Origin of the sequence: Burkholderia sp. E168m22 (genome assembly GCF_001319805.1) — a bacterium.
Classification (GTDB): Bacteria; Pseudomonadota; Gammaproteobacteria; order Burkholderiales; family Burkholderiaceae; genus Burkholderia; species Burkholderia orbicola.
Genome location: NZ_BBSK01000044.1, coordinates 57,672 through 151,938, shown reverse-complemented (window position 1 = coordinate 151,938; position 94,267 = coordinate 57,672). Strand labels below are relative to the sequence as shown.

The 94,267-nt window shown below is 68.1% G+C and carries 94 protein-coding genes (1 of these 94 running past the window's edge); 51 read left to right on the top strand and 43 right to left on the bottom strand.

Annotated features, from left to right (window positions below; translation table 11 throughout):
- Positions 1-100: 100 nt before the first annotated feature.
- The 9 genes from AP428_RS12860 to AP428_RS12820 all read left to right on the top strand — a co-directional run bounded on the left by AP428_RS12860 (position 101) and on the right by AP428_RS12820 (position 10,334).
- Positions 101-1,210, top strand: a complete 1,110-nt coding sequence (locus AP428_RS12860) for an NAD(P)/FAD-dependent oxidoreductase (protein ID WP_006477537.1) — start codon at positions 101-103, stop codon at positions 1,208-1,210.
- A gap of 158 nt (positions 1,211-1,368) precedes the next feature.
- Entirely contained in the window at positions 1,369-1,680 is a 312-nt protein-coding gene (locus AP428_RS12855) for a high-potential iron-sulfur protein (protein ID WP_006477538.1), read from the top strand.
- Positions 1,681-1,870: 190 nt separating this feature from the next.
- Positions 1,871-3,178, top strand: a complete 1,308-nt coding sequence (locus AP428_RS12850) for an MFS transporter (protein ID WP_011546431.1) — start codon at positions 1,871-1,873, stop codon at positions 3,176-3,178.
- Between the two features lie 324 nt (positions 3,179-3,502).
- Complete coding sequence (locus AP428_RS12845) at positions 3,503-5,131, top strand: ABC transporter substrate-binding protein (protein ID WP_054928152.1); 1,629 nt, start codon at positions 3,503-3,505, stop codon at positions 5,129-5,131.
- Positions 5,132-5,249: 118 nt separating this feature from the next.
- A complete protein-coding gene (locus AP428_RS12840; RefSeq protein ID WP_011546430.1) occupies positions 5,250-6,260 on the top strand; it encodes an ABC transporter permease subunit in 1,011 nt (336 codons plus the stop codon).
- 4 nt (positions 6,261-6,264) lie between these two features.
- Positions 6,265-7,182, top strand: coding sequence for an ABC transporter permease subunit (locus tag AP428_RS12835; protein ID WP_006489141.1), 918 nt, complete (start codon positions 6,265-6,267; stop codon positions 7,180-7,182).
- Between the two features lie 2 nt (positions 7,183-7,184).
- On the top strand, positions 7,185-8,183 hold the full coding sequence (locus AP428_RS12830) for an ABC transporter ATP-binding protein (RefSeq protein WP_023476351.1): 999 nt from the start codon (positions 7,185-7,187) through the stop codon (positions 8,181-8,183).
- The gene (locus tag AP428_RS12825; RefSeq protein WP_006477544.1) at positions 8,180-9,196 is read left to right on the top strand and encodes a peptide ABC transporter ATP-binding protein; all 1,017 of its coding nucleotides are present in this window, start codon (positions 8,180-8,182) and stop codon (positions 9,194-9,196) included. The genes AP428_RS12830 and AP428_RS12825 overlap by 4 nt, the downstream gene beginning before the upstream one ends.
- Positions 9,189-10,334 (top strand): TraB/GumN family protein, encoded by a 1,146-nt coding sequence (locus tag AP428_RS12820; protein ID WP_006477545.1) that lies wholly within the window; start codon positions 9,189-9,191, stop codon positions 10,332-10,334. Before AP428_RS12825 ends, AP428_RS12820 begins: the two co-directional genes overlap by 8 nt.
- A gap of 557 nt (positions 10,335-10,891) precedes the next feature.
- On the opposite strand, the gene pxpA is transcribed toward AP428_RS12820, so the two are convergent.
- From pxpA to pxpB, 3 genes are read right to left on the bottom strand one after another with little or no spacing between them, the layout of a single operon-like run.
- On the bottom strand, positions 10,892-11,656 hold the full coding sequence (gene pxpA / locus AP428_RS12815) for a 5-oxoprolinase subunit PxpA (protein ID WP_006483671.1): 765 nt from the start codon (positions 11,654-11,656) through the stop codon (positions 10,892-10,894).
- Positions 11,657-11,712: 56 nt separating this feature from the next.
- Positions 11,713-12,780 (bottom strand): biotin-dependent carboxyltransferase family protein, encoded by a 1,068-nt coding sequence (locus AP428_RS12810; RefSeq protein ID WP_054928151.1) that lies wholly within the window; start codon positions 12,778-12,780, stop codon positions 11,713-11,715.
- Positions 12,777-13,433 carry a 5-oxoprolinase subunit PxpB gene (gene pxpB / locus AP428_RS12805; protein ID WP_006477548.1) on the bottom strand — a complete coding sequence of 219 codons (657 nt, stop codon included), beginning with the start codon at positions 13,431-13,433 and terminating at the stop codon, positions 12,777-12,779. Before pxpB ends, AP428_RS12810 begins: the two co-directional genes overlap by 4 nt.
- Positions 13,434-13,582: 149 nt before the next feature.
- Here pxpB and AP428_RS12800 point away from each other — a divergent pair, with 149 nt between their 5' ends.
- Positions 13,583-14,095: a winged helix DNA-binding protein gene (locus tag AP428_RS12800; RefSeq protein ID WP_006483173.1), complete on the top strand. Its 513-nt coding sequence runs from the start codon at positions 13,583-13,585 to the stop codon at positions 14,093-14,095.
- A gap of 73 nt (positions 14,096-14,168) precedes the next feature.
- Here AP428_RS12800 and AP428_RS12795 read toward each other — a convergent pair whose 3' ends face one another.
- Positions 14,169-14,777, bottom strand: a complete 609-nt coding sequence (locus tag AP428_RS12795; RefSeq protein ID WP_006477550.1) for a 5-formyltetrahydrofolate cyclo-ligase — start codon at positions 14,775-14,777, stop codon at positions 14,169-14,171.
- A gap of 8 nt (positions 14,778-14,785) precedes the next feature.
- Between AP428_RS12795 and AP428_RS12790 the strand changes: the two genes are divergently transcribed.
- From AP428_RS12790 to AP428_RS12775, 4 genes are all read left to right on the top strand, one after another.
- Positions 14,786-16,738, top strand: coding sequence for a lytic transglycosylase domain-containing protein (locus AP428_RS12790; RefSeq protein ID WP_054928150.1), 1,953 nt, complete (start codon positions 14,786-14,788; stop codon positions 16,736-16,738).
- A 51-nt stretch (positions 16,739-16,789) separates the two neighbouring features.
- Positions 16,790-17,749: a complex I NDUFA9 subunit family protein gene (locus AP428_RS12785; RefSeq protein WP_054928149.1), complete on the top strand. Its 960-nt coding sequence runs from the start codon at positions 16,790-16,792 to the stop codon at positions 17,747-17,749.
- A gap of 66 nt (positions 17,750-17,815) precedes the next feature.
- Positions 17,816-18,463: a glutathione S-transferase family protein gene (locus AP428_RS12780; RefSeq protein ID WP_054928148.1), complete on the top strand. Its 648-nt coding sequence runs from the start codon at positions 17,816-17,818 to the stop codon at positions 18,461-18,463.
- Positions 18,460-19,701: a multifunctional CCA addition/repair protein gene (locus tag AP428_RS12775; RefSeq protein WP_027810239.1), complete on the top strand. Its 1,242-nt coding sequence runs from the start codon at positions 18,460-18,462 to the stop codon at positions 19,699-19,701. The genes AP428_RS12780 and AP428_RS12775 overlap by 4 nt, the downstream gene beginning before the upstream one ends.
- 72 nt (positions 19,702-19,773) lie before the next feature.
- On the opposite strand, the gene AP428_RS12770 is transcribed toward AP428_RS12775, so the two are convergent.
- Positions 19,774-20,553, bottom strand: a complete 780-nt coding sequence (locus AP428_RS12770; protein ID WP_054928147.1) for a helix-turn-helix domain-containing protein — start codon at positions 20,551-20,553, stop codon at positions 19,774-19,776.
- A gap of 365 nt (positions 20,554-20,918) precedes the next feature.
- Here AP428_RS12770 and AP428_RS12765 point away from each other — a divergent pair, with 365 nt between their 5' ends.
- Positions 20,919-22,769 (top strand): M24 family metallopeptidase, encoded by a 1,851-nt coding sequence (locus AP428_RS12765; RefSeq protein ID WP_054928146.1) that lies wholly within the window; start codon positions 20,919-20,921, stop codon positions 22,767-22,769.
- Between the two features lie 57 nt (positions 22,770-22,826).
- Here the strand turns inward: AP428_RS12765 and AP428_RS12760 are convergent, their stop codons facing one another.
- From AP428_RS12760 to flgA, 3 genes are all read right to left on the bottom strand, one after another.
- Positions 22,827-23,267 carry a flagella synthesis protein FlgN gene (locus tag AP428_RS12760; RefSeq protein ID WP_006477557.1) on the bottom strand — a complete coding sequence of 147 codons (441 nt, stop codon included), beginning with the start codon at positions 23,265-23,267 and terminating at the stop codon, positions 22,827-22,829.
- 76 nt (positions 23,268-23,343) lie between these two features.
- A complete protein-coding gene (flgM, locus tag AP428_RS12755) occupies positions 23,344-23,673 on the bottom strand; it encodes a flagellar biosynthesis anti-sigma factor FlgM (protein WP_011546419.1) in 330 nt (109 codons plus the stop codon).
- 117 nt (positions 23,674-23,790) lie between these two features.
- Positions 23,791-25,035 (bottom strand): flagellar basal body P-ring formation chaperone FlgA, encoded by a 1,245-nt coding sequence (flgA, locus tag AP428_RS12750; RefSeq protein WP_054928145.1) that lies wholly within the window; start codon positions 25,033-25,035, stop codon positions 23,791-23,793.
- Between the two features lie 204 nt (positions 25,036-25,239).
- Here flgA and flgB point away from each other — a divergent pair, with 204 nt between their 5' ends.
- From flgB to AP428_RS12685, 13 genes are all read left to right on the top strand, one after another.
- Positions 25,240-25,728 carry a flagellar basal body rod protein FlgB gene (gene flgB, locus AP428_RS12745; protein WP_027807823.1) on the top strand — a complete coding sequence of 163 codons (489 nt, stop codon included), beginning with the start codon at positions 25,240-25,242 and terminating at the stop codon, positions 25,726-25,728.
- Positions 25,729-25,779: 51 nt separating this feature from the next.
- On the top strand, positions 25,780-26,205 hold the full coding sequence (flgC, locus tag AP428_RS12740; protein WP_006477560.1) for a flagellar basal body rod protein FlgC: 426 nt from the start codon (positions 25,780-25,782) through the stop codon (positions 26,203-26,205).
- Positions 26,206-26,264: 59 nt separating this feature from the next.
- Positions 26,265-27,011: a flagellar hook assembly protein FlgD gene (gene flgD / locus AP428_RS12735; protein WP_006477561.1), complete on the top strand. Its 747-nt coding sequence runs from the start codon at positions 26,265-26,267 to the stop codon at positions 27,009-27,011.
- A 27-nt stretch (positions 27,012-27,038) separates the two neighbouring features.
- The gene (flgE, locus tag AP428_RS12730) at positions 27,039-28,280 is read left to right on the top strand and encodes a flagellar hook protein FlgE (RefSeq protein WP_006477562.1); all 1,242 of its coding nucleotides are present in this window, start codon (positions 27,039-27,041) and stop codon (positions 28,278-28,280) included.
- Positions 28,281-28,299: 19 nt separating this feature from the next.
- Positions 28,300-29,058: a flagellar basal-body rod protein FlgF gene (flgF, locus tag AP428_RS12725; RefSeq protein ID WP_006477563.1), complete on the top strand. Its 759-nt coding sequence runs from the start codon at positions 28,300-28,302 to the stop codon at positions 29,056-29,058.
- Positions 29,059-29,092: 34 nt separating this feature from the next.
- The gene (gene flgG, locus AP428_RS12720; RefSeq protein WP_006477564.1) at positions 29,093-29,881 is read left to right on the top strand and encodes a flagellar basal-body rod protein FlgG; all 789 of its coding nucleotides are present in this window, start codon (positions 29,093-29,095) and stop codon (positions 29,879-29,881) included.
- A 21-nt stretch (positions 29,882-29,902) separates the two neighbouring features.
- On the top strand, positions 29,903-30,592 hold the full coding sequence (flgH, locus tag AP428_RS12715) for a flagellar basal body L-ring protein FlgH (protein ID WP_054928144.1): 690 nt from the start codon (positions 29,903-29,905) through the stop codon (positions 30,590-30,592).
- Between the two features lie 5 nt (positions 30,593-30,597).
- On the top strand, positions 30,598-31,773 hold the full coding sequence (locus tag AP428_RS12710) for a flagellar basal body P-ring protein FlgI (RefSeq protein ID WP_054928156.1): 1,176 nt from the start codon (positions 30,598-30,600) through the stop codon (positions 31,771-31,773).
- Positions 31,774-32,757 (top strand): flagellar assembly peptidoglycan hydrolase FlgJ, encoded by a 984-nt coding sequence (gene flgJ, locus AP428_RS12705; RefSeq protein WP_054928143.1) that lies wholly within the window; start codon positions 31,774-31,776, stop codon positions 32,755-32,757.
- A gap of 221 nt (positions 32,758-32,978) precedes the next feature.
- Complete coding sequence (locus AP428_RS12700) at positions 32,979-33,734, top strand: flagellar brake protein (RefSeq protein WP_006477567.1); 756 nt, start codon at positions 32,979-32,981, stop codon at positions 33,732-33,734.
- Positions 33,735-33,927: 193 nt separating this feature from the next.
- Positions 33,928-35,859: a flagellar hook-associated protein FlgK gene (gene flgK / locus AP428_RS12695; protein ID WP_054928142.1), complete on the top strand. Its 1,932-nt coding sequence runs from the start codon at positions 33,928-33,930 to the stop codon at positions 35,857-35,859.
- A 17-nt stretch (positions 35,860-35,876) separates the two neighbouring features.
- Positions 35,877-37,112: a flagellar hook-associated protein FlgL gene (flgL, locus tag AP428_RS12690; RefSeq protein WP_054928141.1), complete on the top strand. Its 1,236-nt coding sequence runs from the start codon at positions 35,877-35,879 to the stop codon at positions 37,110-37,112.
- Positions 37,113-37,379: 267 nt separating this feature from the next.
- Positions 37,380-38,687, top strand: a complete 1,308-nt coding sequence (locus tag AP428_RS12685; protein ID WP_027807827.1) for a solute carrier family 23 protein — start codon at positions 37,380-37,382, stop codon at positions 38,685-38,687.
- A 58-nt stretch (positions 38,688-38,745) separates the two neighbouring features.
- Here the strand turns inward: AP428_RS12685 and AP428_RS12680 are convergent, their stop codons facing one another.
- Positions 38,746-39,630 (bottom strand): transcriptional regulator GcvA, encoded by an 885-nt coding sequence (locus AP428_RS12680; RefSeq protein ID WP_054928140.1) that lies wholly within the window; start codon positions 39,628-39,630, stop codon positions 38,746-38,748.
- A 96-nt stretch (positions 39,631-39,726) separates the two neighbouring features.
- Here AP428_RS12680 and AP428_RS12675 point away from each other — a divergent pair, with 96 nt between their 5' ends.
- The 9 genes from AP428_RS12675 to AP428_RS12635 all read left to right on the top strand — a co-directional run bounded on the left by AP428_RS12675 (position 39,727) and on the right by AP428_RS12635 (position 47,911).
- On the top strand, positions 39,727-40,407 hold the full coding sequence (locus AP428_RS12675) for a chromate transporter (protein ID WP_054928139.1): 681 nt from the start codon (positions 39,727-39,729) through the stop codon (positions 40,405-40,407).
- Positions 40,404-40,931, top strand: a complete 528-nt coding sequence (locus tag AP428_RS12670; protein ID WP_006477572.1) for a chromate transporter — start codon at positions 40,404-40,406, stop codon at positions 40,929-40,931. The genes AP428_RS12675 and AP428_RS12670 overlap by 4 nt, the downstream gene beginning before the upstream one ends.
- 58 nt (positions 40,932-40,989) lie before the next feature.
- The gene (locus AP428_RS12665; RefSeq protein ID WP_027807828.1) at positions 40,990-41,736 is read left to right on the top strand and encodes a YoaK family protein; all 747 of its coding nucleotides are present in this window, start codon (positions 40,990-40,992) and stop codon (positions 41,734-41,736) included.
- 429 nt (positions 41,737-42,165) lie between these two features.
- Positions 42,166-43,287 (top strand): porin, encoded by a 1,122-nt coding sequence (locus AP428_RS12660; protein WP_011546404.1) that lies wholly within the window; start codon positions 42,166-42,168, stop codon positions 43,285-43,287.
- 386 nt (positions 43,288-43,673) lie between these two features.
- Positions 43,674-43,898, top strand: coding sequence for a hypothetical protein (locus AP428_RS12655; protein WP_054928155.1), 225 nt, complete (start codon positions 43,674-43,676; stop codon positions 43,896-43,898).
- 240 nt (positions 43,899-44,138) lie between these two features.
- Entirely contained in the window at positions 44,139-45,494 is a 1,356-nt protein-coding gene (gene gor / locus AP428_RS12650) for a glutathione-disulfide reductase (RefSeq protein WP_054928138.1), read from the top strand.
- A gap of 541 nt (positions 45,495-46,035) precedes the next feature.
- Entirely contained in the window at positions 46,036-46,707 is a 672-nt protein-coding gene (locus AP428_RS12645; RefSeq protein ID WP_197285595.1) for a CsgG/HfaB family protein, read from the top strand.
- 80 nt (positions 46,708-46,787) lie between these two features.
- A complete protein-coding gene (locus AP428_RS12640; RefSeq protein WP_054928136.1) occupies positions 46,788-47,231 on the top strand; it encodes a DUF4810 domain-containing protein in 444 nt (147 codons plus the stop codon).
- 14 nt (positions 47,232-47,245) lie between these two features.
- The gene (locus AP428_RS12635; RefSeq protein ID WP_054928135.1) at positions 47,246-47,911 is read left to right on the top strand and encodes a DUF799 domain-containing protein; all 666 of its coding nucleotides are present in this window, start codon (positions 47,246-47,248) and stop codon (positions 47,909-47,911) included.
- Positions 47,912-48,037: 126 nt separating this feature from the next.
- On the opposite strand, the gene AP428_RS12630 is transcribed toward AP428_RS12635, so the two are convergent.
- From AP428_RS12630 to AP428_RS37410, 11 genes are all read right to left on the bottom strand, one after another.
- On the bottom strand, positions 48,038-49,339 hold the full coding sequence (locus tag AP428_RS12630) for an FAD-binding oxidoreductase (protein WP_054928134.1): 1,302 nt from the start codon (positions 49,337-49,339) through the stop codon (positions 48,038-48,040).
- 25 nt (positions 49,340-49,364) lie between these two features.
- Positions 49,365-50,669, bottom strand: a complete 1,305-nt coding sequence (locus tag AP428_RS12625) for an FAD-binding oxidoreductase (protein WP_054928133.1) — start codon at positions 50,667-50,669, stop codon at positions 49,365-49,367.
- Positions 50,670-50,767: 98 nt separating this feature from the next.
- Complete coding sequence (locus AP428_RS12620) at positions 50,768-52,360, bottom strand: DUF3138 family protein (protein WP_011546397.1); 1,593 nt, start codon at positions 52,358-52,360, stop codon at positions 50,768-50,770.
- Between the two features lie 117 nt (positions 52,361-52,477).
- Positions 52,478-53,317, bottom strand: coding sequence for an ABC transporter permease subunit (locus AP428_RS12615; RefSeq protein ID WP_054928132.1), 840 nt, complete (start codon positions 53,315-53,317; stop codon positions 52,478-52,480).
- Entirely contained in the window at positions 53,314-54,300 is a 987-nt protein-coding gene (locus tag AP428_RS12610; RefSeq protein ID WP_054928131.1) for an ABC transporter permease subunit, read from the bottom strand. Before AP428_RS12610 ends, AP428_RS12615 begins: the two co-directional genes overlap by 4 nt.
- A gap of 10 nt (positions 54,301-54,310) precedes the next feature.
- Complete coding sequence (locus AP428_RS12605) at positions 54,311-55,465, bottom strand: ABC transporter ATP-binding protein (protein ID WP_054928130.1); 1,155 nt, start codon at positions 55,463-55,465, stop codon at positions 54,311-54,313.
- 188 nt (positions 55,466-55,653) lie between these two features.
- Positions 55,654-56,769 (bottom strand): polyamine ABC transporter substrate-binding protein, encoded by a 1,116-nt coding sequence (locus AP428_RS12600; protein WP_006477585.1) that lies wholly within the window; start codon positions 56,767-56,769, stop codon positions 55,654-55,656.
- A 62-nt stretch (positions 56,770-56,831) separates the two neighbouring features.
- Positions 56,832-58,274: an aspartate aminotransferase family protein gene (locus tag AP428_RS12595; RefSeq protein ID WP_054928129.1), complete on the bottom strand. Its 1,443-nt coding sequence runs from the start codon at positions 58,272-58,274 to the stop codon at positions 56,832-56,834.
- 34 nt (positions 58,275-58,308) lie between these two features.
- Entirely contained in the window at positions 58,309-59,646 is a 1,338-nt protein-coding gene (locus tag AP428_RS12590; protein WP_012329373.1) for a glutamine synthetase family protein, read from the bottom strand.
- A 28-nt stretch (positions 59,647-59,674) separates the two neighbouring features.
- Positions 59,675-60,460, bottom strand: coding sequence for a gamma-glutamyl-gamma-aminobutyrate hydrolase family protein (locus tag AP428_RS12585; RefSeq protein WP_054928128.1), 786 nt, complete (start codon positions 60,458-60,460; stop codon positions 59,675-59,677).
- A gap of 282 nt (positions 60,461-60,742) precedes the next feature.
- A complete protein-coding gene (locus tag AP428_RS37410) occupies positions 60,743-60,925 on the bottom strand; it encodes a hypothetical protein (protein WP_006488040.1) in 183 nt (60 codons plus the stop codon).
- 455 nt (positions 60,926-61,380) lie between these two features.
- Here AP428_RS37410 and AP428_RS12580 point away from each other — a divergent pair, with 455 nt between their 5' ends.
- Both AP428_RS12580 and AP428_RS12575 read left to right on the top strand, forming a co-directional pair.
- Positions 61,381-61,932 (top strand): cupin domain-containing protein, encoded by a 552-nt coding sequence (locus AP428_RS12580; RefSeq protein ID WP_011546390.1) that lies wholly within the window; start codon positions 61,381-61,383, stop codon positions 61,930-61,932.
- A gap of 88 nt (positions 61,933-62,020) precedes the next feature.
- Complete coding sequence (locus AP428_RS12575; RefSeq protein ID WP_011546389.1) at positions 62,021-63,511, top strand: aldehyde dehydrogenase; 1,491 nt, start codon at positions 62,021-62,023, stop codon at positions 63,509-63,511.
- Between the two features lie 59 nt (positions 63,512-63,570).
- Here the strand turns inward: AP428_RS12575 and AP428_RS12570 are convergent, their stop codons facing one another.
- Positions 63,571-63,771: a heavy-metal-associated domain-containing protein gene (locus AP428_RS12570; protein ID WP_006477591.1), complete on the bottom strand. Its 201-nt coding sequence runs from the start codon at positions 63,769-63,771 to the stop codon at positions 63,571-63,573.
- Between the two features lie 340 nt (positions 63,772-64,111).
- Between AP428_RS12570 and AP428_RS12565 the strand changes: the two genes are divergently transcribed.
- A complete protein-coding gene (locus tag AP428_RS12565) occupies positions 64,112-64,444 on the top strand; it encodes a cupredoxin domain-containing protein (protein ID WP_054928127.1) in 333 nt (110 codons plus the stop codon).
- A gap of 12 nt (positions 64,445-64,456) precedes the next feature.
- A complete protein-coding gene (locus AP428_RS12560; RefSeq protein WP_054928126.1) occupies positions 64,457-65,293 on the top strand; it encodes an FTR1 family protein in 837 nt (278 codons plus the stop codon).
- Positions 65,294-65,382: 89 nt separating this feature from the next.
- Here the strand turns inward: AP428_RS12560 and AP428_RS12555 are convergent, their stop codons facing one another.
- From AP428_RS12555 to AP428_RS12515, 9 genes are all read right to left on the bottom strand, one after another.
- A complete protein-coding gene (locus AP428_RS12555) occupies positions 65,383-65,601 on the bottom strand; it encodes a hypothetical protein (protein WP_006477594.1) in 219 nt (72 codons plus the stop codon).
- A complete protein-coding gene (locus AP428_RS12550; protein ID WP_054928125.1) occupies positions 65,601-66,068 on the bottom strand; it encodes a hypothetical protein in 468 nt (155 codons plus the stop codon). Before AP428_RS12550 ends, AP428_RS12555 begins: the two co-directional genes overlap by 1 nt.
- 68 nt (positions 66,069-66,136) lie before the next feature.
- Positions 66,137-66,457 carry a DNA-binding transcriptional regulator gene (locus AP428_RS12545; protein WP_006477596.1) on the bottom strand — a complete coding sequence of 107 codons (321 nt, stop codon included), beginning with the start codon at positions 66,455-66,457 and terminating at the stop codon, positions 66,137-66,139.
- On the bottom strand, positions 66,450-66,815 hold the full coding sequence (locus AP428_RS12540) for a type II toxin-antitoxin system RelE/ParE family toxin (protein WP_054928124.1): 366 nt from the start codon (positions 66,813-66,815) through the stop codon (positions 66,450-66,452). The genes AP428_RS12545 and AP428_RS12540 overlap by 8 nt, the downstream gene beginning before the upstream one ends.
- Before the next feature lie 129 nt (positions 66,816-66,944).
- Positions 66,945-68,762, bottom strand: coding sequence for a glutamine--fructose-6-phosphate transaminase (isomerizing) (gene glmS / locus AP428_RS12535; RefSeq protein ID WP_012329366.1), 1,818 nt, complete (start codon positions 68,760-68,762; stop codon positions 66,945-66,947).
- Between the two features lie 54 nt (positions 68,763-68,816).
- On the bottom strand, positions 68,817-70,178 hold the full coding sequence (gene glmU / locus AP428_RS12530) for a bifunctional UDP-N-acetylglucosamine diphosphorylase/glucosamine-1-phosphate N-acetyltransferase GlmU (RefSeq protein ID WP_054928123.1): 1,362 nt from the start codon (positions 70,176-70,178) through the stop codon (positions 68,817-68,819).
- Positions 70,179-70,312: 134 nt separating this feature from the next.
- Complete coding sequence (ttcA, locus tag AP428_RS12525; protein WP_054928122.1) at positions 70,313-71,308, bottom strand: tRNA 2-thiocytidine(32) synthetase TtcA; 996 nt, start codon at positions 71,306-71,308, stop codon at positions 70,313-70,315.
- Positions 71,305-71,709: a dihydroneopterin aldolase gene (locus tag AP428_RS12520; RefSeq protein ID WP_011546380.1), complete on the bottom strand. Its 405-nt coding sequence runs from the start codon at positions 71,707-71,709 to the stop codon at positions 71,305-71,307. The genes ttcA and AP428_RS12520 overlap by 4 nt, the downstream gene beginning before the upstream one ends.
- A gap of 75 nt (positions 71,710-71,784) precedes the next feature.
- Positions 71,785-72,528: an SDR family oxidoreductase gene (locus AP428_RS12515; RefSeq protein WP_053525185.1), complete on the bottom strand. Its 744-nt coding sequence runs from the start codon at positions 72,526-72,528 to the stop codon at positions 71,785-71,787.
- 13 nt (positions 72,529-72,541) lie between these two features.
- Between AP428_RS12515 and AP428_RS12510 the strand changes: the two genes are divergently transcribed.
- Entirely contained in the window at positions 72,542-73,732 is a 1,191-nt protein-coding gene (locus tag AP428_RS12510; protein ID WP_011546378.1) for a class I SAM-dependent methyltransferase, read from the top strand.
- Between the two features lie 32 nt (positions 73,733-73,764).
- Positions 73,765-73,959 carry a DUF2905 domain-containing protein gene (locus AP428_RS12505; RefSeq protein ID WP_011546377.1) on the top strand — a complete coding sequence of 65 codons (195 nt, stop codon included), beginning with the start codon at positions 73,765-73,767 and terminating at the stop codon, positions 73,957-73,959.
- A gap of 49 nt (positions 73,960-74,008) precedes the next feature.
- On the opposite strand, the gene AP428_RS12500 is transcribed toward AP428_RS12505, so the two are convergent.
- The 6 genes from AP428_RS12500 to AP428_RS12475 form a co-directional block, all read right to left on the bottom strand.
- Entirely contained in the window at positions 74,009-74,230 is a 222-nt protein-coding gene (locus AP428_RS12500) for a hypothetical protein (RefSeq protein WP_006484657.1), read from the bottom strand.
- A gap of 123 nt (positions 74,231-74,353) precedes the next feature.
- Positions 74,354-75,262, bottom strand: coding sequence for a carbohydrate kinase (locus tag AP428_RS12495; RefSeq protein ID WP_054928121.1), 909 nt, complete (start codon positions 75,260-75,262; stop codon positions 74,354-74,356).
- The gene (locus tag AP428_RS12490; protein WP_011694428.1) at positions 75,259-76,539 is read right to left on the bottom strand and encodes an AGE family epimerase/isomerase; all 1,281 of its coding nucleotides are present in this window, start codon (positions 76,537-76,539) and stop codon (positions 75,259-75,261) included. Before AP428_RS12490 ends, AP428_RS12495 begins: the two co-directional genes overlap by 4 nt.
- Positions 76,536-77,555, bottom strand: a complete 1,020-nt coding sequence (locus tag AP428_RS12485) for a LacI family DNA-binding transcriptional regulator (protein ID WP_012329358.1) — start codon at positions 77,553-77,555, stop codon at positions 76,536-76,538. Before AP428_RS12485 ends, AP428_RS12490 begins: the two co-directional genes overlap by 4 nt.
- 384 nt (positions 77,556-77,939) lie before the next feature.
- Positions 77,940-79,781, bottom strand: coding sequence for a phosphodiesterase (locus AP428_RS12480; protein WP_027809427.1), 1,842 nt, complete (start codon positions 79,779-79,781; stop codon positions 77,940-77,942).
- Positions 79,782-80,025: 244 nt separating this feature from the next.
- On the bottom strand, positions 80,026-81,057 hold the full coding sequence (locus AP428_RS12475; protein WP_054928120.1) for a bile acid:sodium symporter family protein: 1,032 nt from the start codon (positions 81,055-81,057) through the stop codon (positions 80,026-80,028).
- A gap of 346 nt (positions 81,058-81,403) precedes the next feature.
- Here AP428_RS12475 and AP428_RS12470 point away from each other — a divergent pair, with 346 nt between their 5' ends.
- From AP428_RS12470 to AP428_RS12460, 3 genes are all read left to right on the top strand, one after another.
- Positions 81,404-81,895 (top strand): hypothetical protein, encoded by a 492-nt coding sequence (locus tag AP428_RS12470; protein ID WP_054928119.1) that lies wholly within the window; start codon positions 81,404-81,406, stop codon positions 81,893-81,895.
- Positions 81,896-82,240: 345 nt separating this feature from the next.
- Positions 82,241-83,317 carry a porin gene (locus tag AP428_RS12465; RefSeq protein ID WP_011546370.1) on the top strand — a complete coding sequence of 359 codons (1,077 nt, stop codon included), beginning with the start codon at positions 82,241-82,243 and terminating at the stop codon, positions 83,315-83,317.
- Positions 83,318-83,512: 195 nt separating this feature from the next.
- Positions 83,513-84,475: a LysR family transcriptional regulator gene (locus tag AP428_RS12460; RefSeq protein ID WP_006477616.1), complete on the top strand. Its 963-nt coding sequence runs from the start codon at positions 83,513-83,515 to the stop codon at positions 84,473-84,475.
- Between the two features lie 126 nt (positions 84,476-84,601).
- On the opposite strand, the gene AP428_RS12455 is transcribed toward AP428_RS12460, so the two are convergent.
- Positions 84,602-85,561 carry a nitronate monooxygenase family protein gene (locus AP428_RS12455; RefSeq protein WP_011546368.1) on the bottom strand — a complete coding sequence of 320 codons (960 nt, stop codon included), beginning with the start codon at positions 85,559-85,561 and terminating at the stop codon, positions 84,602-84,604.
- A 249-nt stretch (positions 85,562-85,810) separates the two neighbouring features.
- Between AP428_RS12455 and AP428_RS12450 the strand changes: the two genes are divergently transcribed.
- Positions 85,811-86,707, top strand: a complete 897-nt coding sequence (locus AP428_RS12450) for an alpha/beta fold hydrolase (protein WP_054928118.1) — start codon at positions 85,811-85,813, stop codon at positions 86,705-86,707.
- 64 nt (positions 86,708-86,771) lie between these two features.
- On the opposite strand, the gene AP428_RS12445 is transcribed toward AP428_RS12450, so the two are convergent.
- Positions 86,772-87,263, bottom strand: coding sequence for an Lrp/AsnC family transcriptional regulator (locus AP428_RS12445; RefSeq protein ID WP_006477619.1), 492 nt, complete (start codon positions 87,261-87,263; stop codon positions 86,772-86,774).
- 112 nt (positions 87,264-87,375) lie between these two features.
- Between AP428_RS12445 and AP428_RS12440 the strand changes: the two genes are divergently transcribed.
- Positions 87,376-88,278, top strand: coding sequence for a DMT family transporter (locus AP428_RS12440; RefSeq protein WP_054928117.1), 903 nt, complete (start codon positions 87,376-87,378; stop codon positions 88,276-88,278).
- Positions 88,279-88,521: 243 nt separating this feature from the next.
- On the opposite strand, the gene AP428_RS12435 is transcribed toward AP428_RS12440, so the two are convergent.
- Genes AP428_RS12435 through AP428_RS12420 form a run of 4 tightly spaced genes read right to left on the bottom strand, consistent with a single transcriptional unit; the run spans position 88,522 to position 91,161 of the window.
- Positions 88,522-88,728: a DUF1289 domain-containing protein gene (locus tag AP428_RS12435; RefSeq protein ID WP_006477621.1), complete on the bottom strand. Its 207-nt coding sequence runs from the start codon at positions 88,726-88,728 to the stop codon at positions 88,522-88,524.
- The gene (locus tag AP428_RS12430; protein WP_012329351.1) at positions 88,725-89,231 is read right to left on the bottom strand and encodes a YbaK/EbsC family protein; all 507 of its coding nucleotides are present in this window, start codon (positions 89,229-89,231) and stop codon (positions 88,725-88,727) included. Before AP428_RS12430 ends, AP428_RS12435 begins: the two co-directional genes overlap by 4 nt.
- A 26-nt stretch (positions 89,232-89,257) precedes the next feature.
- Complete coding sequence (locus AP428_RS12425; protein WP_012329350.1) at positions 89,258-90,190, bottom strand: hydroxymethylglutaryl-CoA lyase; 933 nt, start codon at positions 90,188-90,190, stop codon at positions 89,258-89,260.
- A gap of 29 nt (positions 90,191-90,219) precedes the next feature.
- A complete protein-coding gene (locus AP428_RS12420; protein WP_054928116.1) occupies positions 90,220-91,161 on the bottom strand; it encodes a glyoxylate/hydroxypyruvate reductase A in 942 nt (313 codons plus the stop codon).
- A 335-nt stretch (positions 91,162-91,496) separates the two neighbouring features.
- On the opposite strand from AP428_RS12420, the gene AP428_RS12415 reads away from it, so the two are divergent.
- On the top strand, positions 91,497-92,120 hold the full coding sequence (locus AP428_RS12415) for an alpha/beta hydrolase (RefSeq protein ID WP_012329348.1): 624 nt from the start codon (positions 91,497-91,499) through the stop codon (positions 92,118-92,120).
- A gap of 263 nt (positions 92,121-92,383) precedes the next feature.
- Here AP428_RS12415 and AP428_RS12410 read toward each other — a convergent pair whose 3' ends face one another.
- A complete protein-coding gene (locus tag AP428_RS12410; protein WP_027809422.1) occupies positions 92,384-92,668 on the bottom strand; it encodes a hypothetical protein in 285 nt (94 codons plus the stop codon).
- A gap of 555 nt (positions 92,669-93,223) precedes the next feature.
- Between AP428_RS12410 and AP428_RS12405 the strand changes: the two genes are divergently transcribed.
- Both AP428_RS12405 and AP428_RS12400 read left to right on the top strand, forming a co-directional pair.
- A complete protein-coding gene (locus AP428_RS12405) occupies positions 93,224-93,982 on the top strand; it encodes a (2Fe-2S)-binding protein (protein WP_054928115.1) in 759 nt (252 codons plus the stop codon).
- 18 nt (positions 93,983-94,000) lie between these two features.
- On the top strand, positions 94,001-94,267 hold the 5' end (the start) of the coding sequence (locus tag AP428_RS12400) for a xanthine dehydrogenase family protein subunit M (RefSeq protein ID WP_054928114.1). 735 nt of this gene lie beyond the right edge of the window; 267 of the gene's 1,002 nt are visible here — the first part of the coding sequence; its start codon is at positions 94,001-94,003; the stop codon falls past the right edge of the window.

The following is a 94,267-nucleotide window of genomic DNA, read 5'->3' as shown; positions in this document are numbered from 1 at the left end:
CCGTATCGCCGCGACGCGATGCGCGCGCGTTCGGCAAGCGGGCGAACCGGGACGTACAATTCTTCTCTCCCCCATCGACGCGCGAGCAGCGCGAAAAGCCATGGAGCAGACGGATTGTGTCGTGATCGGCGCGGGTGTCGTCGGTTTGGCGATTGCGCGCGAACTGGCCGCGCGCGGGCGTGAAACGATCGTGCTCGAGGCGGCCGACGCGATCGGCACGGGCACGAGTTCGCGCAACAGCGAGGTGATTCACGCGGGGCTCTACTATCCGCGCGGGTCGCTGAAAGCGACGTCGTGCGTGCGCGGGCGCGACCTGCTGTACGAATTCTGCGACACGCACCACGTGCCGCATCGGCGCACGGGCAAGCTGCTGGTCGCGACGAGCGCCGCGCAGCTGAAGCAGTTGAAGGCGATTGCCGCGCGCGCGGCCGAGAACGGGGTGCTCGACCTGCTGCCGCTCACGCGCGCCGAGGCGCAGACGCTCGAGCCCGCGCTCGAATGCGTGGAGGCGCTGTTCTCGCCGTCGACCGGCATCGTCGACAGCCACCAGCTGATGCTCGCGCTGCTCGGCGATGCGGAACGCGACGGCGCCGTGTGCGCGCTGCAATCTCCGGTCGAATCGATCGACGTGCTGGGCGGCGGGCGCTTCATCGTGCGCACCGGCGGCGCCGCGCCGACCGAGATCGACGCCGCGTGCGTGATCAACAGCGCGGGGCTCGGCGCGCAGGCGCTTGCGCGCCGCACCCGCGGCCTCGATCCGCGCTGGGTGCCGCCGCTTTATCTCGCGCGCGGCAATTATTTCAGCCTGTCGGGCCGTGCGCCGTTCTCGCACCTGATCTACCCGATGCCCGAGCGCGCGGGGCTCGGCGTGCACCTGACGTTCGATCTCGGCGGGCAGGCGCGCTTCGGGCCGGACGTCGAGTGGTGCGATTCGCTGCGCTACGAAGTCGATCCGGCGCGCGCGGGGGCGTTCTACACGTCGATCCGCGCGTTCTGGCCGGGCTTGCCCGACGATGCGCTGCAGCCGGCGTACGCGGGCATCCGGCCGAAGCTCGCGGGGCCCGGCGAGCCGCCGGCCGACTTCATCGTGCAGGGCGCCGCGCAGCATGGCGTGCGCGGGCTCGTGAACCTGTTCGGCATCGAGTCGCCGGGGCTCACCGCGTCGCTCGCGCTCGCGCAGCGCGTCGGCGACATGGTGTCGCGCGCCTGACGCACGGCCCGCCGCCGTGCGGGCCGGGCGCCCGTAACCCGTGTGAAATCCCTTATCTCCGGCATTTCGGCGCGCACATTTATTCGCTCGGGAGTTATTCTGTCGAACGGCCGTCGCCAGAACGGCTTTCAAACCGATAACGTTGGAGCGAGTCCCCCATGAAAACATCCCGTCGGAGTTTCCTGATCACGAGCATTGGTGCGGTGTCCGCGCTGGCGCTGTCGCGCGAAGCGCTGGCCGATGCGCCGATGCTGCCGGAAACGGACCCGACCGCGGTGGCGCTCGGCTACAAGGCCGATGCCACGAAGGTCGACAAGACGAAGTACCCGAAATACGCGGCGGGCCAGGATTGCGCGGCCTGCATGCTGTACCAGGGCAAGAAGGGCTCGGCTTCGGGCCCGTGCGGCGCGTTCCCCGGCAAGCAGGTGTCGGCGAAGGGCTGGTGCAGCGCTTTCTCGAAGATGGGTTGAGGCCCGTGCGGCATCGTGCGATGCCGCAATGTGGCGAAAACCGCAACACGCTCGCCGTCGTTCGATGGCGGGCGTTTTTTATTGCTTGAAAACGGTTCCGTCGCTTTCTACACTCGCTGCACACCAGCGCGCCGCGGCACCCCGCGCGCCGCACCGCCCGACACGGCGAATTCACGAGGACGAGGCACGCATGGCGACGATTGCGAGTTCAACGAAAACGACCCGGCCCGAGCGTGCGCTGAACCGGCGTGCGGTGGTGGCCGCCGTGATCGGCAATGCGCTCGAGTGGTACGACTTCACGGTATTCGGCTTCATGACGGTCGTGATCGCCGAGCTGTTCTTCCCCACCTCCAGCGAATACTCGTCGCTGCTGCTCACCACCGCGACGTTCGGCGTCGCGTTCTTCATGCGCCCGATCGGCGGCATCGTGTTCGGGCTGTACGCGGACCGCGCGGGCCGCAAGGCCGCGCTGTCGCTCGTGATCCTGCTGATGACGGCCGGCATCTTCCTGCTCGCGATCGCGCCGCCCTATGCGGCGATCGGCATCGGCGGCCCGATCCTGATCGTGCTCGGCCGCCTGCTGCAGGGCTTCTCCGCGGGCGGCGAATTCGGCAGCTCGACCGCGCTGCTGATCGAAGCGGCGCCGTTCTCGAAACGCGGTTTCTACGGCAGCTGGCAGATGGCGAGCCAGGCGGCCGCGCTGCTGATCGGCGCGCTCGTCGGCGCGGCCGTCACGCGCGGGCTGTCGCACGACGCGCTGCGCAGCTGGGGCTGGCGCGTGCCGTTCATCCTCGGGCTCGTGATCGGCCCGATCGGCTTCTACATCCGCCGCCATCTCGCCGATTCCGAAGCGTTCCTGCATGCGCAGCAGAGCGCGCGCCGCGCGACGCTCGGCGAAGTGTTCACGCGCCACCCGCGCGAGGTGCTGTGCGGGCTCGGCTCGGTGATCGCGCTCACCGTGACGATCTACGTGCTGATCAGTTATCTGCCGACCTTCGCGGTGAAGCAACTGAAGCTGCCGTATGCGGAATCGTTCTACGCGGTGATCGTCGGCAACCTGCTGCTGATGGTGCTGTCGCCGGTCGCGGGCGCGTGGTCGGACCGCATCGGCCGCAAGGGTCTGTCGCTGTGGTCGCTGGTGCTGACGCTCGCGCTGATGTATCCGCTGTTCGCGTGGCTCGACGCCGCGCCGAGCATCGGGCGGCTGATCGCGGTACAGGCCGTGCTGTCGGTGACGCTGGCAGGCTACTACGGGCCGTTCGGCGCGATGATCGCCGAGCTGTTCCCGGCCAACGTGCGCTCGACCGGGCTGTCGATCGCGTACAACGTCGCGGTGATGCTGTTCGGCGGCTTCGGCCAGTTCATCGTCACGTGGCTGATCAAGGTGACCGGCACGCCGCTCGCGCCGACCTACTACGTGATGGCGGGGATCGCGCTGTCGATCGTGGCGGTCGCGTTCGTGCCCGCGCGCAACGCCGACCTCGATGCGCCGGCGTGACGACATGACGATGTGAAGACGGTCATCGAATCGATCGTTTCGCGAAACGCAATGATGTGCTGCGCAACGCGGGCAAACGGTGCGTCGCCCCTTCGTGTTCGCGCCCGAATTGTTTAGTCGTCGAACGAAACATGCCGCGAAATGAACGGAATGGTCGCTCGCGCGCGTTGTTGCATTTTTTACCCACACTAAAAATCGGCAAAAACCCGGCGGGCATATAGAAGAGTTTTTTCTCCAGCTTGTTGCAGGATCGCTAGCTCAAGTAATATCCGCGTACGCCGGACCCTGGCGGGGCCGGTTCCGATCTGGAGACCTGGAGGAAACATGGAATACAACCGTCTGTTGCACACCCTGCGTGTTACCGCCATGGCAGGCGTGGCAGCGGCATCGCTCGGCGTCGCGGGCTCTGCATTCGCACAGATCCCGAACAAAACGCTCGTCTACTGCTCAGAAGGCAGCCCGGCGGGTTTCGATTCCGCGCAATTTACGACCGGCGTGGATTTCACCGCCGCCACGTTCACCGTCTACAACCGCCTCGTCGAATTCGAGCGCGGCGGCACGAAGGTCGAACCCGGCCTCGCCGAGAAGTGGGACGTGTCGTCCGACGGCAAGGTGTACACGTTCCACCTGCGCCACGGCGTGAAGTTCCACACGACCGACTTCTTCAAGCCGACGCGTGAATTCAACGCAGACGACGTCGTGTTCTCGTTCGAGCGCATGCTCGACCCGAACAATGCGTTCCGCAAGGCGTACCCGGTGTCGTTCCCGTACTTCACCGACATGGGCCTCGACAAGCTGATCACGAAGATCGAGAAGGTCGATCCGTACACCGTGAAGTTCACGCTGGCCGAGCCGAACGCGCCGTTCATCCAGAACATGGCGATGGAATTCGCGTCGATCCTGTCGGCCGAATACGGCGACCAGCTGATGAAGGCCGGCAAGGCCGCCGACATCAACCAGAAGCCGGTCGGCACGGGCCCGTTCATCTTCCGCAGCTACACGAAGGACGCGACGATCCGCTTCGATGGCAATCCTGATTACTGGAAGAAGGGTGCGGTGAAGCTGTCGAAGCTGATCTTCTCGATCACGCCGGACCCGGGCGTGCGCGTGCAGAAGATCAAGCGCAACGAATGCCAGGTGATGAGCTATCCGCGTCCGGCCGACATCGCGACGCTGAAGGCCGATTCGAACGTCGACATGCCGTCGCAGGCCGGCTTCAACCTCGGCTACCTCGCGTACAACGTCGAGCACAAGCCGGTCGACAAGCTCGAAGTGCGTCAGGCGCTCGACATGGCGATCAACAAGAAGGCGATTCTCGAGTCGGTCTACCAGGGCGCCGGCCAGGCCGCGACCGCACCGATGCCGCCGACCCAATGGTCGTACGACAAGAACCTGAAGATGGCGACCTACGACACCGCGAAGGCGAAGGCGCTGCTCGCGAAGGCCGGCTTCCCGAACGGGTTCGAGATCACGCTGTGGGCGATGCCGGTGCAGCGCGCGTACAACCCGAACGCCCGCCTGATGGCCGAGATGATCCAGGCCGACTGGGCGAAGATCGGCGTGAAGGCGAAGATCGTCACGTACGAGTGGGGCGAGTACATCAAGCGCGCGCACTCGGGCGAGCAGGACACGATGCTGATCGGCTGGACGGGCGACAACGGCGACCCCGACAACTGGCTCGGCACGCTGCTCGGCTGCGAGGCGATCAAGGGCAACAACTTCTCGCACTGGTGCTACAAGCCGTTCGACGAGCTGGTGCAGAAGGGCCGCACGACGACGGGCCAGGACGCGCGCACGAAGCTCTACACGCAGGCGCAGCAGATCTTCGCGCAACAGCTGCCGTTCTCGCCGATCGCGAACTCGACGGTCTACCAGCCGGTGCGCAAGAACGTGGTCGACATGCGTATCGAGCCGCTCGGCTATGCGCGTTTCGACGGTGTCAGCGTGAAGTAACCCGGCTGGCGTAAGCTGTCGTCATTGAGAAAACCGGCTTGAAATCATCCGGCGACGAGGGGTCAAAAGCCCCTCGTCGCCGGTCGCACATTTCCCACAAGAAAATACGAGACGCATCATGCTCAGATTCGTGTTGCGCCGCGTGGGGATGGTGATCCCGACTTTCATCGGCATCACCATCCTGGCGTTTGCGCTGATTCACCTGATACCGGGCGACCCCATCGAAGTGATGATGGGCGAGCGCGGCGTCGATCCCGCGATGCACGCGGAGGCGATGAAACGCCTCGGGCTCGACGAGCCGCTGCCGCTGCAGTATCTGCACTACATCGGCCGGGCGCTGCATGGCGACCTCGGCATGTCGATCATCACCAACACGAGCGTCGCGGGCGAGTTCTTCGCGCGCTTCCCGGCGACCGTCGAACTGTCGCTGTGCGCGCTCGTGTTCGCGCTCGCGGTCGGCCTGCCGGCCGGGGTGATCGCCGCGCTGCGGCGCGGCTCGGTCATCGACCACGGCGTGATGGGCACCGCGCTCACCGGCTACTCGATGCCGATCTTCTGGTGGGGGCTGATCCTCATCATGGTGTTTTCGTCGACCCTCGGCTGGACGCCCGTGTCGGGGCGCATCGCGGTCGAATACGATTTCCCGCACCCGACCGGCTTCATGCTGATCGACGCGCTGCTCGCGCCGGACGAAGGGTCGTTCAAGTCGGCGGTGAGCCACCTGATCCTGCCCGCGATCGTGCTCGGCACGATCCCGCTCGCGGTGATCGCGCGGATGACGCGCTCGTCGATGCTCGAGGTGCTGCGCGAGGACTACATCCGCACCGCCCGCGCGAAAGGGCTGTCGCCCGTGCGCGTGGTCGTCGTGCATGCGCTGCGCAATGCGCTGATCCCGGTCGTCACGGTGATCGGCCTGCAGATCGGCACGCTGCTTGCTGGCGCAGTGCTGACCGAGACGCTCTTTTCGTGGCCCGGCGTCGGCAAGTGGCTGATCGATGCGATCGGCCGCCGCGACTATCCGGTCGTCCAGGGCGGCATCCTGCTGATCGCGACGCTCGTGATCGTCGTGAACCTGGTCGTCGACCTGCTGTACGGCGTGCTGAATCCGCGCATCCGCCACACGAGGTAATCCCATGAGCAATCTGCAAAATACCCTGCCGACCGAATCCGCGCCGGCCGGCGGCCGTGCGCTCGCGCTGCGCGAGTTCTGGGCCAACTTCTCGCGCAACCGCGGCGCCGTCGGCGCGGGCATCGTCGTGATCGTGCTGATCGCAGTCGCGTTGCTCGCGCCGCTGATCGCGCCGCACAGCCCGGTCGAGCAATACCGCGACTACGTGAAGATTCCGCCCGCGTGGCTCGCCGGCGGCAACTGGCAATTCATCCTCGGCACCGACGAAGCGGGCCGCGACATCCTTTCGCGGCTGATGTTCGGCGCGCGGATGTCGTTCTGGATCGGCTTCGTGTCGGTCGTGCTCGCGCTGATCCCCGGCATCGTGCTCGGGCTGGTCGCCGCGTTCTTCCAGAAGTGGGCCGACACGCCGGTGATGCGCATCATGGACGTGCTGCTCGCGCTGCCGTCGCTGCTGCTCGCGGTCGCGGTCGTCGCGATCATCGGCCCGGGCCTCACCAACACGATGTTCGCGATCGCGATCGTCGCGCTGCCGGCCTACGTGCGTCTCACGCGTGCGTCGGCGCTCGGCGAGCTGCAGAAGGAATACGTGACCGCGTCGCGCGTGGCCGGCGCCGGCACGCTGCGCCTGATGTTCTCGCAGGTGCTTCCGAACTGTACGGCGCCGCTGATCGTGCAGGCGACGCTCGGCTTCTCGTCGGCGATCCTGGACGCGGCCGCGCTCGGCTTCCTCGGCCTCGGCGTGCAACCGCCCACCGCCGAGTGGGGCGCGATGCTGGCCTCGGCACGCGACTACATCGACAACGCGTGGTGGATCGTGACGATGCCCGGCCTGTCGATCCTGATTTCGGTGCTCGCGATCAACCTGCTCGGCGACGGGCTGCGTGACGCGCTCGACCCCAAGCTGAAACGGATGGCGTGACCATGACCCAGAATCTCCTGACCATCCGCAATCTCGCGGTGAACTTCAACGGCCTGCCCGCGGTCGACCGGATCAACCTATCGGTCGCGCCGGGCGAGGTGGTGGGCGTCGTCGGCGAATCGGGCTCGGGCAAGAGCGTGACGATGATGGCGCTGATGGGCCTGATCGACGCGCCGGGCAAGGTGACGGCCGATGAAGTCACGTTCAACGGCGTGGATCTCTTGAAGGCGTCGCCGAAGGCGCGCCGCAAGATCGTCGGCAAGGACATCGCGATGGTGTTCCAGGACGCGCTGACGAGCCTGAACCCGAGCTACACGGTCGGCTACCAGATCAAGGAAGTGCTGAAGCTGCACGAAGGCCTGCGCGGCGACGCGCTGCACCGGCGCGCGCTCGAACTGCTCGACCAGGTCGGCATTCCCGATGCGAAGAACCGCATCGCGTCGTTCCCGCACCAGATGTCGGGCGGGATGAACCAGCGCGTGATGATCGCGATGGCCGTCGCGTGCAACCCGAAGCTGCTGATCGCCGACGAGCCGACCACCGCGCTCGACGTGACGATCCAGGCGCAGATCATGGATCTGCTCGTGAAGCTGCAGAAGGAGCGCGGGATGGCGCTCGTGCTGATCTCGCACGATCTGGCCGTGGTGTCGGAGGTCGCGCATCGCGTCGCGGTGATGTACGCGGGCGAGATCATCGAGACTAACCGCGTGCCCGACATCTTCCGCGCGCCGCATCATCCGTACACCGAAGCGCTGCTCGCGGCGATTCCCGAGCACAATCAGGGGGCGCGTCGCCTTGCCGCATTGCCGGGCATGGTGCCGGGCCGCGATGATCGCCCGTCCGGGTGCCTGTTCGCGCCGCGCTGCAAGTACGTCGTCGACGATTGCCGCAAGGCGCGGCCGGCGCTCGACACGCTGGTGCCGGCCAACGATGCGATGCGCGCGCGCTGCATCAAGCCGCTCAATGTTTCCAACCTCGACCTGACGGGAGGCGCACGATGAATGCAGTCAATGAAACGCCTCGCGCTTCGCACGACGAGGAAGCGGTACTGGTGGCCGACGGCCTCGCGAAGCACTATTCGGTGAAGCGCGGGATGTTCGGGCAGGGCACGGTGAAGGCGCTGAACGGCGTGTCGTTCTCGCTGAAGCGCGGCAAGACGCTCGCCGTCGTCGGCGAGTCGGGCTGCGGGAAATCGACGCTCGCGCGCCAGCTCACGATGATCGAGACGCCCACCGCGGGCAGCCTGACGATCGACGGCAAGAACGTGGCCGGCGCGAGCCGCGACACGGTCGCCGACCTGCGCCGCCGCGTGCAGATGGTGTTCCAGAACCCGTTCGCGTCGCTCAACCCGCGCAAGACCGTCGAGCAGACGCTTTCCGAGCCGCTCGAGATCAACGCGAACCTGACGGCCGCCGAGCGCGCCGCGCGCATCGCGCAGATCATGCGCACGGTCGGCCTGCGCCCCGAGCACGCGAAGCGCTATCCGCACATGTTCTCCGGCGGCCAGCGCCAGCGGGTCGCGATCGCGCGCGCGATGATCCTCGATCCGCGCATCGTCGTCGCGGACGAGCCGGTGTCCGCGCTCGACGTGTCGATCCAGGCGCAGATCCTGAACCTGTTCATGGATCTGCAGGAGCAGTTCAAGACGAGCTACGTGTTCATCTCGCACAACCTGTCGGTGGTCGAACACGTTGCCGACGACGTGATGGTGATGTACTTCGGCAGCGTCGCCGAGCTCGGCGACAAGGCGACGATCTACGCACGGCCGCGCCATCCGTACACGCGGGCGCTGATGTCGGCGACGCCGGCGATCTTCGAGGAAGATCGCCGCGTGCAGATCAAGCTGCAGGGCGAACTGCCGTCGCCGCTCAATCCGCCGTCGGGCTGCGCGTTCCACCAGCGCTGCCCGTACGCGGTCGAGCGGTGCCGCGTCGAGGAGCCGCAATTGCGCGAAGTGGACGGCCGGCGTGTAGCCTGCCATCGCGCCGAGGAGGTCGGGGAGGAGAATGCCTGAAGCGTTGGCGGCGCGCGTGTCCGGCGTGCGCCGTGCGGGGGCAGGCGGCGCGCGCGTGATGCGCGCGTACCGCTACGCGCGGCGCTGGAGCGTGCGTACCGTCACGGGCGCGGCGCTGGCCGGCGCGTGCGCGGCGGCCAGCGTCGTGGTCCCCGTTGAGCCGGTGCGCGCCGAGGGGCGTGCGCCGGCGACTTCGCCGATTCGTCCGTCGCAGGTTCCGCCGCCCGGCATGAGCCTGCCGGGCTTCCATACGCCGGCCGTGTCCGACGGCACCGTGTCGCGCGGCACCGTGCGCGTGCAGCCGGCGCGCATGCCGTTCTACGTCGCGACCAAGGGCAAGGTCACGCTCTACGTGCTCGGCACGCTGCACACGGGCGACCCGTCCGATTACCCGAGCGCGCAGCCGTTCCGGCCGCGCATCCTCGCGGCGCTCGCCGCGTCGCCGACGCTCGCGCTCGAGCTGTCGCCCGACGATCTGCTCGAATCGCAGGACGACGTGTCGAAGTACGGCGTGTGCCGCTACCCGTGCCTGCAGCGCCTGCTGCCCGAGCCGCTGTGGCAGCGGCTCGCGGCGCGCCTGCGCGGCAACCCGGCCGCGCTCGCCGAGATCCGCAAGATGCGGCCGTGGCTCGCGGCGCTCGTCGTCGAGACCTACGATTCGCTGTCCGCGGGCCTGCAGACCGAATACGGTACCGAGGCGCAACTGCAGAACGTGTTCCTGAAGAAGAAGGGCGGCCGCGTGATCGGACTCGAGACGCTCGCCGAACAGATGCGCGCGTTCACCGGGCTGACGCTGGCCGAGCAGCGCGAGATGCTCGCGCAGGACATGGTGCAGACGCCCGCGCAGAACGCCGACGACATCAAGGCACTGCACCGGCTGTGGCGAATTGGCGACGCCGATGCGATCTCGGCGTGGGCCGTCGCGAAGAGCGAACGGCTCGCCCGTTCGAAGGCGTTGTCGGCGTCGCTCGACAACAAGATCGTGTACGAGCGCAACCGGCGCTTCGTTGCACGGATGACTGCAATCGCCGCGCCGAACCGGCCGCTGTTCGTCGCGATCGGCGCGCTGCATCTGGGTGGCCCGCGCGGCGTGCTCGAATTGTTGCGCCAGCAAGGATACCGGGTCGACGCGAACTGATCGCGCCCGGCTACCGCACTGATCGTCCCCTGTTTGATCGACGTCGCGCGTACCGTGCGACACGCCTGCGCGGTGGTGCCGGTCGATAAGGAAAACCCTTGAATCGTCGGAAAATAGCGTTTAAAACGATTGACATCCCGTTCGGCCAATATCTATTCTTCACCCCACAAGTTGAAAAAATGAAAAGAATAGATAAGTTCTACGGGGTAGCAGAAATAAAGCGCGGGGTGAGCGTCGCCGGCACGTGAAGCACGTGCCGGCCGCGGAGAGTCTGCATGCACGGCGGGGCCAATCATCGTCGAACAACACATGCATGCGGGCCGACTTGCACATAAGCGACGTTCCGTCGTCTGACCGGGGAAGGCAGTGATCGGGCGGCGGCGGACGTTTTTTAATCCGGAATATTTTTCCGGTCACCGTCGAAAGACGGTTTCGGGGGGTGAATCGACAGACGGCGAAGCCGCACCGATTGCACCAACGGAAAAGCGCCACGAGGGCGCTTTTTTCTTTGGTGCGACGAAAACGTGCGGCGCGCGGGCCCTGCGCCGAATGCTGCGTTACGCGCCTTCGTCGGCCTGCAGCGCGCCGGGTGCCACGACGTCGACGCCGGCGGCCTCGAGCGCCGCGCGGATTCGCTTCGCGAACGCCAGCGCATGCGGCCCGTCGCCATGCAGGCAGACGGTCTGCGCATTGAGCGGCACCCATTCGCCGCTCAGCGCGCGCACCTGCCGGTTGCGCACCATGTCGAGCGTGCGCGCGAGCACCGCATCTTCATCGTCGATCAACGCGCCGGGCAGGCTGCGCGGCACCAGCGAGCCGTCCGCGCGGTAGCCGCGATCGGCGAACACTTCCTCCACCGCCGCGAGCCCCGCCTGCCGCGCGGCCGCGATGAACACGCTGTTCGCGAGCCCGAACACCGCGAGCGACGGATCGAAGTCGTGGATCGCGGACACCACCGCGTCGGCGATCAGCGGGTCGCGCGCGGCCTGGTTGTACAGCGCGCCGTGCGGTTTCACGTGCGCGATGCGGCCGCCCTCGGCCTGCGCGATCGCCGACAGCGCACCGAGCTGGTACAGCACGCCCGCATAGATGTCGCCGGCCGGCAGCTGCATTTCCTTGCGGCCGAAATTCTCCGGATCGTGGAAGCTCGGATGCGCGCCGATCGACACGCCTTTCTGCACGGCCCAGCGCACGCAGTCGCGCATCGCATTCGCGCCGCCTGCATGCCATCCGCATGCGATGTTCGCCGACGTGACGAGGTCGAGCAGCGCCTCGTCCGATCCGCATCCTTCGCCGAGATCGGCATTCAGATCGATTTCCATATGTTCCTCGTCCACTGGTTGCGTGGCGCGTCCTTCGCTACCGCTTTCCGCCATTGTCACGCCGCGCGCGATTGGGCGCGGCGGCGCGCTTCCTCGCGCATCTCGATCGCGACGTCGATCTGCCGCAGGTACGCCCGTTCCGCGACGAGGGCGGCGCGCGCGGCGTCGAGCGTCGTGCGCACGAAGCGGATCGGCAGGTTGAGCCGCGCCTGTGCGAGCTTCCACAGGTCGGCGCGGATCACCGTGCCGATCTTCGGGTAGCCGCCGGTGGTTTGCGCGTCGTGCATCAGCACGATCGGCTGGCCGTTCGGCGGCACCTGGATCGTGCCGGGCAACACCGCGTGCGACAGCAGTTCGACCGGCCGCTCGCGCACGAGCTCGGCGCCGGCGAGCCGATAGCCCATCCGGTTGCTGTTCGCGGTGACGAGCCATTCCTCATCCCAGAACGCCTGCTGCGAATCGGCCGCGAACGACGCGTAATCGGGGCCCGGCAGCACGCGCACGGGCATCGCCCACGGCGCATGCACGGGGCGGTGACGTCGCGGCGGCTCGTCGACGCGCACGAACGCGCACCACGCCGGCGCCTTCACGCCGAATTCCGGCGCATCGGCCGAAAGGCAGCCCGCGCCGGCCGGCGGCACGCCGACCGGGAGCCGGTCGCCGTCGCGCAGCGTGCGGCCGCCGAGGCCGCCGAAGCGCGACGCGAGATCGGTGCTGCGCGAGCCGAGCATCGGCAGCACGTCGATGCCGCCCGCGATGCACAGGTAGCCGCGCATGCCGCGTTTCGCGGCCGGCAGCACGAGCGTCTGCCCGGCGTCGACCGGCAGGCTCCACCACGAATGCACGGGCTGGCCGTCGAGCGTCGCGCCGAACTCGGTGCCGGTGATCGCGATGCGCGTGGCGCGCGTGAAGCGGAACGTGGCGGGGCCGATCGTGATTTCGACGGCCGCCGCGTCGGGGCGGTTGCCGACCAGCCGGTTGCCGACTTCGAGCGCGAGGCCGTCGAGCGCGCCGCCCTGCGCGACGCCGAGATGGCGCGTGCCGCGGCGGCCGAGATCCTGCACGGTCGACAGCGGGCCGGCCCGCACGACCTCGATGGTGCCCGGTGCGTTGCTCTGGGTCATCGTGCGTCGACTCCCGCAATGGTGAAGCGCACGCGGTCGCCGGGCAGCAGCAGCGTCGGCTGCGGCCGCGCCGGGTCGAACAGCACCTGCGACGTGCGGCCGATCAGTTGCCAGCCGCCGGGCGACGTGGCCGGGTAGATGCCCGTCTGCGCGCCGCCGATGCCGACCGAGCCGGCCGGCACCTCGAGGCGCGGCGCCGCGCGGCGCGGCATGTGCAGCGCGGCGTCGAGGCCGCCCAGATACGCGAAGCCCGGCTGGAACCCGACGAAGAACACGACGTAGGCGCCGGCCGCGTGGCGTGCGACGACCTCGTCGGCCGACAGCCCCGTGTGGGCGGCGACGGCCGCCAGGTCGGGCCCGGCGGCCCCGCCGTACTCGACCGGGATCTCGACCTCGCGGCCGTCCGCGTGCTCGACGTCGGCGGTTTCCCACGCGTCGCGCAGCGCGGGCGTGAGCGAGTCGGCCGTCGCGGCGAGCGCGTCGAACACGATGGTCAGGTTGTTCATGCCGGGGACGACGTCGATCACGTCGGGCCACGCGCGCGCGGCCTCGGCCACGGCCCAGACGCGGCGCTGGCAATCGAGCGTGGCGGGCGGCGGCACCTCGCAGACGAGGGCGGCATCGCCGAGCGGATAAATGCGGGGTTGCGTCATCGGACTGGCACGGTTCGGACGGCAATGTTAGCGCACATTGTCAATAAAATATCGACAACTTCTCAATAAGCGTTTTCGCCTAGCTCGTAGGCCGGGGCTTCTGGCGTACACTCGGGCACATCCTGTCATCCGGCTTGCGCCGCCTTTCCATGAAGCGTCCTGCGACCAAGATCGTGTCATCCGAACACCTCGTTTCCGATTCGAGCGCGGAGCTGTCGGAGCTCGAATACGGGCTCATCATGGCCGGCAACGCGTTCAACCGCTGGATGGTGCGCTGCATGTCGGCGGCGGGCGCGAAGGACATGACGGCGGTCGAGGTCTCGCTGCTGCATCACGTCAGCCATCGCGAACGCAAGAAGAAACTCGCCGACATCTGCTTCGTGCTCAATATCGAGGATACGCACGTCGCGACCTATGCGCTGAAAAAACTGATCGCCCGCGGCTATGTGAAGAGCGAGAAGAACGGCAAGGAAGTGTTCTTCTTCGCGACCGACGCGGGCCGCGACCTGTGCCTGAAGTACCGCGAGGTCCGCGAGCATTGCCTGATCGAGACGCTGAAGGACAGCGGCCTCACCAACGAGCAGATCGGCGACGCGGCGCAGTTGCTGCGCCACGCATCGGGCCTCTACGACACGGCCGCGCGGGCGGCGGCGTCACTGTAAACGATCGCGGAAACGGTCGGTCGCCGCGACACGCTCGCGGCAAGCCGCGACGATCGCGGCGCCGCGCGCGCCATCATTCGGCGGCCGGGTAAAGCGCGGCGTCGGTGACGATCCAGCGCAACGCGAGATCGTGCGCTTCGGCCGGCAGCGCATCGACGCGGCACGCTTCGTACGCGATGCCGACCGTCACGGGCAGTGTGTCGCCCGGCCAGGCGGCGAGCGTGCGGTCGTAGTAGCCGCCGCCGTAGCCGAGCCGGTAGCGCTGCGCATCGAATCCTACACAGGGAATCAGCAAAAGATCGGGCACGACGACGATTCCCGACGCGGGTTCGGGAATCCGGTGATGACCTTCGCGCATCGGCGTGTGCGCATCCCATGCGTGGAAGGCGAGCGGCGTGTGACGTTCGCCGATCACCGGCAGCGCGGCGCACCGGCCGGCGCCCGCCGCGCACCAGGCGAGCACCGCGTCGCGGGCATCGAATTCGCCCGGCAGCGGCCAGTAGAACCCGACCGTGCGCGGCGCCAGACGGTCGAGCAACGTGCGCAGCCGCGCGTCGAGCGCGGCGTTCGCGGCAGGTTGCGACGCGGCGTCGCGACGGGCGCCGGACAGCGTTTTGCGCAGCGCAACCTTCGGGTTCGGCACAGGGTTGCGTGCTATGCTTTCGCTCACTTCGTGCTCCATTCAAAACGATGTCGAACAGCCTTTTCCGAGTATATCGCGCGGTCGCGCTGGCGCTTTCCGCCGCCGCGCTCGTCGCGGGCACGGCCGCATGCGCCGCACCGAACGACGACACGCTCGCCGGGGATGACCAGATCTTCGTGCAGCTTCGCGAAGCCGCACGCCGCAACGACGCCGCGAAGGCCGCGCAGCTCGCGTCGATGATCCCGAACTATCCGGTGCCGTCCTACGTCGAGTATTTCCAGATCAAGCCGCAGCTGTTCGATTCGACGGGCCGTGCGCGCGTCGATGCGCCGGACGCGCCCGTGCAGTCGTTCCTGCAGCGCTACGATGGCCAGGCGATCGCCGATCGCCTGCGCAACGACTACCTGCTCGTGCTCGGCGCGCGCCACGACTGGCGCAATTTCGACGACCAGTACAAGCGCTTCGTGCTCGACGACGACACGCAGGTCAAGTGCTATGCGCTCGAATCGCGCGCGGCGCGCAACGAGAACGTCGCCGATGCGGCGCGCGCGCTGCTCGTCGAGCCGAAGAACTACGGCGATGCGTGCGTCGACCTGATCACCGCGCTCACCGTCAACCAGCAGTTCACGAGCGACGACGTGTGGCAGCAGGCGCGCCTCGCGTACGAGCAGAACTACACGACGCTCGGCGGCAAGATCGTCGACGCGCTCGGCCCGCGCCCGGTCGGTTTCGACCAGGCGACGAGCGCGCCGCCGCTGTATCTCGCGCGCGGCGTCGGGCCTGACGCCGCGTCGCATCAGCTCGCGCTGATCGCGCTCGGCCGCATGGCGCGCAACGATCCGGACGCCGCCGCCGGGATGCTGACGACGGTCGCGTCTTCGCTGACCAAGCAGGAACAGGCGATCGCGTGGGGCGCGATCGGCTACCAGGGCGCGATCAAGCGCTCGCCGATGGCGTCGGTCTGGTACGCGAAATCGGCGAACGCGCCGCTGTCGAACCCGGGCTACGAATGGCGCACGCGCGCCGCGCTGCTCGCCGGCAACTGGCCGATGGTGCGCTGGTCGATCGAGCAGATGCCGCCGTCGCTGCGCAACGATCCGGCGTGGATATACTGGCACGCGCGTGCGCTCAAGCAGAGCGGCGACACGCTGCAGGCGAACCAGGAATTCGAGCAGGTCGCGGGCCAGTTCAACTTCTACGGGCAGTTGGCCGGCGAAGAGCTCGGCCAGCGCACGACGATCCCGCCGCGTACGAAGGTGAGCGATGCCGAGATCGACGCGATGGGCAAGATCCCGGGCTTCGCGCTCGCGCAGCGTTTCTACGCGCTGAACCTGCGCCTCGAAGGCAATCGCGAATGGAACTGGCCGCTGCGCGGGATGACCGATCGCCAGCTGCTCGCGGCCGCCGAATACGGCAAGCGCGTCGAGCTGCTCGACCGCACGGTCAACACGGCCGACCGCACGAAGGCCGAGCACGACTTCACGCTGCGCTATCCGTCGCCGTACCGCACGACCGTCGAGCGCTATGCGCAGTCGACGGGCCTCGACGTCGAGTGGGCGTACGGGCTGATCCGCCAGGAATCGCGCTTCATCATCAGCGCGCGTTCGTCGGTGGGTGCGGGCGGCCTGATGCAGCTGATGCCGGCGACGGCCCAGATGGTCGCGAAGAAGCTCGGCATGGGCACGATCTCGCGGGCGCAGATGCACGACATCGACACCAACATCCAGCTCGGCACCTGGTATCTCGCGGACATCTACAACAACTTCGACAGCTCGCCGGTGCTCGCCACCGCCGGCTACAACGCGGGCCCGGGCCGGCCGCGTCAGTGGCGCCAGGTGTTGACGCAGCCGGTCGAAGGCGCGATCTTCGCGGAGACGATTCCGTTCAACGAGACGCGTGACTACGTGAAGAACGTGCTGTCGAATACCGTCTACTACGCGGCGCTCTTCGAGGGCAAACCGCAGTCGTTGAAGAAACGTCTAGGCATGATCTCGCCCTGATACACGAACTGCCGCGCGAGACGCGGCAGTGTTCTTTTTAGGACTCGAACAATGGATCGCCAGACCGTCGCGCTGCTGGGCGGCACCGGCTTCATCGGCAGCCGGCTCGTCAATGCGCTGATCGATGCCGGCAAGCACGTGCGGATCGGTACGCGGCGGCGCGACCACGCGCGCCACCTGCAGATGCTGCCGGTCGACATCGTCGAGCTCGACGCGCTCGATACGCGCACGCTCGCACGTTTCGTCGCCGGCGCGCACGCGGCGATCAACCTGATCGGCGTGCTGCACGGCGGCCGTGGCACGCCGTACGGGCCGGGCTTCGAGCGCGCGCACGTCGCGCTGCCGGCCGCGCTGGCGACCGCCTGCAGCGAGGTCGGCGTGCGGCGCCTGCTGCACATGAGCGCGCTCGGCGCCGATTCGCACGGCGCGAGCATGTACCAGCGCTCGAAGGGCGATGGCGAAGCCGCGCTGCATGCGGTCGCGGCCACCGATTCGCTCGCGCTGACGATCTTCCGTCCGTCGGTCGTGTTCGGCCCCGGCGACGCATTCCTCAACACGTTCGCGAACCTGCAGCGCACGGTGCCCGTGCTGCCGCTCGCGATGCCCGACGCGCGCTTCCAGCCGGTATTCGTCGGCGACGTCGTGCGCGCGTTCGTCAACACCCTCGATCTCGTCGGCGCGCACGGCAAGACCTACGAACTCGGTGGCCCGACCGTCTACACGCTCGAGCAACTGGTGCGCTACTGCGGCACGCTGGTCGGCCGGCAGGCACGCATCGTGCGGCTGCCCGACGCGCTTGCGCGGCTGCAGGCGCGCGTGTTCGAATGCCTGCCGGGCGAGCCGGTGCTCACGCGCGACAATCTCGCGACGATGTCGGTGCCGAACGTGCTGTCGGGGCCGCTCGCGCCGGAACTCGGGCTCTCGCCCGCGAGTCTCGAAAGCATTGCGCCCGCGTATCTCGGCGAAGCGACCGGGCGCTCGCGGTTCGACTGGTTCCGCTCGCGTCGCTAGCCCGCGCGCGGGGCGCCGCCGGCCGGCCTCTTTCTTTTCCTTTTTCGCATTTTCCGGAACCCCGTCATGAAGCTCGTCATTGGAGACAAGAACTACTCGTCGTGGTCGATGCGGCCGTGGCTGCTGCTCGCGCATTTCGGCATCCCGTTCGACGAGATCGTGGTCGAGCTGCGTCGCGACGACACGGCCGCGCGCATCCGCGAATACTCGCCGACCGGCAAGGTGCCGTGCCTCGTCGACGATCACGGCTTGGCGATCTGGGATTCGCTCGCGATCGCCGAGACGCTCGCCGAGCGCTATCCGCAATTCCCGATGTGGCCGGCCGACCCGCTCTCGCGCGCGCATGCGCGCTGCGTGTCCGCCGAAATGCATTCGGGCTTCGCGGCGCTGCGCACGCAGATGGGCATGAGCATCCGCGCGTCGATGCCGGGGCGCGGCGCGACGCCCGATGCGCTCGCCGACGTCGCGCGCATCGACGCGCTGTGGAGCGAATGCATCGAGGCGTCGGGCGGGCCGTTCCTGTTCGGCGAATTCGGGATCGCCGATGCGATGTATGCGCCGGTCGTGATGCGCTTCAACACGTATGCGCCGGCGCTGTCGCCGGAGGCGGCCGGCTATGCGGCGCGGGTGACCGCGCTGCCGGCCGTGCAGCGGTGGATCGATGCCGCGCGCCGTGAAACCAACGTGATCGCCGAATACGAGCCGCAGCCATGAACATCTACGCAGTAGGCGGCGCGATCCGCGACGAATTGCTCGGCGTGCCGGTGCAGGACCGCGACTACGTGGTGGTCGGCGCGACGCCCGAGCAGATGACCGCGCAGGGCTTCCGGCCGGTCGGCAAGGATTTCCCGGTGTTCCTGCATCCGCAGACGCAGGAGGAGTACGCGCTGGCGCGCACCGAGCGCAAGACGGCGGCCGGCTATCACGGCTTCCAGTTCCACTACGCGCCGGACGTGACGCTCGACGAGGATCTCGCGCGGCGCGACCTGACGATCAACGCGATGGCGCGCGAGGTGAGCCCGGAAGGCGCGCTGGTCGGCCCGGTGATCGATCCGTTCGACGGGCAGGCCGACCTGCGTGCGCGCGTGTTCCGGCACGTGAGCGACGCATTCGTCGAGGACCCGGTGCGAATCCTGCGCATCGCGCGCTTTGCCGCGCGGTTCGCGGATTTCACGGTGGCGGACGAAACGCTCGCGCTGATGCGGCGGATGGTCGATGCGGGCGAGGTCGACGCGCTCGTGCCAGAACGCGTATGGCAGGAAATCGCGCGCGGGCTGATGGAAGCGAAGCCGTCGCGGATGTTCGCCGTGCTGCGCGACTGCGGCGCGCTCGCGCGCATCCTGCCCGAGGTCGACGCGCTGTGGGGCGTGCCGCAGCGCGCCGATTACCACCCGGAAGTCGATACCGGCGTGCACGTGATGATGGTCGTCGACTACGCGGCGAAGCAGGGCTATTCGCTGGCGGTGCGCTTCGCGGCGCTCACGCACGATCTCGGCAAGGGGACGACGCCCGCGGACGTGCTGCCGCGCCACGTCGGCCACGAAAGCCGCAGCGTCGAGCTGCTCAAGCCGTTGTGCGAGCGGCTGCGCGTGCCGAACGAATGCCGCGATCTCGCGCTGGTGGTCGCGCGCGAGCACGGCAACCTGCATCGCGTGATGGAGATGGGCGCGGCCGCGCTGGTGCGGCTGTTCGAGCGCAGCGACGCGCTGCGCAAGCCGGCGCGCTTCGCCGAGCTGCTGCAGGCGTGCGAATCGGATGCGCGCGGCCGACTCGGGCTCGATGCGCAGCCGTATCCGCAGGCCGAGCGGCTGCGCGTCGCGCTCGCGGCGGCGCGCAGTGTCGACGCCGGCGCGATCGCGCGCGGCATCGGCAACGATACGGAGAAGATCAAGGAAGCCGTGCATCGCGCGCGGGTCCAGGCCGTCGCGCAGGCGCTCGCGATCGGCGAGTAGTCGGCAAGGAGCAGGCAAGTAGCAGGCAAGTAGCAGGCAAGTAGCAGGCGCGGCCTGCGCGCCGGCCAGCCGTTACTGTTTCTTCTTGCGCGCCGGAGTCGCGGCCGCCGGGCGTTTGCCGGCGGCCGCGCGCGGCTTCGCCGCCGCCTTCTTTTCGGCTGCGCCGGCCCTGGACGGCCGTGCCGCGGCGGCGTCGCGGTCATCCCGCTTGGACGCCGGCGCGCGCCGGCTCACGCGCGGCTCGCCGGGCTTCGATTGCCTGATTTCCGTCGTCGCGGATACGAATTCCGCACCACTGTCGTCGAACAGCGGCAGCGTGCTGACGGTGATCAGCTCGGCCGGCCCGTCGCCGACATTGGCCACGCGATGCCGCTTGCGCGCGTCGAAGTGCAGCGAGTCGCCGGGCGTCAGCGGGTAATTCTTCTTGCCGACCGTGTAGCAGATGCGGCCCGCCAGCACGTACACGAATTCGTCGCCGCCGTGCGCGACCCATTCCGACCGGTAGCCTTCCATCATCTGCACCTTCAGTGCGTTGATCTGGCTGCCGTCGAACGTGGTGGACAGCCGCTCGTACCACTGCGACGCGGCGTCGAGCGCGTACGGCTTGCGGCTGCCCTCGTGCGAATCGGGCTGCGCCTGGCGCGGCTGCTCGATCAGCGTGCCGAGCGGCACGCCCAGCGCCTTCGCGACGTTGACGAGCGACGACAGCGAGATGCCCGTCAGATGGCGCTCGACCTGCGACAGGAACCCGACCGACAGGTTCGCTTCGGTCGCCACTTCCAGCAGCGTCTTCTTCGCTTCCCGGCGCAGGCGGCGAATGCGCTGGCCGATACGCATGAGGTCTGAATCCATGAATCTCTTTCGTGGCAACGAGTCGGGGCGCGGGCAATGGGGCCGTGCGGCCGCCCGGGGCGGCGAGGCCGGCGCATTGTACCGCGCAGCGTCGCGAGGGCGAATCGGCGTTGTGCCGGAATCCGCAGGCGGCACGCCGATTTTAGTCCTACGAAAATCTTGGCTTGACCTCGATTTCGACGTGCTCTAGATTCTGTCGCGCATCAAACAAAGTTAAGTGAGACAAAAATTTTACCGAAGGCCTGCCTCCCGGCCGGCGGCGCGGCCCGGCCGCGCGTGACCTGCGCCGCAACGACGTGCCGTGCCCGGCGCGCGATGCCGCGGCACGCCGCCGGCCGCTGACAACAATGAATAACGGGCATCCGATGATCGATCGACTGAAATACAGCTTCTCCGGCCTTCCCCCGTACGACGCGTCCGTCGCCGACACGCAGGCCGGCCTGTCGCGCCTGCTCGATGCCGCGCGACTCGATGCGGTGCTGATCACGTCGCAGGACGAATACGTGACCGAGTACCTGCCGCGCGGCAACAACCCGCGCTACGCGGTGTCGGGCTTCGACGGCTCGGCCGGCTGCGGAATCTTCCTGAGCGCGGCGACCGCGCAGGCGCTCGATCTGCCGCCGTTCGTGCTGTTCGTCGACGGCCGCTATCACTTCCAGGCCGACGAGCAGTGCGATCCGGCGCGCGTGCGCGTCGAGAAGCTCGGCATGAACGTGACGATCTGGCAGGCGATGGCCGACTGGCTGCTCGCGCACGCGAGCCGGCTCGCGCGGGTCGGCTACGACGCGCGGCGGATCAGCGTCGCGCAGCGCAACCGGCTGTTCGAGCAGACGCAGGCCGCGTCGCTCGACTGGACGAGCCTCGCCGAGCGCGAGATCGACCGGGCGATAGCGCTGCCGGGCTGGAACGTCGAGCGGCCGATCTTCGAGATCCCGGCAGCGATGACCGGCCTGAGCGTCGTGCAGAACCTCGACGCGCTGAACCGCCGGCTCGCCGCGCATACCGGCGCGGCCGACGGCAAGACGGCGTTCTTCACCTGCGCGTCGGACGATCTCGCGTATCTGCTGAACAGCCGCGGCTATCACATCCCGAATGCGTCGTCGCACCTCGGCTTCCTGTTCGCGGTCGGCGGGCGGGTGGCTTTGTTCCTCCCGGAAGGCTGCGACCGCTGCGAGGTCGCGCTCGATTCGTATCCGGCGCTGCAGGTGATCCGGCGCGACGTCGCGGCGCTCGAGCGCTTTCTCGCGCAGTTCGCCGTCGAGCACGTGTGCTACGGCTTCGAATCGGTGAACTGCGCGCTCGTCGACGCGGTGAAGCGGGTGTGGCCGCACGCGCGGCATGCCGATTTCAACCCGGTCGAGGCGATGCGGGCGAGCAAGACGCCGGCGGTGCTCGGCCAGTTCCGCGACGCGTTCGCGCGCAGCTGCGCGGCGATCGCCGAGACGATGCGTTGGGCCAAGACCGGCGAACCGGGCGTGCGCCACACCGAGTACGACCTCGCGCGCAGGATCAACGACGCGTACGGCGCACGTTCGGCGGTCGCGCTGTCGTTTCCGTCGATCGCGGCGAACGGCGCGAACAGCGCGTTCGCGCATTACACGGCGGCGAGCGCCGACGTCGAGCTGACCGAAGGCGAACTCGTGCTGCTCGACAGCGGCGCGTACTACGAAGCCGGCTTCGCGACGGACTGCACGCGCGTCGTGCTGCGCCGCACGCGGCCGGACACGGTCGCGCAGCCGTGGCAGCGCGAGATCTATACGGTCGCGCTGAAGGCCTGCATCAAGGGGCTCGTCACGCGCTTTCCGGCCACCGCGACGGGCGGCGACGTCGATGCGCTGGTGCGGCAGGTGTGCCGCGACCATGGCCACGATTTCGGCCACGGCACCGGGCACGGCGTCGGGATTCACGTGCACGAGGGCGGCGTGCGGTTCGCGCCGGGCGCGACGTACGGGCTGGTGCCGAATGCGGTGATTTCGGTCGAGCCGGGCATCTACCTGCCGGGCAAGGGCGGCGTGCGGATCGAGAACATCGTGATCGTGCGGGCGGACGACGCGCAGCCCGGCACCGTGACGTTCGAGAACATCGTGACGGTCGGCTACGACTGGGACCTGATCGATCTGGATCTGCTGGACAACGCCGAGCGTGCGTACCTGCGCGACTACGAGCGGCTGTGCGTGGAACGCGGTACGCAAGTCACCGCGTGTCCGCTGTTGTAACGAAGGGGAAGGCGGAAGCGCGGCCGCCGGTCGGCCGCGCGGCGCGCCGTCAGCCGGTCAGCGCGTGAGCGCCGACACGCGTCCGTCGGGGCCGTACACGCCGGCCGGCGCGGGCGCCGAGCGCAGCACCGCGAGCGCGCGCTCGTTGTAGTCCATCCGGATCCGGATCAGCATCCCGTTGTTCGCGTTGGCCTGGCGCGCGCGTTCGGCGGCCTGTTGCAGCAGTTGCCAGCGGCTCGCGAGGCGCGCGTCGCGCTCGGCCGCCTGGTCCATGCCTTTCTTGCCGGCCGGAAAGCCGAGCGCGGAAAGCTGCGTGTCGCGCGTGCGTTCGAGCTGCGCGAGCCGGTCGATCAATGCGCTTTTCTTCTCGACGATCCCGGGCAGCATCTCGAGCGGCTCGGCCGTCGTCAGCGCCTTTTCCTCGTAGACGAGCAGGGACGCGAACGCTTCGACCGTCGCGTGTTCGTCGTTGACCGTGGCCAGCAGCTCTTCTCTCATCGCGTCATGCTCGTCACGCCGGTGCGCGGGATGGCCGCACGCCGGCAAACCGGGTGAACCGGCCACGAGGCCGGGATTAGCTGCCCTGCGGGCGCTGCTGCTGCAGCAGTTCGCGGGCGGTGTTCAATACGCCGTCGGCAATCTTGTTCGCGTCGATCGTCAGCGTGCCGTTGTTCAGCGCGTCCTTGATCGACTGGACCAGGCCCGTGTCGATATCGGCGTCGCCCGACGCGGAGACCGAACGCAACTGGCCGGACAGACCCGACAGGTTTACGGTCGTGTCGCCGCCGCTCGATCCTGCATCGGCTGCCTGCGCGGACGACTGGGCCGTGCCGGACGGCGCACGGGCCGCGCCGTTGCCGGTCGGCGCGAGGGGGCTCGGTTTCGGAGTGGAATCGATCTTCACGATGGGTTTCCTGTACGGTTTGACCCAGATAACGGCCGGGTCGGCCCGAACTTTAGCATCGCGAGCCCGAAATGCTCCGAATAAACAATTCTTTACATTCTTGCGGCAGATCCGTCCCTACAGCGGAATTTCCACGGTGCCGGCGTCCTTGACGATCGCCGTGACGATCTGCCCGGCCGCCATCCGCACCCGTACCGACTGGCCCGGCGCCGCATTCGCGAGCACGCTGCCTTCGGCCGAAATCGTGAAGCCGGGGCCGGCCGCGACGACCCGTACCGTCTGGCCGGCCGACACCGACGCCGCGCTCTTCAGCATGTCCTGCCGCAGCGGCAGCCCGGCCGAGATGCGCGCGAGCGCGGTTGCGCCGATCGCCTGCGCCGGATCGGTGATCACCGCGAGCGGCATGACCGTCAGGTCGCCGTCGCGTGCGACCAGGTCGGCTGCGGAGAGCGGCTCGCCGGGCGCGATCTGGCGCGCGGCGACGTAATAGGTGGCCTGCACGGCGACCTTCGCCTGCAGGTAGACGGTCCACGGCCGCTCGCCGGCGCAGCGCACGCCGACCGTCGTGCGGCCCCACAGGCGCGCGCCGGTCGGCAGGAACGGTTCGAGCGTCGTGCACGCGGCGAGCCCGCGCGGAAAGGCGGTCGTGACCGTCGCGGTGGTCTTGCCGGGCAGGCCGGCGATCTGCTGCTGCAGGAACGCGAGCGCCGCGCGCCGGATCGTTTCGGGGTCTTGCTGGCCGGGCGGCGTCGCGGGCTGGGCCGTGGGTTGGGCCGCGACGGTAGCCGGAGCCGGCCGGGCCGAAGCGGCCGCCGTGCGCGGCGCCGTTGCGGCTGATGCGGCACGAGCCGCCGCCAGGCGGGCGGCTGCGGCCGCTTGCGGCGCCGGCCGCGCGGGATTCGATGCAGGCTCGGCGGTGCCGGCGACGACCATCGCGATCGCGGCCGGGTCGGCCGCGCGCGGCGTCGCGCCGTACCCGGCGTTCGCGCGGGCGGCTGCGTAGACGGGGACCGTTGCGGGAGCCGGCGCAGCGGCCGGCGGCGGAACGCTCGTCACGACCATCTGGCTGGCCGGTTGCGCCGCGTAGTCGCTGCCGGTCGCGGCGCTCGCCCCGCCAACCGCGCGCTGCAGGCCTGAGGCCGAAGCCGAAGCGACGCCCGCATTCCCGCCGAACTGCCCGCCGCTCGCCGCATTGGCGTGCGCGAGCGCGGTTTCGGCCGTCTCGCCGCGTCCGGGAATCACGATCATCCCGTCGTCCGCATGGGCGGCAGGCGCGGCGATCCACAGCGCCGCGGCGAGCGCGAACGCGCGCCGGACGTGCGTGAGCCGCCCGTTCCTGTCGCGAAGTGCGTCGCCCGTCATCGCCGTGTCCTCGATCCGTTGATCCGCTTCGCATTCTAGGGAGCCGGGGCGTCGCGCAAACGATGAATAGAGGGGGCCTTTGCCGCGTTATTCGTCCGATTGCCGGTTGCGTCCCGCGCCTACCATCGCTGTCATGGAAAAAAGCCTCTCGGGTCGCCATCCGGTGCGAGGGGCGTGCAGCGCTTCATACGGAGAGACGCACACATGCTGGACAAACTCGATGCGGAATTCGCGTTCGGCCGACAGGCGCTCGACGTGCGCGCCTACCGGCAGGAACTGCTGTCGTCGAACATCGCGAACGCCGACACGCCCGGCTACCAGGCCCGCGACGTCGATTTCGCGTCGACGCTCGCGCGCTCGCTGAAGCAGACGAGCGGCGGCCTGGCGCCGAGCAACGCCGCGCAACTGCCGATGACGCAGCCGGCCGGCGTGACGAGCGGCATGTCGATGGTGTCGACGGCGGCGGGCCACATGGCCGGCACCGCGAAGCTGATCCCGACCGGCGGCCCGGCGGACGACTACGGCCGCGCGCAATACCGGATGCCGCTGCAGCCGTCGCTCGACGGCAACACGGTCGATCTCGACGTCGAGCGCGTGCAGTTCGCGAACAACGCGCTGCACTACGAAACCGGGATGACCGTGATGACCCAGCAGATCAAGGCGATGATCGCCGCGATCACGACGAACTCGTAACGAACTCGTAAGCGCCGCTTCCGAATCCGGACTCGAACACAAGGAGCCTCCATGCCTTCGTTGATGAACATCTTCGGCGTCGCCGGTTCGGCGCTGTCCGCGCAATCGCAGCGCCTGAACGTCACCGCGTCGAACCTCGCGAACGCCGACAGCGCGACCGGCCCCGACGGCAAGCCGTACAAGGCCAAGCAGGTCGTGTTCGCGACCGACCCGCTGGGCGGCGCACGTACCGCGTCCGGCCAGGGCGTGGGCGGCGTGCGCGTGACCAAGGTGATGGACGACCCGTCGCCGATGAAATCGACCTACGACCCGGCGAACCCGGCCGCCGACGCGAACGGCTACGTACAGATGCCGAACGTCGACCCGGTACAGGAGATGGTGAACATGATCTCGGCATCGCGCTCGTACCAGGCCAACGTCGAGACGCTGAACACCGCGAAGACGCTGATGCTCAAGACGCTGACGATCGGCTCGTAAGCCGCGCGCCGCCGACCTGACCGACCCGACACCGACAGTTCCGACAGAAGGCCAACAGGATGACTTCCTCCAACACGACGATCGGCAGCAACGGCACCAGCGTGTCGACGCTGCCGACCGACACGATGAACACCAACAACGTGTCGTCGACCAACGGCACGTCGGCGAGCGACCTGCAGGCGACGTTCCTGAAACTGCTCGTCACGCAGCTGCAGAACCAGGACCCGACCAGCCCGGTGGACAGCTCGCAGATGACGTCGCAGCTCGCGCAGATCAACACGGTGAGCGGCATCGCGCAACTGAACACGTCGCTCACGTCGCTGTCGACGCAGCTCGCGGCTGGCCAGCAGACGCAGGCCGCGCTGCTGATCGGCACGAACGTGCTCGCGCCGGGCAACTCGGTCGCGGTGAAGAGCGGCGCGGCGTCGCCGTTCGGCGTGTCGCTCGCGAGCTCGGTGTCGAACCTGACGATCACCGTGAAGAACTCGGCGGGCGCCGTCGTGAACACGATCAACGCGGGCGCGCAGTCGGCCGGCACCGTGCCGTTCAACTGGACCCCGACCGACGCGGCCGGCAACGCGCTGCCGGACGGCACGTATACGGTCAGCGCGTCGTACACCAACAGCGCCGGCACGCCGCAGGCGGCCACGACGCTCGCGGCCGCGCAGGTGCAGAGCGTGGTCAAGCAGGCGGACGGCACCGCGGGGCTCGTGCTGTCGAACGGCACGACGGTGGGGCTCACCCAGGTTGCGTCGATCTTCCCGAACACGAAGTCGTCCTCGTCCGGCGACACCACCACCAACTGATCGAGCTTTCCTGTAACGGAGAACGAAATGGGTTATCAACAGGGTCTGAGCGGCCTCTCGGGCGCATCGAACGCGCTCGACGTGATCGGCAACAACATCGCGAACGCGAACACGGTCGGCTTCAAGTCGAGCACCGCGCAGTTCGCCGACATGTACGCGAACTCGGTCGCGACGTCGGTCAACACGCAGATCGGCATCGGCACGACGCTGAACTCGGTGCAGCAGCAGTTCGGCCAGGGCACGATCAACACGACGAACTCGTCGCTCGACGTCGCGATCAACGGCAATGGTTTCTTCCAGATGTCGAACAACGGCGTGACGACGTACTCGCGCGACGGCACGTTCCAGCGCGACAAGAACGGCTACATCGTCAACGCGCAGGGCATGAACCTGATGGGTTACATGGCCGACAAGAACGGCGTGCTCAACACCGCGCAGACCGTGCCGCTGCAGGCGCCGACCACCAACATCGCGCCGACCGCGACGACCAAGATCACCGGCCAGTTCAACCTGAACTCGCAGGACACGGTGCCGGCCAAGACGCCGTTCAACGCGGCCGACACCACGACGTACAACTACTCGACGTCGATCCAGGTGTACGACTCGCTCGGCGGTTCGCAGGCGGTCAACATGTACTTCGTGAAGTCGGCGGCCGGCACGTGGGAAGCGTACGCGGGCGTGCAGGGCGGCGCGACGAACGATCTCGGCACGATCACGTTCGATACGTCGGGCGCGATCAAGAGCACGACGACGGGCACGCCGGCCACGCCGACCGCGTCGCTCGGCCAGTTCCAGTTCACCGTGCCGAACACCGACGGCTCGGCGACGCCGCAGAATCTCACGCTCGACCTGACCGGCACGACGCAGTACGGCGGCAAGGACGGCGTGAACAACCTCGCGCAGGACGGCTACGCGAGCGGCACGCTCACCACCTATTCGATCGGCACCGACGGCAAGCTGACCGGCAACTACTCGAACGGGCAGACCGCCGTGCTCGGCCAGATCGCGCTCGCGAACTTCAACAACCCGAACGGGCTGGTGAACCTCGGCGGCAACCAGTATGCGGAATCGGCCGCATCGGGCGTGCCGCAGGTGTCGGCCCCGGGCAGCACGAACCACGGCACGCTGCAGGGCAGCGCGCTCGAGAACTCGAACGTCGACCTGACGTCGCAGCTCGTCAACCTGATCACCGCGCAGCGCAACTACCAGGCGAACGCGCAGACGATCAAGACGCAGCAGACCGTCGACCAGACGCTCATCAACCTGTAAGCGCGGATAACCGGCAGCCATGGACCGACTGATCTATACGGCGATGACGGGCGCGTCGCAGTCGCTCGACCAGCAGGCGATCGTCGCGAACAACCTCGCGAACGCGTCGACGACCGGCTTTCGCGCGCAGCTCGCGACGTATCGCGCGGTGCCGATGAATTTCGGCGACGGCAGCAACATCGACCCGACGACGACGCGCACCTACGTGCTCGCGTCGACGCCCGGCGCCGATTACGCGCCGGGTCCGATCACGCGCACCGGCAATCCGCTGGACGTCGCCGTGCAGGGCCCGGGCTGGCTGTCGGTGCAGACGGCCGACGGCAGCGAGGCGTACACGCGCGCCGGCAACCTGCACGTCGACGAGAACGGCCAGCTCGTCAACGCGAGCAACCTGCCGGTGATCGGCAACGGCGGCCCGATCTCGGTGCCGCCGAACGCGGAAGTGACGATCGGCAAGGACGGCACGGTGTCCGCGCTGATGCCGGGCGACCCGCCGACCGCGGTCGCGATCGTCGACCAGATGAAGCTCGTCAATCCCGATGCGGCCACGCTCACGCGCGGCAACGACGGGTTGTTCCGCACCGCCGACGGCAATCCGGCCGACGTCGACCCGAACGTGGTCGTCACGCCGAATTCGCTCGAAGGCAGCAACGTGAACCCGGTGACCGCGATGGTCGCGATGATCGACAACGCGCGCGCATTCCAGCTGCAGTCGAAGCTGATCCAGACGGCCGACCAGAACGAGCAGACGGCGAACCAGTTGCTCAACTTCAGCTGAGCGCCCGCGCCAGCTTACGCAGGAGAATCGACAAATGAATCGTTCGCTCTACATCGCCGCCACCGGCATGAATGCGCAGCAGGCGCAGATGGACGTGATTTCGAACAACCTCGCGAACACCAGCACGAACGGCTTCAAGGCGTCGCGCGCGGTGTTCGAGGATCTGCTGTACCAGACCATCCGCCAGCCCGGCGCGAACTCGACGCAGCAGACCGAGCTGCCGTCGGGCCTGCAGCTCGGCACCGGCGTGCAGCAGGTCGCGACCGAGCGCCTGTACACGCAGGGCGGCCTCACGCAGACCGGCAACTCGAAGGACGTCGCGATCAACGGCGCGGGCTTCTTCCAGGTGCTGATGCCGGACGGCACCAACGCGTACACCCGCGACGGCTCGTTCCAGACCAACGCGCAGGGCCAGCTCGTCACGTCGAGCGGCTACCAGGTGCTGCCGGCGATCACCGTGCCGCAGAACGCGCAGTCGCTGACGATCGGCAAGGACGGCGTCGTGTCGGTCACGCAGCCGGGTTCGAGCAACGCGGTGCAGATCGGCTCGCTGCAGATCGCGACCTTCATCAACCCGACCGGCCTCGAGGCGAAGGGCGAGAACCTGTTCGCGGAAACGACGTCGTCGGGCGCGCCGAACGTGTCGCAGCCGGGGCTGAACGGCGCGGGCGTGCTCAACCAGGGCTACGTCGAGGCGTCGAACGTGAACGTCGTGCAGGAACTCGTCAACATGATCCAGACGCAGCGTGCCTACGAGATCAACAGCAAGGCCGTGACGACGTCCGACCAGATGCTGCAGACCGTCACGCAGATGAAGAGCTAACCGGAACGTCCCGTCGCAGCCATGAAGCAGGTTCGCCTTTCCTCGTCAGCCACCGTCCGCGCCGCCTGCGCGGTCGCGGTGGCGGCGCTCGCCGGTTGCGCGCAGATTCCGCGCGATCCGATCATCCAGCAGCCGATGACGGCGCAGCCGCCGATGCCGATGTCGATGCAGGCGCCCGGCTCGATCTACAACCCCGGCTACGCGGGGCGGCCGCTGTTCGAGGATCAGCGCCCGCGCAACATCGGCGACATCCTGACGATCATGATCGCGGAGAACATCAACGCGACCAAGTCGTCGGGCGCGAACACGAACCGGCAGGGCAACACCGACTTCAACGTGCCGACCGCCGGCTTCCTCGGCGGGCTGTTCGCGAAGGCGAACCTGTCGGCGACCGGCGCGAACAAGTTCGCGGCCACCGGCGGCGCGAGCGCGGCGAACACGTTCAACGGCACGATCACGGTGACCGTCACCAACGTGCTGCCGAACGGCAACCTCGTGGTCAGCGGCGAGAAGCAGATGCTGATCAATCAGGGCAACGAATTCGTGCGTTTCTCGGGGGTCGTCAATCCGAACACGATCTCGGGTGCGAACTCGGTTTACTCGACGCAGGTCGCCGACGCGAAGATCGAATACTCGTCGAAGGGCTACATCAACGAAGCCGAGACGATGGGCTGGCTGCAGCGCTTCTTCCTCAACATCGCGCCGTGGTGATGACGATGCAGCTGCCTCTTTTCCGTCGCCTGTCGTTTCGTGCACTCGCCGTCGCGCGGTTTGCCGCCTTCGTGATGGCCGCCTGCGTGCTCGGCGCCGCGCCCGCGCACGCGGAACGCCTGAAGGATCTCGCGCAGATCCAGGGCGTGCGCGACAACCCGCTGATCGGCTATGGCCTCGTCGTCGGTCTCGACGGCACGGGCGACCAGACGATGCAGACGCCGTTCACTACGCAGACGCTCGCGAACATGCTCGCGAACCTCGGCATCTCGATCAACAACGGTTCGGCCAACGGCGGCCCGTCGTCGCTGAACAACATGCAGCTGAAGAACGTCGCGGCCGTGATGGTGACGGCCACGCTGCCGCCGTTCGCGCGGCCGGGCGAGGCGCTCGACGTGACCGTGTCGTCGCTCGGCAACGCGAAGAGCCTGCGCGGCGGCACGCTGCTGCTCACGCCGCTGAAGGGCGCGGACGGGCAGGTGTACGCGCTCGCGCAGGGCAACATGGCCGTCGGCGGCGCGGGCGCCAGCGCGAACGGCAGCCGCGTGCAGGTGAACCAGCTCGCGGCCGGCCGGATCGTCGGCGGCGCGATCGTCGAGCGCGCGGTGCCGAACGCGATCGCGCAGATGAACGGCGTGCTGCAACTGCAACTGAACGACATGGACTACGGCACCGCGCAGCGCATCGTGTCCGCGGTCAACTCGAGTTTCGGCCCGGGCACCGCGACGGCGCTCGACGGCCGCACGATCCAGCTCGCGGCGCCGGCCGATTCGGCGCAGCAGGTCGCGTTCATGGCGCGGCTGCAGAACCTCGACGTGAGCCCGGACAAGGCCGCCGCGAAGGTGATCCTGAACGCGCGCACCGGCTCGATCGTGATGAACCAGATGGTCACGCTGCAGAGCTGCGCGGTCGCGCACGGCAACCTGTCGGTCGTCGTCAACACGCAGCCGGTGGTGTCGCAGCCGGGGCCGTTCTCGAACGGGCAGACGGTGGTCGCGCAGCAGTCGCAGATCCAGTTGAAGCAGGACAACGGCGCGCTGAAGATGGTGACGGCCGGCGCGAATCTCGCCGACGTCGTGAAGGCGCTGAACACGCTCGGCGCGACGCCCGCGGACCTGATGTCGATCCTGCAGGCGATGAAGGCGGCCGGCGCGCTGCGCGCCGACCTCGAGGTGATCTAAATGGCAGCCACGCTCCCCAACGCAAACGACCTCACGCAGCGCTTCGCGCTCGACGTGCAGGGTTTCGACGCGCTGCGCGCGCAGGCGAAGCAGTCGCCGCAGGCCGGCGCGAAGGCGGTGGCCGGCCAGTTCGACGCGATGTTCACGCAGATGATGCTCAAGAGCATGCGCGACGCGTCGCCCGACGGCGGGCTGTTCGATTCGCATACGTCGAAGATGTACACGTCGATGCTTGACCAGCAGCTCGCGCAGCAGATGTCGACGCGCGGGATCGGCGTCGCCGACGCGCTGATGAAGCAGTTGCTGCGCAATGCGGGCGCCGGCGCGGGCAGCGATACGGCGGCGGATGTGGGCGCGGGCGGCATGGGCGCCGGCGGCCTCGGCACGGCCGGCAACGAAGGCAGCCTCGCCGCGATGAACGCGATGGCGAAGGCCTATGCGAACGCGGCGAACAACGGCGGGCTCGCCGGTGCGCGCGGCTATTCGGCCGGCAGCGCGCTGACGCCGCCGGTCAAGGGCGCGAGCGGCGTGCAGGACGCGGACGCGTTCGTCGACCGGCTCGCGGCCCCCGCGCAGGCGGCCAGCGCGACGACCGGCATCCCGGCGCGCTTCATCGTCGGCCAGGCCGCGCTCGAATCGGGCTGGGGCAAGCGCGAGATCCGCGCGGCGGACGGCTCGACCAGCTACAACGTGTTCGGCATCAAGGCGAACAAGGGCTGGACCGGCCGCACCGTGTCGGCGCTGACCACCGAATACGTGAACGGCACGCCGCGCCGCGTGGTCGCGAAGTTCCGCGCGTACGACTCGTACGAGCACGCGATGACCGATTACGCGAACCTGCTGAAGAACAACCCGCGCTACGCGGGCGTGCTGAGCGCGAGCCGCAGCGTCGAGGGCTTCGCGCACGGCATGCAGAAGGCCGGTTACGCAACCGACCCGAATTACGCGAAGAAGCTGATCTCGATCATGCAGCAGATCGGCTGACGGGCCCGCCCGCCACCGGTTCGCCCCCCCCTTCGGACCGCGCCCGGCACCTTGCCGCGCGCGGTTTCAACGTTTGCGCGAAATAAATCGCCGTTTCGATCTAAACTTTCGGTCAGCACTGCCGCTAAGTGTGAGAGACCTGCGACCGGGCCCCCGTTCTGGCCCGGTTTTATTGCGCACCGGTTGCCCCGGGCGCCCATGACAAGAAAGACCGGCTAGCCATGAATATCGAAACGTCGACGGACCCCAGCCTGGATGCAGGCCACTCCGGGCCCGACTATGCCCGCCGCAATCCGCTGGAAATCGGCGTGCAGCTGCGCAACCTGGTGAATCGCGGCGATTTCCTGACCGTGCAGTACCCTGGCGGCCAGCTCGTCACGCGTCTGCTCGAGGTCGACGTCGGCGCGCGGACGTTCACGTTCGACTGGGGCGCGCTGTCCGAGCAGAACGCCGGCATCCTCGGCGCGTCGCACTGCACGTTCGCGGCTTCGCCGGAAGGCGTGCGCGTCGAATTCACCACGGGCACGCCGCGCGAGACGCGCTACGAGGGGCTGCCCGCGTTCGTCGCCGATTTCCCCGACGTGCTGGTCTGCATCCAGCGCCGCGAATATTTCCGCGTGGACGCGCCGATCGTCGATCCGTTCCTGTGCCGCGGCAAGCTGCCGGACGGCGAGAGCTTCCTGTTCGAGGTGCACAACCTGTCGCTCGGCGGCGTGGGGCTGCGCACGGCCGACGAGCGCGTCGAGGCGCTCGAGGTCGGCACGCTGCTGCCGGACGTCGAGCTCGAGCTGACCGGCCACGGCAAGCTGTCGCTCGACCTGCAGCTGGTGTCGCAACGTTCGACGCAGATGCCGAACGGGTCGCGCCGCTACCAGCTCGGCTTCCGCTACATGTCGCTGCCGGGCAGCGCGGAGAATACGCTGCAGCGGCTGATCACCCAGCTCGAAATGAAGCGCCGCTCGCTCGCGCGGGCCTGACGCGCACCCGGCGCGGGCCCCGTCCGGGCCGCCCGCGCAGCGCCGCCGGCGCTCCTCGCCGGCCGCTTCGAACGGCGACGCACACCCGTGCGCCGCGCGTGCATTTTTTCCTCAATTTTTTCGATCCGCGGCCGTTATACCGGGAGTCACGCAACCCGGCGGCCGCAGCGCGGCCGGCTCATCAGGATCGCGCATGTCCAACTCACTCATGAACCTCGGTGTCAGCGGCCTGAATGCCGCGCTCTGGGGCCTCACGACGACCGGCCAGAACATCAGCAACGCGGCGACGCCCGGCTATTCGGTCGAACGCCCCGTCTATGCCGAGGCAAGCGGGCAGTACACCAGCAGCGGCTACATGCCGCAGGGCGTGAACACCGTCACCGTGCAGCGGCAGTACAGCCAGTACCTGAGCGACCAGCTGAACGGCGCGCAGACGCAGGGCGGCGCGCTGTCGACGTGGTACTCGCTCGTCACGCAGCTGAACAACTACATCGGCAGCCCGACGGCCGGCATCTCGACCGCGATCACGAGCTACTTCACCGGGATGCAGAACGTCGCGAACAGCGCGTCCGATTCGTCGGTGCGGCAAACCGCGATGAGCAATGCGCAGACGCTCGCGAACCAGATCACGGCGGCCGGCCAGCAGTACGACGCGCTGCGCCAGAGCGTGAACACGCAGCTCACCAGCACCGTCACGCAGATCAACGCGTACACCGCGCAGATCGCGCAACTGAACCAGCAGATCGCGTCGGCGAGCAGCCAGGGCCAGCCGCCGAACCAGCTGATGGACCAGCGCGACCTCGCGGTGTCGAACCTGTCGAATCTCGCGGGCGTGCAGGTGGTGCGCAACAGCGACGGCTACAGCGTGTTCATGTCGGGCGGCACGCCGCTCGTCGTCGCGGACAAGAGCTATCAGCTCGCGACCGTCACGTCGCCGTCCGATCCGAGCGAGCTGACCGTCGTGTCGCAGGGCATCGCCGGCGCGAACCCGCAGGGGCCGAACCAGTTCCTGTCCGACGCGTCGCTGTCGGGCGGCACGCTGGGCGGCCTGCTCGCGTTCCGCAGCCAGACGCTTGATCCGGCCGAAGCGCAGCTCGGCGCGATCGCGACCAGCTTCGCCGCGCAGGTCAACGCGCAGAACGCGCTCGGCATCGACCTGTCGGGCAAGGTCGGCGGCAACCTGTTTTCGACCGGCGCGCCGATCACCTACGCGAACCAGGGCAATACCGGCAACGCGGCGCTGTCCGTGTCGTTCGTGAACGCCGCGCAGCCGACCACCAGCGACTACACGCTCGCGTACGACGGCACGAACTACACGCTGACCGACCGTGCGACCGGCACGGTGGTCGGTACGTCGACGTCGATGCCGGCCTCGATCGGCGGGCTGAACTTCTCGTTCTCGTCCGGCTCGATGAGCGCCGGCGACAAGTTCACCGTGCAGCCGACGCGCGGCGCGCTGAACGGCTTCGGCCTCGCGACGTCGAACGGCTCCGCGATCGCGGCGGCCGCGCCGTACGTGCCGTCGGCCACGACGACCAACACCGGCAACGGCACGATCGGCGGGCTGTCGGTCACGAGCGCGACGGCCGCGGCCAACGCGCACAACTACACGATCACGATGGGCGGCACCACGGCCGCGCCGACCTACACGGTCACCGACAACACGGCCGTGCCGCCGACGACCAGCGCCGCGCAGCCGTACCAGTCCGGCTCGCCGATCACGCTGACGGCGGGCGTCACGGTGACGGTGTCGGGCACGCCGGCGGTGGGCGACACGTTCAAGGTCGCGCCGAACACGGGCGGCACGAACGACGGCAGCAACGCGCTCGCGCTGTCGAAGCTCGTCAACTCGAAGTCATTCGGCAACGGCTCGGCCACGCTGACGGGCGCGTACGCGAACTACGTGAACGGCATCGGCAACACGGCGAGCCAGCTGAAATCGTCGAGCGCCGCGCAGACCGCGCTGGTCGGCCAGATCACGCAGGCGCAGCAGTCGGTGTCGGGCGTGAACCAGAACGAGGAAGCGGCCAACCTGATGCAGTACCAGCAGCTCTACCAGGCGAACGCGAAGGTGATCCAGACCGCGTCGACGCTGTTCCAGACCGTGCTCGGCCTGTTCAACTGATTTCGGGGATCGAAGCGATGCGGATTTCCACTGCGCAGTTCTACCAGATGAACGTCGCCCAGATGAGCGACCAGCAGGCGCAGCTCTCGCAGCTGTACCAGCAGATCTCGAGCGGCGTGAGCCTCGCGACGCCGGCCGACAACCCGCTCGGCGCGGCGCAGGCCGTGCAGCTGTCGATGACGTCGGCGACGCTGTCGCAGTACGCGTCGAACCAGAACGCCGCGCTGTCGTCGCTGCAGAAGGAAGACCAGACGCTCATCAGCGTCAACAACCTGCTCAACAGCATTCACACCGTCGTGATCCAGGCCGGCGACGGCTCGCTGTCGGACAGCGATCGTTCGGCGTTGTCGACGCAGTTGCAGGGCTATCGCGACCAGTTGATGACGCTCGCGAATTCGACGGACGGCTCGGGCAATTACCTGTTCGCGGGCTTCCAGTCGGCCACCGCGCCGTTCTCGAACGCGCCGGGCGGCGGCGTGACCTACAGCGGCGACACCGGCTCGCGCCAGGTGCAGATCGCCGACACGCGCTCGATCGCGCAGGGCGACAACGGCGCGAACGTGTTCCTGTCGGTGCCGATGCTCGGCAGCCAGCCGGTGCCGCTCGCCGGCGCGGCCAACACCGGCACGGGCACGATCGGCGGCGTGACGATCACGAGCCCGTCGGCCGCGTCCAACGCGCACCAGTTCACGATCGCGTTCGGCGGCACGGCCGCCGCGCCGACCTACACGGTGACCGACAACACCGTCGTGCCGCCGACCACGACGACCGCGCAACCGTATTCGGACGGCGCCGGGATCGCGCTCGGCAACGGCCTGTCGGTGCCCGTGTCGGGCAAGCCGGCGCCGGGCGACACGTTCACGGTCACGCCCGCGCCGCAGGCCGGCACCGACGTGTTCGCGGCGCTCGACACGATGATCGCCGCGCTGAAGGTGCCGATCAGCAGCAACACGACCGCCGCGACCGCGCTCGCGAACGCGATGACCACCGGCACGACCAAGCTGAACAACATGATGACGAACGTCCTCACGGTGCAGGCGTCGGTCGGCGGCCGCGAGCAGGAAATCAAGGCGATGCAGGCCGTGAACCAGACCAACACGCTGCAGGTCAGCAGCGACCTGGCCGACCTGACGAGCACCAACATGGTCGCGACGATCAGCCAGTTCCTGCAGATGCAGAACGCGCTGACGGGGTCGCAGAAGGCCTACGCGCAGTTGCAGAACCTGTCGCTGTTCCAGTACATCAATCCGTGATGCACGACGCGCCGGCGGCGAGGTGAGCGCACGCTTACTTCGCTGTCGGCGCCCGCCGCCGCCCGTGCATCGTGCGCGGACGGGCGCTTCACCGGGCCGCGCGGTCGCGCACCGGTTCTCTCATGCGGGCTGCCGCTTCCTCGTTTGGCCGGCCGCGCATACCGGCTCGCTTGCCAGCCCCCATTCCGCTCCGTAAACTCGCGCCAGATTCCAGACCGGCGCATCCCTGGCAGCCGGCGACCGACGACCGACAGGAGCGCTTTCCCCATGTCCGATTCCTACTTCCCGCGCTGGCGGGTCCAGCCGACCGGCGCGGCCTCGCGCGTGGTCGGCCCCGACGAGCGCCTCGCGTGGCCGCAGATGATCGCGATGGGTGTGCAGCACGTCGTCGCGATGTTCGGTTCGACCGTGCTCGCGCCGCTGCTGATGGGCTTCGACCCGAACCTGTGCATCTTCATGTCGGGCATCGGCACGCTGCTGTTCTTCGTGCTGGTCGGCGGCCGCGTGCCGAGCTACCTCGGCTCGAGCTTCGCGTTCATCGGTCTGGTGATCGCGGTGACGGGCTACGGCGGCAGCGGCCCGAACCCGAACATTCCGGTCGCGCTCGGCGGGATCGTCGCGTGCGGCGTCGTGTACGTCGCGCTCGGCGCGCTGGTGCAGGCGATCGGCACGCGCTGGATCGAGACGCTGATGCCGCCCGTCGTGACCGGCGCGGTGGTCGCGGTGATCGGGCTGAACCTCGCGCCGATCGCGGTCAAGGGCGTGTCGGGCTCGACCTTCGAATCGGTGATGGCGCTCGTCACGGTGCTGTGCGTCGGCGGTGTCGCGGTGTTCGCGCGCGGAATGATGCAGCGCCTCTTGATCCTCGTCGGGCTCGTGATCGCGTACGTGATCTACGCGATCGCGACCAACGGAATGGGCCTCGGCAAGCCGATCGATTTCGCGATCGTCGCGCAGGCCGCGTGGTTCGGCGTGCCGAGCTTTCGCGCGCCGGTGTTCGATCCGCACGCGATGCTGATGCTCGCGCCGATCGCGGTGATCCTCGTTGCGGAGAACCTCGGCCACATCAAGGCCGTCAGCGCGATGACGGGCACCAACCTCGACCGCTACGTCGGCCGCGCGTTCATCGGCGACGGGCTCGCGACGATCGTCTCGGGCAGCGTCGGCGGCACGGGCGTGACCACCTACGCGGAGAACATCGGCGTGATGGCCGTCACGCGGATCTATTCGACGCTGGTGTTCGCGGTCGCCGCGCTGATCGCGATCGGGCTGGGCTTCTCGCCGAAGTTCGGCGCGGTGATCCAGACGATTCCGGGCCCGGTGCTCGGCGGCGTGTCGATCGTGGTGTTCGGGCTGATCGCGGTGACGGGCGCGCGGATCTGGGTCGTCAACAAGGTCGACTTCTCCGACAACCGCAACCTGATCGTCGCGGCCGTCACGCTGGTGCTCGGCGCCGGCGACTTCTCGCTGAAGATCGGCGGCTTCGGGCTCGGCGGGATCGGCACCGCGACGTTCGGCGCGATCATCCTGTACGCGATCCTGCGCAAGGAGAAGGAACCGGGGCCGGTGGTCTGATTCGGGCGCGGGCGGTGCAATGCCGCCCGTCGTTGTGCATACCGCCGTTGTGCTCACCTCACGCGCCGGTATTCGACTGCCCCTGCAGCCACGCGCAGAACTGCGCGACGAGCGGATCGTCGGCCGGCGCACCCGGCGCGATCCACCAGTAGCTGCGCGTCGCGATGCGCGGCCCGTCGAGCGGCATCACCAGGCGCCCGCTCGCGAGCTCGTCGTCGATCAGCGGCAGCGGGCCGAGCGCGACGCCGAGCCCGTCGACGGCCGCCTGCAGCGCCAGGTAGAAGTGATCGAACGACTGCCGCTTGCGCCCCTTCATCGTCACGCCGGCCGCCGCGAACCAGTCGCGCCAGCCTTCCGGCCGCGTATCCGAATGCAGCAGCACGTGCCGCGCGAGATCGTCCGCGCGCGTGATCGGCGCGCGCTTGAGCAGCGCCGGGCTGCACACCGGAATCACGCTTTCGTCGAGGAAGTGGCCGCTCGTGCAGTTCGGCCAGTGGCCGGGGCCGCGGCGGATCGCGACGTCGAAGCCGTTCAGCGTGTCGAGCGGCGCGTTCGACGTCGACAGCTTCAGCTCGACGTTCGGCACGTCGCGCTGGAACCGCGACAGGCGCGGCAGCAGCCATTTCATCGCGAAGGTCGGCAGCGCGTTGATGCGCAGCACGCGCGCCGCGCCGGTGTTGCGCAACTGTTCGGTGGCGTGCGCGATGCTGTCGAAGGCCGCGCGCACGGTGTCCAGGTAGCGGCGGCCTTCGTCGGTGAGCTTCACGCGCTTGCCGTAGCGGTGAAACACCGGCTTGCCGAGCCACGCCTCGAACCCGGCGATCTGCCGGCTGATGGCACCGTGAGTCACATGCAGCTCGTCGCCGGCGGCGCTGAAGCTTTCATGTCGTGCCGCGGCTTCAAAGGCCCGAAGCGCGGAAAAGGGCGGGAGATCGCGTGCCATGCTTGTGATTCTAGATCACAAGGGCGCGCCGATAAAATCGTTTTGCCGGAATCCTGAACGGCGGTAACCTCGCTTCACCGTTTGATGAGGAGCCCCATGCAATCCGCTTTTCAGCCTGACTCGCCGCCCGCTTCCCCGCCGCCTGGCGCGTCTCCTCGCAGCGTCGGCCTCGCCGAGCTGTTCACCGGTTTCCTGTCGCTCGGCCTGATGTCGTTCGGCGGCGCGTTGCCGTTCGCGCGGCGCACGATCGTCGACGAGCGCAAGTGGCTCTCCGCCGACGAATTCACCGATCTGCTCGGCCTGTGCCAGTTCCTGCCGGGCGGCAACGTGATCAACCTGTCGGTCGCCGTCGGCATGCGCTTTCGCGGCGTCGCCGGTGCGTTTGCCGGGATTCTCGGGCTGATCGCGGGCCCGACGCTGGTCGTCGTCGCGCTCGGCGTGCTGTACGCGAAGACGCAGAACGATCCGCGCGTGCAGCACCTGTTCGCGGGGCTTGCCGCGGCGGCGGCCGGCCTGCTCGTCGCGATGGCCGTGAAGGTCGCGAAGCCGCTGCTTCGGGCGCCGCGCACGGCGGCGGCGATCGCGGCGCTCGCGTTCGTCGCGATCGCGGTGCTGCGCATGCCGCTGTTGACCACGATGCTCGTGCTGACGCCTGTCAGCATCTGGTTCGCGTCGCGCCGTCGCGACGCGGGCACGCCGCGGCCGGCGCCTGCTGCCGCACCCGGCACGCAGGGTGCGCCCGACGCGCCCCGCTCGCAACGGGAGGGCCGGCCATGAGCGATACGCTGATCGCCATCGCGACGATCTTCAGTCAGTTGTCGCTGCTCGCGTTCGGCGGCGGCAACACGATCCTGCCGGAGATGCAGCGGCAGGTCGTCGACGTGCATCACTGGATGAGCGCGCACGAGTTCACCGCGCTGTTCGCGCTGGCCCAGGCGGCGCCCGGGCCGAACATGATGATCGTGTCGCTGGTCGGCTGGCATGTGGCCGGCTGGGCCGGGCTGCTGGTCGCGTCGCTCGCGAAGTTCGGGCCGTCGTCGATCGTCACCGTGCTCGCGCTGCATGCGTGGGAGCGCTTTCGCGACCGGCCGTGGCGCCGCTACGTGCAGCAGGGAATGATGCCGGTGACGGCCGGGCTCGTCGCGGCAAGCGCGGTGCTGATTTCCGAGGCGTCGAACCGCACCGCGATCCAGTGGGGCATCACGGCCGCGTGCGCGGTGCTGGCGTGGCGCACGCGCATCCATCCGTTGTGGCTGCTCGCGGGCGGCGCGCTGATCGGGCTCACGGGCATCGGGCAGTGAGCTGCGCACAACCGCCCTCCCGTGCGCGATACTGGCGCGACTTTTCACGGGAGGATCGATGGATCTCGACGGCGCCAGCCGCAATCTCACTGTCGCCGCGTTGCTGACGCTGTCCGGCGGCTATCTCGACGCGTACACGTACGTCGGCCACGGCCACGTGTTCGCGAACACGATGACCGGCAACGTCGCGCTGCTCGGCATCAACCTGTCGGCCGGCGAATGGGCCGCGGCGCTGCATCACGTACCGCCGCTCGGCGGCTTCGTGCTCGCGGTGTTCGTCGCGCACCTGCTCGGCCTCGCCGCGGGGCGCGGCTGGATGCGGCATACGGCGTTCGTGAGCCTGATCGTCGAAATCGCGTTTCTCGGCGTCGCCGCGAGCGGCCTCGTCGGCGCGTCGAGCGCATGGCTGATTCCGGGCATCTCGTTCGTCGCGACGCTGCAGACGCTGTCGTTCACCCATCTCGAGGAACTGTCGTACACGTCGGTGATGACGACCGGCAACCTGCGGCGTGCCGCGCAGAAGCTGTTCGTCGGGCTGATCCCGCGCTACGACGCGGGGGCGCTGCACGACTCGGCGCTGCTCGCGACGATCAGTTTCTGTTTCCTGGCCGGCGCGGTGGTCGGCGGCCTCGTGACGCGGCTCGTGCCGGACATCGCGCTGTGGGGCGCCGTGCTGCTGCTCGTCGGCGCGTTCGCGGAGATCGTGCGGCGGGCGTGGCGTCGCGCGGGGAACGGCGGCGCGGGCGGCGAGGACGGTAACGGCGACGCGGGCGCCGGCAGCGACGGGGCGGCGCAGACGGCCTGACGGCAGGCGGCAATCGGACAACCCCAAGCGGCAAGCGGCAAGCGGCGAGCAGCGAGCAGTGAGCAGTGAGCAGTGAGCAGTGAGCAGTGAGCAGTGAGCAGTGAGCCGATCGCAACGATCGCACCGACCATTTCACTACGCCGCGCCGCGCCGCGCCGCACCGCACCGCACCATCGCCGAACCTTGCAGCGCCGCACGTGCCCGCCGGCGCCGTCGCGCACCCTCCCGCCCTCGCGCGAGACAGGCCCGGCGCGGGAAACGTTGTTCCCGGACGACAATCGCGCGATTGCCGCGTATTTCAATTTCTTTCAGCGTTCGCACTGGTCTTATGATTCAGCCCACATCGCGCACGCCATGAACGTGTGCGATCGCCACCCGGCTGCGCACGCGGCCGGCCATGAATGGAGACACCTACAAAAGGGAAAGCTCATGAAGCAGACCACCCGACTCGCAGTCATCGCAGGGGGCGCGGCGCTGGCCTTCGCCAGCCAGTACGCAGCAGCACAAAGCTCGGTCACGCTCTGGGGCGTCGCCGACGCCAGCATTCGTTACCTGACCAACGCCAACGCCAAGAACGACGGCCTGCTGTCGATGACCAACGGCGCGATCACGAACAGCCGCTTCGGCATCTACGGCACGGAAGACCTGGGCGGCGGCCTGAAGGCCGTGTTCAACCTCGAGAGCGGCGTGAACCTGCAGAACGGCGCGTTCGCCGACAGCGGCCGCCTGTTCAACCGCGCGGCGTACGTCGGCCTGCAGAGCCCGTACGGCACGGTGACCCTCGGCCGCCAGAAGACGCCGCTGTTCGACCTGCTGTCGGACACCTACGATCCTCTGACGGTCGGCAACTACCTCGAAAACGCGTGGCTGCCGGTCGCACTCGGCGGCGGCCTGTATGCGGACAACCAGATCAAGTACACGGGCAAGTTCGAGGGCCTGACGGCGAAGGCGATGTACTCGACCGGCACCAACTACGAATCGACCGGCGCCGGCGGCTTCTCGGGCCAGATTCCGGGTTCGCTCGGCAAGGGCAATGCGTGGGGCGTGTCGCTGTCGTACGTGATGGGCCCGCTCAGCATCGCGGCCGGTGCGCAGCAGAACAGCGACAACTCGGCGCGCAAGCAGACGATCTACCACGCGAACGTCGTGTACGCGTTCAGCAAGGCGAAGATCTACGCGGGCTACCTGCGCTCGAAGGACGATACGGGCTTCGTCGACAGCCTGCTCGCGCAGCAGTCGATTCCGGTCGCGAAGGGTACGGGCCGGATCGACGACGGTCCGTTCGCGGGCGTGAGCTGGCAGGTCAGCGCGCCGCTGACGCTGACGGGCGCGTTCTACTACGACCACATGCGCAATGCGATGACCACGAACGGCACGCTCGCGAGCGGCAACCGCTACGCGATCGTCGGCATCGCCGAGTACGCGCTGAGCAAGCGCACCGAAATCTACGGCACCGTCGACTTCAACAAGACGAACGGCGCGGCGAACGTCGAGCTGCCCGGCCGCAGCAACCAGACGGGCATCGCGATCGGCCTGCGCAATATCTTCTGACGAACGTCGGAACGCACGCGCTGGCTTCGCCCGGCACGCACCGAAGAGGCTCCGCGAGGCGCCTCTTTTTTTTCGTCACGCGAGCTTCAATGCGAGCTTCATACGCGCACACGACTATTCGGCGGCCGCTCCATTGCGGAAGTCCCGCGCCGTAAGCGATCCGTCGGCAATCCAGAACATACTTTTACAGTCCGCGCGCAGGCTTTCCGCTACGCTGCGTGCATCGCGCGTGGCATGCCGTCCGGCGTGCGCGTGCGTCGTTCCGGTGGCGCTTCGCGAGCGCGGCCGGCCTGGTGCGTAACTTGTGTATCCGGCGATGACAAACACGGTCCGCCGGTTTCTTTCGTGGGACGATGCGCTCACGATTTTCTTGAAAGGGGATGACGATGGGTATCCTGAATGTCGTGGGTGAGATCGCCGGCGCGGTCGCCGCCGTCGAAGGCGCGGAAAAGCTGGATCCGGATGCGGGCCTCCTGACCAAGGCGGCCGCGGCCGTCGCCGGCTTCAAGGGCGCCGAGGCGATCGAAGGCATGCTCGAGAAGACGGACGAGCAGCCGCAGCAGGCGGACGATACGCAGGCGACGGACGGCAGCGACACGTCGCAGGCATGAGCATGGCGGCCGGTCGGGCCGCGGGCGCGCCCTTCGCGCGCCGGGCCGGCCGGTGCCGCGCAATCGGCAGGTCGGGCATGCGGTCGATCGGTGACGCATGGCACAACCGCCAGCCGGTTTGACCGGCGAGAGGCCTCGTCTCTCGCCGTTTTTTATTGGGCGCGCGGCACGCCCCACGCGCCGCACGAATTCCCGAATCTTGCTATCGTCCCCCCATCCGAACTGCGATGAGGGAATGCGATGGATTTCGACTACGACCTGTTCGTCATCGGCGCCGGCTCGGGCGGCGTGCGGCTCGCGCGCATGTCCGCGTCATACGGCGCACGCGTCGGCATAGCGGAAGAAGAGCAGATCGGCGGCACCTGCGTGCTGCGCGGCTGCATCCCGAAGAAACTGCTCGTCTACGCGTCGCACTACCCGCACGAAGTCGACGACGCGAAGGGCTTCGGCTGGACCTTCGGCGCCGGCACGCTCGACTGGTCCGCGCTGATCGCCGCGAAGGATCGCGAGATCAACCGGCTGAGCGACATCTACATCAACCTGCTGCGGCAATCGGGCGTCGACATGCACGCCGGCCGCGCGACGCTCGTCGATGCGCATACCGTCGCGATCGGCGAGCGTACGATCCGCGCGCGCCACATCGCGATCGCGACCGGCTCGCGGCCGTCGCTGCCGCCGCGGCCCGGCATCGAGCATGCGATCACGTCGCGCGAGGCGCTGTCGCTCGCGGCGCTGCCCAAACGCATCGCGGTGGTCGGCGGCGGCTATATCGCGGTCGAGTTCGCGGGCATCTTCAACGGTTTCGGCAGCCACGTCGAGCTGTTCTATCGCGGCGAACAAATCCTGCGCGGCTTCGACGACGACGTGCGTCAATTCCTCACCGACGAGATGACGAAGCAGGGCGTCACGATTCATGCCCGCGCGGTGATCGAATCGATCGAGCGCGCGGATGACGGCACGCTGTTCGTGCAGGTCGGCGACGCGCGGCACGGGCCGTACGATCAGGTGCTCTATGCGACCGGCCGCGTGCCGAACGTCGACGGGATCGGGCTCGAGCAGGCGGGCATCCTGCTCGATGCGCGCGGCGCGATTGCCGTCGATGCATATTCGGCGACGTCGGTGCCGTCGATTCACGCGATCGGCGACGTCACGTCGCGGCCGCAGCTCACGCCGGTCGCGACGCGCGACGCCGGGCTGCTCGCGCGCACGTTGTTCGGCGGGTCGCGCGTGGCGGTCGACCACGCGTACGTGCCGTCGGCCGTGTTCAGCCAGCCCGAGGTCGCGACGGTCGGCCTGACCGAAGCCGATGCGCGTCGTACGCTGGGCGACGTCGACATCTACCGCACGTCGTTCAAGGCGCTGCGTCACACGCTGTCGGGCCGCGACGAGCGCACGCTGATGAAGCTCGTCGTCGCGCGCGACAGCCAGCGCGTGGTCGGCGCGCACATGGTCGGCCGCGAGGCGGGCGAGATCATCCAGGGCATCGCGATCGCGATTCGCGCGGGTGCGACGAAGGCGCAGTTCGACGACACGATCGGCATTCATCCGACCGCGGCCGAGGAATTCGTGACGATGCGGCAGAAGGTGGCCGATTAGCGGGAACCGTGAAACCACGCGCGCGTTTGCACCGATGCACGCGCGCGTGCGGTCGGCATGCCGAACGGCGTATTTTCGAGATATCGATCGTTCGGATCGAAGAGGCGGATTAACGTGTGTCGGTATCGCCGGATCGATCGTTAATCCGCCGATATCGACACGGACGACCGGCGGGTATCGATCGCGTGTCGCGCGAGCCCATGCCTGCAAGGCTTTACGCGTGAATGGATCGCCTATTCGATATAAGCGTGAAAATCGTCAATTATTATCAAGATAGGCCGTCTTGATAAACAGGCTTGATATGATCGCGAAAAATCATATACGGGGCCGACCATGCGCGATCAACAGCGCAGTAATCAGAATAACGGAATCATCCGTGCGCGCGATGCAGGCGCGTATCGCATTACCCATCCGCTTTTCGCCGTAACGCATCCGTTGCGCGCGTTCCTCCATGACTTGCCGCAATCGCCGAATCGGCGATGAACGCGTGCGCGTGCCCCGCGCAGTGCCCTCTTTTCCAGCAAGGAGACCCGCAGTGAACATTCAGACACGACGCACCGTCCTCGTGGCGGCAGCGGTCGTCGCGGCGCTGTCCGGCTGCGCGACCGAATCGTCGCGCACGCTCGACGTGCCGGCCGTCGGCAGCGCGCAGAAGCCGTACGCGGGCACGCCCGTCGCGATCGCCGTCGGCAAGTTCGACAACCGCTCGAGCTACATGCGCGGCATCTTCTCCGACGGCATCGACCGCCTCGGCGGACAGGCGAAGACGATCCTCGTCACGCGCCTGCAGCAGAGCCGCCGCTTCAACGTGCTCGATCGCGAGAACCTCGACGAGATCAGGCAGGAAGCGGGCTTCATGAAGAAGGCGCAGGCCGTGAAGGGCGCGAACTACGTGGTGACCGGCGACGTGACCGAGTTCGGCCGCAAGGACGTCGGCGATCATCAGCTGTTCGGCATTCTCGGCCGCGGCAAGACGCAGGTTGCGTACGCGAAGGTCAACCTGAACATCGTCGACACGACGACGTCGGAAGTCGTCGCATCGAGCCAGGGCGCGGGCGAGTTCAGCCTGTCGAACCGCGAGGTGATCGGCTTCGGCGGCACGGCCGGCTACGACTCGACGCTCAACGGCAAGGTGCTGGATCTCGCGATCCAGGAAGCCGTGAACCATCTGGCCGAGCAGGTGGACGCCGGCGCATTGAAGGTCGCGCAGTAAGCGTCGCAACCCGCCGCAGCGGGCGCCGGGGCCGGCGCCGCGCTCGCACGATTCACCACGACATCAAAAGAGAAAAGACCATGAAACGGGGTAACTGGCTGCCGGCGACGGCCGCCGCCTTGCTGCTCGCCGGCTGCGCGAGCTCGACGCCGCCGCTCTATCAGTGGACCGGCTATCAGCCGCAGGTGTACGAATACTTCAAGGGGCAGAAGTCGCCGCAGGAGCAGATCGACGCGCTCGAAAAAGCGCTGCAGGACATTCGCGGCAAGGGGCATACGCCGCCGCCGGGCTTCCATGCGCATCTCGGCATGTTGTACGCGAGCATCGGCAGCGAGCAGCAGGCCGAACAGGAATTGCAGGCCGAGAAACAGCTGTTTCCGGAGTCCGCGGCCTACATGGATTTCCTGCTGAAAAAGAAAGGCGGCGCGCCGAAGGCGGCTGATCCGAAGGCAGCCGGCCAGAAGGCTGTCGACCAGACGGTCGCCGGCCAGAAGAACGCCGATCCGACCACCGCCAAACAGTGAGCGACGCGCCAGCCATGTTCAAGACCCTCTCATTCAAGCTGCTGTCCGTGCTGTCGCTCGTCGCGCTGCTGAGCGCCTGCGCGCAGCCGGTGAAACGGCCCGATTACGCGGCGTTCAAGAAGAGCCAGCCGCGCTCGATCCTCGTGCTGCCGCCGGTCAACGAAACCTCCGACGTCGGCGCGACCTACGGGCTGCTGTCGCAGATGACGCTGCCGCTCGCCGAGTCGGGCTATTACGTCGTGCCGGTTGCCGTGATGGACGAGACCTTCAAGCAGAACGGCCTGACCAATGCGGCCGAGATCCAGGAAACGCCGCCCGCGAAGCTGCGCGAGATTTTCGGCGCGGACGCCGCGCTGTATTCGAAGGTGTCGCAGTACGGCACCGTCTACCGGATTCTCGCGAGCGCGACGGTCGTGTCGGCATCGGCGAAGCTCGTCGATCTGCGCACCGGCGACGTGCTGTGGCAAGGCCACGCGAGCGCGAGCAGCGACGAAGGCGGCAACAACGGCGGCGGCGGCCTGATCGGCATGCTGGTGGTGGCCGCGGTCAAGCAGATCGCGAATACGTTGATGGACCAGAGCCACGACGTCGCCGCGTTCACGAGCGGCCGCCTGCTGTCGGCCGGGCCGCCGGCCGGCTTGCTGTACGGCCCGCATTCGCCGAAGTACGGCACGGACTGACCGGCGCATGCGGCGCGCGGGCACCGGCTGGTGTCCGTTGCGTCGGCGTGCCGCGATCCGATCGAACGGCTGCGCGCGAGCGCGGCCGTTTTTTCTCGTGCATCGGCATCGCGGCGGCCGACGGGCTCAATGCACGCCGAACGCATCCAGCAGCCGGTACCAGCTCATCGCGAGCACCAGCGCCGGCGTGCGCAGCGCCTCGCCGCCGGGGAAGTCGCGATGCCGGATCTTGTCGAACAGGTCGAAGCGGCTCGCCTGGCCGTCGATCGCCTCGGCGATCAGCTTGCCCGCGAGCGCGGTCGTGTTCACGCCGTGCCCCGAGAACCCCTGCGCGAAGTACGTGGTCGGCGTGATGCGGCCGAAGTGCGGCGCACGGTTCATCGTGATGTCGACGAAACCGCCCCACGCATAGTCGACCTTCACGTCCGCGAGCTGCGGGAACGTCTTCAGCATGTCGGCGCGCATCGCCGCGGCGAGATCGCGCGGCTCGCGCGTCGAATAGCTGACCTTGCCGCCCCACACGAGCCGCGTGTCGGGCGCCGGCCGGAAATAGTCGAGCACGAAGCGGCTGTCGCAGATCGCCGCGCGGGCGGGCATCAGCGCGGCGGCGCGCGCTTCGCCGAGCGGCTCGGTCGCGATCACGTAGGTGCCGACCGGCATGATCTTCCTCGACAGCGCGGGCGCGAGCGTGCCGATGTAGGTGTTGCAGGCGAGCACGACGAAGCGCGCGCGCACGTTGCCGCCGCTCGTCTCGACGACGTGGCCGCCCGCCACGTCGCGCACGCGCGTCACGCAGCTGTCCTCGTGGATGCGCACACCCGCGTCGGTCGCCGCCCGCGCGAGGCCGAGCGTGTAATTGAGCGGATGAAGGTGGCCGCTGTCGGGGTCGTACAGGCCGCCGCAATAGCGGGCCGACTGCACGTAGTCGCCGAGTTCGTCGGCTTCGACGAAGTGGAAGCGGTCGTAGCCGAAGCGCTTCGCGGCTTCGTCGCGCCAGCGTTTCAGCGCATCGGCGTCGCGCTCGGTGTTGGCCGCGGTCAGGTAGCCGGGCACCAGCGCGCAGTCGATGGCGTGTCGGGCGATGCGCGACTTCACGAGCGACAGCGTTTCGAGCCCCATGTCCCAGATCCGCTTCACGTCGCCTTCCGGCATGAACTGCGCGAACGTGTCGATGTCGCACGCGAAGCCGCCGATCAACTGGCCGCCGTTGCGGCCGCTCGCCGCCCATCCGACCCGCGACGCTTCGAGCACGGTCACCGAATGGCCGCGCTCGGCGAGGTTGAGCGCGGCGGACAGGCCCGTGAGGCCCGCGCCGATCACGCACACGTCGGCGTCGGTCGTGCCGGCAAGCGGCGCGTGGCGGGTCGTGTCGTTGGCGGTCGCCGCGTAGTACGACGCGACGTGCGGCTGGTTGGCGAATGTCTGCATGATCGGGAAAGCGGAGTGAAAGGGCTCAGAACAGCTCGCGCACGCGGTGATACAGCATCCCGAGTTCGAGCGCGGGTTGCCGCCATGCATCGCCGCCGGGAAAGCGCCGGTGACGCAGGCGGGCGAACAGGTCGAACGCGCGTGTGTCGCCCGCGATCGCGCCGGCGACCGCGCGTCCGGCGATGCCGGTGAGCGCGACGCCGTGGCCGCTGAAGCCCTGGACGTAGAAGAAGTTCGGATCGATCGCGCCGAAATCCGGCGCGCGGTTGCGCGTGACGTCGACGAAGCCGCCCCACGCGTGGTCGACGCGCACGTCGGCGAGCTGCGGGAACACGCCGACCATGCGCTGCCGGATCGCTTCGGCGAGCGCCGCGGGCGACGCGCCGGCCGAATTCGCGCGGCCGCCGAACAGCATCCGGTGGTCGGCCGACAGCCGGAAGTAGTCGAGGAAGAAGTTGTTGTCGCACACGGCTTCGCGTCGGGCGATCAGCGCATCGGCGCGTGTGCGGCCGAGCGGCTCGGTCGCGATGATGTACGACGCGATCGGCGCGATGCGCGCGGCGGTTGCGGCCGGCAGCACGCCGCCGGGCCCCGCGTTGCAGCACGCCACGACGAAGCGGCAGCGCACTTCGCCCGATGGTGTGCGCACCACGGGCCGCGCGCCGCGCACGACGTCGAGCGCCGGCGTGTGTGCGTACAGCGCGACGCCCTCGCGGCGCGCGGCATCGGCGAGACCGAGGCAGTACCTGAGCGGATGCAGATGGCCGGACAGTGGATCGTGCACGCCGGCCAGATAGCGCGTCGATGCAATGCGTGCCTGGATCTCGCCGGTATCGAGCCACGCGAGCGACGGATGGCCCCAGCGCGACGTCGCGGCATTCATCCACGCGCGCAGGTCGTCGATGCGGCGCGGCTTCGTCGCGACCGTCAGGTAGCCGCGCGTGAAGTCGCAGTCGATCCCGTAGCGCGCGATGCGCTCGGCGATCAGCGCGACGCCGTCGAGCGACAGCGACCACGCGGCGCGCGCGCCATCGGCGCCGAGCTGCTGCTCGATCACGTCGTCTTTCGCGAAGCCCGTGATCGCCTGGCCGCCGTTGCGGCCCGACGCGCCCCAGCCGGGCCGCTGCGCATCGATCACGGCGACGGACAGCCCGCGCGCGCGGCAGTCGAGCGCCGTCGACAGGCCCGCGAAACCGGCGCCGATCACGCAGACGTCGACGTCGATCGCATCCTCGAGGACCGGATCGTCGGCCAACGGCCGCGTGGCCGTTGCTTCGTAGTACGAGTCGCGCGCGAGCGCGTCGGCGCGGCGGGTAAAAGACTGTGTCATGAAACCGACTCCCTCGACAAGGCTGCACCCTGCACGCAGCCACCCTGAAAACGGCACGGGACGCCGTGCGTGCGGCACGGCGCCCCGCGCGTGCCGCATCAGAACGAATAGATGAACTGCGTCGCGAGCAGGTCGTTGGACTTGCCGTACGACCCGTCGTTGCGCAGGAACACCTTGTTGTTCGCCCAGTCGTGCCGGTATTCGACCTTCACGGTGATCTGCTGGGTCGGATAGAACAGCAGGTCGAGCGCGACGTCCTGGCGCACCGCGCCCTTGCACTCGAAGCCCAGGCCGCCGCCGGCCTTCGACTGCGCCAGGCAGTCCGCATCGACGCCAAAGCCGTTGCTCGGGTCCATCCCGTTGCCGTTCAGCGCGATACCGCCGCCGCCCCCGCCGTTCTTCGAGTTCGCGAGCAGGTCGTAGCGCAGCGTCACGCCCATGCGGCCGACCACCGGCGCGTTGAACTTGCGGTGCGCGAGCAGCGACAGCCCGTACCACTGCGCGAGGCCGCCGTTGAACGCCGCATGCTGCTGGCGGCCATAGTCGACTTCGGCGTTGTACTGAATGTCGGCGAGCGTGTAGGTCGCATCGAGTTCGCCGAAGAAGAACGAACCGTACGCGCTTGGCGCCGCGCCGCCCGGACCGTAGCTGACGGCGCCAGTGGTCGGGTCGATCGCGCTCGCCAGCGTCTGGCGCCCGATGTTGAACGACCCGCCGAGATCGAGCGCGCTCGACCACGTGTAGTCGGCGCGCGCGGTGAAGGTCGGCACCTTGTTGCTGGTGGTGATCGGGTCGCCGAGCGCATTGGTGCCCGTCTGCGTGACCGAACCGTAGGTGCGGTACTGCTCGTTGCCGAGGAAGAACTTCCACGCCCAGGCGCCCTTCGTGTAGTTCGCGCCGATACCGACGTAGCTGCCCGGATCGGAGAAATCGTACAGCAGGTTGTGCGTGAGCGTGAGCATCTGGTTCGACTGCTGCACTTCGTAGCCGCCGAAGCTCGGGATCAGGCCGGCGACCAGCGTCGTTTCCGCGGTGATCGGCACGTTGATCACCGCCGTGTTCAGCAGGTTGTCGGTGATCGAGCCGCGCGAGTTCTGCAGCAGCGTGATGCCGTTGCCGCGGTTCGGCATCAACGTGATCTCGGCCGACGGCGCCATCGGGCCGACGCCGAAGGTCTTCTTGATGTCGAGGTAGAGATCGCCGAACGTGCTGTTGAAGTAGTTGTACGCGTTCTCGTGGTTCGCGAACAGGAACGACGACGTGCCGGCCGCGCGGTTGTAGATGTAGGTCGGATCGATGTAGCCGGTGACCGACAGGCCGGCGAGCGGGCCGGTGTTGGCCGCGTCGGTCAGCGAGTCGACCTTCAGCTGCTGGTTCGCGATCTGCTGCTTCATTTCGCTGACCTCGTCGTTGGTCAGCGTCGCGCGTGCGCGGCCGTAATCCGGCGAACCCGGGTCGGCGGCGACCGCGACGGCGTTGCCGCCGCCGGCCGCACCGCCGCTCGCGCCGGACGTCGCGACGACACCCGCGCCGCCCGGCTTCGCGGCGAGCTGCGCCTGCATCGCCTTCATCTGTTTCTGCAGCGCCGCGACCTGCGCCTGCAGCGCCTTGATTTCGGCGGATGTCGAACCGGCCAGCGCGATGCCCGGCAGCGCGCCGGCCACCAGCAGGCAGATCAGTTTCTTCTTCATTGCGGATTCTCCTAGTCGTGCGCCTGTCAAATCGGGATCGAATCGCGCGCCCCCCCCTGGGGCAGCGCGTGTTGCTTGCATGCAGTGCTTGTTATCCTCGAAGCGGGAGACGAGCGGTCAAGCCGCCGCGAACGCGGCCTTCAAGTCGGCCATCCGGCGACGCTCGCGCGCGATCATCATCCGGTTCACGACGATCACGCCGATCGTCACGGCGGTGATGAACAGCGTCGCCAGTGCATTCATCTCCGGGTTCAGCCCCAGCCGCACGCGCGAGAACACCACCAGCGGCAGCGTCGTCGACCCCGGCCCGGACAGGAACGCCGACAGCACCAGATCGTCGATCGACAGCGTGAACGACAGCAGCCACCCCGACAGCAGCGCCTGCGAGATCAGCGGCAGCGTGACCACGAAGAACACCTTCAGCGGCGTGGCGCCGAGGTCGAGCGCGGCTTCCTCGAGCGACTTGTTCATCTCCTTCACGCGCGACTGCACGATGATCGCCACGTATGACACGCACAGCATCACGTGGCCGATCCAGATCGTCAGCATCCCGCGGCCCTTCGGCCAGCCGAACATCTGCTCGAGCGCGACGAACAGCAACAGCAGCGAGATCCCTTGGATCACCTCCGGAATCACCAGCGGCGCGTTGATCATCCCCGTGTACAGCGTGAAGCCCCTGAAGCGGCCGAAGCGCGCGAGCACGAAGCCGGCCCACGTGCCGATCACGACCGATGCGGTGGCCGTCAGCAGGCCGATCTTCAGCGACAGCCACGCGGCGGTCAGCAGCTCGTCGTCGTCCAGCAGCGCCGCGTACCACTTCAGCGAGAAGCCCGACCACACCGTGACCAGCTTCGACTCGTTGAACGAGTACACGACGAGGCTGATGATCGGGATGTACAGGAACAGGAAGCCGAAGGCGAGAACGCCCGTCGACAGCGGTTTGCTCGGCTTGATCATTTCGCGTCTCCCAGTTCCTTGACCTGGTAGTACTGGAACAGCGCCATCGGCACCAGCAACAGCAGCACCATCGCGACCGTCACCGCGGACGCCATCGGCCAGTCCATGTTGTTGAAGAATTCATCCCACATCACGCGGCCGATCATCAGCGTGTCGGCGCCGCCGAGCAGCTCCGGAATCACGTACTCGCCCACCGCCGGGATGAACACCAGCAGGCTGCCGGCGATGATCCCGTTCTTCGACAGCGGCAGCGTGATGCGCGTGAACGCGACCCACGGTTTCGCGCCGAGGTCGTACGCGGCTTCGAGCAGCGTCAGGTCCATCTTCACGAGGTGCGCATAGAGCGGCATCACCATGAACGGCAGGTACGAATAGACCATGCCGATATAGACGCCCGCATCGCTGTGGTAGAGCCGCAGCGGCGTGTGGATGATGCCGAGCGCGATCAGCGTGTGGTTCAGCAGGCCGTCGTCCTTCAGGATGCCGATCCATGCGTACACGCGGATCAGGAACGAGGTCCAGAACGGCAGCATCACGGCCATCATCAGCACGTTGCGGCGGTTCGGCTCCGAGCGCGCGATGTAGTACGCCATCGGATAGCCGATCAGCAAACACAGCACCGTCGACACGGCGGCCATCTTCAGCGAGCTGAGATAGGTCGCGATGTACAGGTCGTCCTGCAGCAGGAACGCGTAGTGCGACATCTGCAGCGCGAAGTGCACGACGCCGTCCTTGATTTCGACGAGCGACGTGTACGGCGGGATGCCCATGACCTGGTCGGCGAAGCTGATCTTCAGCACCAGCACGAACGGCAGCGCGAAGAACACGGCCAGCCACAGGAACGGCACGCCGATCGCGACGCCGCGGCCCGACGGCAGGAAGCGCGACAGCGCGGCGAAGCGGCCGCGGCGGGCATGACCCGCGCCGGTGCGCGCGGCGCCGGTCGACACCGGCGCGGAAGGGGTGGAAGCGGAGGTTCTCATCGTGGCGTCCTCACTGCGTCAGCACGACGCCGCTGGCCGGCGACCACGACACGAACACGTCGTCGTTCCACGCCGGCGCGCCGTCGTTCATCAGGTGCGAGCTCGACAGGTTCGACACCACCGTCTTGCCGCTCGGCAGGCGCACGTGGTACAGCGAATAGCTGCCCATGTACGCGATGTCGGTGACGACGCCGCGCGCCCAGTTGTGCTTCGAGCCCGGCTTCTCGCGCGATACGTGGATGCGCTCCGGGCGCACCGAGATGCCGACCGGCATCCCGAGCGGGCCGGTCACGCCGTGGCTCACGTACATGCGCGTTTCGAGGTCGTCGCTTTCGACGAAGATGTGATCGGGCTCGTCCTCGACCACGCGCCCCTCGAACAGGTTGGTCGAGCCGATGAATTCGGCGGAGAAGCGGCTGTTCGGGTATTCGTAGACTTCGCCGGGCGAGCCGATCTGCACGATCTTGCCCTCGCTCATCACCGCGAGGCGGCTCGCCATCGTCATCGCCTCTTCCTGGTCGTGCGTGACCATCACGCAGGTCACGTCGACCTTCTCGATGATGTTCACGAGTTCGAGCTGGGTCTTCTGGCGAATCTTCTTGTCGAGCGCGGACATCGGCTCGTCGAGCAGCAGCAGCTTCGGGCGCTTCACCAGCGAGCGGGCCAGCGCGACGCGCTGCTGCTGGCCGCCGGACAGCTGATGCGGCTTGCGCTTCGCATACTTGCTCATCTGCACGAGCGCGAGCGCGTCGGCCACGCGCTCCTTGATCTCGTTTTTCGGCGTGCCTTCCTGTTTCAGGCCGAACGCGACGTTCGATTCGACCGTCATGTGCGGGAACAGCGCGTACGACTGGAACATCATGTTGACCGGGCGGCGGTACGGCGGCAGCGACGCGAGGTCCTCGCCGTCGACGAAGATCTTGCCGGAGGTGGCCGTTTCCAGCCCGGCGAGCATGCGCAGCAGCGTGGACTTGCCGCAGCCCGAGCTGCCGAGCAGCGCGAACAGCTCGTTCTTCGCGATCGTCAGGTTCACGTTGTCGACGGCCGTGCTGTCGCCGAATTTCTTCACGACGTTTTCGATGCGCACGAATGCGTCGTTTTGCATACGGGGCGCGGCGGCCGGTTGGGTCTGGCGTGCAGCAGCGGAAGAGGGTATCGATTGCATGGGAGTCACCATTCGTTCTTCACGGATTGCAGGCGTGAGCGTCCCCGCGCGAGGCGCGCAACGCGACTCGCGAGCAACGGCTCGTGCCGGATGGAACAGGGCGCGCGGTACGCGCGGGCGGACGGAGGTCCGCGAATTTCAGGCGGGCAGGCGTACCGCGATGCCTGCGCCGCCGTGATGCATGGCGATCAGTGGCCCGTCTTCAACTGGGCCCACAGACGGTTCTCGAGGCGCAGGATGTCGGCCGGCATCGGCTTCATCAGCACCATCTTCTTCAGCACGTCTTCGGGCGGATAGACGGTCGGGTCCTGCGCGACGGCCGGCGTGACGAATTGATGCGCGGCCTTGTTCGCGGTCGGGTAGAACACCGTGTTGGTGATCGCCGCGTTGACCTTCGGATCGGAAATGTAGTTGATCCACTTCAGCGCGGCCTCGGGATGCGGCGCATCCTTCGGGATCACCATCACGTCGAACCACAGCAGGCCGCCTTCCTTCGGATTCGAGAACTTGATGTCGTACGAACGCTTCGCTTCCGCCGAGCGACGGTGCGCGATGCCGACGTCGCCCGACCAGCCGAGCACGACGCACACGTCGTTGTTCGCGAGGTCGTTGATGTAGCCGGACGAGTTGAACTGGGTGATGTACGGGCGGACTTTCTTCAGGACTTCGAACGCAGCCTGGTAGTCGCCGGGGTTCTTGCTGTTCGGGTCCTTGCCCATGTACTGCAGCGTGGCGGCGAACACGTCGACGGCCTGGTCGAGGAACGACACGCCGCAGCTCTTCAGCTTCTCCATGTTGGCCGGGTCGAACACCAGCGCCCAGCTGTCGACCGGCGCCTTGTCGCCGAGCGCCTTCTTCACCGCCTGCGCGTTGTAGCCGATGCCGTCGGTGCCGTAGGCCCAGGGCACGCCGTACTGGTTGCCCGGGTCGGCATCCGAGATCATCTTCATCAGCAGCGGGTCGAGGTTCGCGAGGTTCGGAATCTTCGACTTGTCGAGCTTCTGGTACACGCCGGCCTGGATCTGCTTGGCCATGTAGTTCGAGGTCGGCACGACGATGTCGTAGCCCGAACTGCCGGCGAGCAGCTTCGCCTGGAGCGTGTCGTCGCTGTCGTAGTTGTCGTACTTGACGTGAATACCCGTCTGCTTCTGGAAGTTCGGGATCGTGTCCGGCGCGATGTAGTCGGACCAGTTGTAGACGTTCAGCTCGTCGGCATGCGCCGACGGGCTGGCGACCGACGTGAGCGCGGCCGCGGCGGCGAGGGCGGCGACGGAACAGGCTTGGCGAAGAATGCAGGCACGCATGGTGGAATTCCCTTGAGTGATGGCGGCGTGCGGCGCCCGCCGCACGCCTGTAGGCAAAACCGTTACGAAACGCCCAGTTGCCGGGCGGTGGCATCGACGGCCTTCTTCGCCTTCGACACGAGTTCATCGATTTCCTGGCGCGAGATCACGAGCGGCGGCGACAGCAGCATCCGGTCGCCGGTCGCGCGCATGATCAGGTTGCCGTTGAAGCAGAAGTCGCGGCAGATCGTGCCGACGTCGCCCCCGTTCGCGAAGCGGCGGCGTTCGGCCGGCGCTTCGGCGAGTTGCAGGCTCGCGACCATCCCGTGGCCGTGCACTTCGCCGACGATCGGATGACGCGCGAAGGTTTCGCGCATCAGCGCCTGGAAGTACGGGCCGGTGTCGGTCTTCACCCGCTCGACGATCCCCTCGTCGCGCAGCAGCTTCAGGTTCGCGACCGCGACGGCCGCCGCCACCGGGTGACCCGAGTACGTGAGGCCGTGATTGAATTCGCCGTTGTCGATGATCGGGCGCGCGACGCGCTCATGAATGCCGACCGCGCCCATCGGCACGTAGCCCGACGTCAGGCCCTTCGCCATCGTGATCAGGTCCGGCTCGAAGCCGAAGTGCTGGTGCGCGAACCATTCGCCGGTACGGCCGAAGCCGCCGATCACTTCGTCGGCGACCAGCAGGATGTCGTACTTGCGGCAGATCCGCTGGATCTCCGGCCAGTACGTCGACGGCGGGAAGATCACGCCGCCCGCGCCCTGGAACGGCTCGCCGATGAACGCCGCGACGTTCTCCGCGCCGAGTTCGAGGATCTTCGCTTCGAGCTGCTGCGCGCGGGCGAGGCCGAATGCTTCGGGCGTCTCGCCGGCTGCCGCTTCGCCGAAGAAATACGGCTGATCGATGTGCACGATGTGCTCGACCTTCGACGGCATCTGCTCGTGCATGTAGCCCATCCCGCCGAGCGTGCCCCCCGCGATCGTCGAGCCGTGATAGCCGTTCTTGCGCGAGATCACGACCTTCTTCTGCGGCTTGCCTTGCACGCGCCAGTACTGATGCACGAGACGCAGCACGGTGTCGTTGCCTTCCGAGCCGCTGTTGCAATAGAAGAAGTGGTTGAAGCCGGCGGGCGTGACTTCCGCGAGCATCGCGGAAAGCTCGATCACCGGCGGATGCGTGGTCTTGAAGAACGTGTTGTAGAACGGCAGTTCCTGGATCTGGCGATACGCGGCGTCGGCGAGCTCCTTGCGGCCGTAGCCGACGTTCACGCACCACAGGCCGGCCATCCCGTCGATCACCTTGTTGCCGTCCGAGTCCCACAGATAGACGCCGTCGGCCTTCACGATCACGCGGCTGCCAGCGCGGTTGAGCGCGCCCATGTCGGAGAACGGGTGAATGTGGTGCGCGGCGTCGAGCGCGCGGTATTCGGCGGTCGTGCGTGCCTGCGTCGCGCGCGGCGCGGCGGCCGCGGCGCTCGGCGCGGCCGGCTGGACCCAGGCAGATTCGTTGCGGTAAGTCATGTTTCCTCCGTGATTCCGTATGCGGTTGGCACGCTTACACGTGCAGCAGCAGATGGCGGCGTTCCCACGAGCTGATCACGCGGAAGAACGCTTCGTATTCGGTTTCCTTCAGCGCGAAGTACGCCTTGAGGAACTTGGGCCCGAGGATCTCGCCGAGCGGCTCGCACGCGGCCATCAGCGTCAGCCCTTCCTCGAGGTTGCGCGGCAGCTGGTACGGCAGGCTGTAGCCGTCGCTCACCAGCGGCTCAGTCGGCTCCAGGCGCTGCGTCATGCCGAGATAGCCGGCCGCCAGCGTCGCCGCGAGCGCGAGGTACGGATTGCAGTCGACACCGGGGATGCGGTTTTCGATGCGGCGCGCGGCCGGGCCGGAATGCGGAATGCGGAACCCCACCGTGCGGTTGTCGTAGCCCCACTGCACGTTGATCGGCGCGGCCATGAAGCGCGACAGGCGGCGGTACGAATTGATGTACGGCGCGAAGATCGGCATCAGCGCCGGCGTGTACTTCTGCAGCCCCGCGAGGTAGTTGTAGAACATCGACGTCGCGCCGCCGGTCTCCGGTGACGTGAACAGGTTCTGCCCCGTTTCCTCGTCGACGATGCTCTGGTGCACGTGCATCGCCGAGCCCGGTTCGTCTTCCATCGGCTTGGCCATGAACGTCGCGTACATGTTGTGACGCAGCGCGGCCTCGCGCACCGTGCGCTTGAACAGGAACACCTGGTCGGCCAGCGACAGCGCGTCGCCGTGCATGAAGTTGATCTCCATCTGCGCGGCGCCGACTTCGTGGATCAGCGTGTCGATGTCGAGGTTCTGCGCTTCGCAGTACTCGTAGATGTCCTCGAACAGCGGATCGAATTCGTTGACGGCCTCGATCGAATACGACTGGCGGCCCGTTTCAGGGCGGCCCGTGCGACCGACCGGCGGGCGCAGCGGCAGGTCGGGGTCCTTGTTCATGTCGACCAGGTAGAACTCGAGCTCCGGCGCCACGACCGGTTTCCAGCCCTTCGCCTTGTACAGGTCGAGCACGCGGCGCAGCACGTAGCGCGGCGAGATCTCGACCGGCGAGCCGTCGAAATGCACGCAATCGTGGATCACCTGCGCGGTCGGGTCCACGGCCCACGGGATCAGGCGGATCGTCGACGTGTCGGGCACACACACCATGTCGGGGTCGGTCACGCCGGTGAGCGAGCCGTCTTCCGGATAGTCGCCGGTGACGGTCTGCACCATCACGGCTTGCGGCAGGCGCATCGATTCGCCGGACGTGAACTTGTTGCGCGGCGTGATCTTGCCGCGCGCGATGCCGGCCATGTCGGGAATGATCGCTTCGATCTCGGTGATCCGGTGCTGCTTCAGAAAGTCTTCGATGTCTTGCATGTCTGTTCTCGTTGTCTGGTGGGCGCGCTCAGGCGAGCGCGGCGGCGGCCATGGCGCGCGTGCGGGCGGCGCGGCGGGCGCGGCAGGCATCGCCGAAGGCGCGGAAGATCGCGCTCGACAGCGGGTCCTGCGCATGCCGCCATTCCGGATGCCACTGCACGGCCAGCGCGAAAGCCGGTGCGTCGACGACGCTCACGGCCTCGATCAACCCATCCGGCGCGACCGCCTCGATGGCGAGGCCGGAGCCGAGCTGCGCGATGCCCTGCTTGTGCAGCGAGTTCACGTGCACTTCGTCGCGGCCGCCGGCGAGCGCATGCAGCTTGCCGCCGGGCGTCAGGCGCACGACGTGCGCGGGGCCGTATTGCGTGTCCATCGGCGCGTCGTCGTCCTCGCGGTGATCGGCGAAGCCGGGCACTTCATGCACGCGCTGGTGCAGCGTGCCGCCGCAGACGACGTTCAACTCCTGGAAGCCGCGGCACACGGCGAGCACGGGCACGCCGGCGACGATGGCCGCGCGCAGCAGCGGCAGCGTCGTCGCGTCGCGCGCCGGGTCGTGCTTCGTGCCCGGTGCGCTCGGTTCGCCGCCATAGAGATGCGGCTCGACGTTCGAGTAGCTGCCGGTAAACAGCAGCCCGTCGACCGCGTCGAGCACGTCGGCGCTCGACTGGCGCTCGCCGAGGGCCGGCAGCACCATCGCGAGCGCATGCGCGCCGTCGACGATCGCGGCGACGTACTTGTCGCCGACCGTATGCGACGCGTGCGCGCCGATCTGGGTGAGGTCGGCGGTGATGCCGACGAGAGGTTTCCTTTCCATGACGTCTTCAGTAATCCGTAGGGACGTGACGTGCACCGAGCCGGATGCGGCAAAACGCAGGCGCGACACGACCCCGCAGCCGGGCGCAAGGCGCACGGCCGCTGGTGAATGGGCGCAACGGGATGGCGTGGCGATCCGCGCTGCGCGCGACGGTCAGGCCGTCGTTCGTTTCATTGCGATACGCGACGCGGCAATGCATGCGCGAACGCGTGCCGTCACCGCACGGACGATGCGGTTGGCGAATCGACAGAAAAAACGAACGACGTGAAGAAAGGAGAGGCGCTACGGCAGCAGCGACGCCACTTCGTCGGTATCGACGGCGACGAATGCGCGTGCGGAAACGGCGTTGTGGCGCCGAACGGAACGACGGGACAGGATGGTGTAGATCGACAGGTGAAGCAGGCGAGGACTATGCCAGCCGCAACTGCCGTCGGAAGCGGGAACGGCGCTGCGCAAACTTCGCACATCGCCTCGATCCCACCTCACCAGAGGGCCACGGACTCTCACGATTACACTCGACTGGTTTGTTGAAAGTATTGAACACCCGATCGTTTCGACGCGCTGGGCGTTTAAAATAATCAAGGTGCCGGCCCCGCATCATTTACATTCCGGGGCATCGAATTGTTGCGTTGCGATAACGCTTTTCGATGCCTGTGAAAGCCTGATGACGCTGACCTGAGAGCCAGCATATACGAGCCAATAACGGCGTCAAATGTTTTTTTAAGGTCCTGCATCAGGGCTTTCCCGAGCGTGAAAACAAAAGATTCATAAAAGGAATAATCGACACGGTGTCCATTATTTCGAACGCCTTTCAGGGTTTTCCCCGCTGATGTGCGGCATAAAGTGATTAGAATATTCAACGGCAGTCCACCGCGTCGTTTCACTTTGTCATCGCACTTATCGTGTCCGAAACCGAATCGATGTCCACCGAAGTCGCCGAGCGCCTGCGTTTCGTGCGCAACAAGCATGGCCTGTCGCAGCGCGAACTCGCGAAGCGCGCCGGCGTCACCAACGGCACGATCTCGCTGATCGAACAGGGCCGCGTGAGCCCGTCGGTCGGCTCGCTGAAGAAGCTGCTCGAATGCATCCCGATGAGTCTCGCGGAATTCTTCACGTTCGAGCTCGTCGAATCGCGCGCGGTCGTGTCGCGTCGCGACGAGATGCCGAACCTCGGCAACGAGTCGCTCGCGTTTCATCTGGTCGGTGCGAACGTGAAGGATCGCAACATGTGCATCCTGCGCGAGATCTATCAGCCGCTGGCCGACACGGGGCCCGAGATGCTGGTGCACGCGGGGCACGAGGGCGGTGTCGTCGTGTCGGGCCGGCTCGAGCTGACCGTCGATAGTGCGACGTGGCTGCTCGACCCCGGAGACGGCTACTACTTCGAGAGCCGTTTGCCGCATCGTTTTCGCAATCCCAGCGCGGAACTGATCTGCGAGGTCGTCTCGGCCAATTCGCCGGCGACCTTCTGACCGCGCGTCACCGCATTCGCTGCAGGCCGGCAGCGTGCCACCCGCACGGCGTGCCGCATCGCGAATGCCCCAACATTGAGGCATCCTGATGAACAAGTTGACTTTGGCTGACTGGCAACACAAGGCGGCGTCGCTCGAGATCGAAGGGCGCGCATTCATCGACGGCGCGTCGCGCGACGCGCACGGCGGCAAGACGTTCGACTGCGTGAGCCCGATCGACGGCCGCGTGCTGGCGAAGGTCGCCGACTGCGGCGAAGCGGACGTGAACGCGGCCGTCGCGGCGGCCCGCCGCGCATTCGACGCGGGTGTGTGGGCCGGCTTGAATCCGCGCGAGCGCAAGGCCGTGCTGCTGCGCTGGGCCGCGCTGATGCGCGCGCATCTCGACGAACTGTCGCTGCTCGAGACGCTCGACGCGGGCAAGCCGATCGGCGACACGACGACGGTCGACGTGCCGGGCGCCGCGTACTGCGTCGAATGGTTTGCGGAAGCGATCGACAAGGTCGGCGGCGAGGTCGCGCCGGCCGATCATCATCTCGTCGGCCTCGTCACGCGCGAGCCGGTCGGCGTGGTGGCCGCCGTCGTGCCGTGGAACTTCCCGATCCTGATGGCCGCATGGAAATTCGGCCCCGCGCTCGCGGCCGGCAACAGCGTCGTGCTGAAGCCGTCGGAGAAATCGCCGCTGACCGCGATCCGCGTCGCGCAGCTCGCGTTCGAGGCCGGCATTCCGGCCGGCGTGTTCAACGTCGTGCCGGGCGCGGGCGAACCGGGCAAGCTGCTCGCGCTGCATCGCGACGTCGACTGCATCGCGTTCACGGGCTCGACGGCGGTCGGCAAGCTGATCATGCAGTACGCGGCGCAGTCGAACCTGAAGCGCGCGTGGCTCGAGCTCGGCGGCAAGTCGCCGAACATCGTGCTGCCCGATTGCCCCGATCTCGACCGCGCGGCGCAGACGGCGGCCGGCGCGATCTTCTACAACATGGGCGAGATGTGCACGGCCGGCTCGCGGCTGCTCGTGCATCGCGACATCAAGGACGCGTTCATCGAGAAGCTCGTCGCGGCCGCCCGCGCGTACGTGCCGGGCAATCCGCTCGATCCGTCGGTATCGATGGGTGCGATCGTCGACGGCATCCAGCTCGAGCGCGTGCTGGGTTACATCGAAGCGGGGCGCGGCGAAGGTCGGCTCGTCACGGGCGGTGCGCGCGTGAACGCGGAAACGGGCGGCTTCTACGTGGAGCCGACGGTGTTCGAGGTGAAGCCCGATGCGAAGATCGCGCGCGAGGAAATCTTCGGGCCCGTGCTGTCGGTGATCGTGTTCGACGACGTCGACGAGGCCGTGCGGATCGCGAACGACACCGAATACGGGCTGGCCGCGGCCGTGTGGACGTCGAACCTGACGACCGCGCACGACGTGTCGCGCCGGCTGCGTGCGGGCACCGTGTGGGTGAACTGCTATGACGAGGGCGGCGACATGAACTTCCCGTTCGGCGGCTACAAGCAGTCGGGCAACGGTCGCGACAAGTCGCTGCATGCGCTCGAGAAGTACACGGAACTGAAGTCGACGCTGATCCGGCTGCGCTGACGCGATACCGGGGCGGGCGCGTCGCCGTGCGGCGCCGCGCCCGCGGCCTTCGGCGCGCGTTACGCGGTGCGCAGCGCGGGATGGAAGCCGGCGGCCTCGATGATCGACTGCACGCGCTCGGCGCCTTGCGCCGAGTCGACCTTGACGATCTTCGCCGCGACGTCGATGTCGAGCTTCGCGGCGGGGTCCGCGGCCGTCACCGCGCGCGTGATGGCGTTGGCGCAGCCGCCGCAGGTCATGTCCTGGACTTCGAATTCCATCGTGTTCTCCCGGGTTGATGGTTGACGAATAGATTCAGCATGAAGCTTGCCATGGTGGGAAGGTCAAGCGCCGCATGCGGCGACGTGCATCGCATCAGTCATTTGTAATGCTGAGGTCTGACGAATAGTCATTCGCGTGCGCGCGTCAGTCCGAATTTTTCCCGATTGACGACCGCCCATTATCGGCGAAATCCGGCGGAGCCTTGCGCGGCAACGGGCGTGCGGGATCGACTGCCCACGATCTCCCTGAGCGGAGTAAGGGTACTCCGAGGTGAAAATGCGAATCGATCTTAGTATCGATTCCCTTCGATATTTCAAACCATTTCAAACCATTACGCACATGACCCGTTTCGCTCTCGGTTTCGCACTGGCCCTGCTGGGCGCCTCGGCAACGTCCGCCTTCGCTGCCGACGACATCGTCAACCTGACGCTGAAGGACCACAAGTTCTCGCCCGATGGCGTGACGATTCCCGCTGGCAAGAAGGTGAAATTCGTCGTGAAGAACCTCGACGCGACGCCCGCGGAATTCGAGAGCGACGACTTCAAGGCCGAGAAGGTCGTGCCGGCCGGCAAGTCGGTCGAGATCCTGGTCGGGCCGCTGAAGGCGGGGACCTACGAGTTCCACGACGAGTATCACGAAGCGCAGTCGAAGACGCACCTGACCGTCAAGTAAGCCGATACCGACATGCTGTCTACCGCCCTGATCGTCTTTCGTGAAGTGCTCGAGGCCGCGCTGGTGGTCTCGATCGTGATGGCCGCCACGAAGGGCGTGCCGCGGCGCGGCTGGTGGGTGGGCGGCGGGCTGGTCGGCGGCGTGGTCGGCGCCGGCCTGATCGCGGCGTTCGCCGACGTGATCTCGCAATGGGCTTCGGGCATGGGCCAGGAAGTCTTCAACGCGGGCGTGATGTTCGTCGCGACGCTGATGCTCGCGTGGCATTGCATCTGGATGAGCCGGCACGGCCGCGAAATGGCGCTGCACATGGGCGAGGTCGGCCGGGCGGTCGCGGCCGGCAGTCGGCCGCTGACCGGGCTCGCGATCGTGGTCGGCGTCGCGGTGTTGCGCGAAGGCTCCGAGGCCGTGCTGTTCCTGTACGGGATCGCGGCGGGCGATCCGGGCCAGACGCCGCAGATGCTCGTCGGCGGGCTGCTCGGCGTGCTCGGCGGGGCGGGGCTCGGCTACGCGATGTACGCGGGCCTGCTGCAGATTCCGTTGAAGCGCCTGTTCTCCGTCACCAACGCGCTGATCGTGCTGCTCGCCGCGGGCATGGCGAGCCAGTGCGTCGGCTTCCTGCTGGCGGCCGGCCTCGTGCCGTCGTGGGGCGATGCGGTCTGGGACACGTCGTGGCTGCTCAAGGAATCGAGCATCGTCGGCAAGGCGCTGCATACGCTGATCGGCTATACCGCGCGGCCGGCGGGCATCCAGATCGCCGCGTACGTCGCGACGCTGGTCGCGATCGTCGTGCTGACACGGCTCGTCGGCCGGCCGCAGCAGACGGTGAGGCCGCCGCACGCCGCTGCGTGAGTGTTGCCGGGTTTCCGGGTTCGAATGAAAGAAGGGGCGTCATGGACGCCCCTTCTTTCATTTGCGGTGCGCGACGCGCCTGCGCTCGCTCAGCTGTGGTTGTCGATCCACGCGCGTGCCCATTCGAGCCCGGCATCGCGCGCGTCGTCTTCGGTATCGAACACGCCGAGCACGCCCGACGCCTCGACGAGTCGGTTGTTCTGCGTGATCGTGCCGCTCGCCGCGAAGCGCTCGGGCTGCATGATCTCGTCCTGCTGCAGGATCGCGTGGCCCCAGATCTGGTAGCCGTGGTAGGTCTGCGCTTCCATTATCGAGTCACCTCCGCCGAGCGGCCGTGCGTGCCGACCTGCAGCACGTTGCCGTCCGGCGTGTATTGACGCGGGATGTCGGAGAAGGTGAGCGCGCGCGTCGCGTCCGGCGCGGCCGGCTGCATCACCGTGAGACGCCCGGGCGCCGGTTGCGCGACGGGGCGCGGGGCGGCACGGGTTTCGGTCGCGGTGGCGGTCGGGCGGTGCGAGCCCGCTTTCACGGCCTGCGCGACGCGACGCTTGGGCGGTTTCGCGGCGGCTTTCGGCGTGGCGCTCGCGTGCTTCTCCGCGCTCTTGCCGGTACGCGCGTCGGCGCCCGGATGGGCAGTCGGCGTACGGGCATCCGGCGTACGGGCTGCCGGCTGCCGCGCCTCGGGCGGGTTCCAGACCTCGACATAGTGCTCGGCGGCCCAGCCCGTCGACGCGAACGTCAGCGCCAGCAATCCGCATCCAAACAGTCTTACCATTGTCTCTCCGTCATATTCGTTGCGGCGCGTCCGGTCGGGGCCGTGCAGGGGCATTCGGGGAAGCCGGCTCAGGAGAACACCTCGAGCCCGTGTTTCTCGACGATCTGGAGCATGCGCGCGGCGATGCCGCTCGGCCGCTTGTCGCCCTGTTCCCATTGGCGGATCGTCGACGTCGTCGTGTTCAGGTAGAGCGCGAACACGCTCTGGCTGACGTTGACCGACTTGCGGATGCGGGCGATCGCTTCCGGATCGAACTGCGGCGCGGCTTCGATGCAGAGATCGTCGTATTCCCGCATCGTCTTCTTGTCGATCAGTTGCGCACGATACAGGCCGGACGCGGCGCTGTGGATCGCCTCCGTCGCATCGCTCTTGAATCGACTCTTAGCCATTGCAAATCTCCACAAGCTCTTTCAGTGCGACCAGCGTCGCGATGTCGCTGTCGGTGTGTCGACCTACGTCCGCGGCGAGCTTTCTGAACGCGCGCAGTTCGCATGCGTCGATGTTGTCGTGGTCGCATTTCGCGAACAGGAACACGAACACCCACGTGTGCCCGACCTTGCCCAGCACGATCCCGCGCTGCCGATTGCCGTCGAGGCGCTTTTTCCAGACGTTGCCGCCGAGATCGACGCCCTGGCCGCGGGCCAGTTCCCGCACCGCGCGGCAGAGCTCGCCATCGGCGATTCCCGCTTTCCCGGCTGCCTTGTGAAACCACTTCGTCTTGAAGACGCGTCGTACGGAAGCAGACATGTCGAGCCGGTCAAGTTAGCACAGGATTATATACCACTACGTGGTACATATTTCGACCTGGCCAAACGGCCTGCCTCGCACCCGCAAGCGGTCGGGAGGGCCCGGCGAGGGCCCTCCCGTTGCCGCGTATTACTCCACCGTCACCGATTTCGCGAGGTTGCGCGGCTTGTCGACGTCGGTGCCGCGCGCACACGCGGTGTGATACGCGAGCAGTTGCAGCGGCACGACGTGCAGGATCGGCGACAGTTGCCCGTAGTGCTCCGGCATCCGGATCACGTGCAGGCCGTCGTCGTTGACGATCTGCGTGTCGGCATCGGCGAACACGTAGAGCTCGCCGCCGCGCGCACGCACTTCCTGCATGTTCGACTTCAGCTTCTCGAGCAGCGTGTCGTTCGGCGCGACCGTGACGACCGGCATCGCTTCCGTGACGAGCGCGAGCGGCCCGTGCTTCAGTTCGCCGGCCGGATAGGCCTCGGCGTGGATGTACGAGATTTCCTTCAGCTTCAACGCGCCTTCGAGCGCGATCGGGTAGTGCAGCCCGCGGCCGAGGAACAGCGCGTTTTCCTTGCGCGCGAATTCCTCCGACCACGCGATGATCTGCGGCTCGAGCGCGAGCACGCTGTTCAGCGCGGCCGGCAGATGGCGCAGCTCCTTCAGGAATTGCGCTTCCTGCGCGGCATCGACGTGCCCGCGCAGCTTGCCGAGCGTCGCGGCCAGCACGAACAGCGCGACGAGCTGGGTCGTGAATGCCTTCGTCGACGCGACGCCGATCTCGGTGCCCGCGTGCGTCAGGAACTGCATTTCGGTCAGGCGCACCATCGCGCTCGTCGCGACGTTGCAGACCGCGAGCGTGTGCGTGTGGCCGAGCGACTGCGCATGCTTGAGCGCGGCCAGCGTATCGGCCGTCTCGCCCGACTGCGAGATCACCAGCACGAGCTGGCGCGGGTTCGGCACCGACTCGCGATAGCGGTATTCGCTGGCGATCTCGACCTGGGTCGGGATCTTCGCGATCGATTCGAGCCAGTACTTCGCGGTGAGGCCCGAGTAGTAGCTCGTGCCGCACGCGAGGATCAGCAGGCTGTCGATGTCCGCGAACGCGGCGGGCGCGGCGTCGCCGAACAGCGTCGCGTCGAAGGCTTCCGTCTGCGGCACCGTGTCGCCGATCGCGCGCGGCTGCTCGAAGATTTCCTTCTGCATGAAGTGGCGATAGGGGCCGAGCTCGACCGCGCCGCCGTATGCGCTGACCACGCGGATTTCGCGCTGCACGGTGGCGCCGTGGCGATCGACGATCGTCACGCCGTCGAGCGACAGCTCGCACACGTCGCCTTCCTCGAGGAACGTGAAGCGGTCGGTGCTGCCCGCGAGCGCGAGCGCATCGGACGCGAGGAAGTTCTCGCCGTCGCCGTGACCGACGACGAGCGGCGAACCCTGGCGCGCGCCGACGACGGTGTGCGGCTGGTCCTTGTGGATCACGGCGATCGCGTATGCACCGTGCAGCTGCTGCACGGCTTCGCGCACCGCGTCGAACAGGTTGCCGCGGTACAGGCTGTGCACGAGGTGCGCGATCACTTCGGTGTCGGTCTGCGACACGAATTCGTAGCCCTTGGCCCGCAGCGCGTCGCGCAGCGGCTCGAAGTTCTCGATGATGCCGTTGTGCACGAGCGCGAGCGCGTTCGACGAGAAGATCGGGTGCGCGTTGTGCGTGACGGGCGCGCCGTGGGTGGCCCAGCGCGTGTGCGCGACGCCCGTCGTGCCTTCGAGGTGCGTCTCGCGCACCTGCGTGTCGAGATCGGCAACGCGCGCGACGCTGCGCGCGCGCTTCGGTGCGCCCGGCTCGAGCACGGCGACGCCGCACGAGTCGTAGCCACGGTATTCGAGGCGCCGCAATCCTTCGATCAGCACCGGAACGATATTACGCTGCGCAACTGCGCCGACAATGCCGCACATGAATGGTCAATCCTGTCAGTCGAAGCGGGCGCCGCGTGGGCGCCCGCAAAAGGTTCAGCTCTTCTTCTTGACCGGGCGGACGTAGCCGCTCTTCGCGGTCTGCGTCTTCTCGTTCAACGCGAGGACGCCCTCGGCCACGTCCTTCCAGATCGTCGTGCCGGCGGCGATCGTCACGCCGCGGCCGACGCGCACGGGCGCGACGAGCTGCGTGTCGGAGCCGACGAACACGTCGTCCTCGATCACGGTGCGGAACTTGTTCGCGCCGTCGTAGTTGCAGGTGATCGTGCCCGCGCCGATGTTCACGCGCGCGCCGATGTCGGCGTCGCCGATGTACGTGAGGTGGTTCGCCTTCGAGCCGTGGCCGATCACCGCGTTCTTCACCTCGACGAAGTTGCCGACGTGCGCTTCGTCCGCGAGCTGCGCGCCGGGGCGCAGCCGCGCGTACGGGCCGATCACGGTGTTCGCGCCGAGTTCGGCGCCGTCGATGTGCGTGAATGCGTCGATGCGCGTGCCGGCGCCGACCGACGCGTTGCGGATCACGCAGTTCGCGCCGATCGTCACGTTGTCGGCGAGCGTCACGTTGCCTTCGAACACGCAGTTCACGTCGATCGACACGTCGCGGCCGCAGCGCAGCGTGCCGCGCACGTCGACGCGCGCCGGATCGGCGAGCGTGACGCCGTCGACGAGCAGCGCGTCGGCGACGTTGCGCTGGTGAATGCGCTCGAGCTCCGCGAGCTGCGCCTTGCTGTTCACGCCGAGCGTTTCCCATTCGTCGTCGGGCTGCGACGTGACGACCTCGAAGCCGGCCTCGATCGCGAGTTCGACGACGTCGGTCAGGTAGTACTCGCCCTGCGCGTTTTCGTTCTTCAGCGCGCCGAGCCACATCGACAGCTGCGCCGTGGGCGTGACGATGATGCCGGTGTTGATCTCGGCGATCTTCAGCTCGTCCGGCGACGCATCCTTCTGCTCGACGATGCGCGTGACGAAGCCGGCCGCGTCGCGCACGATGCGGCCGTAGCCGGTCGGGTCGTCGAGCGTGACGGTGAGGATGCCGTAGCGGCCGTCGCGCGCGGCATCGACGAGACGCTGCAGCGTCGACGCACGGGTGAGCGGCACGTCGCCGTACAGCACGAGCGTCGGTTGCGCGGGATCGAGGAGCGGCAGCGCCTGGCGCACCGCGTGGCCGGTGCCGAGCTGCTCGGCCTGCACCGCGAACTGGACGTCGGGTGCGGCGACCGCAGCCTGAACCTGCTCGGCGCCGTGGCCGACGACGACGACGAGCCGGGATGGCTGCAGCGTGCGCGCGGTGTCGATGACGTGGGAGAGGAGCGGCCTGCCGGCCAGCGGGTGAAGCACTTTCGGCAGCGCGGAACGCATGCGCTTGCCGGTGCCTGCCGCCAAAATCACGATATTCATGGCGCGCGCGTGGGTCAGAGTTCGAAGCCGTCCATTTTAGCATGCGGCCCTTGTCGCTCCGGGCCTGTCGCGGCGGGGCGACAACGCCGAAACGAGGCCGCCGGCCCCGGTTTCGGCGGGTGTTCAGTCCCTGCTTACAGGTCGTCGAACTGGACGATCGAGATCGGTCGGGCGGCGCCCGGCGCCGCTGAGTCGTCACCCGATGCGCACGGTTCCTCGTCGAACGCGATGTCGCCTTGCGGATCGGCTTCGCCGGTGGCGCGCAGCGACTGGAACGGGTACAGCGTCGTGTCCATCAGGTGCGACGGCACGACCTTCGCGAGCGCGTTGAACATGTTCTCGACGCGGCCCGGGAAGCGCTTGTCCCAGTCGCGGATCAGCGCCTTCATTTCCGCGCGCTTCAGGTTCGGCTGGCTGCCGCACAGGTTGCACGGGATGATCGGGAATTCGCGCAGCTCCGCGTATTTCTCGAGATCGGTTTCCTTCACGTACGCGAGCGGGCGGATCACGATGTTCTTGCCGTCGTCCGACTGCAGCTTCGGCGGCATTCCCTTCAGCTTGCCACCGTAGAACATGTTCAGCAGCAGCGTCTGCACGATGTCGTCGCGATGATGGCCGAGCGCGATCTTGGTCGCGCCGAGCTCGCCGGCCACGCGGTACAGGATGCCGCGGCGCAGCCGCGAGCACAGCGAGCACGTCGTCTTGCCTTCCGGCACAAGCCGCTTGACGATGCTGTAGGTGTCCTGGTTCTCGATGTGGAACGGCACGCCGACCTGCTTCAGGTATTCGGGCAGCACGTGCTCGGGGAAGCCCGGCTGCTTCTGGTCGAGGTTCACCGCGACGATGTCGAAGTCGATCGGCGCGCGTTCGCGCAGGCGCAGCAGCACGTCGAGCATCGCGTAACTGTCCTTGCCGCCCGACAGGCACACCATCACCTTGTCGCCCTGCTCGATCATGTTGTAGTCGCCGATCGCCTGGCCGACCTGGCGCACGATCCGCTTGAACAGCTTGTTGTTCTCGTACGCTTCCTTCTGCTCGCGGCGTGTCAGCGCGGGGCGGCCGGTCGGCGCGGCGGCGTCGTCCAGCGTGGCGGCGTCGGCCGTCGTGTCGTTCATGTGGGGGGCGTTCATTGGCGCTCCTCGTCCTTGATGCGAAAGACTTCGACGCCGACGGCGTCGCAGTCCGGATAGGCGTCCGGTTTCTCGGTACGGACACGTACCGCGCGCACGGTATCGTGCGCCAGCAGGTGCGCGGCGATCGAATCGCACAGCGTTTCCTGCAGGTGGATGTGGCCGCGCGCCAGGCTCTGCGCGACGCTCTGCTTCATCAGGTCGTAGTCGACGACTTCGTGCAGCCGGTCGTCGACGGGGGTGGACAGCGCGAGCGGCACGAACAGGTCGATGTTGATGACGACGCGTTGCTCGCCGCGCTTCTCGTGTTCGAAGGCCCCGATGTTGATGTGCACCTCGTAGTCGCGCAGGTAGAGCCTGCGGCAATCCGCGAGGCGGGGGTGCAGGAGAGCGGAAAACATGGTCGTCCCAGTCAAATTGGCGTGCGCGCACGCAAAGCGGCGCGGGCGGCGGCGCTCAGGCCGCACCCGCGCGGTTCATTCATTCGGGCCGGCGGCGGGCGGCACCAGGTGCTCGCCGCCGTCGACGGTCAGCGTCGCACCCGTCACGCCGGGCGCGCTCGCGAGATAGCAGGCGGCCGCCGCGATGTCGTCCGCGTGCGGCGCGTGGCCGCGCACGAGCGCCGCGACCCGCACCTTCGGTGCGAGCGCCAGCGCGAGCGCCGACGTCGCGCGGTTCAACGCGGCCTGCATCAGCGCGTGCGACAGCTGCGCCGGTGCCGGGTGAAACAGGGCCTGATCCAGTACGTGGATCGCGCACGCGCGCAGCGTTTCGTCGTCGCGCGCGGCGTCGGGCGTCGCATCGGCGAGCGCGCGGGCCAGCGCGAGCGGCGCGGTCACGTTGCGCGCCAGCGCGGCGGCGAGCGACGCGCCGTCCACCGTGTGCGCGTCGTCGGCGCCTGCGCTGGCGCTGACGAACACCGCGCACGCGGGCCGGCCGAGCGCTTCGCCGCATGCGGCGACGAGGGCCGCGGCATCGGCTTCCAGGGCCGGATCGGCGTCGAGCACGGCCGCGCGGCGGCCCAGCGCCGCGACTTCGGCGACGAGCGCGTCGGCGGCCGCGCGCGGCGCGCCGTGGCTGCGCTGCAGCGCGACGTCCCAGCCGCGGCGGGCGAAGCCCGTCGCGAGCGCACGGCCGATCGACGCGGCGTCGGCCGCGCTGCCCAGGGCGCCCGTGACGAGCACCACGCGTGGGGTCGACGTATCGGCTGAAACGGTCATTTACAATGCCGGGATGAACCCGAAAGCTCACGAACCCGCTAGTTTACCTGCTCCCGGCCCTGACGCGCTCGCGCAGTCCGAAACCCTCGCCGCGCAACTGCGCGACGAGATCGCGGCGGCCGGTGGCTGGCTGTCGTTCGACCGCTTCATGGAACGCGCGCTGTATGCGCCGGGCCTCGGCTATTACAGCGGCGGCGCGCGCAAGTTCGGTCGCCGCGCCGACGACGGCAGTGACTTCGTCACCGCGCCCGAGCTGTCGCCGCTGTTCGCGCAGACGCTCGCGCAACCGGTGGCCGAGGCGCTCGCGGCGAGCGGCACGCGCCGCGTGATGGAGTTCGGCGCCGGCACCGGCAAGCTCGCGGCCGGGCTGCTCGCGGCGCTCGACGCGCTCGGCGCCGAACTCGACGAATACCTGATCGTCGACCTGTCCGGCGAGTTGCGCGAACGGCAGCGCGACACGATCGAAGCCGCGGTGCCGGCGCTGGCCGCGAAGGTGCGCTGGCTCGACGCGCTGCCCGAGCGGTTCGACGGCGTCGTGGTCGGCAACGAGGTGCTCGACGCGATGCCGGTGCGCCTCTTCGCGAAGGCGGATGGCGCCTGGCGCGAGCGCGGCGTCGCGCTCGACGCGCGGCACGCGTTCGTGTTCGACGACCGGCCGGTCGGCGCGGCCGGCCTGCCGGCGGTGCTCGCGCCGCTGGACGTCGGCGACGGCTACGTGACCGAAACGCACGAGGCCGCGCTCGCGTTCACGCGCACCGTCTGCACGATGCTCGGCCGCGGCGCGGTGCTGCTCATCGACTACGGTTTTCCCGCGCACGAGTACTACCATCCGCAGCGCGACCGCGGCACGCTGATGTGCCACTACCGTCACCACGCGCACGACGATCCGTTCGTCTACCCGGGCCTGCAGGACCTCACCGCGCACGTCGAATTCACCGGCATCTATGAGGCGGCGGTCGCCACCGGCGTCGACTTGCTCGGCTACACGTCGCAGGCGCGCTTTCTGTTGAATGCGGGCATCACCGACGCGCTGGCCGCGATCGATCCGTCCGACGTCCGCGCGTTCCTGCCGGCCGCGAACGCGGTGCAGAAGCTGATCTCGGAAGCCGAAATGGGCGAGCTGTTCAAGGTGATCGCGTTTTCGCGCGGGATCGACGGCACGCTCGACGCGTTCGCGCGCGGCGACCGCTCGCACGCGCTCTGACGGGCCAGGGCCTGTTTCCATATGGAACGCACATGCTCCGCTGGCTATTGACGACGTTCATCGCGGTGATGATCCTGACGCGCTGCTGGCCTTGGCTCGGCAAGCTCGGCATCGGGCGGATGCCGGGCGACGTCACGCTGACGCTCGGCGGGCGGCGCTACCCGTTCCCGTTCATGTCGACGCTGGTGCTGACGATGCTGGTCTCGATGGTGGCGCGGCTGCTCTGAGCCGAACACGGCGCGGCCGGGCCGCGGCGCGCGCATGACAGTTCGCGCGTTACAGCTCGATTTCGCCGAGGATCCGGTGCGCAAGCGCCTTCGCTTCCTCGAACGCTTCTTCCTCGCTCGAACTCGTCGTGTGAACGTCGTAGCGCATGTTCTCCGTCTCGTCGCCGTCGTCCCGCGCGAGGATCACGTAGCCCTGAAATTCGCCGTTGTCCGCGCGGTGCGTATGCGCCTTGGCCGTGTAGATGCCTTTGGTGAACGTGTTCGTGTCCATCGTGCTCTCCCGCGAAAAGGACACTTCATCGTAGCACTGCGGCGCAACATGTACAGCGCCGCTTATCGGTGACCGATCGGCGATCGGCCACCGTATTGCCTGCGTCGTTCCTTCAACGTCCGTTCATCCTTCGAGCAGCGCGACGACCTCGTCGAGCGTCGGCGCGTGCGCGCCCGTATGCCGGCACGCGGCGGCGCCGGCCGCCACCGCGAACGCGAGATGCTCGCGCCAGCCGCGCTGCGGCGCGGCCATCAGGCTGAACAGCAGGCCGCCGATCGACGCGTCGCCCGCGCCGACGGTGTCGGCCACCTCCACGCGCGGCGGGCTGGCTTCGTGCACGTCGCCGTCCGCGTAGAGCGTCGCCGTCTGCGCGCCGCGCGTGACGAGCACCGCCGCCCGCGGGTTCAGCGCGCGCACGGCCGCGATCGCGTCGGGGCCGTCGCCGCCGAACAGGTGCCGCAGGTCTTCGTCGGACACCTTGATCAGGTCGGCGAGGGCGGCCATCTTCTCCAGCGTCGGCCGGTACGCGGCCGTCATCAGGTTCCGCACGTTCGGATCGAAGCTGATCTTCACGCCGCGCGCGTGCAAATCGGCCGCGAGCGCGGCCAGCGTGCCCGCGAGCGGTTCGCGCACGAGGCTGATGCAGCCGAAATGCGCCCATTGCACGTGCTCGGTCCAGCCGGCCGGCAGCCGCGCCGGGTCGAACGCGAGATCGGCGCTCGCTTCGCCGATGAAGAAGTACGCGGGCGGGCGCGTCTCGTGGACGATCGCGAGCAGCGGCGGCCGCGCGACCCGTTGCAGGAAGCGCAGGTCGAGGCCGGCCGCTTCGCTCGTGTGCCACAGCACGTCGGAGAAGCAGTCTTCGCCGATCGAGCCGGCGAGCGCGCTCGGCACGCCGAGCCGGGCGACCGCGCGCGCGACGTTCCAGCCGGCGCCGCCCGGCACCGACGTCCACTGCGCGTCGCCCGCGCGCACCATGTCGGTCAGGATGTCGCCCGCCGACACGAAAGCCGGAAACGTGCCGCCGCTCATTGCGTCGGCTCGCTGCGTTGCGTGCGCGCGAGGGTCGCGAGCACGTCGTAGCAGGCGCCCATCGTGTGATAGTCGGTCTTGCCGGCCGGGCTCTTCTCGTCGCTGTACTTGCGGTTGTCGCAGGTGAGGATCCGGTACCACGCACCGTAGCGGTGATCGACGAAATGCGCCCAGCTGTAGCGCCAGATCTCGTCATACCAGTCCCAGAAGCGTTCGCTGCCGGTGCGCGCGCCGAGCATCGCGGCCGCCGCGAAGGTTTCCGCCTGCACCCAGAAATACTTGTTGTGGTCGCAGATCGTGAAGTCGGGGCCGAAGCCGTAGCAGAGGCCGCCGTGATCGGCGTCCCACGCGTGCGTGAGCGCCGCGTCGAACAGCTCGGCCGCGCGCGGCGCGAGCCAGTCGAGCGGGCGGTGCCGCTCGAGGATCAGCAGCAGCTTCGCCCATTCGGTCTGGTGCCCGGGCTGGAAGCCCCACGGCCGGAAGATGTTCGAGCTGTCTTCCTTGTTGTAGTCCCAGTCGACCGACCAGTCCGCATGGTAGTGCTCCCACACGAGGCCGCCCGACAGCGCGGCCTGGCGCTGCGTGATGTGCGAGGCGAGTTTTTCCGCGCGATCGAGGTACGTGAGGTGGCCGGTCGCCTCGTAGGCGGCGAGCAGCGCTTCCGTCATGTGCATGTTCGCGTTCTGGCCGCGATACGACGACACGATCCAGTTCGGCGTCGCGTCGTCCGCATACAGGCCCGCGGCCGCATCCCAGAAGCGATGCTCGGCGAGCTCGTAGGTGGCCGCGATCAGCGGGCGCGCTTCGTCGATGCCGGCCATCGTCGCGTGCGCGGCCGCGAGCAGCACGAACGCGAGCCCGTAGCAGTGGCGCGTGCCGTCGAGCGTCGCGCGCTTGCCGCCGTCGCGCCAGTCGAGTTCCCAGTCGTAGCCCTGCAGCGCGTCGTCCCAGTGCGCGTCGCGCAGGAAGCGCAGCCCGTGGCGCGCGTAGTCCAGGTGGCGCGGATCGCCGAAGTGGCGGTACGCCATCGCGTAGTTGAAGACGAACCGGCAGGTGCTGACGAGGTGGCGCGACGTGCGGTTGTAGATGCTGCCGTCGTCGCGGAAGTAATGGTAGAAGCCGCCGGTCGGGTCGAATGCGTTGGTCGCATAGAAGCGCAGCGTGTCTTCGATGTGCGACAGCAGGAACGACGGATCGCGGAAGCTCGCGACGAACGGTACGGCGGGCGTGTGGGCGGCCGGCGCGGCCGTGCAGGGTTGGACCGGGGGCATGTTCATGATTCGGTGGCCGTTACGGTATCGAGTGCCGGGGAGCCGGCGGGCTGGCTGCTGGCCCGCACGATCAGCTCGACGGGCAGGGAAATCTCGGTGCGCTCGGGCGCGTCGGCGAGCAGCAGCTCGACGCCGCGGCGGCCGAGCGCTTCCTTGTCGACCGCGAGCGTCGTGAGCGGCGGGTTCGCGTGCGCGGCGGCCGGGATGTCGTCGAAGCCGACGATCGCGATGTCGTCCGGAATCCGCAGGCCGCGCGCGATGCACACGCGCTGCGCGGCCAGCGCGGCCGCGTCGTTATATGCGAACACGGCTTCGGGCCGCGGGCCGGGCGCGTCGAGCAGTTGCTCCATCGCACGCGCGGCGCCCGTGTCCGGGTCGAGCCCCGCGTCGATCGTCACTTCGTACGCGGGATCGAACAGCCGCCCGGCTTCGAAGAACGCGCGCCGGTAGCCGATCGCGCGCTGCGCGATGCTGTAGTGCGCGGCCGAGCCGCCGATGAAGGCGATCCGCGAACGGCCGGTGGCGAGCAGATGGCGCATCGCGAGCGCCGCGCCCGTCGCGTTGTCGATGTTGACCGAGCGCAGCCCGGGCGCCCACAGGTCGATCAGCACGAGCGGCCGGCCGGTGGCGGCGAGCGCCTCGATCGTCTCGGGCTCGATGAAGCCGGCGACCGCGATCGCGTCGGGCGCGTGCGGGCGCATCTGGCGCAGCACGTCGTCGTTCGGGCCGACCGTGAGCAGCGTCGGCACGATGCCGCGTTCGCGGCACGCGTCCTCGACGCCGTGCAGCACGTGCGAGAAGAACGGGCTCGCGGGAAAGCGGTTGTGCTGGCGGTGCAGCAGGAAGGTGAGCCGGCGGATGCGCGGCCGCAGCTGGGCGGGATCGTAGCCGAGCTGCTGGGCGATCCCGACGATGCGCGCACGCGTGGTTTCGGACAGGCCGGGCTGGTTTTTCAGCGCGCGGGAGACGGTGCCGATCGAGACCTCTGCTGCCCGCGCCACATCGCGAATGGTCGTACCCATCGTTCGGGGTCCGGTTTGTTTAGGTTGAAAGCGATTGTATAGTAAAACGGATGGCGGAATTCGGGCCGGATAACCGGGGAATACCCGCGAATAACGGGTTTTTAAGCGCTAATCTGCGAAAACGCTGTTACTAAAAATACTAAACAAAACGCGAAAAAGGCAAGGTGGGGGTGCGGGTGTCTGGCGGCGGATGGTGCCGCTGGAAAAGGGCAACAGCGCGGCTGCGGGGCAGGGGCGAGCATGAGGGCGCGGCGCCCTTGGCCTGCGCGCGTGACGACGACGTGCCGTTGCGCAACGGCCGAACCTTGCGCCGCCTCGCATCGGCCCCGTCGCACGATGCGCAGGTGCTTCCGTGTCCGTGCATCCCCGGCGACTGCGCGCCGTTCAGCCCGCCACCGCCACGGCCGGCGGTTCGCCGCGATCGCGCAGCGCGGCGCGGCCGGCATCGAGATCGACCACCGCGAGCCCGTCCGGCTGCTGCTTCGCCCGCCGCTTCGCGAGCGCCGCGACCGACGCGATCTCGTCGCTGCCGTAGCGTTTCGCGCCGTGCGCGCCGGCCGGCACGCCGACCGCGCCGATCGCCATCGTCACGAAGCCGAAGAACGCCGGATTGCCGTGGCGGTCCTCGCCGCGCAGCCCGCCCGCCTGCCGGTCGACCTGCGTGTAGAAGAGTTGCGCGCCGTCGTTGAAGCGCGCGATCGCGTCGGCGGCGCGCTCGCGCCAGTCGTCGCGCTGGAACAGCACGAGGAAATCGTCGCCGCCGACGTGGCCGAGAAAGTCGCGTTGCGGATCGCACACGCCGGCCAGCACCGTCGCGGCGAACTTCAGCACTTCGTCGCCCTGCCAGTAGCCGTACTGGTCGTTGAACGGCTTGAACTGGTTCAGGTCGACGTAGCACGCGTGAAAGCCGGCGTCGCGCTGGAGCAGGCGGTCGATGTGCGCGCTGATCGGGATGTTGCCGGGCAGGAAGGTCAGCGGATTCGCGTAGCGCGCGGCCTCGATGCGCATCTCGGTCACCGCGCGTACCAGGCTCTCGCCGGTGCCGAGCCCGACATAGCGGCCGTGCTCGGTGATCACGAAGCCGTCGGCGAGATAGCGCTGGTCGTGGCTCGCGAGCAGCATCGCGAGCTGCTCGAAGGTGGTCGCGTTGTCGATCATCAGCGGCGCGTCGTTCGCGAACTGAAGGCACGGTTTCTTGCCGAACACCTCGCGGTGATACGGCAGCGCGAAGCGGTCGATGAAGCCGCGCCGATTCACGAGCGCGACCGGCCGCCCGCGTTCCACGAGCGCGACCGCGTGCAGGTCGGGCATCCGGTTGAACAGCTCGAGCACGTCGTTGCTGGTCGCGTCGCGCGGCAGCGCCGGGGCGGGCACGAGCATCTTCCCGGCGATCGTGCCGGCCGGCCGCACCGCGCGCGTCACGCCGGGAAACACCGCGATGTGCGGCGCGCGGATCGCGTCGCGCGCGGCCGGCGCGACCACCCGCGACGGCTGCGCGTTCGGCCGGCCGAGCAGGAAGCCCTGCACGCAGCAGATGCCCATGTCGCGCACGACGATCAGGTCGCATTCGTTCTCGATGCCTTCCGCGATCAGCTTCGCGCCGCTCGCCTGCGCGAAGTGCTGCATCGCCTTCACGGCTTCGAACTTGAGCGGATCGCGCGCGATGTCGTGGATGAAGAAGCGGTCGATCTTCACGACGTCCGGATGCAGGCGCAGCCACAGGTTCATGCTGGCGTTCGCGGTGCCGTAGTCGTCGAGCGCGAACTGGATGCCGGCGTCGCGCAACGATGCGACCGCCGGCCCGATGTCCGCGAGATCGGGAATCGCGTTCTGCTCGGTGAGCTCGATCACGATGCGCTCCGCGCCGATCCGCGCGCGGCCGAGGAATTGACGTGCGCGCTCGCGTTCGCTGGCGAGCGTGAGGATGGTGCCCGCGCTGAAATTGAGGAACAGCTTGCCGTCGCAGCCGAGCGCCGCGAACGCGTCGAGGCAGGTGAGCGCGGCGGCCCGTTCGAGCGCGATGGTTTCGCCGTCGCGCGCGGCCTGCGCGAACAGCGCGGCCGGCGGCTCGAGGTCGGTGCCGCGCGGGCCGCGGATCAGCCCTTCGTAACCGATGACCGTCCCCGATCCGAGGTCGACGATCGGCTGGAACACGGCGGCGAGCGCGCGTTCCGCGATCAGGCGCGTAGTGCGGGCGACAGCGGAATCGGAAGGGAGCGCGGGCATGGGCGAGGGCAGCCGAATCGACGGGACGCCCGGCTTAACGGCACCGCTCGCGGAGAGTTGAATGAAGATTTCGTGACACGAGGGGGCGTTGCCGGTGCATCGCGCCGGGCCCGCGCGGGCGCATGGTGCGAAGGGGGCGGACGGGAGGCTGCGTGTGAAAGGCGGAGGGCCGGGTGCGGAAGGCGGGAGGCGGGAGGCGGAAGGCGGAAGGCCGCCACCGGCGGCCCTCCTGCCCCCCGACGCGTCAGCGCTTGCCCGTGCTCAGCGCACCCGACGCGGCTGCCGTGTCGCCCTCGTCGTGCTCGCCGCTCGTGTCGCGTGCGCCCCAGCGCTGCGCGAGCGCCGCGCACGCCATCAGCTGGATCTGGTGGAACAGCATCAGCGGCAGCACGATCGCGCCGACCGCGTTCGCCGAGAAGATCACCTTCGCCATCGGCACGCCGGCCGCGAGGCTCTTCTTCGAGCCGCAGAAGATGATCGTGATCTGGTCCGCGCGGTTGAAGCCGAGCCGCTTGCTGACGAACGCGGTCAGCAGCAGCGCGATCGCGAGCAGCACGAGGTTGACGACCAGCAGGCCGCCGAGCGCGCGCGGCGGAATCTGGTGCCACAGCCCTTCGTTGACGGCCTCGCTGAACGCGACGTAGACGACCAGCAGGATCGAGCCCTGGTCGACGAAGCGCAGCACGCCGCGATTGCGGTCGATCCAGCCGCCGATCACGGGCCGCAGCAGCTGGCCGGCGATGAACGGCACGAGCAGCTGCATCACGATGCTGCCGACGGTGCTCCACGGCGACGCCGCGGCGGCCGACTGCGACGTGATCATCAGCCCGACGAGCGCCGGCGTGACGAAGATCCCGAGCAGGCTCGACGCGGAGGCCGCGCACACGGCGGCCGGCACGTTGCCCTTGGCGATCGACGTGAACGCGATCGACGACTGGACCGTCGACGGCAGCGTGCACAGGAACAGCACGCCCGCATACAGCGTCGGCGTGACGAGCGGCTGCAGCACGGGTTTCAGCGCGAGGCCGAGCAGCGGAAACAGCGCGAACGTGCTGAGCAGCACGACCGCGTGCAGCCGCCAGTGCGTCGCGCCGGCAACGACGGCTTCGCGCGACAGTTTGGCGCCGTGCAGGAAGAACAGCAGGCCGACGGCGAGGTTGGTCGCCCAGTTGAACGCATGGGCGGCCGGGCCGCGGCAGGGCAGCAGGCTCGCGAGCACGACGGTGCCGACGAGCGCGAGCGTGAAGTTGTCGGGCAGAAAACGGGGACGGGCCATCGGGAACTCGATTCGAAAATGGCGAAGGTGCGCGTCGCGCGCGCGGATGGCGTTATTGTCCCGGTTGGCGATTCACTACACAAATTCATTGTGCGAATCGATTGATGAACCGATTGCATGAGATGGCGGCTACCACAGTTGCCCGGCCGCACTCGAAACGGCAGAAGAATGTTCTGTCGCGACCGCCCGCCGAAGCGAAAAAACCTAGCAGTAACATGGTGTTACACCGATGCCGGCGACATAACACTTTTTGGCTCGACACTCTTTCCCCCCACCCATAAATTACTGCTGAAAGCCTTGGGTCGGCCGAAAGGAACCGACGGCGGGCGTCGATGGGCACGGAACGATGACGGAACGGGTGAAACGGAAGATCGGACGATGGGTGGCAGGCGTGCTCGGCGCGCTGCTGATGCCGCTTGCGCTCGCCCAGCCGCCCCATGGCGGTCACGGGTTCGGGGGGCACGGCTTCGGCGGCGGCGACATGCGCGCGTACGGCCAGCAGGCCGGCGGCCCCGGCGCGGGTCCCATCTGGCGCCGCGCTGCGCCGCCTGCCGGCGTGCGTCCCGGCGGCGTGAACGGCTCGGGCTCCCGCTGGGGGCTGCGCCCGACGCCGTCGTACGGCCATTACGCCGCGCAAAGCCCGTATCGGCCGATCAGCGCCGAAGTCCGCCAGATGCCGCGCCCGCCGGGCGGCGGCAACGTCCCGCTGCGGGCCGGTTCGATCCGCGCCGACGTCGCCCGCTACAACGAGGAGCGCGGCGGTCGCCCGATGCCGCCGCCCCGCTCGCAGGAAGAGCCTGCACACTCACCTTCTTTCTCCCCGTTCTACCGAAACTGAGCGCCTCGGCGCTCGTCTCCCTGCCGGCTGATGCGAATTCGCCACAGTCGCGCGCAGATTTCCGCTGATTTTCCCCCCGCATTGCGCTATCTTTCGCGCCCGGCACGCGTATGCCACGCCGCCGCCCGCCCGCGCGACCGCGCTCGCGCCGGGCCGCCGCGGTGCATCCGGCCATGGATACATTCCGCGAAGTTAATGCCGGCGCTATACCCGCAATAAGTGTGCGCAATTTTGACCGGACGAATGATCCGTAAAGATGGCTGCGCCCCATACGACGCAAGCACTCGGCTCCAAACAACAACGCTCGCGCCACTTATCGACTATCCGACAAAACCTGGAGATCCCATGAAAGCATTCGCTCGCCGTGCGTCGCGCACGTCCGTCAAGCTGATCGCCGCGGCCGCCTGCGTGGCGGCCGCCGCACCCGTCCATGCGCAATCGAGCGTCTCGCTCTACGGGCAGGTTGACGAATGGGTCGGCGCCACCAAGTTCCCCGGCGGCGATCGTGCGTGGAACGTGTCGGGCGGCGGCATGTCGACGTCGTACTGGGGCCTGCACGGCGCAGAGGATCTCGGCGACGGCTACAAGGCGATCTTCACGCTGGAGAGCTTCTTCCGTGCGCAGAACGGCCAGTACGGCCGCTTCCAGGGCGACACGTTCTTCGCGCGCAACGCGTACGTCGGCATCAGCTCGCCGTACGGCACGGTGACGGCGGGCCGCCTGACGACGCACCTGTTCCTGTCGACGATCCTGTTCAACCCGTTCTACGACTCGTACACCTTCTCGCCGATGGTGTATCACGTGTTCCTCGGCCTCGGCACGTTCCCGACCTATCCGAGCGACCAGGGCGCGGTCGGCGATTCGGGCTGGAACAACGCGGTGGGTTATACGTCGCCTTCGTTCGGTGGCCTGAATTTCGGCGCGATGTACGCACTCGGCAACCAGGCCGGCGACAACCGTTCGAAGAAGTGGAGCGCGCAGTTCAACTACGCGAACGGCCCGTTCGCGGCGACCGCCGTGTATCAGTACGTGAACTTCAACAACGGCCCGCAGGACCTGAGCGCGCTCGTGACCGGCATGAAGAGCCAGGGCATCGCGCTGGTCGGCGCGACCTACGACCTGAAGCTCGTGAAGCTGTTCGGCCAGTACATGTATACGAAGAACGACCAGGTCGCGGGCAGCTGGCACGTCAACACCGCGCAGGGCGGCGTGTCGGTGCCGATCGGCGTGGGCAACGCGATGGCGTCGTATGCGTATTCGCGCGACGCGGGCGGCCTCGACCAGACGCGCCAGACGTGGGCCGTCGGCTACGACTATCCGCTGTCCAAGCGCACCGACGTCTACGCGGCCTACATGAACGACCACATCAGCGGCCTGTCGACCGGCAACACGTTCGGCGCAGGCATCCGCGCGAAGTTCTGACGCGCACGCGCGATCGGTGCGCCGGACGCGCGCGTCAATCGCGTGTTTCGGCTGCATGTTTTCCGCCCGTCATTGCTACCCAAAACGGCGCCGTCACCCGCGGCGCCGTTTTGCCTTTCTTGACCTTTCTGTTTCCTCGCCTTTGTTACCCTATCTCGTAATTGGTTGATTCCCCCGGGATTGCGAGCTAGTTCGATGGATACCCTCGTCAGCATGAATGTGTTTCGCTACGTCGTCGAAGTGGGCAGCTTCGTCGGCGCGGCGGAGCGCATGCAGATGTCGGCGGCGATGGCGAGCAAGCACGTGATGCACCTCGAGCAGCAGCTCGGCGCGCGGCTGCTGCATCGCACGACACGACGCGTCGCGCCGACCGAGGCGGGACGCGAATACTATGAGCGCCTCGTGCAGGCGCTGTCCGAACTCGACGAAGCCGGCCAGGCCGTCGGCGCCGCGAGCGTGGTGCCGCAGGGGCGGTTGCGCGTGACGTCGCTGTCCGCGTTCGGGCTGCGGCACGTGATGCAGGCCGTCACCGATTACGCGGGCCGGTTCCCGGACGTGACCGTCGACATGACGCTGTCCGATCGCGTGGTCGACCTGATCGAGGAAGGCTACGACGTCGCGGTGCGCGCGGCGCCGAACGGATTGAAATCGTCGTCGCTGGTCGCGCGGCAGATCGCGACCGCGCACATCCTGCTGGTCGCGTCGCCCGAGTATCTCGAGAAACACGGCACGCCGCAGACGATCGCCGATCTCGCGAACCACAACTACCTGCGGCGCGATTCGAATTCGACGATGCTCGACTCGCTCGTGATCGACGCGGCCGCCGCGTCGCGCGTGAGCCTGAACGGCAACCTGATCGTGAACCATCTCGAAGGGCTGCGCGCGGCCGTGCTCGCCGGCGCGGGCATCGCGCTGCTCGGCACCGAAGTGGTCGGCGACGACATCGAATCGGGCCGGCTCGTGCCGGTGTTGCTCGATTCCGTGCCGCCGCACGAGGCGCCGATCTATGCGGTGTATGCGAGCCGTCGCCACGTGTCCGCGAAGGTGCGCTCGTTCGTCGATTTCCTGGCCGCGCGTTTCGAAGGGCAGTCGCTGTGCCCGTCGATCGAATCGCGGCTGCGCGTGCTGCCGATCACGCGGATGAAGCGCGCGGTCTGAGCCGCATCGTCGGCCCGTCCGCTGCCGCGGCGGGGCAATAAAAAAGCGCGAACCGCAACGGTTCGCGCTTTTTCGTTTGGTTCGACGATCTCGCGTCGATGGCGACCGCGCCGGGCGCCGCCTCCGTCAGCGCGGGATGCCGAGCCGCGCCTTCGCGTCGTCGTACTCGCGCTTGAGCCGCTCGACGAGCGTACCTACGCTCGGCAGGTCGTCCATCAGGCCGACGCCCTGGCCGGCACCCCAGATGTCCTTCCACGCCTTGGTCTTGTCGCTGCCGAAATTCATCTTGGTCTTGTCGGATTCCGGCAGCGCGTCCGGATCGAGGCCGGCCTTCTCGATGCTCTCGCGGATGTAGTTGCCGTGCACGCCGGTGAAGAGGTTCGTGTAGATGATGTCCGACGATTTCGCGTTCAGGATCGCGTGCTTGTAGTCGTCGATCGCGTGCGCTTCCTGCGTCGCGATGAAACGCGTGCCCATGTACGCGAAGTCGGCGCCCATCGCCTGCGCGGCGAGGATCGAGCCGCCGTTCGCGATCGAGCCGGACAGCACGATCGGGCCGTCGAAGATCTTGCGGACTTCGCCGACCAGCGCGAACGGCGACGTCGTGCCCGCGTGGCCGCCGGCGCCGGCCGCGACGAGGATCAGCCCGTCGACGCCCGCTTCGAGCGCCTTCTGCGCGTGCCGCAGGTTGATCACGTCGTGCAGCACGATGCCGCCGTAGCTGTGCACCGCGTCGACGATCTCGCGCGCCGGTGCGCGCAGGCTCGTGATGAAGATCGGCACCTTGTGCTCGACGCACACGCGCACGTCGTGTTCGAGCCGCGCGTTCGACTGGTGGACGATCTGGTTGACCGCGATCGGGCCGATCACCGCATCGGGATGTTTTGCCTTGTGGTCGGCGAGTTCCGACTGGATCTGCGTGAGCCACGCGTCGAGCAGTTCGGCCGGGCGCGCGTTGAGCGCGGGGAACGAACCGACGATGCCCGCCTTGCATTGCGCGAGCACGAGTTCGGGGTAGCTGACGATGAACATCGGCGACGCGATGACGGGGAGCGTCAGGTTCTGCAGGACGGTGGGCAATGCCATGTGATGTCTCCAGTCTCCGGGGGGCGTTGCGGTCGGACGGTGATTCGAGTGTATTGAGTGTAGCGGCGGAACGCGTTCGTTCATATTAATACGAACGGTCGTGCGATTCTACGCGAGCTTAACAAACTGCGCGGTGTGCCGGCAATCGAGTGAGTGTTCTCTTTCTACGGTTTCGGGTGCTTGGCCCGCTGTGAAGACGCGTCGTCGCTCCTAAAATAGCCGCCATAACAAACCAACGAGAAACAAACCATGTCGTTTGAGGCGTTTGCACCGTTTCGCGTGACGGTGCAGGACACCGACATTTTCGGTGTCAAAGGAGGCACGGGTCCGCCGCTGCTGTTGCTGCACGGCCATCCGCAGACCCACATGATCTGGCATCGCGTTGCGGCGACGCTCGCGAATCACTTCACGGTGATCGCCACCGACCTGCGCGGCTACGGCGCATCGGGCCGGCCGCCGAGCGACGCGCGGCACACGCCGTATTCGAAACGGGCGATGGCGGCGGACCAGGTCGCCGTGATGCGGCATTTCGGCTTCGAGCAGTTCCACGTGTGTGCGCACGATCGCGGCGCGCGGGTCGCGCACCGGCTCGCGCTCGACCACGCGGACGCCGTCGAGCGGATGATGCTGCTCGACATCGCGCCGACGCTCGCGATGTACGAGAAAACCGATCGCGCGTTCGCGACCGCGTATTTCCACTGGTTCTTCCTGATCCAGCCCGAGCCGCTGCCCGAGACGCTGGTGGGCGCGCAGACCGATGCGTACATCGAGCGCGTGATGGGCAACCGCTCGGCCGGGCTGGCGCCGTTCGCGCCCGAGGCGCTCGACGCGTACCGGGCGGCGCTCGCGCAGCCGGGCGCCGTGCATGCGATGTGCGAGGACTACCGCGCGTCCGCGACGATCGATCTCGAGCACGACCGTGCGGATCTCGAACGCGGCAACAAGGTCGCGTGCCCGCTGCGCGTGCTGTGGGGCGAGCACGGCGTCGTCGGCCGCTGCTTCGATCCGCTCGACGAATGGCGGCGCGTCGCGCGCGACGTCAGCGGCCGTGCGCTCGATTGCGGGCACTACATTCCGGAAGAGGCGCCCGCCGCGCTGATCGACGAACTGCTCGCGTTCTTCGAGGCGCGCGACGCGGCGGCATGACGGTGCGGGCGCGCGGGCGGCGCGTGCCGCCCGCGGCTCAGGGATGTACGCTTGCCGTCGCGGCTCAGCGGTGTGCGTGGTCGTCCTCGACGAGCGGCGGCAGGCGGCGCGGCACGGGCGTCGATTTCACGATCGCGGTGCTCGTCTCCGCGCGCTCCGTCACCTTCGACAGGATGTCGTCGAGATGCTCGATCGTGCGCAGGTAGAGCCGGCAGATGAAGCAGTCGTCGCCGGTGACCTTGTCGCATTCGACGAACTCGGGAATCCGCCGCAGCAACTCCTCGACCAGATGCAACTGGCCCGGCAGCGGCTTCACGCGGACGATCGCCTGCAGCGTGTAGCCGAGCGCGCGCGGATCGAGCTCGACGGTGAATGCGGCGATCACGCCTTGCGCCTCGAGCCGCCGCACGCGGTCGGCGGTCGCGGGCGCCGACAGTCCGATCTGCCGGGCGAGTTCGCTGGTCGCGAGGCGCGCGTCGTCGGCCAGCGCGGCGACGATCGCGCGGTCGGTCGCGTCGAGCGACGTGACGGCGGGCGGGGAAAGGCGTTTTGGCATGATCGCTTTGCTTTCGAAGGTGAATTGGCGGATTCACTTCAGTTTAGTCATGGTTGTGGCGAAAGCAAGTTTCTAGAATCGAACTCATCCCCGCTTTTCAACGGAGTTCATGATGGCCTCGAATGAAATTCGCCGCGGCGCCGCCGAGATGATCGTCGCGATGCTGATGTCCGGCACGATCGGCTGGCTCGTGATGTCGTCGCAGCAGCCGCTGACCAATGTCGTGTTCTTCCGCTGCATATTCGGCGCCGCGACGCTCGCGATCGTCTGCGCGGCGTTCGGCTTCCTGCGCCGCTCGCTGTTCTCGCCGCGGATGCTCGCGCTCGTGACGCTCGGCAGCCTCGCGATCGTCGCGAACTGGCTGCTGCTGTTCGCCGCCTATTCGCGCGCGTCGATCTCGATGGCGACCGCCGTCTACAACACCCAGCCGTTCATGCTCGTCGCGCTCGGGGCCATCGTGTTCCGCGAGCGGATCACCGCGTCGACGCTCGCGTGGCTCGCGCTCGCGTTCGCCGGGCTGGTGTTCGTGGTGCGCGTCGAGCCGGCCGTGCTCGCGGTGCCCGGCGAATATCTGGAAGGCGTCGCGCTGTCGCTCGGCGCGGCATTCCTGTATGCGATCTCGTCGATCATCACGAAGCACCTGAAGGGCACGCCGCCGCATCTGCTCGCACTGCTGCAGGTCGGCCTCGGCATCCTGCTGCTCGCACCGTTCGCGCACTTCGACACGTTGCCGGCGACGGCCGGGCAATGGCTCGACCTGATCGTGCTCGGCATCGTCAACACGGGGCTGATGTACGTGCTGCTGTACGGCGCGATCCAGAAGCTGCCGACCGCGATGACGGGTGCGCTGTCGTTCGTCTATCCGGTCGTCGCGATCGTCGTCGATCGCGTCGCGTTCGGGCAGACGCTCGCGTGGACGCAGGTGTTCGGCGCATTGCTGATCCTGCTCGCGGCGGCTGGCATGAACCTCGGCTGGCGCATCGTGCCCACGCGTCGCGCGGCGGTCGGCAACTGAAACGGTCAGACGATTCGGCGCCGTTGCACGGTGACGTGGCGGCCCGTCGAGGGCGCGTATCGGGAACGACGGTTGCGCACGAAATGACGTCGCGCGCAGCCGTGAAAAGCGCTGTAAGAAGTTGTAGGGAAACACCCGATGCGATGCGGTCGCGTCGCTCGTATGATGCGGGCTGTGACGTTGATCACGTTCACAGGATTCCGATCTCGATGCCGTTCGCCCGTGAGGCTGAACGGCTTTTTTTTATGTCTCGCTGCCCGCGATCAGGCGCCGCCGCGCGTCGAGCCGCGCGAGCAGCGCGCGCCTCGCGTCGTCGTCCGACTCACGCCATCCCTTGATCTCGCCGCGCGTGCGCAGGCAGCCCGCGCACCAGTCGGTGCGCGGATCGATCCGGCAGACGTCGGTGCACGGCGACGCGACCGTGGCGACCGGCATCGTCACGTCGCTCATGCGGACTCCCGCAACGCGACGTCCGCGACCGGCGCGCCCGTCAGCGACACGAGCTCGTGCGGCGACAGGTTGAACACCGCGTGCGGATGGCCGGCGGCGGCCCACAGGCTGTCGAGCGCGAGCAGGTCGGCGTCGATCAGCGTGACCGGTTCGACCAGATGGCCGATCGGACAGACGCCGCCGATCGCATAGCCGGTGTTGTCGCGCACGAATTTCGCGTCCGCGCGGCCGACCGGGCCGACCCGTTCGGCGACCTTCCTTTCATCCACGCGATTGACGCCGCTCGCGATCACCAGCACGGGCGCGCCGTCGGCCTGCCGGCGAAACAGGATCGACTTCGCGATCTGCGCGACCGAGCAGCCGAGCCCGGCCGCGGCCTCGGCCGACGTCTTGCCGGTTTCGGCGAGCATCACGATGCCTTTCGCATGGCCGCGCTCGCGCAGCAGCAGCGCGACGCGTCGCGCGGAATCGGGGAGGGAATCGAATGAAGCGGGTGTCGTCATGTCGGGGAATCCGTGGAACGAGATGATCAGACGCAGTTCGCGGCGTCGGCCGCGCTCTGCGCCTTGGCAAGCAGTGCACGACCGGCGCGCGACACGTTTGCGCGGCCGATCGCGTTCGAGATGAAATCACCGGCGGCGACGACCTGCGCGAGATCGATGCCGGTCTCGATGCCGAGGCCCTGCATCAGGTACAGCACGTCCTCGGTCGCGACGTTGCCGGTCGCGCCCTTCGCGTACGGGCAGCCGCCGAGGCCCGCGACCGACGCGTGGAAGATCTCGATCCCTTCGAACAGCGCCGCGTAGATGTTCGCGAGCGCCTGGCCGTAGGTGTCGTGGAAGTGGCCCGACAGGCGTTCGCGCGGGAACACGCGCGTGACGGCCGCGAGCACTTCGCGCGTGCGCTTCGGCGTGCCGACGCCGATCGTGTCGGCGATGTCGATCTCGTCGCAGCCGAGCGCGGCGAACCGTTCGACGACGTCGACGACCGACGCGACCGGCACCTCGCCCTGGTACGGGCAGCCGAGCGTGCACGACACGCTGCCGCGCAGCCGCAGGCCCGCGTCCTTCGCGGCCTTCGCGACCGGCTCGAAGCGCGCGATGCTCTCGGCGATGCTGCAGTTGATGTTCCGCTGCGAGAACGCCTCGCTCGCCGCGCCGAAGATCACGACTTCGTCGGCCCGTGCCGCGACCGCATTCTCGAAGCCCTTCAGGTTCGGCGTGAGCACCGAGTACACGGTGCCCGCGCGGCGCTCGATGCCGGCCATCACGTCGGCGCCGTCGGCCATCTGCGGCACCCATTTCGGCGAGACGAACGACGCGGCCTCGACGTTGCGGAAGCCGGCGCGCGACAGCCGGTCGACGAGCGCGATCTTCACGTCGGTCGGTACGAAGGTCTTCTCGTTCTGCAGCCCGTCGCGCGGGCCGACTTCGACGATCTTGACGGCGGTGGGGAACGTCATGGTTGTCTCCGGTTTTGTGTAGGCGGAATTCAGTAGCCGCGCGCGTAGTCGACGATGCCGCTGACGGGCGTGCCGCGCTCGAACGCGCGGATCTTGCCGGCGATCTGTTCGACGGCTTCCGCGCGCAGCGTCTCGGCCGAGCTGTGCGGCGTGATCGTGATGCGCGGCGCGCGCCAGAACGGATGGTCGTCCGGCAGCGGTTCGTGCTGGAACACGTCGAGCGTGGTCGCGGCGACCTGGCCGCTTGCAAGTGCGTCGAGCAGGTCGGCTTCGACGAGATGCGCGCCGCGCGCGACGTTGACGACGTACGCGCCGGGCGCGAGCCGCGCGAACGCGCGCGCCGACAGGATGCCGTCGGTGTCGCGCGTGCTCGGCAGCAGGTTGACGAGCACCTTCGCGCCGTCGATGCACGCGTCGAATGCGCCGTCGCCGGCGAAGGTCGCGACGCCGTCGAGCTGCTTCGCGCTGCGGCTGTAGCCGCGCACCGGCAGGCCGAGCGCGGCGAGCGCGCGGGCGACTGCCGCACCGAGCACGCCGAGGCCGAGGACGGCGACGGTGAAGCTCGCGCGCGCATGCGGTTCGAGCGGCTGCCAGCGGCGTTCGCGCTGTTGCAGGTCGTATTCGTCGAAACGGCGCAGGTAGCGCAGCACCGCGTGCGTCACGTATTCGACCATCTGCTGCGCCATGCCGGAATCTTCGAGCCGCACCAGCGGCACGTGCGCGGGCAGCGTGCCCGGATGCGCGTGCTCGAGCGCGAGCAGCGCATCGACGCCCGCGCCGAGGTTGAAGATCGCGCGCAGGCCGTCGCGCGGCGCGAACAACTCGCGCGGCGGGCGCCACACGAGCGCGTAGTCGGCGGCGGCCGTATCGCCTGGCTGCCAGGCGCGCAGTTCGGCTTCCGGCAGCGCACGCGCGATCTCGTCGCGCCATGCGCCGGCGTCCTGATGCGGTGAATGGAACAGGATCTTCATTGCGTGACGGCGCGCGCGCCGGCGAGGTGCGTCGCGGGAACGACGAGTAGAGCCGGGCGCGGCGCGCCGGCGGACGTAGCGGACATCGGGCGACTCCTGACGACCGGCCCGGCGCGTCGGCGCGGGGACGGTTCCGTGTGAAGCTGACGGGAAGCCCACATTCTACGGTTTCGCCGCGCATTGCGCCGTCGTGCGGGCCGAGCGTTCGACCCGGGCCGCGTTTCGCACGGTCGCCGGGCCGTCGGCCGAGCAAAAGCAAAGCACAAAATATTGGTTCGGTCGCCGCGTGCCCGACGCCACAATCGAACCTCGTCTTCAAGCAAGCGAGGGCAATCATGCGCGCATGCAGCAAATCGGCGTGGCCGCCGCGGCTCGTCACCGTTCCGGGCCTGCACGGCAGCGAAGGCGCCCACTGGCAGACCTGGCTCGAGCGGCAGTTCCCGCGCTCGTTGCGCGTCGAGCAGCACGACTGGGACGCGCCCGATCTCGCGGGCTGGGCGCAATCGGTGCGCGCGCTGCTCGATCGCGAGCGCGGCCCGTTCGTGCTCGCCGCGCACAGCTTCGGCTGCCTCGCGGCCGCGCATGCGCTCGCGCAGTGGCCGCATGTGGGCGACGTCGCGGGCGTGCTGTTCGTCGCGCCGGCCAGCCCGAAGAAATTCACCTTTGCCGGGCCGTTCGACGCGCGCCGGCTCGCGGTGCCGTCGATCGTGATCGGCAGCGAGACCGATCCGTGGATGCCGCTCGCCGATGCGCGCGCGCTCGCGCAGCGCCTGGGCAGCGCATTCGTGAACCTCGGCGACGCCGGGCACATCAACACGGCGGCCGGCTTCGGGCCGTGGCCGCGCGCGAAATATTTCATCGACACGCTGGTGCATTGTGCGGCGCCGCTGCGCTTTCGCGACGCGGACGACGGCTTCGAGGCCGCGCTCGTCGATCGCGCGCTCGCGCACGCGGTCTGACGGGCGGGTTGCGCGGCGCCTGCCGCGCGGCGGTGGTCGCGGCATCGCGCGCCGTCGCGCTTGCGGCGCTTGTGGCGCGCGCACGGGCCTGACGGCGGCCGGGTCCGAATCCCTTGGCCGGCCGGCTCGGCATCGCCCGTGAGGCGGCGCGACACCGTGCCGTTCATGCCGTCGCCGACCGTTACGTCATGCCAGCGCTGGCTCGACGTGAGCGCCCGCCGCTCTCCCTGAGCGGTACCGACTTCTATCAGGTGGCGACGGAATCAGCCCGGCGACGACGCGGCCGTGCTGGAGGCGGCTGCATTCGCGGCGGGCTTCGCATCGTCGTCGTCATCGGGCGGGTAGTGCACGACGGGCGGCGCGAGCGGCGCGGCATCGGACGCGGCGGTATTCGCGGTGGCGTCGCTGTTGAACGCGCTGGCGGCGCCGCTCGAGGCGCCGGCCTGCGGCGCGGCGTCGGTCGCGTTGGCGTCGTGCGGTGCGTCGTCGCTGCAGGCAGCAACGAACACGGCGGCACACAGAACGACGGCGACGGAAACGCGACGCATGACTTCTCTCCTGGCAGGCTGATCGGGAAACGTTTTCGAGTATGCCGCCGCGATGCGACGTTTCGGTGAATCGTCTGCGTTCGGGGCGTGATCGCGCCAGGTTTTCGTCAGGCTGACCGAAGGCCGTCGCGGCGATCCGCCGGCACGCATGGCGGAATTTTCCAGCAGACGCGGATGCTGCGCACATTTACACGGCGCGCCACGCCGCGACCCGGCCGCGACTAGGCGGGCGCCATGCGCGCGATGGCACACATGCGCCCGGCAACTTGCGACCGTTGGCCGGCCCGTCACGCCCAAAAATCGGGCGTTATTGCCGCTTCGTCAGCGAACGGCCAGCCGCGCGCCAGCGTGGCGTCATGAAGGCGCTATCACCACCAACGCGGCCCGCTGCCGCTGGGTATGCGCCACGCACAGGCGGCCGGCACTGCACCGGTACGCTGTCCCCACAATTTCGCGGCACCCGAATTGCTCTTTGCCGATGCGCGTGCCGACCGTGCTGCCATTCAGGCACGGGCGGCACATCCGCGTCCATCCACCATGGAGCGAGCAGAAGTCATGTCCAGCGATCGATCCGATTCTCCGTCTGCCGAACCGGCGCGCGATGCCGCCGCGTCGCCGCTCGGGACCAGCCATTCAGCGGGGGCGCCGCTGCTGTCGCACGATACGCCGTCCAGCGCCGCGCGGCGCCGCTTCCTGCAGTCCGCGGCGGCTGCCGCGACCGTCAGCGCAGCATCGCACGTTCATTCGCAGCCCCCGTACGCGGCGTCCACGCCGGCTGCGCCCCGCCGCGATACGGTGCCGGCGCAGCCTGTGCGTCTCGACATCAACGGGCGCGCGTACACGCTGCAGCTGGAACCGCGCGTCACGCTGCTCGACGCGCTGCGCGAATACGCGGGACTCACGGGCACGAAGAAGGGCTGCGATCGCGGGCAGTGCGGCGCGTGCACGGTGCTCGTCGACGGGCGGCGCATCAACGCCTGCCTGACGCTCGCGGTGATGCACGAAGGCGCGCGGATCACGACCGTCGAAGGGCTGGCGCGCGGCGGCGAGCTGAGCCCGGTGCAGCGCGCATTCGTCGAATGCGATGCGTTCCAGTGCGGCTACTGCACGTCCGGTCAGCTCTGCTCGGCGACCGCGCTGCTCGACGAGTTCGCGGCGGGCGCGGGGAGCGCGGCTACCGGCGACGTGCGGCGCCGTCCCGAGCACCTGTCGGACGACGAGATCCGCGAGCGCATGAGCGGCAACCTGTGCCGCTGCGGCGCGTACCCGAACATCGTCGCCGCCGTGCGCGCCGCGCATGCGGCGCACGGCTAGCCGACGGAGGGCACCGCAATGGAAGCGATCTCCTACGAACGCGCGACGGACGTCGCCGGCGCCGTGCGCGCGGCGCAGCGGCCCGGCGCGGCATTCATCGGCGGCGGCACGAACCTGCTCGACCTGATGAAGGGCGGCGTCGCGCGGCCCGTCACGCTCATCGACATCACACGCATCGCGGGCCTCGATACGGTCGACGCGCTGCCCGGCGGCGGCGTGCGCATCGGCGCGCTGGTACGCAACAGCGACGCGGCCGACCATCCGCGCCTGCGCGCCGACTATCCG

What these genes read in the sequence shown, in the direction of transcription:
- AP428_RS12770 (WP_054928147.1), bottom strand. Translation starts at nt 20,553, where the DNA reads ATGGATTCAGACCTCATGCGTATCGGCCAGCGCATTCGCCGCCTGCGC.
- AP428_RS12465 (WP_011546370.1), top strand. Translation starts at nt 82,241, where the DNA reads ATGAAAGCATTCGCTCGCCGTGCGTCGCGCACGTCCGTCAAGCTGATC.
- AP428_RS12800 (WP_006483173.1), top strand. Translation starts at nt 13,583, where the DNA reads ATGAAGCGTCCTGCGACCAAGATCGTGTCATCCGAACACCTCGTTTCC.
- AP428_RS12860 (WP_006477537.1), top strand. Translation starts at nt 101, where the DNA reads ATGGAGCAGACGGATTGTGTCGTGATCGGCGCGGGTGTCGTCGGTTTG.
- AP428_RS12685 (WP_027807827.1), top strand. Translation starts at nt 37,380, where the DNA reads ATGTCCGATTCCTACTTCCCGCGCTGGCGGGTCCAGCCGACCGGCGCG.
- AP428_RS12675 (WP_054928139.1), top strand. Translation starts at nt 39,727, where the DNA reads ATGCAATCCGCTTTTCAGCCTGACTCGCCGCCCGCTTCCCCGCCGCCT.
- AP428_RS12560 (WP_054928126.1), top strand. Translation starts at nt 64,457, where the DNA reads ATGCTGTCTACCGCCCTGATCGTCTTTCGTGAAGTGCTCGAGGCCGCG.
- AP428_RS12775 (WP_027810239.1), top strand. Translation starts at nt 18,460, where the DNA reads ATGAACATCTACGCAGTAGGCGGCGCGATCCGCGACGAATTGCTCGGC.
- AP428_RS12840 (WP_011546430.1), top strand. Translation starts at nt 5,250, where the DNA reads ATGCTCAGATTCGTGTTGCGCCGCGTGGGGATGGTGATCCCGACTTTC.
- AP428_RS12665 (WP_027807828.1), top strand. Translation starts at nt 40,990, where the DNA reads ATGGATCTCGACGGCGCCAGCCGCAATCTCACTGTCGCCGCGTTGCTG.
- AP428_RS12470 (WP_054928119.1), top strand. Translation starts at nt 81,404, where the DNA reads ATGACGGAACGGGTGAAACGGAAGATCGGACGATGGGTGGCAGGCGTG.
- AP428_RS12780 (WP_054928148.1), top strand. Translation starts at nt 17,816, where the DNA reads ATGAAGCTCGTCATTGGAGACAAGAACTACTCGTCGTGGTCGATGCGG.
- flgA (WP_054928145.1), bottom strand. Translation starts at nt 25,035, where the DNA reads ATGACGGGCGACGCACTTCGCGACAGGAACGGGCGGCTCACGCACGTC.
- AP428_RS12850 (WP_011546431.1), top strand. Translation starts at nt 1,871, where the DNA reads ATGGCGACGATTGCGAGTTCAACGAAAACGACCCGGCCCGAGCGTGCG.
- flgD (WP_006477561.1), top strand. Translation starts at nt 26,265, where the DNA reads ATGACTTCCTCCAACACGACGATCGGCAGCAACGGCACCAGCGTGTCG.
- gor (WP_054928138.1), top strand. Translation starts at nt 44,139, where the DNA reads ATGGATTTCGACTACGACCTGTTCGTCATCGGCGCCGGCTCGGGCGGC.
- AP428_RS12710 (WP_054928156.1), top strand. Translation starts at nt 30,598, where the DNA reads ATGCAGCTGCCTCTTTTCCGTCGCCTGTCGTTTCGTGCACTCGCCGTC.
- AP428_RS12425 (WP_012329350.1), bottom strand. Translation starts at nt 90,190, where the DNA reads ATGACGTTCCCCACCGCCGTCAAGATCGTCGAAGTCGGCCCGCGCGAC.
- AP428_RS12640 (WP_054928136.1), top strand. Translation starts at nt 46,788, where the DNA reads ATGAAACGGGGTAACTGGCTGCCGGCGACGGCCGCCGCCTTGCTGCTC.
- AP428_RS12435 (WP_006477621.1), bottom strand. Translation starts at nt 88,728, where the DNA reads ATGAGCGACGTGACGATGCCGGTCGCCACGGTCGCGTCGCCGTGCACC.
- AP428_RS12410 (WP_027809422.1), bottom strand. Translation starts at nt 92,668, where the DNA reads ATGCGTCGCGTTTCCGTCGCCGTCGTTCTGTGTGCCGCCGTGTTCGTT.
- AP428_RS12460 (WP_006477616.1), top strand. Translation starts at nt 83,513, where the DNA reads ATGGATACCCTCGTCAGCATGAATGTGTTTCGCTACGTCGTCGAAGTG.
- AP428_RS12625 (WP_054928133.1), bottom strand. Translation starts at nt 50,669, where the DNA reads ATGACACAGTCTTTTACCCGCCGCGCCGACGCGCTCGCGCGCGACTCG.
- AP428_RS12565 (WP_054928127.1), top strand. Translation starts at nt 64,112, where the DNA reads ATGACCCGTTTCGCTCTCGGTTTCGCACTGGCCCTGCTGGGCGCCTCG.
- AP428_RS12785 (WP_054928149.1), top strand. Translation starts at nt 16,790, where the DNA reads ATGGATCGCCAGACCGTCGCGCTGCTGGGCGGCACCGGCTTCATCGGC.
- flgJ (WP_054928143.1), top strand. Translation starts at nt 31,774, where the DNA reads ATGGCAGCCACGCTCCCCAACGCAAACGACCTCACGCAGCGCTTCGCG.
- AP428_RS12445 (WP_006477619.1), bottom strand. Translation starts at nt 87,263, where the DNA reads ATGCCAAAACGCCTTTCCCCGCCCGCCGTCACGTCGCTCGACGCGACC.
- AP428_RS12825 (WP_006477544.1), top strand. Translation starts at nt 8,180, where the DNA reads ATGAATGCAGTCAATGAAACGCCTCGCGCTTCGCACGACGAGGAAGCG.
- flgC (WP_006477560.1), top strand. Translation starts at nt 25,780, where the DNA reads ATGCCTTCGTTGATGAACATCTTCGGCGTCGCCGGTTCGGCGCTGTCC.
- AP428_RS12660 (WP_011546404.1), top strand. Translation starts at nt 42,166, where the DNA reads ATGAAGCAGACCACCCGACTCGCAGTCATCGCAGGGGGCGCGGCGCTG.
- AP428_RS12570 (WP_006477591.1), bottom strand. Translation starts at nt 63,771, where the DNA reads ATGGAATTCGAAGTCCAGGACATGACCTGCGGCGGCTGCGCCAACGCC.
- AP428_RS12590 (WP_012329373.1), bottom strand. Translation starts at nt 59,646, where the DNA reads ATGCAAGACATCGAAGACTTTCTGAAGCAGCACCGGATCACCGAGATC.
- flgF (WP_006477563.1), top strand. Translation starts at nt 28,300, where the DNA reads ATGGACCGACTGATCTATACGGCGATGACGGGCGCGTCGCAGTCGCTC.
- AP428_RS12620 (WP_011546397.1), bottom strand. Translation starts at nt 52,360, where the DNA reads ATGAAGAAGAAACTGATCTGCCTGCTGGTGGCCGGCGCGCTGCCGGGC.
- AP428_RS12495 (WP_054928121.1), bottom strand. Translation starts at nt 75,262, where the DNA reads ATGAGCGGCGGCACGTTTCCGGCTTTCGTGTCGGCGGGCGACATCCTG.
- AP428_RS12580 (WP_011546390.1), top strand. Translation starts at nt 61,381, where the DNA reads ATGTCCACCGAAGTCGCCGAGCGCCTGCGTTTCGTGCGCAACAAGCAT.
- flgH (WP_054928144.1), top strand. Translation starts at nt 29,903, where the DNA reads ATGAAGCAGGTTCGCCTTTCCTCGTCAGCCACCGTCCGCGCCGCCTGC.
- AP428_RS12455 (WP_011546368.1), bottom strand. Translation starts at nt 85,561, where the DNA reads ATGGCATTGCCCACCGTCCTGCAGAACCTGACGCTCCCCGTCATCGCG.
- AP428_RS12700 (WP_006477567.1), top strand. Translation starts at nt 32,979, where the DNA reads ATGAATATCGAAACGTCGACGGACCCCAGCCTGGATGCAGGCCACTCC.
- AP428_RS12545 (WP_006477596.1), bottom strand. Translation starts at nt 66,457, where the DNA reads ATGGCTAAGAGTCGATTCAAGAGCGATGCGACGGAGGCGATCCACAGC.
- AP428_RS12845 (WP_054928152.1), top strand. Translation starts at nt 3,503, where the DNA reads ATGGAATACAACCGTCTGTTGCACACCCTGCGTGTTACCGCCATGGCA.
- AP428_RS12820 (WP_006477545.1), top strand. Translation starts at nt 9,189, where the DNA reads ATGCCTGAAGCGTTGGCGGCGCGCGTGTCCGGCGTGCGCCGTGCGGGG.
- AP428_RS12765 (WP_054928146.1), top strand. Translation starts at nt 20,919, where the DNA reads ATGATCGATCGACTGAAATACAGCTTCTCCGGCCTTCCCCCGTACGAC.
- AP428_RS12485 (WP_012329358.1), bottom strand. Translation starts at nt 77,555, where the DNA reads ATGGGTACGACCATTCGCGATGTGGCGCGGGCAGCAGAGGTCTCGATC.
- AP428_RS12600 (WP_006477585.1), bottom strand. Translation starts at nt 56,769, where the DNA reads ATGCGTGCCTGCATTCTTCGCCAAGCCTGTTCCGTCGCCGCCCTCGCC.
- glmS (WP_012329366.1), bottom strand. Translation starts at nt 68,762, where the DNA reads ATGTGCGGCATTGTCGGCGCAGTTGCGCAGCGTAATATCGTTCCGGTG.
- AP428_RS12450 (WP_054928118.1), top strand. Translation starts at nt 85,811, where the DNA reads ATGTCGTTTGAGGCGTTTGCACCGTTTCGCGTGACGGTGCAGGACACC.
- AP428_RS12585 (WP_054928128.1), bottom strand. Translation starts at nt 60,460, where the DNA reads ATGGAAAGGAAACCTCTCGTCGGCATCACCGCCGACCTCACCCAGATC.
- flgG (WP_006477564.1), top strand. Translation starts at nt 29,093, where the DNA reads ATGAATCGTTCGCTCTACATCGCCGCCACCGGCATGAATGCGCAGCAG.
- flgK (WP_054928142.1), top strand. Translation starts at nt 33,928, where the DNA reads ATGTCCAACTCACTCATGAACCTCGGTGTCAGCGGCCTGAATGCCGCG.
- AP428_RS12595 (WP_054928129.1), bottom strand. Translation starts at nt 58,274, where the DNA reads ATGACTTACCGCAACGAATCTGCCTGGGTCCAGCCGGCCGCGCCGAGC.
- AP428_RS12615 (WP_054928132.1), bottom strand. Translation starts at nt 53,317, where the DNA reads ATGATCAAGCCGAGCAAACCGCTGTCGACGGGCGTTCTCGCCTTCGGC.
- flgB (WP_027807823.1), top strand. Translation starts at nt 25,240, where the DNA reads ATGCTGGACAAACTCGATGCGGAATTCGCGTTCGGCCGACAGGCGCTC.
- AP428_RS12760 (WP_006477557.1), bottom strand. Translation starts at nt 23,267, where the DNA reads ATGAGAGAAGAGCTGCTGGCCACGGTCAACGACGAACACGCGACGGTC.
- AP428_RS12515 (WP_053525185.1), bottom strand. Translation starts at nt 72,528, where the DNA reads ATGACCGTTTCAGCCGATACGTCGACCCCACGCGTGGTGCTCGTCACG.
- AP428_RS12835 (WP_006489141.1), top strand. Translation starts at nt 6,265, where the DNA reads ATGAGCAATCTGCAAAATACCCTGCCGACCGAATCCGCGCCGGCCGGC.
- glmU (WP_054928123.1), bottom strand. Translation starts at nt 70,178, where the DNA reads ATGAATATCGTGATTTTGGCGGCAGGCACCGGCAAGCGCATGCGTTCC.
- AP428_RS12680 (WP_054928140.1), bottom strand. Translation starts at nt 39,630, where the DNA reads ATGGCACGCGATCTCCCGCCCTTTTCCGCGCTTCGGGCCTTTGAAGCC.
- AP428_RS12540 (WP_054928124.1), bottom strand. Translation starts at nt 66,815, where the DNA reads ATGTCTGCTTCCGTACGACGCGTCTTCAAGACGAAGTGGTTTCACAAG.
- AP428_RS12510 (WP_011546378.1), top strand. Translation starts at nt 72,542, where the DNA reads ATGAACCCGAAAGCTCACGAACCCGCTAGTTTACCTGCTCCCGGCCCT.
- AP428_RS12790 (WP_054928150.1), top strand. Translation starts at nt 14,786, where the DNA reads ATGTCGAACAGCCTTTTCCGAGTATATCGCGCGGTCGCGCTGGCGCTT.
- AP428_RS12855 (WP_006477538.1), top strand. Translation starts at nt 1,369, where the DNA reads ATGAAAACATCCCGTCGGAGTTTCCTGATCACGAGCATTGGTGCGGTG.
- AP428_RS12490 (WP_011694428.1), bottom strand. Translation starts at nt 76,539, where the DNA reads ATGAACATGCCCCCGGTCCAACCCTGCACGGCCGCGCCGGCCGCCCAC.
- AP428_RS12550 (WP_054928125.1), bottom strand. Translation starts at nt 66,068, where the DNA reads ATGGTAAGACTGTTTGGATGCGGATTGCTGGCGCTGACGTTCGCGTCG.
- pxpB (WP_006477548.1), bottom strand. Translation starts at nt 13,433, where the DNA reads ATGACGCAACCCCGCATTTATCCGCTCGGCGATGCCGCCCTCGTCTGC.
- pxpA (WP_006483671.1), bottom strand. Translation starts at nt 11,656, where the DNA reads ATGGAAATCGATCTGAATGCCGATCTCGGCGAAGGATGCGGATCGGAC.
- AP428_RS12430 (WP_012329351.1), bottom strand. Translation starts at nt 89,231, where the DNA reads ATGACGACACCCGCTTCATTCGATTCCCTCCCCGATTCCGCGCGACGC.
- flgE (WP_006477562.1), top strand. Translation starts at nt 27,039, where the DNA reads ATGGGTTATCAACAGGGTCTGAGCGGCCTCTCGGGCGCATCGAACGCG.
- AP428_RS12405 (WP_054928115.1), top strand. Translation starts at nt 93,224, where the DNA reads ATGTCCAGCGATCGATCCGATTCTCCGTCTGCCGAACCGGCGCGCGAT.
- AP428_RS12795 (WP_006477550.1), bottom strand. Translation starts at nt 14,777, where the DNA reads ATGGAGCACGAAGTGAGCGAAAGCATAGCACGCAACCCTGTGCCGAAC.
- AP428_RS12440 (WP_054928117.1), top strand. Translation starts at nt 87,376, where the DNA reads ATGGCCTCGAATGAAATTCGCCGCGGCGCCGCCGAGATGATCGTCGCG.
- AP428_RS12830 (WP_023476351.1), top strand. Translation starts at nt 7,185, where the DNA reads ATGACCCAGAATCTCCTGACCATCCGCAATCTCGCGGTGAACTTCAAC.
- AP428_RS12500 (WP_006484657.1), bottom strand. Translation starts at nt 74,230, where the DNA reads ATGGACACGAACACGTTCACCAAAGGCATCTACACGGCCAAGGCGCAT.
- AP428_RS12505 (WP_011546377.1), top strand. Translation starts at nt 73,765, where the DNA reads ATGCTCCGCTGGCTATTGACGACGTTCATCGCGGTGATGATCCTGACG.
- AP428_RS12655 (WP_054928155.1), top strand. Translation starts at nt 43,674, where the DNA reads ATGGGTATCCTGAATGTCGTGGGTGAGATCGCCGGCGCGGTCGCCGCC.
- flgL (WP_054928141.1), top strand. Translation starts at nt 35,877, where the DNA reads ATGCGGATTTCCACTGCGCAGTTCTACCAGATGAACGTCGCCCAGATG.
- AP428_RS12475 (WP_054928120.1), bottom strand. Translation starts at nt 81,057, where the DNA reads ATGGCCCGTCCCCGTTTTCTGCCCGACAACTTCACGCTCGCGCTCGTC.
- AP428_RS12520 (WP_011546380.1), bottom strand. Translation starts at nt 71,709, where the DNA reads ATGTTTTCCGCTCTCCTGCACCCCCGCCTCGCGGATTGCCGCAGGCTC.
- ttcA (WP_054928122.1), bottom strand. Translation starts at nt 71,308, where the DNA reads ATGAACGCCCCCCACATGAACGACACGACGGCCGACGCCGCCACGCTG.
- AP428_RS12635 (WP_054928135.1), top strand. Translation starts at nt 47,246, where the DNA reads ATGTTCAAGACCCTCTCATTCAAGCTGCTGTCCGTGCTGTCGCTCGTC.
- AP428_RS12415 (WP_012329348.1), top strand. Translation starts at nt 91,497, where the DNA reads ATGCGCGCATGCAGCAAATCGGCGTGGCCGCCGCGGCTCGTCACCGTT.
- AP428_RS12555 (WP_006477594.1), bottom strand. Translation starts at nt 65,601, where the DNA reads ATGGAAGCGCAGACCTACCACGGCTACCAGATCTGGGGCCACGCGATC.
- AP428_RS12480 (WP_027809427.1), bottom strand. Translation starts at nt 79,781, where the DNA reads ATGCCCGCGCTCCCTTCCGATTCCGCTGTCGCCCGCACTACGCGCCTG.
- AP428_RS12575 (WP_011546389.1), top strand. Translation starts at nt 62,021, where the DNA reads ATGAACAAGTTGACTTTGGCTGACTGGCAACACAAGGCGGCGTCGCTC.
- AP428_RS12810 (WP_054928151.1), bottom strand. Translation starts at nt 12,780, where the DNA reads ATGACCCAGAGCAACGCACCGGGCACCATCGAGGTCGTGCGGGCCGGC.
- AP428_RS12610 (WP_054928131.1), bottom strand. Translation starts at nt 54,300, where the DNA reads ATGAGAACCTCCGCTTCCACCCCTTCCGCGCCGGTGTCGACCGGCGCC.
- AP428_RS12670 (WP_006477572.1), top strand. Translation starts at nt 40,404, where the DNA reads ATGAGCGATACGCTGATCGCCATCGCGACGATCTTCAGTCAGTTGTCG.
- AP428_RS12605 (WP_054928130.1), bottom strand. Translation starts at nt 55,465, where the DNA reads ATGCAATCGATACCCTCTTCCGCTGCTGCACGCCAGACCCAACCGGCC.
- AP428_RS12420 (WP_054928116.1), bottom strand. Translation starts at nt 91,161, where the DNA reads ATGAAGATCCTGTTCCATTCACCGCATCAGGACGCCGGCGCATGGCGC.
- AP428_RS12630 (WP_054928134.1), bottom strand. Translation starts at nt 49,339, where the DNA reads ATGCAGACATTCGCCAACCAGCCGCACGTCGCGTCGTACTACGCGGCG.